This window comes from Bacillus sp. S14(2024), from assembly GCF_050473785.1.
GTDB lineage: Bacteria > Bacillota > Bacilli > Bacillales > Bacillaceae_G > Bacillus_A > Bacillus_A yunxiaonensis.
Genome location: NZ_JBFLUP010000006.1, coordinates 4,365,344 through 4,467,500, shown reverse-complemented (window position 1 = coordinate 4,467,500; position 102,157 = coordinate 4,365,344). Strand labels below are relative to the sequence as shown.

At 37.3% G+C, this 102,157-nt stretch carries 86 protein-coding genes, 2 rRNA genes, 1 pseudogene and 3 riboswitches (2 of these 92 cut by a window edge); of the genes and pseudogenes, 65 read left to right on the top strand and 24 right to left on the bottom strand.

The genetic code is table 11. From position 1 onward, the window contains the following. From AB1279_RS22525 to AB1279_RS22455, 15 genes are all read left to right on the top strand, one after another. Positions 1-2,530 (top strand): 23S ribosomal RNA (locus tag AB1279_RS22525); it begins 393 nt to the left of the window's first position. Positions 2,531-2,580: 50 nt separating this feature from the next. Next, positions 2,581-2,696, top strand: a 5S ribosomal RNA gene (gene rrf / locus AB1279_RS22520). A gap of 483 nt (positions 2,697-3,179) precedes the next feature. Beyond that, a riboswitch (purine riboswitch) is annotated at positions 3,180-3,281 on the top strand. 109 nt (positions 3,282-3,390) lie between these two features. Continuing rightward, complete coding sequence (gene purE, locus AB1279_RS22515) at positions 3,391-3,876, top strand: 5-(carboxyamino)imidazole ribonucleotide mutase (RefSeq protein ID WP_377880488.1); 486 nt, start codon at positions 3,391-3,393, stop codon at positions 3,874-3,876. Beyond that, the gene (gene purK / locus AB1279_RS22510; RefSeq protein WP_429752714.1) at positions 3,873-5,024 is read left to right on the top strand and encodes a 5-(carboxyamino)imidazole ribonucleotide synthase; all 1,152 of its coding nucleotides are present in this window, start codon (positions 3,873-3,875) and stop codon (positions 5,022-5,024) included. The genes purE and purK overlap by 4 nt, the downstream gene beginning before the upstream one ends. Beyond that, the gene (purB, locus tag AB1279_RS22505) at positions 5,021-6,322 is read left to right on the top strand and encodes an adenylosuccinate lyase (RefSeq protein ID WP_429752713.1); all 1,302 of its coding nucleotides are present in this window, start codon (positions 5,021-5,023) and stop codon (positions 6,320-6,322) included. Before purK ends, purB begins: the two co-directional genes overlap by 4 nt. An 89-nt stretch (positions 6,323-6,411) precedes the next feature. Beyond that, positions 6,412-7,131, top strand: a complete 720-nt coding sequence (gene purC / locus AB1279_RS22500; protein WP_429761067.1) for a phosphoribosylaminoimidazolesuccinocarboxamide synthase — start codon at positions 6,412-6,414, stop codon at positions 7,129-7,131. Then, positions 7,124-7,378, top strand: coding sequence for a phosphoribosylformylglycinamidine synthase subunit PurS (gene purS / locus AB1279_RS22495; protein WP_429761065.1), 255 nt, complete (start codon positions 7,124-7,126; stop codon positions 7,376-7,378). Before purC ends, purS begins: the two co-directional genes overlap by 8 nt. Further along, a complete protein-coding gene (gene purQ, locus AB1279_RS22490) occupies positions 7,375-8,058 on the top strand; it encodes a phosphoribosylformylglycinamidine synthase subunit PurQ (protein WP_429761063.1) in 684 nt (227 codons plus the stop codon). Before purS ends, purQ begins: the two co-directional genes overlap by 4 nt. Then, positions 8,042-10,261: a phosphoribosylformylglycinamidine synthase II gene (purL, locus tag AB1279_RS22485; RefSeq protein WP_429761062.1), complete on the top strand. Its 2,220-nt coding sequence runs from the start codon at positions 8,042-8,044 to the stop codon at positions 10,259-10,261. The genes purQ and purL overlap by 17 nt, the downstream gene beginning before the upstream one ends. Continuing rightward, positions 10,246-11,661, top strand: a complete 1,416-nt coding sequence (gene purF / locus AB1279_RS22480; protein ID WP_429761060.1) for an amidophosphoribosyltransferase — start codon at positions 10,246-10,248, stop codon at positions 11,659-11,661. Before purL ends, purF begins: the two co-directional genes overlap by 16 nt. Before the next feature lie 136 nt (positions 11,662-11,797). After that, positions 11,798-12,838 carry a phosphoribosylformylglycinamidine cyclo-ligase gene (purM, locus tag AB1279_RS22475; protein ID WP_429761059.1) on the top strand — a complete coding sequence of 347 codons (1,041 nt, stop codon included), beginning with the start codon at positions 11,798-11,800 and terminating at the stop codon, positions 12,836-12,838. Next, positions 12,835-13,413, top strand: a complete 579-nt coding sequence (gene purN / locus AB1279_RS22470; RefSeq protein ID WP_429761057.1) for a phosphoribosylglycinamide formyltransferase — start codon at positions 12,835-12,837, stop codon at positions 13,411-13,413. The genes purM and purN overlap by 4 nt, the downstream gene beginning before the upstream one ends. 36 nt (positions 13,414-13,449) lie before the next feature. After that, a complete protein-coding gene (purH, locus tag AB1279_RS22465) occupies positions 13,450-14,985 on the top strand; it encodes a bifunctional phosphoribosylaminoimidazolecarboxamide formyltransferase/IMP cyclohydrolase (protein WP_429761055.1) in 1,536 nt (511 codons plus the stop codon). Positions 14,986-15,051: 66 nt separating this feature from the next. Further along, positions 15,052-16,317 carry a phosphoribosylamine--glycine ligase gene (gene purD, locus AB1279_RS22460; RefSeq protein WP_429761054.1) on the top strand — a complete coding sequence of 422 codons (1,266 nt, stop codon included), beginning with the start codon at positions 15,052-15,054 and terminating at the stop codon, positions 16,315-16,317. A 302-nt stretch (positions 16,318-16,619) separates the two neighbouring features. After that, complete coding sequence (locus AB1279_RS22455) at positions 16,620-17,042, top strand: DUF1801 domain-containing protein (RefSeq protein ID WP_429761052.1); 423 nt, start codon at positions 16,620-16,622, stop codon at positions 17,040-17,042. A gap of 103 nt (positions 17,043-17,145) precedes the next feature. Here AB1279_RS22455 and AB1279_RS22450 read toward each other — a convergent pair whose 3' ends face one another. The 3 genes from AB1279_RS22450 to AB1279_RS22440 form a co-directional block, all read right to left on the bottom strand. Continuing rightward, positions 17,146-17,310 carry a toxin-antitoxin system HicB family antitoxin gene (locus AB1279_RS22450; RefSeq protein WP_336483918.1) on the bottom strand — a complete coding sequence of 55 codons (165 nt, stop codon included), beginning with the start codon at positions 17,308-17,310 and terminating at the stop codon, positions 17,146-17,148. Positions 17,311-17,325: 15 nt separating this feature from the next. Then, positions 17,326-18,171 carry an SPFH domain-containing protein gene (locus AB1279_RS22445; RefSeq protein ID WP_429761051.1) on the bottom strand — a complete coding sequence of 282 codons (846 nt, stop codon included), beginning with the start codon at positions 18,169-18,171 and terminating at the stop codon, positions 17,326-17,328. A gap of 200 nt (positions 18,172-18,371) precedes the next feature. After that, positions 18,372-18,731 carry a YgaP family membrane protein gene (locus tag AB1279_RS22440; RefSeq protein ID WP_429754388.1) on the bottom strand — a complete coding sequence of 120 codons (360 nt, stop codon included), beginning with the start codon at positions 18,729-18,731 and terminating at the stop codon, positions 18,372-18,374. 220 nt (positions 18,732-18,951) lie between these two features. On the opposite strand from AB1279_RS22440, the gene AB1279_RS22435 reads away from it, so the two are divergent. The 6 genes from AB1279_RS22435 to pruA all read left to right on the top strand — a co-directional run bounded on the left by AB1279_RS22435 (position 18,952) and on the right by pruA (position 27,980). Further along, positions 18,952-19,641: a heptaprenylglyceryl phosphate synthase gene (locus tag AB1279_RS22435; RefSeq protein ID WP_429761049.1), complete on the top strand. Its 690-nt coding sequence runs from the start codon at positions 18,952-18,954 to the stop codon at positions 19,639-19,641. Positions 19,642-19,653: 12 nt separating this feature from the next. Then, entirely contained in the window at positions 19,654-21,888 is a 2,235-nt protein-coding gene (pcrA, locus tag AB1279_RS22430; RefSeq protein WP_429761048.1) for a DNA helicase PcrA, read from the top strand. A gap of 15 nt (positions 21,889-21,903) precedes the next feature. Next, entirely contained in the window at positions 21,904-23,913 is a 2,010-nt protein-coding gene (ligA, locus tag AB1279_RS22425; RefSeq protein ID WP_429761047.1) for an NAD-dependent DNA ligase LigA, read from the top strand. 16 nt (positions 23,914-23,929) lie between these two features. Next, positions 23,930-25,114, top strand: coding sequence for a CamS family sex pheromone protein (locus AB1279_RS22420; protein WP_429761046.1), 1,185 nt, complete (start codon positions 23,930-23,932; stop codon positions 25,112-25,114). 391 nt (positions 25,115-25,505) lie between these two features. Then, positions 25,506-26,276 carry a TSUP family transporter gene (locus AB1279_RS22415; protein WP_429752698.1) on the top strand — a complete coding sequence of 257 codons (771 nt, stop codon included), beginning with the start codon at positions 25,506-25,508 and terminating at the stop codon, positions 26,274-26,276. Between the two features lie 156 nt (positions 26,277-26,432). Further along, complete coding sequence (pruA, locus tag AB1279_RS22410; RefSeq protein ID WP_429761045.1) at positions 26,433-27,980, top strand: L-glutamate gamma-semialdehyde dehydrogenase; 1,548 nt, start codon at positions 26,433-26,435, stop codon at positions 27,978-27,980. A 47-nt stretch (positions 27,981-28,027) separates the two neighbouring features. On the opposite strand, the gene AB1279_RS22405 is transcribed toward pruA, so the two are convergent. Beyond that, positions 28,028-28,303, bottom strand: a complete 276-nt coding sequence (locus tag AB1279_RS22405) for a PH domain-containing protein (protein WP_429761044.1) — start codon at positions 28,301-28,303, stop codon at positions 28,028-28,030. Positions 28,304-28,819: 516 nt separating this feature from the next. Then, on the bottom strand, positions 28,820-29,377 hold the full coding sequence (locus AB1279_RS22400) for a cysteine hydrolase family protein (RefSeq protein WP_429761042.1): 558 nt from the start codon (positions 29,375-29,377) through the stop codon (positions 28,820-28,822). Between the two features lie 195 nt (positions 29,378-29,572). Next, positions 29,573-29,679: riboswitch (SAM riboswitch) on the top strand. A 117-nt stretch (positions 29,680-29,796) separates the two neighbouring features. On the opposite strand from AB1279_RS22400, the gene AB1279_RS22395 reads away from it, so the two are divergent. The 3 genes from AB1279_RS22395 to AB1279_RS22385 are packed head-to-tail and all read left to right on the top strand — an operon-like array spanning position 29,797 to position 32,356. Next, positions 29,797-30,816 (top strand): methionine ABC transporter ATP-binding protein, encoded by a 1,020-nt coding sequence (locus AB1279_RS22395; RefSeq protein WP_429761041.1) that lies wholly within the window; start codon positions 29,797-29,799, stop codon positions 30,814-30,816. Then, on the top strand, positions 30,806-31,471 hold the full coding sequence (locus AB1279_RS22390) for a methionine ABC transporter permease (RefSeq protein WP_429761040.1): 666 nt from the start codon (positions 30,806-30,808) through the stop codon (positions 31,469-31,471). The genes AB1279_RS22395 and AB1279_RS22390 overlap by 11 nt, the downstream gene beginning before the upstream one ends. Positions 31,472-31,495: 24 nt before the next feature. After that, positions 31,496-32,356, top strand: a complete 861-nt coding sequence (locus AB1279_RS22385; RefSeq protein WP_429761039.1) for a MetQ/NlpA family ABC transporter substrate-binding protein — start codon at positions 31,496-31,498, stop codon at positions 32,354-32,356. A 159-nt stretch (positions 32,357-32,515) separates the two neighbouring features. On the opposite strand, the gene AB1279_RS22380 is transcribed toward AB1279_RS22385, so the two are convergent. The 5 genes from AB1279_RS22380 to AB1279_RS22360 form a co-directional block, all read right to left on the bottom strand. Beyond that, positions 32,516-32,710, bottom strand: coding sequence for a DUF3926 domain-containing protein (locus tag AB1279_RS22380; RefSeq protein WP_429761038.1), 195 nt, complete (start codon positions 32,708-32,710; stop codon positions 32,516-32,518). Further along, the gene (locus AB1279_RS22375; RefSeq protein WP_429761544.1) at positions 32,703-33,884 is read right to left on the bottom strand and encodes an ArsA family ATPase; all 1,182 of its coding nucleotides are present in this window, start codon (positions 33,882-33,884) and stop codon (positions 32,703-32,705) included. Before AB1279_RS22375 ends, AB1279_RS22380 begins: the two co-directional genes overlap by 8 nt. A gap of 75 nt (positions 33,885-33,959) precedes the next feature. Continuing rightward, positions 33,960-34,442, bottom strand: a complete 483-nt coding sequence (locus AB1279_RS22370) for a MarR family winged helix-turn-helix transcriptional regulator (RefSeq protein WP_429761037.1) — start codon at positions 34,440-34,442, stop codon at positions 33,960-33,962. Positions 34,443-34,762: 320 nt separating this feature from the next. Next, entirely contained in the window at positions 34,763-36,265 is a 1,503-nt protein-coding gene (locus AB1279_RS22365) for a sensor histidine kinase (protein WP_429761036.1), read from the bottom strand. Continuing rightward, a complete protein-coding gene (locus AB1279_RS22360; protein WP_429761034.1) occupies positions 36,262-36,948 on the bottom strand; it encodes a response regulator transcription factor in 687 nt (228 codons plus the stop codon). The genes AB1279_RS22365 and AB1279_RS22360 overlap by 4 nt, the downstream gene beginning before the upstream one ends. Positions 36,949-37,186: 238 nt before the next feature. On the opposite strand from AB1279_RS22360, the gene AB1279_RS22355 reads away from it, so the two are divergent. The 12 genes from AB1279_RS22355 to AB1279_RS22300 all read left to right on the top strand — a co-directional run bounded on the left by AB1279_RS22355 (position 37,187) and on the right by AB1279_RS22300 (position 51,410). Continuing rightward, the gene (locus AB1279_RS22355) at positions 37,187-39,367 is read left to right on the top strand and encodes a glycosyltransferase family 39 protein (protein WP_429761543.1); all 2,181 of its coding nucleotides are present in this window, start codon (positions 37,187-37,189) and stop codon (positions 39,365-39,367) included. Between the two features lie 15 nt (positions 39,368-39,382). Next, complete coding sequence (locus AB1279_RS22350) at positions 39,383-40,363, top strand: glycosyltransferase family 2 protein (RefSeq protein WP_429761033.1); 981 nt, start codon at positions 39,383-39,385, stop codon at positions 40,361-40,363. Beyond that, a complete protein-coding gene (locus AB1279_RS22345; RefSeq protein ID WP_429761032.1) occupies positions 40,356-40,772 on the top strand; it encodes a GtrA family protein in 417 nt (138 codons plus the stop codon). The genes AB1279_RS22350 and AB1279_RS22345 overlap by 8 nt, the downstream gene beginning before the upstream one ends. 256 nt (positions 40,773-41,028) lie before the next feature. Further along, positions 41,029-41,280: a YiaA/YiaB family inner membrane protein gene (locus AB1279_RS22340; protein WP_429761031.1), complete on the top strand. Its 252-nt coding sequence runs from the start codon at positions 41,029-41,031 to the stop codon at positions 41,278-41,280. A 176-nt stretch (positions 41,281-41,456) separates the two neighbouring features. Then, positions 41,457-41,747, top strand: coding sequence for an Asp-tRNA(Asn)/Glu-tRNA(Gln) amidotransferase subunit GatC (gene gatC, locus AB1279_RS22335; RefSeq protein ID WP_017154187.1), 291 nt, complete (start codon positions 41,457-41,459; stop codon positions 41,745-41,747). A 15-nt stretch (positions 41,748-41,762) separates the two neighbouring features. Continuing rightward, the gene (gene gatA, locus AB1279_RS22330; protein ID WP_429761030.1) at positions 41,763-43,220 is read left to right on the top strand and encodes an Asp-tRNA(Asn)/Glu-tRNA(Gln) amidotransferase subunit GatA; all 1,458 of its coding nucleotides are present in this window, start codon (positions 41,763-41,765) and stop codon (positions 43,218-43,220) included. Between the two features lie 14 nt (positions 43,221-43,234). Then, positions 43,235-44,665 (top strand): Asp-tRNA(Asn)/Glu-tRNA(Gln) amidotransferase subunit GatB, encoded by a 1,431-nt coding sequence (gene gatB, locus AB1279_RS22325; protein ID WP_429761028.1) that lies wholly within the window; start codon positions 43,235-43,237, stop codon positions 44,663-44,665. Between the two features lie 384 nt (positions 44,666-45,049). Further along, positions 45,050-45,952 carry a diacylglycerol kinase gene (locus tag AB1279_RS22320; protein ID WP_429752673.1) on the top strand — a complete coding sequence of 301 codons (903 nt, stop codon included), beginning with the start codon at positions 45,050-45,052 and terminating at the stop codon, positions 45,950-45,952. A gap of 131 nt (positions 45,953-46,083) precedes the next feature. Next, complete coding sequence (locus AB1279_RS22315; RefSeq protein WP_429761026.1) at positions 46,084-46,839, top strand: HAD family hydrolase; 756 nt, start codon at positions 46,084-46,086, stop codon at positions 46,837-46,839. Positions 46,840-46,995: 156 nt separating this feature from the next. Then, positions 46,996-48,357 (top strand): 4-aminobutyrate--2-oxoglutarate transaminase, encoded by a 1,362-nt coding sequence (gene gabT, locus AB1279_RS22310; RefSeq protein WP_429761024.1) that lies wholly within the window; start codon positions 46,996-46,998, stop codon positions 48,355-48,357. A gap of 150 nt (positions 48,358-48,507) precedes the next feature. After that, entirely contained in the window at positions 48,508-49,890 is a 1,383-nt protein-coding gene (locus tag AB1279_RS22305) for a sigma-54 interaction domain-containing protein (protein ID WP_429761023.1), read from the top strand. Between the two features lie 110 nt (positions 49,891-50,000). Next, positions 50,001-51,410, top strand: coding sequence for an NAD-dependent succinate-semialdehyde dehydrogenase (locus AB1279_RS22300; protein ID WP_429761542.1), 1,410 nt, complete (start codon positions 50,001-50,003; stop codon positions 51,408-51,410). A gap of 50 nt (positions 51,411-51,460) precedes the next feature. Here AB1279_RS22300 and AB1279_RS22295 read toward each other — a convergent pair whose 3' ends face one another. From AB1279_RS22295 to AB1279_RS22280, 4 genes are all read right to left on the bottom strand, one after another. Continuing rightward, on the bottom strand, positions 51,461-52,690 hold the full coding sequence (locus AB1279_RS22295) for an aminopeptidase (RefSeq protein WP_429761022.1): 1,230 nt from the start codon (positions 52,688-52,690) through the stop codon (positions 51,461-51,463). A gap of 94 nt (positions 52,691-52,784) precedes the next feature. Further along, positions 52,785-53,876 carry a polysaccharide deacetylase family protein gene (locus tag AB1279_RS22290; protein WP_429761021.1) on the bottom strand — a complete coding sequence of 364 codons (1,092 nt, stop codon included), beginning with the start codon at positions 53,874-53,876 and terminating at the stop codon, positions 52,785-52,787. Positions 53,877-53,945: 69 nt separating this feature from the next. After that, a complete protein-coding gene (locus AB1279_RS22285) occupies positions 53,946-55,064 on the bottom strand; it encodes a polysaccharide deacetylase family protein (RefSeq protein WP_429761019.1) in 1,119 nt (372 codons plus the stop codon). 190 nt (positions 55,065-55,254) lie between these two features. After that, complete coding sequence (locus AB1279_RS22280; RefSeq protein ID WP_429752666.1) at positions 55,255-56,451, bottom strand: NupC/NupG family nucleoside CNT transporter; 1,197 nt, start codon at positions 56,449-56,451, stop codon at positions 55,255-55,257. Between the two features lie 175 nt (positions 56,452-56,626). Further along, a riboswitch (purine riboswitch) is annotated at positions 56,627-56,728 on the bottom strand. 122 nt (positions 56,729-56,850) lie between these two features. Here AB1279_RS22280 and rlmD point away from each other — a divergent pair. The 5 genes from rlmD (at position 56,851) to AB1279_RS22255 (ending at position 63,129) form a co-directional block, all read left to right on the top strand. Then, positions 56,851-58,227: a 23S rRNA (uracil(1939)-C(5))-methyltransferase RlmD gene (gene rlmD, locus AB1279_RS22275; protein ID WP_429761017.1), complete on the top strand. Its 1,377-nt coding sequence runs from the start codon at positions 56,851-56,853 to the stop codon at positions 58,225-58,227. Between the two features lie 237 nt (positions 58,228-58,464). Then, positions 58,465-59,454, top strand: a complete 990-nt coding sequence (locus AB1279_RS22270; RefSeq protein ID WP_429761540.1) for a tRNA dihydrouridine synthase — start codon at positions 58,465-58,467, stop codon at positions 59,452-59,454. A gap of 364 nt (positions 59,455-59,818) precedes the next feature. Next, positions 59,819-60,349, top strand: coding sequence for a DUF1456 family protein (locus AB1279_RS22265; RefSeq protein WP_429761016.1), 531 nt, complete (start codon positions 59,819-59,821; stop codon positions 60,347-60,349). A gap of 121 nt (positions 60,350-60,470) precedes the next feature. Then, positions 60,471-61,178 (top strand): M48 family metallopeptidase, encoded by a 708-nt coding sequence (locus tag AB1279_RS22260; RefSeq protein WP_429761015.1) that lies wholly within the window; start codon positions 60,471-60,473, stop codon positions 61,176-61,178. Positions 61,179-61,584: 406 nt separating this feature from the next. Further along, positions 61,585-63,129: a DHA2 family efflux MFS transporter permease subunit gene (locus AB1279_RS22255; protein WP_429761013.1), complete on the top strand. Its 1,545-nt coding sequence runs from the start codon at positions 61,585-61,587 to the stop codon at positions 63,127-63,129. Here the strand turns inward: AB1279_RS22255 and AB1279_RS22250 are convergent. Both AB1279_RS22250 and AB1279_RS22245 read right to left on the bottom strand, forming a co-directional pair. Beyond that, positions 63,126-63,227 (bottom strand): DUF4368 domain-containing protein, encoded by a 102-nt coding sequence (locus AB1279_RS22250; RefSeq protein ID WP_429761539.1) that lies wholly within the window; start codon positions 63,225-63,227, stop codon positions 63,126-63,128. The two genes, AB1279_RS22255 and AB1279_RS22250, sit on opposite strands and share 4 nt — an antisense overlap. A 121-nt stretch (positions 63,228-63,348) precedes the next feature. Continuing rightward, the gene (locus AB1279_RS22245; protein WP_429761012.1) at positions 63,349-64,383 is read right to left on the bottom strand and encodes an AI-2E family transporter; all 1,035 of its coding nucleotides are present in this window, start codon (positions 64,381-64,383) and stop codon (positions 63,349-63,351) included. 560 nt (positions 64,384-64,943) lie between these two features. Here AB1279_RS22245 and AB1279_RS22240 point away from each other — a divergent pair. Together AB1279_RS22240 and AB1279_RS22235 are read left to right on the top strand one after the other, a co-directional pair. After that, entirely contained in the window at positions 64,944-65,495 is a 552-nt protein-coding gene (locus AB1279_RS22240) for an HD domain-containing protein (protein WP_429757433.1), read from the top strand. A 144-nt stretch (positions 65,496-65,639) separates the two neighbouring features. After that, a complete protein-coding gene (locus AB1279_RS22235) occupies positions 65,640-65,966 on the top strand; it encodes a hypothetical protein (protein ID WP_429761011.1) in 327 nt (108 codons plus the stop codon). Positions 65,967-66,223: 257 nt separating this feature from the next. Here the strand turns inward: AB1279_RS22235 and AB1279_RS22230 are convergent, their stop codons facing one another. After that, the gene (locus tag AB1279_RS22230) at positions 66,224-66,919 is read right to left on the bottom strand and encodes a GNAT family N-acetyltransferase (protein WP_429757435.1); all 696 of its coding nucleotides are present in this window, start codon (positions 66,917-66,919) and stop codon (positions 66,224-66,226) included. Positions 66,920-66,932: 13 nt separating this feature from the next. Beyond that, a complete protein-coding gene (locus AB1279_RS22225; protein WP_429757436.1) occupies positions 66,933-68,042 on the bottom strand; it encodes a mandelate racemase/muconate lactonizing enzyme family protein in 1,110 nt (369 codons plus the stop codon). Between the two features lie 91 nt (positions 68,043-68,133). On the opposite strand from AB1279_RS22225, the gene AB1279_RS22220 reads away from it, so the two are divergent. The 16 genes from AB1279_RS22220 (at position 68,134) to AB1279_RS22145 (ending at position 88,143) form a co-directional block, all read left to right on the top strand. Continuing rightward, complete coding sequence (locus tag AB1279_RS22220) at positions 68,134-69,420, top strand: transcriptional regulator (protein ID WP_429761010.1); 1,287 nt, start codon at positions 68,134-68,136, stop codon at positions 69,418-69,420. A 271-nt stretch (positions 69,421-69,691) separates the two neighbouring features. Then, positions 69,692-70,798 carry a M20 peptidase aminoacylase family protein gene (locus AB1279_RS22215; protein ID WP_429757437.1) on the top strand — a complete coding sequence of 369 codons (1,107 nt, stop codon included), beginning with the start codon at positions 69,692-69,694 and terminating at the stop codon, positions 70,796-70,798. A 164-nt stretch (positions 70,799-70,962) separates the two neighbouring features. Beyond that, on the top strand, positions 70,963-71,571 hold the full coding sequence (locus AB1279_RS22210; protein WP_429761009.1) for a methyltransferase: 609 nt from the start codon (positions 70,963-70,965) through the stop codon (positions 71,569-71,571). 156 nt (positions 71,572-71,727) lie between these two features. Further along, positions 71,728-73,509: a L,D-transpeptidase family protein gene (locus AB1279_RS22205; protein ID WP_429761007.1), complete on the top strand. Its 1,782-nt coding sequence runs from the start codon at positions 71,728-71,730 to the stop codon at positions 73,507-73,509. 290 nt (positions 73,510-73,799) lie between these two features. Next, positions 73,800-76,022 (top strand): sulfatase-like hydrolase/transferase, encoded by a 2,223-nt coding sequence (locus AB1279_RS22200; RefSeq protein WP_429761006.1) that lies wholly within the window; start codon positions 73,800-73,802, stop codon positions 76,020-76,022. Positions 76,023-76,059: 37 nt separating this feature from the next. Beyond that, positions 76,060-77,304, top strand: a complete 1,245-nt coding sequence (locus tag AB1279_RS22195; protein WP_429761005.1) for an anaerobic sulfatase maturase — start codon at positions 76,060-76,062, stop codon at positions 77,302-77,304. 209 nt (positions 77,305-77,513) lie between these two features. Further along, positions 77,514-78,746 (top strand): S-methyl-5-thioribose kinase, encoded by a 1,233-nt coding sequence (gene mtnK, locus AB1279_RS22190; RefSeq protein WP_429761003.1) that lies wholly within the window; start codon positions 77,514-77,516, stop codon positions 78,744-78,746. Positions 78,747-78,758: 12 nt separating this feature from the next. Continuing rightward, the gene (gene mtnA / locus AB1279_RS22185; protein ID WP_429752621.1) at positions 78,759-79,805 is read left to right on the top strand and encodes an S-methyl-5-thioribose-1-phosphate isomerase; all 1,047 of its coding nucleotides are present in this window, start codon (positions 78,759-78,761) and stop codon (positions 79,803-79,805) included. A 142-nt stretch (positions 79,806-79,947) separates the two neighbouring features. Next, complete coding sequence (locus AB1279_RS22180) at positions 79,948-80,217, top strand: hypothetical protein (protein ID WP_429761537.1); 270 nt, start codon at positions 79,948-79,950, stop codon at positions 80,215-80,217. A 32-nt stretch (positions 80,218-80,249) separates the two neighbouring features. After that, entirely contained in the window at positions 80,250-80,891 is a 642-nt protein-coding gene (locus AB1279_RS22175; protein WP_429752619.1) for an L-fuculose-phosphate aldolase, read from the top strand. Positions 80,892-81,020: 129 nt separating this feature from the next. Further along, positions 81,021-81,260: an excisionase family DNA-binding protein gene (locus AB1279_RS22170; RefSeq protein WP_429752617.1), complete on the top strand. Its 240-nt coding sequence runs from the start codon at positions 81,021-81,023 to the stop codon at positions 81,258-81,260. 311 nt (positions 81,261-81,571) lie between these two features. After that, the gene (locus tag AB1279_RS22165) at positions 81,572-82,804 is read left to right on the top strand and encodes a histidine kinase dimerization/phospho-acceptor domain-containing protein (protein WP_429761001.1); all 1,233 of its coding nucleotides are present in this window, start codon (positions 81,572-81,574) and stop codon (positions 82,802-82,804) included. A gap of 119 nt (positions 82,805-82,923) precedes the next feature. Beyond that, positions 82,924-84,159 carry an ATP-binding protein gene (locus AB1279_RS22160; RefSeq protein WP_429761000.1) on the top strand — a complete coding sequence of 412 codons (1,236 nt, stop codon included), beginning with the start codon at positions 82,924-82,926 and terminating at the stop codon, positions 84,157-84,159. A 250-nt stretch (positions 84,160-84,409) separates the two neighbouring features. Beyond that, positions 84,410-85,573 carry an HD-GYP domain-containing protein gene (locus AB1279_RS22155; RefSeq protein WP_429760999.1) on the top strand — a complete coding sequence of 388 codons (1,164 nt, stop codon included), beginning with the start codon at positions 84,410-84,412 and terminating at the stop codon, positions 85,571-85,573. A 156-nt stretch (positions 85,574-85,729) separates the two neighbouring features. Continuing rightward, entirely contained in the window at positions 85,730-86,905 is a 1,176-nt protein-coding gene (locus AB1279_RS22150) for a hypothetical protein (protein ID WP_429760998.1), read from the top strand. A 125-nt stretch (positions 86,906-87,030) separates the two neighbouring features. Next, positions 87,031-88,143 carry a PRK06851 family protein gene (locus AB1279_RS22145; protein ID WP_429760997.1) on the top strand — a complete coding sequence of 371 codons (1,113 nt, stop codon included), beginning with the start codon at positions 87,031-87,033 and terminating at the stop codon, positions 88,141-88,143. A gap of 171 nt (positions 88,144-88,314) precedes the next feature. Here the strand turns inward: AB1279_RS22145 and AB1279_RS22140 are convergent, their stop codons facing one another. Beyond that, positions 88,315-88,476: a hypothetical protein gene (locus tag AB1279_RS22140; RefSeq protein WP_429760995.1), complete on the bottom strand. Its 162-nt coding sequence runs from the start codon at positions 88,474-88,476 to the stop codon at positions 88,315-88,317. A 415-nt stretch (positions 88,477-88,891) separates the two neighbouring features. Between AB1279_RS22140 and AB1279_RS22135 the strand changes: the two genes are divergently transcribed. Then, on the top strand, positions 88,892-89,668 hold the full coding sequence (locus tag AB1279_RS22135) for a nucleotidyltransferase domain-containing protein (protein ID WP_429760993.1): 777 nt from the start codon (positions 88,892-88,894) through the stop codon (positions 89,666-89,668). Between the two features lie 41 nt (positions 89,669-89,709). Here the strand turns inward: AB1279_RS22135 and AB1279_RS22130 are convergent, their stop codons facing one another. Then, complete coding sequence (locus AB1279_RS22130) at positions 89,710-91,236, bottom strand: FAD-dependent oxidoreductase (RefSeq protein WP_429760992.1); 1,527 nt, start codon at positions 91,234-91,236, stop codon at positions 89,710-89,712. Positions 91,237-91,769: 533 nt separating this feature from the next. Here AB1279_RS22130 and AB1279_RS22125 point away from each other — a divergent pair. Next, positions 91,770-92,849, top strand: coding sequence for a fatty acid desaturase family protein (locus tag AB1279_RS22125; protein ID WP_429760990.1), 1,080 nt, complete (start codon positions 91,770-91,772; stop codon positions 92,847-92,849). Positions 92,850-92,926: 77 nt separating this feature from the next. On the opposite strand, the gene AB1279_RS22120 is transcribed toward AB1279_RS22125, so the two are convergent. The 3 genes from AB1279_RS22120 to AB1279_RS22110 form a co-directional block, all read right to left on the bottom strand. Then, a complete protein-coding gene (locus AB1279_RS22120) occupies positions 92,927-93,613 on the bottom strand; it encodes an amino acid ABC transporter permease (protein WP_429752596.1) in 687 nt (228 codons plus the stop codon). 92 nt (positions 93,614-93,705) lie between these two features. Beyond that, positions 93,706-94,491: an ABC transporter substrate-binding protein gene (locus AB1279_RS22115; protein ID WP_429760989.1), complete on the bottom strand. Its 786-nt coding sequence runs from the start codon at positions 94,489-94,491 to the stop codon at positions 93,706-93,708. A 17-nt stretch (positions 94,492-94,508) separates the two neighbouring features. Beyond that, positions 94,509-95,231 carry an amino acid ABC transporter ATP-binding protein gene (locus tag AB1279_RS22110; RefSeq protein WP_429752592.1) on the bottom strand — a complete coding sequence of 241 codons (723 nt, stop codon included), beginning with the start codon at positions 95,229-95,231 and terminating at the stop codon, positions 94,509-94,511. Positions 95,232-95,573: 342 nt separating this feature from the next. Between AB1279_RS22110 and AB1279_RS22105 the strand changes: the two are divergent. Both AB1279_RS22105 and AB1279_RS22100 read left to right on the top strand, forming a co-directional pair. Next, a pseudogene (locus AB1279_RS22105) lies at positions 95,574-95,924 on the top strand (HAMP domain-containing protein); the annotation flags it as partial. After that, positions 95,919-96,866: a methyl-accepting chemotaxis protein gene (locus AB1279_RS22100; RefSeq protein WP_429761536.1), complete on the top strand. Its 948-nt coding sequence runs from the start codon at positions 95,919-95,921 to the stop codon at positions 96,864-96,866. The pseudogene AB1279_RS22105 and the gene AB1279_RS22100, both read left to right, overlap by 6 nt. Positions 96,867-96,944: 78 nt before the next feature. On the opposite strand, the gene AB1279_RS22095 is transcribed toward AB1279_RS22100, so the two are convergent. Continuing rightward, positions 96,945-98,291, bottom strand: coding sequence for an FAD-binding oxidoreductase (locus AB1279_RS22095; RefSeq protein WP_429760987.1), 1,347 nt, complete (start codon positions 98,289-98,291; stop codon positions 96,945-96,947). Positions 98,292-98,701: 410 nt separating this feature from the next. On the opposite strand from AB1279_RS22095, the gene AB1279_RS22090 reads away from it, so the two are divergent. Next, positions 98,702-100,366 (top strand): glycoside hydrolase family 13 protein, encoded by a 1,665-nt coding sequence (locus AB1279_RS22090; RefSeq protein ID WP_429760985.1) that lies wholly within the window; start codon positions 98,702-98,704, stop codon positions 100,364-100,366. Between the two features lie 190 nt (positions 100,367-100,556). Next, positions 100,557-102,157: the 5' portion of a PTS transporter subunit IIBC gene (locus tag AB1279_RS22085; protein WP_429760983.1), read on the top strand. It continues 40 nt past the right edge of the window; the window shows 1,601 of its 1,641 coding nt (coding positions 1-1,601); it begins with the start codon at positions 100,557-100,559; its stop codon lies beyond the right edge, outside the window.

The following is a 102,157-nucleotide window of genomic DNA, read 5'->3' as shown; positions in this document are numbered from 1 at the left end:
TCGTTCCCTCTTGAATGTATCCTGAGTACGGCGGAACACGTGAAATTCCGTCGGAATCCGGGAGGACCATCTCCCAAGGCTAAATACTACCTAGTGATCGATAGTGAACCAGTACCGTGAGGGAAAGGTGAAAAGCACCCCGGAAGGGGAGTGAAAGAGATCCTGAAACCGTGTGCCTACAAATAGTCAGAGCCCGTTAACGGGTGATGGCGTGCCTTTTGTAGAATGAACCGGCGAGTTACGATCCCGTGCGAGGTTAAGCTGAAGAGGCGGAGCCGTAGCGAAAGCGAGTCTGAATAGGGCGTTTAGTACGTGGTCGTAGACCCGAAACCAGGTGATCTACCCATGTCCAGGGTGAAGTTCAGGTAACACTGAATGGAGGCCCGAACCCACGCACGTTGAAAAGTGCGGGGATGAGGTGTGGGTAGCGGAGAAATTCCAATCGAACCTGGAGATAGCTGGTTCTCCCCGAAATAGCTTTAGGGCTAGCCTCAAGTGTGAGAGTCTTGGAGGTAGAGCACTGATTGGACTAGGGGTCCCCATCGGATTACCGAATTCAGTCAAACTCCGAATGCCAATGACTTATCCTTGGGAGTCAGACTGCGAGTGATAAGATCCGTAGTCAAAAGGGAAACAGCCCAGACCGCCAGCTAAGGTCCCAAAGTGTGTATTAAGTGGAAAAGGATGTGGAGTTGCTTAGACAACTAGGATGTTGGCTTAGAAGCAGCCACCATTTAAAGAGTGCGTAATAGCTCACTAGTCGAGTGACTCTGCGCCGAAAATGTACCGGGGCTAAATACACCACCGAAGCTGCGGATTGATACCTATGGTATCAGTGGTAGGGGAGCGTTCTAAGTGCTGTGAAGTCAGATCGTAAGGACTGGTGGAGCGCTTAGAAGTGAGAATGCCGGTATGAGTAGCGAAAGACGGGTGAGAATCCCGTCCACCGAATGCCTAAGGTTTCCTGAGGAAGGCTCGTCCGCTCAGGGTTAGTCAGGACCTAAGCCGAGGCCGACAGGCGTAGGCGATGGACAACAGGTTGATATTCCTGTACCACCTCTTTATCGTTTGAGCAATGGAGGGACGCAGAAGGATAGAAGAAGCGTGCGATTGGTTGTGCACGTCCAAGCAGTTAGGCTGGTAAGTAGGCAAATCCGCTTACCGCGAAGGCTGAGCTGTGATGGGGAAGCTCCTTATGGAGCGAAGTCTTTGATTCCCCGCTGCCAAGAAAAGCTTCTAGCGAGATAAAAGGTGCCTGTACCGCAAACCGACACAGGTAGGCGAGGAGAGAATCCTAAGGTGAGCGAGAGAACTCTGGTTAAGGAACTCGGCAAAATGACCCCGTAACTTCGGGAGAAGGGGTGCTTTCTTAACGGAAAGCCGCAGTGAATAGGCCCAAGCGACTGTTTAGCAAAAACACAGGTCTCTGCGAAGCCGTAAGGCGAAGTATAGGGGCTGACACCTGCCCGGTGCTGGAAGGTTAAGGAGAGGGGTTAGCGCAAGCGAAGCTCTGAACTGAAGCCCCAGTAAACGGCGGCCGTAACTATAACGGTCCTAAGGTAGCGAAATTCCTTGTCGGGTAAGTTCCGACCCGCACGAAAGGTGTAACGATTTGGGCACTGTCTCAACCAGAGACTCGGTGAAATTATAGTACCTGTGAAGATGCAGGTTACCCGCGACAGGACGGAAAGACCCCGTGGAGCTTTACTGTAGCCTGATATTGAATTTTGGTACAGCTTGTACAGGATAGGCGGGAGCCTTTGAAGCCGGAGCGCTAGCTTCGGTGGAGGCGCTGGTGGGATACCGCCCTGGCTGTATTGAAATTCTAACCTACGGGTCTTATCGACCCGGGAGACAGTGTCAGGTGGGCAGTTTGACTGGGGCGGTCGCCTCCTAAAAAGTAACGGAGGCGCCCAAAGGTTCCCTCAGAATGGTTGGAAATCATTCGTAGAGTGCAAAGGCATAAGGGAGCTTGACTGCGAGACCTACAAGTCGAGCAGGGACGAAAGTCGGGCTTAGTGATCCGGTGGTTCCGCATGGAAGGGCCATCGCTCAACGGATAAAAGCTACCCCGGGGATAACAGGCTTATCTCCCCCAAGAGTCCACATCGACGGGGAGGTTTGGCACCTCGATGTCGGCTCATCGCATCCTGGGGCTGTAGTCGGTCCCAAGGGTTGGGCTGTTCGCCCATTAAAGCGGTACGCGAGCTGGGTTCAGAACGTCGTGAGACAGTTCGGTCCCTATCCGTCGTGGGCGTAGGAAATTTGAGAGGAGCTGTCCTTAGTACGAGAGGACCGGGATGGACGCACCGCTGGTGTACCAGTTGTTCTGCCAAGGGCATAGCTGGGTAGCTATGTGCGGAAGGGATAAGTGCTGAAAGCATCTAAGCATGAAGCCCCCCTCAAGATGAGATTTCCCATAGCGTTAAGCTAGTAAGATCCCTGAAAGATGATCAGGTTGATAGGTTCGAGGTGGAAGCATGGTGACATGTGGAGCTGACGAATACTAATAGATCGAGGACTTAACCATATAATATGAAGCAAATGTTATCTAGTTTTGAAGGAATATACCTTCATAAGTCTGGTAATGATGGCAGAGAGGTCACACCCGTTCCCATACCGAACACGGAAGTTAAGCTCTCTAGCGCCGATGGTAGTTGGGACTTTGTCCCTGTGAGAGTAGGACGTTGCCAGGCAAAAACCTAAGTCGTTTTGACTTAGGTTTTTTTATTTGTCTTAAAAAATAAGATGTATGTTTTAATTTCCCTGTATTAGATGTAAAATAACCGCTCTATGCTATATCTCCAAATGGAACAATTATAAATTGAAGAGATGTAGATGCCTTTTGGAGATAAATTCCTTCTTACATGTCTACTGATATATTGGCCGTTACTTGCAATATGTCGGCGCTTCAACGATGTTCAATATGCTGAACGTACGAGAAAAGGCTGACAAAAGTTCACTTTCAGATTAACTCCTTACAGGAAATAATTATGAAATCTTTTTAAGATCAAATTGCATATATTCTCGTCTTTTTCCTTTAAATTCCTCTCTTTACTGTATATTTTTTCGGTTCTTCTTTTTAATATAACTAAAACACGAACGTTATAATGGACTCCATAAAAAACATTCGATTATTTGTTGACATGTTTGAATGACACCTGTTAATATAACGGTAGAAACAATATTATATCGTACCTCATATAATCGCGGGAATATGGCCTGCAAGTCTCTACCTAACGACCGTTAATCGTTGGACTATGAGGGAAAGTCACTCGGTATTTTTCTATTCACGTGGGATACGTATGCCTGAGTAGAGCACTTTCTCTCATAGTAAAGGGGAAATGTTCTATATCAGGCTTTTTTTATTTGAATCGGGGGGATTCTAATATGAAACCACTAGTTGGAGTCATTATGGGAAGCACGTCAGACTGGGAAACAATGAAGTATGCTTGTGAAATATTAGAAGAATTAAATATTCCGTATGAGAAGAAAGTCGTATCTGCTCATCGGACTCCAGATTATATGTTTGAATATGCGGAAACAGCTCGTGAACGTGGATTAAAAGTTATTATTGCTGGGGCAGGCGGAGCCGCTCATTTGCCAGGAATGGTTGCTGCAAAAACAAATATTCCTGTTATTGGTGTTCCTGTTCAGTCGAAAGCGTTAAATGGTTTAGATTCCTTACTATCTATTGTCCAAATGCCAGGAGGTGTTCCAGTTGCGACTGTCGCAATTGGAAAAGCTGGAGCTACAAATGCAGGTTTACTTGCTACGCAAATACTAGGATCGTTTCATGATGATATACACGATGCATTAGAACTGAGACGAGAAGCAATTGAAAAAAATGTGCGAGAAGGTAGTGAACTGCAGTGATAAAAACGATCTTACCTGGACAAATGATTGGTATTATTGGCGGAGGACAGCTTGGCAGAATGATGGCGATGGCAGCAAAGGAAATGGGATATAAAATTGCAGTATTAGACCCAGCAAAGTCTTCGCCGTGTGCACAAGTCGCCGACATTGAAATTGTGGCACCGTATAATGATTTAAAAGCAATTCAGCACTTGGCAGAAATAAGTGACGTTGTAACATATGAGTTTGAGAATATTGATTATAACTGCTTACAATGGCTTGAAAAGAATGCTTATTTACCACAGGGCAGTGAGTTATTATATACAACACAAAATCGTTATACAGAAAAAAATGCAATCACGAAAGCGGGTTTACCAGTAGCACCATACAGACTCGTTCAGAAGCAGGAAGAGCTTTTAGAAGCAATTGCTGAATTTTCCTTCCCTTGTGTGTTAAAGACAACAACAGGGGGATATGATGGAAAAGGGCAAGTTGTACTAAGAAGTGAAGCTGATATTGCGAGAGCTGTAGAACTTGTAAATCAGGCTGAATGTATTTTAGAAAAGTGGATTTCATTTGAAAAAGAAATTTCAGTTATTGTTACACGTAGTGTAAACGGTGAAACGAAAGTATTTCCGGTAGCCGAAAACATTCACGTGAATAACATTTTACATGAATCAATCGTACCAGCTCGTATTGCAGAAGAACTATCACAAAAAGGAATTCAATATGCAGAGAGATTAGCGGATGAACTAAAGTTAGTGGGAACACTAGCGGTAGAGATGTTTGCTACAGCAAATGGTGACATTTATATCAATGAGTTAGCACCAAGGCCGCACAACTCTGGGCACTATACAATTGATGCATGTGAAATCAGTCAATTCGGACAACATATTCGAGCGATCTGTAATTTACCTCTTGGAGAAACAAATTTGTTAAAACCAGTTGTCATGGTAAACATTTTAGGCGAACATATAGAAGGGGTCCTAGGACAAGTGAATAGATTAACCGGGTGTTATTTACACTTGTATGGAAAAGAAGAAGCAAAAGCGCAGCGTAAAATGGGGCATGTAAATATTTTAAATGAAAATATTGAAGACGCTCTAGAAAAAGCACAAAGTTTGCATATTTGGGACCATCAAGAACAACTGTTGGAGGGAAAAAGATGATTAGTCGTTATACACGCCCTGAAATGGGTGCGATTTGGACGGAAGAAAACAAATTTAAAGCATGGTTAGAAGTTGAGATTTTAGCTTGTGAAGCATGGGCTGAACTTGGAGATATTCCGAAAGAAGATGTGAAAAAGCTTCGTGAAAATGCATCTTTCAATATTGACCGTATTTATGAAATCGAAAAAGAAACACGTCATGATGTGGTAGCATTCACTCGTGCGGTATCTGAGACACCAGCATTAGGTGAAGAACGTAAATGGGTACATTACGGATTAACATCTACAGACGTAGTAGATACAGCGTTATCTTTCATCTTAAAACAAGCGAATGAAATTTTATTAAAAGACTTAGAGAACTTCATTAGTATCTTAGCGAATAAAGCAAAAGAACATAAATACACAATTATGATGGGAAGAACACATGGTGTTCATGCAGAACCAACAACATTTGGTTTAAAGCTTGGCCTTTGGTATGAAGAAATGAAACGTAACTTAGAGCGCTTTAAACAAGCAGCTGATACAGTTCGCGTTGGTAAATTATCTGGTGCAGTTGGTACGTACGCGAATATTAACCCATTCGTAGAAAAATATGTTTGTGAAAATTTAGGATTAGAAGCAGCACCGATTTCAACACAAACGCTGCAACGTGATCGCCATGCACATTACATGTCAACACTTGCACTAATTGCAACATCTATCGAAAAAATGGCAGTCGAAATTCGCGGTTTACAAAAAAGTGAAACACGTGAAGTAGAAGAGGCCTTTGCGAAAGGACAAAAAGGTTCGTCTGCAATGCCACATAAACGTAATCCGATTGGGTCTGAAAATATGACTGGTTTGGCTCGTGTTATCCGTGGTTACATGATGACAGCTTACGAGAATGTTCCATTATGGCATGAGCGTGATATTTCACATTCATCTGCGGAACGTATTATTTTACCGGATGCAACGATTGCATTAAATTACATGTTAAATCGCTTTGGTAATATCGTGAAAAACTTAACGGTATTCCCAGAAAACATGAAACGCAATATGACACGAACATACGGTTTAATTTACTCTCAGCGCGTAATGCTTACGCTAATCGATAAAGGTATGGTACGTGAAGAAGCTTATGATATCGTACAGCCTAAAGCGATGGAAGCTTGGGAAACACAAGTACAATTTAAAGAGCTTGTAGAAGCTGATGAGCGCATTACAAGCAAATTAACACAAGAAGAAATCAATGAATGTTTCAACTACGAACATCACTTACAACACGTTGATACAATTTTTGAACGTCTTGGCTTAAACTGATAATTTTATATGGCACAGAATAGGATCATTCTGTGCCATTCTCTTTAATTATACTATTCACATTTTTCAAACTACAGGGGGCTTGCGAAGTGCAAAAGCTAGAATTGCTGTATGAAGGAAAAGCAAAAAGAATTTATCGTACAGAAACAGCAGATATGGTTTGGGTAGAGTACAAAGATAGTGCTACTGCTTTCAATGGGGAAAAGAAAGCGACGATTTCTGGAAAAGGTCGCCTGAACAATGAGATTACAACTCTTTTATTCAGAAAGTTACAAGAAGTGGGAATCAAATCACACTTTGTTGAGAAAATATCGGAAACAGAACAAATCGTAAAAAAAGTGAGCATCATTCCATTAGAAGTTGTCACAAGAAATGTAATTGCAGGTAGTCTTTCAAAACGACTAGGAATGGAAGAAGGAACTGTACTTACAACACCAATTGTGGAATTTTACTACAAAGATGATGATTTAGGAGATCCACTTGTAACAGAAGATCATATTCGTGTGCTAAACGTTGCAACGCCAGAGCAAATAAGCATATTACGAGAAAAAGCTCTACAGATCAATCAAGTATTGATTGAGCATTTCGCAAGTTGTCGTGTAAGATTAATAGATTTTAAATTAGAGTTTGGAGTAACAGAAGAGGGAGAAATTTTATTAGCGGATGAAATTTCACCTGATACATGCCGTTTATGGGATGAAACGAGCAATGAAAAATTTGATAAAGATGTATTCCGTCGCGATCTTGGTAATTTAACAGATGCTTATGAAGAACTTTTAAAACGATTAGGGGGAGCTTCACATGTATAAAGTAAAAGTATATGTAACGTTAAGAGAAAGTGTATTAGATCCACAAGGAACAGCGGTAAAAGGAGCGCTTCATAGTCTTTCGTTTACAGAAGTACAAGATGTTCGTATCGGTAAATATATGGAGTTAACAATTGAGAAATCAGTTACAGATATTGATGCAATGGTAAAAGAAATGTGTGAGAAATTATTAACGAACGTAGTGATTGAAGATTATCGCTATGAAGTTGAGGAGGTTGTCGCGCAGTGAAATTTGCCGTAATCGTTTTCCCAGGTTCGAACTGTGATGTGGATATGTTTCATGCAATTAAAGATGAGCTTGGCCAAGATGTAGACTACGTTTGGCATGATACAGAAAACTTAGATGAGTACGATGGAATTTTACTACCAGGCGGTTTCTCTTACGGAGATTATCTTCGCTGCGGAGCTATTTCTCGCTTTGCAAACGCAATGAAAGGTGTACGAAAAGCAGCTGAAGCAGGAAAACCAATTTTAGGTGTATGTAACGGTTTTCAAATTCTAGTAGAGTCTGGATTGCTGCCAGGTGCATTAATTCGCAATAAAAACTTAAAATTTATGTGCCGCACTGTTCAGCTTCGTGTTGAAAATAATACAACAATGTTCACGTCGCAATATGAGAAAGATGAAGTTATCGATATTCCGATTGCTCATGGTGAAGGAAACTACTACTGTGATGAAGCAACATTGAAACAGTTAGAAGTAAATAATCAAATCGCGTTCCGTTATGTAGAGAATCCAAACGGAAGCGTTTCAGATATTGCAGGGATTGTAAATGAACAAGGGAATGTACTTGGCATGATGCCGCACCCAGAGCGTGCTGTTGATGAATTACTTGGAGGAGCGGATGGTCTAAAAGTATTTCAATCTATTTTGAAACATTGGAGGGAAACATATGTCGTTACTGCTTGAGCCAAATCCAACTCAAATTAAAGAAGATCGCATTTATGCAGAAATGGGATTAACAGACGAAGAATTTGCAATGGTTGAAAAGATTTTAGGTCGTCTTCCAAACTATACAGAAACAGGATTATTCTCTGTTATGTGGTCAGAACATTGTAGTTATAAAAACTCAAAGCCAGTTCTTCGTAAGTTCCCAACGACTGGTGAACGTGTATTACAAGGTCCTGGTGAAGGTGCTGGTATCGTAGATATCGGTGACAATCAAGCGGTAGTATTTAAAATGGAAAGTCATAACCATCCATCTGCAATTGAGCCGTATCAAGGTGCTGCAACAGGGGTTGGCGGTATTATACGTGATGTGTTTTCTATGGGAGCACGTCCAATTGCTATGTTAAATTCACTTCGCTTTGGTGAGCTACAATCACCACGCGTGAAATATTTATTTGAAGAAGTTGTAGCAGGTATTGCAGGATACGGTAACTGCATTGGAATTCCAACTGTAGGCGGAGAAGTACAATTTGATCCATGCTATGAAGGAAATCCACTTGTAAATGCAATGTGTGTTGGTTTGATTAACCATGAAGATATTAAAAAAGGTCAAGCGCACGGTGCTGGTAATACAGTAATGTATGTTGGTGCAGCAACTGGTCGTGACGGTATTCACGGTGCAACATTTGCATCAGAAGAACTATCTGAGGATTCCGATGCAAAACGCCCAGCGGTACAAGTAGGCGATCCATTTATGGAGAAGCTTTTAATTGAGGCATGCTTAGAGCTTATCAAATCCGATGCACTTGTCGGTATTCAAGATATGGGAGCAGCAGGCTTAACATCATCTTCTGCAGAGATGGCAAGTAAAGCAGGTATGGGTATTGAAATGTACCTAGATGACGTACCACAGCGTGAAACAGGTATGACACCATATGAGATGATGCTTTCTGAATCACAAGAGCGTATGTTAATCGTCGTGAAAAAAGGCAGAGAGCAAGAGATTGTAGATTTATTTGAAAAATACGGTCTTGCGGCAGTGACAATGGGAAAAGTAACAGAAGATAAAATGCTTCGTTTATTCCATAAAGGAGAAATGGTTGCAGAAGTGCCGGCTGATGCATTAGCAGAAGAAGCACCTGTTTATCATAAGCCTTCAAAAGAAGCAGCGTATTTTGCAGAGTTCCAACAAATGAAGATGGAAACACCAAAAGTAGAGAATTATAAAGAAACATTATTATCTCTATTACAACAACCAACGATTGCAAGTAAAGAGTGGGTATATGATCAATATGATTATCAAGTACGCACAAGCACAGTTGTTACACCAGGATCTGATGCAGCAGTTGTTCGTGTACGCGGAACAGAGAAAGCATTAGCAATGACAACAGATTGTAACTCTCGCTACATTTATTTAGACCCAGAAATGGGCGGGAAAATTGCTGTGGCAGAAGCAGCTCGTAATATTGTATGTTCTGGCGGTGAGCCGCTTGCAATTACAGATTGCTTAAACTTTGGTAACCCAGAAAAGCCAGAAATCTTCTGGCAAATTGAGAAATCAGTAGATGGTATGAGCGAAGCATGTCGCAAGTTAAATACACCTGTTATTGGCGGAAACGTATCAATGTACAACGAACGCAGCGGTGAGGCAGTATACCCAACACCAACTGTTGGTATGGTTGGTCTTGTACATGACGTGAAGCATGTAACAACGCAAGAGTTTAAGCAAGCTGGCGATCTTGTTTATGTAATCGGTGAAACGAAAGCTGAGTTTGGCGGTAGTGAGCTACAAAAAATGTTACATGGTAAAATCTTCGGTCAGGCACCAAGCATCGATTTAGAAGTAGAAGAAAAACGTCAAAAACAATTACTAGCAGCTATTCAAAAAGGCCTTGTACAATCAGCGCATGACGTTGCAGAAGGCGGATTAGCAGTTGCTTTCGCAGAAAGTGCAATGGGTGCAAATGGATTAGGTGCAGATGTGAAGTTAGCTGGAGAAGCAACAGCGATGTTATTTGCAGAATCACAATCTCGCTTTGTTGTTACGGTAAAACGTGAGCAAAAAGAAGCGTTTGAAAATATGGTAGATGCACTTTATGTTGGAGAAGTAACAAGTGCAAATACATTAACAGTTCGTAATGAAGAAAACGAAGTATTGCTTACAGCGGATGTTGATGAAATGAGAAAGGCTTGGAAAGGGGCTATTCCATGCTTAATGAAATAAAGGGGCTAAATGAAGAATGTGGCGTTTTCGGAATTTGGGGGCATGAAAATGCAGCTCAAGTTACGTATTATGGACTGCATAGCTTGCAGCACCGTGGTCAAGAAGGCGCTGGCATTGTTGTAAATCATGGGGAGAAAATCATTGGTCATAAAGGGCTTGGTTTAATATCAGAAGTGTTTTCACGCGGTGAGCTAGAAGGCTTAGACGGAAAATCGGCGATTGGGCACGTTCGTTATGCGACAGCAGGCGGCGCTGAAGTTGCAAATGTTCAACCACTGTTATTTCGCTTCTCAGACCATAGTATGGCATTAGCTCATAACGGTAATTTAATTAACGCAAAAATGCTTCGTCGTGAATTAGAAGCAGAAGGAAGTATCTTTCAAACAAGTTCGGACACAGAAGTATTGCTTCATTTAATTAAGCGCAATACAAAAGGTACATTAATTGAAAGTGTAAAAGATGCACTAAACAAAGTAAAAGGTGCTTTTGCCTATTTATTATTAACAGGAAACGAAATGATTGTTGCATTAGATCCAAATGGATTCAGACCTCTTTCAATTGGAAAGATGGGAGATGCGTACGTTGTAGCATCTGAAACATGTGCATTTGATGTTGTTGGTGCAACATACATTCGTGATGTAGAGCCTGGAGAAATTATTATTATTAATGATGAGGGAATACATGCAGATCGCTATACAAATGATGTAGAACATGCAATTTGTAGTATGGAGTATATTTATTTCGCTCGCCCTGATTCAAACATTGCTGGCGTTAACGTTCATGCAGCACGTAAAAATATGGGGAAATTGTTAGCACAGGAAGCTCCGATTGAAGCAGATGTTGTAACAGGTGTACCGGACTCTAGTATTTCGGCTGCAATCGGCTACGCGGAAGCGACAGGAATTCCTTATGAATTAGGGTTAATTAAGAATCGTTACGTTGGACGTACCTTTATTCAACCTTCCCAAGAATTACGTGAGCAAGGTGTAAAAATGAAACTTTCAGCAGTACGTGGTGTTGTTGAAGGGAAACGTGTTGTTATGATCGACGATTCTATTGTGCGTGGTACAACAAGTAAGCGAATTGTTCGTATGCTTCGCGAAGCTGGGGCAACAGAAGTACATGTAAGAATTGCTTCGCCGCCGCTTAAGTATCCGTGCTTCTATGGAATTGATATTCAAACAAGAAAAGAATTAATCGCAGCAAATCATTCAATAGAAGAAATTCGTCAAATCATTGGAGCAGACTCTTTAACGTTTTTAAGTGAAGAGGGTTTAATTGATGCAATTGGACGCCCATATGAAGGGAAATATGGCGGTTTATGTATGGCTTATTTTAATGGAGATTATCCAACCGCTCTTTATGATTACGAACAAGAGCTGTTAGAAAGTATGAAATAAAGTAGAGCAATAAGAAAGTATAGCAGCTTCTACTATATGCTGTGTAGAAGCTTGCTTTTCTTGAAGTTTTATAGTTTTACTGTTCGGTAGACGGGAGAAATTCTTTCAGTATAAAAAGACGAGGTGTATAGAAACGATGGCGAATGCATATAAGCAAGCAGGAGTAGATATTGAAGCTGGATATGAAGCGGTATCTCGCATGAAAAAACATGTGCAAACAACGATGAGAAAAGAAGTGCTAGGTGGCTTGGGCGGTTTTGGAGGAATGTTTGATCTTTCAAAATTTGCATTAGAAGAGCCAGTATTAGTATCTGGAACAGATGGTGTAGGAACAAAATTAATGCTCGCTTTCATGATGGACAAGCATGACACAATCGGCATCGATGCAGTTGCAATGTGTGTGAACGATATTGTTGTTCAAGGGGCAGAACCGCTCTTTTTCCTAGATTATATTGCTTGTGGTAAAGCAGAACCTAGTAAAATTGAAAACATCGTCAAAGGAATTGCAGAAGGGTGCCGTCAGGCTGGTTGTTCACTAATCGGTGGAGAAACAGCTGAAATGCCAGGTATGTATTCTGAAGAAGAATATGACTTAGCTGGTTTTACAGTTGGTATTGTTGATAAAAAGAAAATTGTTACAGGACAATCCATTGAAGCAAATCAAGTATTAATCGGACTTGCTTCTAGCGGAATTCATAGTAATGGTTACTCTCTTGTACGTAAAGTATTGTTAGAAGATGGAAAGCTTTCACTTGATCGTATTTATGATCGTTTAGAACTACCACTTGGTGAGGAGCTATTAAAACCAACGAAAATTTATGTCAAACCTATTTTAGAACTATTGAAGAAATATAACGTAAGTGGTATGGCTCATATTACTGGTGGCGGATTTATTGAAAATATTCCACGTATGTTACCAGACGGCATTGGAGCAGAAATTGAACTTGGTTCTTGGACAGTTCATCCAATCTTTAATTTACTGCAAGAAGTTGGTCAATTAAATAGAGAAGAAATGTTCAATATTTTTAACATGGGTATTGGTATGGTAGTAGCGGTCAAAGAAGAAGATGCAGAAGGTGCTATTAAGCTTTTAGAAGAACAAGGCGAAACAGCTCGTATCATCGGACGCACTGTACAAGGTTCAGGGGTTACATTTAATGGAGGAGCGCAATCATGAGCCGAGTAGCAATTTTTGCTTCAGGAAGTGGTTCTAACTTTCAAGCACTTGTGGATGCGGTAGAAGCTGGAAAATTAGATGTACAGCTTAGTTTACTTGTATGTGACCAACCTAGCGCACGTGTTGTCGAGCGTGCAAATGATCATCATGTTCCTTGCTTTGCCTTTTCAGCGAAAGATTATGAATCAAAGGAAGCATTTGAACAAGAAATATTAAAGAAATTGCAAGAATCCGAGATTGATTGGATTATTTTAGCAGGATATATGCGTTTAATTGGTCCAACGTTACTAGCTGCTTATGGGGGAAGAATTGTTAACATTCATCCGTCGTTATTGCCAAGTTTTCCAGGAAAAGATGCAGTTGGGCAAGCGATTGAAGCTGGTGTGAAAGTAACAGGAGTAACAATCCATTACGTGGATGCAGGAATGGATACAGGTCCAATTATCGCGCAGGAAGCGGTAGCAGTTTCTGAAAATGATACACGAGAAAGTTTACAAAAGAAAATTCAACTTGTCGAACATAGATTGTACGTGGATACGGTGAAATCTTTATTACATTCTGAAGTAAAGTCATAAGAGCAGCATTTTAATACAACTAGGGGTGAAGAATAAATGAAAAAGCGTGCATTAGTAAGTGTTTCAAATAAAGCTGGAGTTGTAGAGTTTGTAAAAGGATTACTTGAGCAAGGTATTGAAGTTATTTCAACAGGTGGAACGAAAAAATTATTAGAAGAAAACGGCTTACAAGTGATTGGGATTTCTGAAGTAACAGGTTTTCCAGAAATTATGGACGGTCGTGTGAAAACATTACACCCAAACATTCATGGTGGATTGCTTGCAGTACGTGATAATGAAACGCATATGTCCCAAATGAATGAGCTTGGCATTCAGCCAATTGACTTTGTTGTTGTAAACTTATATCCATTTAAAGAAACGGTTGCAAAGCCAGACGTGACATTTATTGATGCAATTGAAAATATTGATATTGGCGGACCAACAATGATTCGATCTGCTGCGAAAAACCATGAGTTTGTATCAGTTATTGTAGATCCAACAGACTACGATGTTGTATTAGGGGAATTAAAGGAAAGCGGAGAAGTTTCAAAAGAAACAAAACGTAAATTAGCAGCAAAAGTATTCCGTCATACAGCGGCATATGATGCATTAATTTCAAACTATTTAACAGAACAAACAGGAGAAGAAAGCCCTGAAACGTTAACTGTTACGTTTGAGAAAAAACAAGATTTACGTTATGGCGAAAATCCGCATCAAAAAGCAACATTCTATAAAGCACCGTTTGCAGCAGCTTCTTCGATTGCTTATGCAGAGCAGTTACATGGCAAAGAGCTGTCTTACAATAATATAAATGATGCAGATGCAGCAATGAGCATCGTTAAAGAGTTTACAGAGCCAGCAGTTGTAGCTGTAAAACATATGAATCCATGCGGCGTTGGTGTTGGGGATGATATTTATGAAGCATATACACGTGCATACGAAGCAGATCCGGTATCAATCTTCGGTGGTATTATTGCAGCAAACCGTGAAATTGATAAAGCAACAGCAGAAAAATTACATGAGATTTTCTTAGAAATCATTATTGCACCTTCTTTCTCAGAAGAAGCGTTAGAAGTACTACAAAGTAAGAAAAATTTACGCTTGTTAACTATCGATATCGCAAAGGCAGAAACAGCAAGTAAAAAGCTGACTTCCGTACAAGGGGGTTTACTTGTACAAGAAGAGGATACATTAGCATTAGAAGATGCGACAATTACAATTCCAACAAAACGTGAACCAACAGAGCAAGAGTGGAACGATCTGAAATTAGCATGGAAAGTTGTGAAACATGTAAAATCTAATGCGATTGTTCTAGCAAAAGATAATATGACAATTGGTGTTGGTGCAGGGCAAATGAACCGCGTTGGATCAGCAAAAATTGCAATTACACAAGCGGGTGAAAAATCGCAAGGAAGTGCACTTGCATCTGATGCATACTTCCCAATGCCAGATACAGTAGAAGAAGCGGCTAAAGCCGGCGTTACAGCAATCATTCAACCAGGCGGTTCTATTCGTGACGAAGATTCAATTAAAAAAGCGGACGAGTATGGCATCGCGATGGTATTCACTGGAGTACGTCATTTCAAACATTAATTTAGAAACGAAATAGGAGCAGAGAAGCTCCTATTTTGTACTTATTCGAATAATGGAGGATGAAATATGAATGTTTTAGTAATCGGCCGTGGTGGACGTGAGCATGCATTAGCGTGGAAATTTGCACAATCAGAGCAAGTAGAGACCGTTTATGTAGCGCCGGGAAATGAAGGTATGAAAGATGTAGCAACACCTGTAGCGATCGATGAAAATGATTTTGATGCGCTTATTACTTTTGCGAAAGAAAATCATATTGGTTTAACGTTTGTTGGCCCAGAAATCCCGCTTATGAACGGAATCGTTGATCGTTTTGAAGCAGAAGGTCTTCGCGTCTTTGGACCAAATAGCAAGGCGGCCGTTATTGAAGGTAGTAAAGCTTTTACGAAAGAGCTTATGAAAAAGTATGATATTCCAACAGCGGCATATGAAACATTTACAGAGTATGAAGCAGCTGTGCAATACATTGAAAAAGTTGGCGCACCAATTGTTATTAAAGCAGATGGCCTAGCAGCTGGTAAAGGCGTAACTGTTGCAATGACGTTAGAAGAAGCATTGCAAGCTGTAAAAGAAATGCTGCAAGATGTAAAGTTTGGAGAAGCAAGCAAAAAGGTTGTCATTGAAGAATTTTTAGACGGCCAAGAATTTTCACTTATGGCATTTGTAAACGGAGCAACTGTATATCCAATGGTAATTGCACAAGATCATAAACGTGCTTTTGATGGTGATAAAGGACCAAATACAGGCGGAATGGGTGCTTATTCTCCGGTACCACAAATTCCGCAATCAGCAGTAGAACAAGCGATTGAAACTGTTCTACATCCAACAGCTGAGGCGATGATACAAGAAGGACGTTCTTTCACAGGTATTTTATATGCAGGGCTTATTTTAACAAGCGAAGGGCCGAAAGTAATTGAATTCAATGCTCGATTTGGCGATCCAGAAACAGAAGTAATCTTACCTCGGTTAGAAAGCGATTTAGTTGATGTATGTAATCATGTACTAGATGGAACAGAACTTACTTTAGAGTGGTCTGAAGAAGCAGTAATTGGTGTTGTATTAGCTTCTAAGGGATATCCAGAAGCTTACGAAAAAGGTGCTGTAATTCGAGGACTAGAAACATTGGAAGATGTTATCGTATTTCATGCCGGAACAGATGTTAAGGATGGAGAATTTGTAACTAACGGCGGCCGTGTATTATTTGTTGCTTGTAAAGGAAAAGACTTACAAGCAGCGAAAGATAAGGTGTACGAAGAAGTAGCGAAAATTGAAAGTGATGGTTTATTTTATCGAAGTGATATAGGGTACCGCGCAATTGCGAAAGTAGATTGCTAGAGGTTGTGAAAATCTCCTTTAAATACTGGCTCTGTTAAACAATAATGTTGATAATTGAGCGGGTTGCACTCCTTAAGGTGACGAAATAAGGATTCAAAGCGAAAGTACATTTTGCTTTGAATCCTTTTATTTTATTTGGGCAGTAATACTCTCACCTCAAGATTGAGAGAGAAGTAAAGAATATAGGTGAGGATTAACTGATGGAAGTTTCACTTCATCTTAACTTGATGGATATGTATAGTGACCTCTATATTATAAGTATGGATGTGATGAAACCGATATCTAAAAAGGGGGCCTTTAATATGTACAAACTCAAAACAACAGAAACCGACAATAGCGTAATTGAGTTTATTGAAAATGTTGAAAGTCTTAAAAAACGAGAAAGTGCATATCGATTATTAGATATATTTACTGAAACAACGGGCTATACAGCAAAAATGTGGGGACCGAGCATTATCGGATTTGGAACATACCATTATAAATATGAATCTGGTCATGAAGGAGATGCCCCATTAGTAAGCTTTTCCCCCAGAAAAGCCAAAATTAGTTTATATTTTGCAAATGGTGACCCTAGGCGAGAAGAGCTATTAAAAAACTTTGGAAAATACACGTCTGGAAAATCATGTATATATATTAATAAAGTAGCGGACGTTGATATTCATGTTCTAAAAGAGTTAATCAAACAATCTGTAAGTTTTTTGAAAGAGACGCATCCAAATCAGTAATGAAATTTTATGTAGATTTGTAAGTAGTTCATATTAATTCTTACTTAAGCTTGGCTTGATGACGATATCCCTAAAAGAAAAACGAGTCCTAACTGTTAAAAAGTTAGGACTCGTTTTCTTTTTTTATCTTACCTTTTTGCTTTGCCATCTCGCGAAGTAAATATTCAATGTGACCATTTACGCTTCTAAATTCGTCGTTTGCCCATTTTTCAATAACTGCGTATAACTCGGGATCGATTCGTAATGGAAAGCTTTTCTTTTTAGCCATAATTACTGACAACCTTTAATATAGACTTCCTGCATTAATGACTGGCTGTGCTCCTTTATCTGAAACAATGGCAACTAATAAGTTATTGACCATATTTGCTTTGCGCTCGTCATCTAAATCAAGTATACCTTCTTCATCTAGTTTTTGAATAGAATCTTTCGCCATTTGTACGGCACCTTCTACAATTTCTTTTCGTGCGGCTAATACTGCTTTTGCTTGTTGGCGCTGAAGCATTGCGTGTGCAATTTCTGTTGCGTAAGCTAAGTGTGTTAAACGAGTTTCGATTACTTCTACTCCTGCAATCTCTAAACGCGCTTCTAATTCTCGTTTTAACTCTTCAGAAATCTCTTCTGAGTTTCCACGCAGTGTAATGATGCTTTCATCTTGGAAATTATCATACGGATATTTCGTTGCCACATGGCGAATTGCTGTTTCACTTTGAATTTCTACGAAGGCATCATAATGTTCGACACCAAAGATTGCTTTTGCGGAGTCAACGACTTTGTAAACAACAACAGCGGCAATTTCAATTGGGTTTCCGTCTACATCATTTACTTTTAATGTCTGACTATTAAAGTTCTCCACGCGTAGTGAAACAGTTTGACGAAGTGAAAATGGAACTGTTAAAAACAGACCAGTTTCACGAATTGTTCCTAAATAGTTACCGAAAAATGTAATTACTTTTGCTTGGTTTGGCTGAACAGTGCCAATACTACTTGCAAGGATTGCTGCTAATAAAAAGGATGGAATGCCAATAGCAAATAATTCATTAATAAGACTGAATATACCAATTCCAATTAAAACTAGAACTGCAAGCAGTCCTAAAAAACCATTTACATGAAATACTTGTTTTTCTTTCATATTTCTTCCCCCTTTGATATAAAAATGATATCACTTTTATATCAAAGATGACAATAAGTTTATATCCTAATTTTTCAAAAGAAATAAAAAAATAACAAAAACGAACATTAGTTCTTGTTTGTGGTAAAATAAAAGAAAACTTAGCCGCCCACTGCAGCAGCTAAGTTTCTTTTAGAGCATCTTGCATAGTGACAAATGATTCAAAGCGGTTTGGACATAAGAGCCTTTTCAAGTTCAGACTCAATTTCCTTATCAGAAGCATCATAACTTCCAGAACTTGTTTTTTCTTCGTTATGAGAGGTATGATGAGCTTCTTGTTTATTAGATTGTCCATTCTTCATAAAATCCATGCCAGGCATTTTTAAATCCGGGATATTCATATATTTACCAAGTTTACATGCTGCTACAATAGGACAGAAACGAACGATTCCTTCTGCAATTTTCATTGCTCCAACCCAAAGCATAATTTTGGACCAAATACACCATGGTCTTCTTGTAAGCTTTGCTGTATTGCAGCTAAGCAGAACAAGACCAATGGTAATACGAATAAAGGCATTCATTGTGCCGATGTTTTGTTTGAACAAGATATTCACTCCCTCTTCATCAGCTTTAAAATAGAAATATCTATTTCAAGAGTTATTGTTCCTTTCATACTTTCTCTATATACAATCCAACATTTGACGTAGAAAAAGATGTTGGTGGAACGTGTGTCAGCATAGTATTTTTTGTTATAATGAAAGAATGTGTAAAGGCGATTAGATAAAAAGAAAGGGTGTTTTCATGTACGATATTTCACAGTGGAAACATGTATTTAAACTTGACCCGAATAAGGAGTTAAGTGATGAACATTTAGAGCTTATTTGTGAATCAGGAACGGACGCTGTTATTGTTGGCGGAAGCGATGGAATTACAATTGATAATGTATTGCATATGCTAGTAAGCATTCGTAGATATGCGGTTCCTTGTGTATTAGAAGTTTCAACGCTGGATTCTATTACACCAGGATTCGATTTTTATTACATCCCAAGTGTATTAAATAGTCAAAAGGTGGAATGGGTAACAGGCCTTCACCATACGGCACTGAAAGAGTTTGGAGATATTATGAACTGGGATGAAATTTTTATGCAAGGGTACTGCGTACTAAATCCAGAAGCGAAAGTGGCAAAGGTAACAGAAGCAAATTGTGAGTTATCAGAAGATGATGTGATTGCATATGCACGTATGGCTGACAAACTTCTTCATTTACCAATTTTCTATTTAGAATACAGCGGCACATATGGAGATGTGGAACTCGTAAGAAAAGTGAAAACCGAACTGCAAAATGCAACATTATATTACGGCGGCGGAATTGCAAGCGCAGATCAAGCGAGGGAAATGGCACTGTACGCGGATACAGTTGTCGTTGGAAATGTAATTTATGAAGATATAAAGAAAGCTTTAGCAACAGTAAAGGCTGTAAAAGGAGAGTAGGTGACCGAATACATGAGTATAACAGAAAAATTATTAACAGGATTAAATCCGCAGCAGCAAAAAGCTGTACAAGCAACGGCTGGACCGCTGTTACTTATGGCAGGTGCTGGTAGTGGTAAGACGCGTGTGTTAACGCACCGAATTGCTTATTTACTTGGTGAAAAAGGTGTTGCACCGTGGAATGTATTAGCGATTACGTTTACAAATAAAGCAGCACGTGAAATGCGTGAGCGTATTGATAAGCTGGTTGGTCCAGAAGCAGAGGATATTTGGATTTCAACATTCCACTCCATGTGTGTTCGCATTTTACGACGCGATATTGATCGCATCGGTATTAATCGTAACTTTACGATTTTAGATGCAAGCGACCAATTAACAGTTGTGAAAAAAATTATGAAAGAGCGCAATATTGATCCGAAGAAGTTTGAACCTCGTTCTGTTCTTGCGACAATTAGTAATGCGAAAAATGAATTGTTATCTGCAGAAAAATATGCGAAGGAAATCTCAATTGCAGATCCATACGAAAAGATGACAAGCGATGTGTATACAGAGTATCAAAAGCGTCTTCTCAAAAATAATGCGCTTGATTTTGATGATTTAATCATGACGACGATTCAATTATTTGAGCGTATACCAGAAGTACTGGAGTTTTATCAACGTAAATTCCAATATATTCACGTTGATGAGTATCAAGATACGAACCGTGCTCAGTACATTCTTGTTAATAAATTGGCTGCTCGTTTTAAAAACCTTTGCGTAGTCGGTGACTCGGATCAATCGATTTATCGCTGGCGCGGGGCAGATATTTCTAATATCTTGTCGTTTGAAAAAGATTATGAAAATGCACAGGTTATTTTACTGGAGCAAAACTATCGCTCGACGCAAAGTATTTTAAACGCAGCGAATGCTGTTATTGAAAATAATATGAACCGTAGACCGAAGAAGTTATGGACGGATAATCAAGTAGGGAGTAAAATTTCGTATTACCGTGCTGCAACTGAAAAGGATGAGGCTTACTTTGTCGCGAAAAAAATTCGTGATGAAGTGCAAATAGGCAATCGAAAGTACACAGACTTTGCGGTACTATATCGTACAAATGCTCAGTCTCGTATGGTCGAGGAGATTTTCCTGAAGTCCAATATTCCCTATAAAATTGTCGGTGGAATTAAGTTCTACGATCGTAAAGAAATTAAAGATATATTGGCATATTTACGTTTAATTGCGAATCCTGATGATGAAATTAGTTTCGCTCGTATTATTAATGTACCAAAACGCGGTGTTGGAGCAACATCTATTGATAAAATTATTAATTATGGCGTGCAAAATGGTCTTCCGCTGACGGCTGTATTAGATGAAATTGAACACGTTGGACTAAGTGCAAAAATTACGAAGACAGTAGCCGAATTTGCAAAGCAGCTTCATAATTGGGTGAACATGCAAGAGTATTTATCAGTAACAGAGCTTGTTGAGGAAGTATTAGAGAAAACAGGTTATCGTGATGCGTTGAAGAATGAACGTACATTAGAATCAGAAGGACGCTTAGAAAACTTAGAAGAATTCTTATCTGTTACACAAACGTTTGAATCACAAAGCGAAGATAAGAGCCTTGTTGCTTTCTTAACTGATTTAGCACTTGTTGCTGATATTGACCGTGTAGACGAAGATCCAACCGCTGGCGAAGAAGTGATTTTAATGACAATGCACTCGGCAAAAGGATTGGAATTCCCTGTCGTCTTCATTTTAGGATTAGAAGAAGGGATTTTCCCGCATACGCGCTCTTTAATGGAAGAAGATGAAATGCAAGAAGAACGCCGCTTAGCATACGTTGGTATTACACGTGCAGAAGAAGAATTGTACGTAACGAATGCTCAAATGCGAACGATATTTGGTAGAACAAGCATGAATAAAGAATCACGTTTCATCTCTGAAATTCCAGAGGATCTTATTGAAACGCTTCATGAAGTAAAACCAAAGCGGGAAAGCTTTAGTACAAAGTCAAAACCTACGACTACAACGACAACAACAACTCGTTCACGCTCAGCCTTTGTTCGTCCTGCTGCGAAAACAACAGGCGGTGAACAAATTGGCTGGTCAGTTGGTGATAAAGCATCACATCAAAAATGGGGTATTGGTACGGTTGTGAGTGTGAAAGGCGAAGGCGATGCGAAAGAATTAGATATCGCGTTCCCAAGTCCAATTGGTATTAAACGATTATTGGCTAAATTTGCGCCAGTTACGAAAGTGTAAGAAAGGAATGAGGTTATGTCGAAAGAAGCAGCACAAAAGCGCATTGAAGAGCTTCGTGACATTTTAAATAAGTTTAATTATGAGTATCATGTGCTAGATAATCCATCTGTATCTGATGCAGAGTATGATCGTCATATGCAAGAACTTATAAAATTAGAAACAGAACATCCAGAATTATTTACAGAAGATTCTCCGTCCGTTCGCGTTGGCGGAGAGGTTCTTGATATTTTTGAGAAAGTAACGCATAAATCACCGATGTTAAGTTTAGGGAATGCTTTTAATGAAGGAGATTTACGTGATTTTGATCGCAAGGTACGTCAAGGAATTGACGGGCAAAATGTAAGATATGTGTGTGAATTAAAAATTGACGGACTTGCCGTTTCCCTTCATTATGAAAAAGGACGCTTCATTCAAGGCGCAACTCGTGGTGATGGTATAACGGGTGAGGATATCACACAAAATTTAAAAACAATTAAAGCAATTCCTCTCCGTTTAACAGAAGAAGTGACGCTAGAGGCGCGCGGTGAAGCGTACATGCCGAAACGTTCATTTGTTAAATTAAATGAAGAAAAAGAACAGAACGGTGAAGCTGTATTTGCGAACCCTCGTAATGCAGCAGCGGGTTCGTTGCGTCAGCTTGATCCAAAAATTGCGGCAAAGCGTAATTTATCTTTATTTGTATATGGACTTACCGATTTAGAAGGAAAGACGATCACATCGCATAGTGAATCGTTAAACCTTTTAGGGGAGCTGGGGTTTAAAACAAACCCTAATCGCCAAGTTTGCGAAACAATTGATGAGGTCATTCATTATGTACAAGATTGGCAAGAAAAACGTCCGCATCTTGATTATGAAATTGATGGCATCGTTATTAAAGTAGATGATGTGTCACTTCAGGAAAGCTTAGGAACAACAGCAAAAAGTCCGAGATGGGCAATTGCGTATAAATTCCCAGCTGAGGAAGTTGTTACGAAGCTGACGGGTATTGAACTAAGTGTCGGACGTACAGGTGTGGTAACACCAACCGCTGAATTAGAACCAGTGCGCGTTGCAGGAACAATTGTCCGCCGTGCTTCCTTACACAATGAAGACTTAATTCGTGAAAAAGATATTCGCATTGGCGACTATGTTGTTGTAAAAAAAGCTGGAGACATTATTCCTGAGGTTGTAAATGTTATTCTAGACCGCCGTACAGGTGAAGAAGAGGAATTCCATATGCCAACGCATTGTCCGGCATGTGAAAGCGAACTTGTTCGTTTAGAAGAAGAGGTTGCGCTTCGCTGTATTAATCCAGCATGTCCAGCGCAAATTCGAGAAGGATTAATTCACTTCGTATCACGTAATGCAATGAATATTGACGGATTAGGTGAACGTGTGATTACGCAGTTATTTGATGCGAATTATATTCGTACGTTTGCAGATCTTTATACATTAACGAAAGAACAACTATTACAGCTAGAACGTTTTGGAGAGAAATCTGCGTCAAACTTAGTACAAGCAATTGAAACTTCAAAAGAAAATTCACTGGAGCGATTGTTGTTCGGTCTTGGTATTCGCCACGTTGGTGCAAAAGCTGCTCGTACATTAGCGGAACATTATGAAACGATGGATCACATAGCGAAGGCGACAGAAGAAGAGCTTACAACAATTAACGAGATCGGCGAAAAAATGGCGCAATCTATCGTTACGTATTTTGACAATGAAGATGTACAAGAGCTATTACAGCAATTTAAATCATATGGCGTAAATATGATTTATAAAGGAATAAAACGAGCAGATTTAGAAAATGTTGAGTCTTACTTTGCAGGAAAAACAGTTGTTTTAACTGGTAAACTTGAAGTGATGGGGCGCAGTGAAGCGAAGAAAAAAATTGAAGCGCTTGGCGGAAAGGTCACAGGTAGTGTGAGCAAAAGTACAGATTTAGTCATTGCAGGAGAAGCTGCTGGCTCTAAGTTAGCACAAGCGCAAAAACATAACGTTGAGATTTGGGATGAAGAGAGGTTCTTACAAGAGCTCAATAATTAAGAGGTGCAAAGTTACCATGAAAAAAGTGATATTAACAGTGTTAAGTCTTGGGTTACTTCTCAGTGGATGTAGCACTAGTTTGAAAAAAGAAGATAAAGTTGTGGACAAAACAGGTAATTCCAAAAGCCAAGCGATTATTCCGAAATACTCTATTTCAGATGATTTCTACAAAACAGCAGTTGCTTCATCTGACGCAGGTTCAGCACGTGGGTTAGTTGTCCAAGGATTAAATACCCGTTTAGATGTTGATGAATTTGAAACAGGATTAATGCGCATTGCGAAAGAATCATTTAGTACGAAAGATTATGTATTGCAGGGCGGAAAATATTTAGATAAAGATACAATACAAGCGTTATTGGGCAGGAAACGTACGCCTGAGGCGCAAGCTAATTTAGAAAAAATAGCGAAGAAGAAGCTGCCAAATGGTTTAAATCCAGAGTTATCAGCCGGAGAATCAGAAACATTAACAGCAAGAAATGAAAAGAGTCCACTTTATTTAGCACAAATTTTAGAACAAGATTATATAAAAATAACAGATAACAAACAAGCGGAGTTAGGCGGAGTTGTCATTGGTCTTGCGATGAATTCCGTTAATTATTATGCAGAAGAACACGGTTATCCGCGTGAACAAAAACTTGATGATAAAACATTGCTAGAAGAAGGGCAAAAAATGGCCCAAGAAATTTTACCGATTTTGCAACAGAAAGATGAATTAAAAAATGTCCCAATTACATTTGCGATTTATCGACAAGAAGCGAAATCTTCACTTGTACCAGGTTCATATTTATCATATGCAACAGTTGATAAAGGTAGTAACAAAGTTGACAGTTGGAAAGCGATAGATGAAAAGTATTATTTGTTCCCTTCGAATGCAGCAGACTCAGATTATCGTCAAGATGCAACAAACGTAAAGAATTTTAATACTCATATAGCAGAGTATTTTAAAGATGATTATACTGCAGTTGTTGGCAGGGGCTTCTATAAAGACGGTCAATTAAAAGAAATGAAGCTTGAGATTCCAGTTCAGTTTAGTGGAAAAGCGGAAATCATTGGATTTACACAATTTGTAGCTGGGTACGTCATGGAGGATTTTCCTAACTATGTTAAAGTGCAAGTAACGATTAAGTCGGTAGAACGTCCAGAAGCGATTATTATTCGTGATGTGAAGCAAGATAAACCGTTTGTCCAAATTTTAGATTAAGAAGAAGTCGTTCCTTATTATAGGAACGGCCTTTTTTGTTGTATTATTTACAACATTCATATCTTTTGTCAGGAAGTTCCACTTTATCCCGATATTCGCGGGCGGTAATACTCCCACCTTAAAATTTGGTGAAAGCATTGTCCAGCTCTAGCGGCTAGAATCTCCGGTCGTTTCGCCCCTTCGGACGAGGCAAAAAGCGCCTCTCCGCCTTAGGCGAGGGCGTCCTGCGATTCTGAGCGAGCTGCTTTCGCTTTTCTAAAGAAGTTAGGTGGGAGATAGACTGCCCGTAAAAGCCCGATTGGTGAGGGCTGATTAAAGTTTCACTTTATATTAGAAATTTTGTTATAATTTTTAATGTTGTTAATTAAAAGGGGATAGAGGGAAAGTACAGATGGAAGATTTAAATTTGCAAGTCATTATACTACTCATTGCTTTCGGTTTTTTAGCGTCATTTATCGACTCTGTGGTTGGGGGAGGCGGTTTAATTTCCCTTCCAGCACTTATGTTTATTGGGCTGCCGCCGGCTTCAGCTATTGCTACAAATAAATTGGCAGCAACAATGGGATCATTTACGAGTACGGTTTATTTTATTCGTTCTAAAAAAGTAGATTTTCGCATTGTAGGAAAGCTCATTCCTTTCACAATTGTTGGGGCAGTTGCAGGGGCATTTATTGTCAAGTACATCCCGCCAGCTGTTTTGCGGCCTCTTGTGCTAGTTTTACTTGTATTAATTGCCATTTACATTATTCTAAAAAAAGATTGGGGTAGTGTATCTACCTATAAGAAAATGACGAAAGGAAAAACATTATTATTTTATTTTGTCATTTTAATGCTTGGATTTTATGACGGTTTTTTTGGACCGGGCACAGGTTCATTTTTAATTTTTGCATTTTTATTAATTGGGTTGGATTTTATCGGTGCAGCAGCATCTGGTCGAATTTTAAATTTTGTTAGCAATATTGTATCATTGATTACATTTTTATTTTTAGGCGCAATTCAGTTTAAATATGGTTTAATTATGGGTTTATCAATGGTTGCAGGGGCATATTTCGGTTCAAGATTTGCTGTTCAAAAGGGTGTAGGATATATACGAATTTTATTTTTAGCCGTAACCATTTTGTTAATTGGAAAAAATTTCTGGGAATACGTTCACGTTTTATAACAGGATGCATATGCATCCTGTTGTTTTTTTATTTATTATATTTAAAAAATTATTTAATTTTAAAAATATAAGTCTAAGAATATTTGAACAAATCTAAATTATCGTGTAGAATAATGTTGTAAAATGTAAACGTTTTTCTAAGGGGAGGCTAAAATAATGGTAGTAGCATACAAACATGAGCCATTTACAGATTTTTCAGTAGAGGCTAACAAATTAGCGTTTGAAGAAGGTTTAAAGAAAGTAGAATCTTATCTTGGACAAGACTATCCATTAATTATTGGGGGAGAAAAAATCACTACAGAAGACAAAATTGTTTCTGTAAACCCTGCAAATAAAGAGGAACTTGTTGGTCGTGTTTCAAAAGCAAGCCGTGAGTTAGCTGAAAAAGCAATGCAAGTAGCGGATGAAACATTCCAAACTTGGAGAAAGTCAAAACCAGAAATGCGTGCAGACATTTTATTCCGTGCTGCAGCAATCGTTCGTCGTAGAAAGCATGAGTTCTCTGCTATTCTTGTAAAAGAAGCAGGTAAACCATGGAATGAGGCAGATGCTGATACAGCAGAAGCAATCGACTTCATGGAGTATTATGGTCGTCAAATGTTGAAATTAAAAGACGGTATTCCAGTAGAAAGCCGTCCAATTGAATATAATCGTTTCTCTTACATTCCATTAGGAGTAGGTGTTATCATTTCTCCATGGAACTTCCCATTCGCAATTATGGCAGGGATGACAACAGCTGCTTTAGTTTCTGGTAACACAGTATTACTAAAACCAGCTAGTACAACTCCTGTAGTAGCAGCGAAGTTTATGGAAGTATTAGAAGAAGCTGGCTTACCAGCCGGCGTAGTAAACTTCGTTCCAGGTAATGGTTCTGAAGTTGGTGACTACTTAGTAGATCACCCTCGTACACGTTTCGTTAGCTTCACTGGATCTCGTGATGTAGGTATCCGTATTTATGAGCGTGCAGCGAAAGTAAATCCAGGACAAATTTGGTTAAAACGTGTTATCGCTGAAATGGGCGGTAAAGATACAATCGTTGTTGATAAAGAAGCAGATCTTGAATTAGCAGCAAAATCTATCGTTGCATCTGCATTTGGTTTCTCAGGACAAAAATGTTCTGCATGTTCTCGTGCGGTAATCCATGAAGATGTATACGATCACGTATTAAATCGTGCAATTGAATTAACAAATGAATTAACTGTAGGAAACCCAGCTTTACAAGGTACAAATATGGGACCAGTTAATGATCAAGCTGCATTTGATAAAGTAATGAGCTACGTTGCTATTGGTAAAGAAGAAGGTAAACTTGTAGCAGGTGGCGAAGGTGATGATTCTAAAGGTTGGTTCATCAAGCCAACAATCATTGCTGACGTTGCAGAAGATGCTCGTCTTATGAAAGAAGAAATCTTCGGACCAGTTGTAGCATTCTGCAAAGCAAAAGACTTTGATCATGCACTTGCAATTGCGAACAATACAGAATACGGTTTAACGGGAGCTGTTGTTTCTAATAACCGTGAACATATTGAAAAAGCACGTGAAGACTTCCACGTTGGTAACTTATACTTCAACCGTGGATGTACTGGTGCAATCGTAGGTTACCAACCATTCGGTGGCTTTAACATGTCTGGTACAGACTCTAAAGCTGGTGGCCCTGACTACTTAGCACTTCATATGCAAGCAAAAACTACTTCTGAAACTCTATAAGAAGTATAAGAAAGCCCTTCTCAGTTACGAGAAGGGCTTTTTGTGTATTAAATAGAATGATTTTGGAGAAGTGGACATTTTTCTTGTATTTTTTCTATAAATAAATCGGGGTTTTTTGGTAATGATATGAGTGCTATATCATAATTGCTATAAGTAATTTCTAATCGTTTAAACGTCCAGGCGGGAGCGGAAAGTAAGTTGTATGTATATCTGATGTTAGTTATTTTTTGAAGTGGAATCATAATTTTGACAAAGCCAAATACAGCAACGAGATGTGTATTCGTAATCTTGTGATAAGAATGAAATAATGCCCATAGAAGCATAAGTATAATAGGTAAAATGATAATATCTATTATAATAGAGCTTATATCAGCTTTTCATTAAAAAAGAGAATAAAAGGTATTGGGCATAATGCAATAATGAGTAAGGGAAATAATGGATTTCGTTGAATTGGAAATTTCATTAGTTGCACCTCTTTCTTCATTAATTTACCTCATTTTGGATTTTTTTGCTTAATTTAAATAAAAACACACAAAATGGTTAGAAAAATTTATCCATTCGTCATATTTCTTTGTATAAATTTTATAAATTTCCTGTATAATACAATTTGAAGGAAAATCTATGATTAGACAAGAAGACACCGCTTTCAGTTTGCTCGCTGAAGGCGGTGTTTCTTTTTATGCATCTTGATAAGAACGTAGAGTTATAGGAATTAAAAATGTGCTAGAATACGAATTTATATTGTAATTTGAAAGGGTGTTTGTCCCAATTAACCATGTATGATGGATAATTATTTTCTTTTTGTGTCGAAGTAGGCTTTTTTAATATCCTCGTTAAGTCTAAAGGGATTTTTCGCGCTTTAAAAATTCTTCTGTACTAATTATCTCAGCGTATACTTCGTTTAAGGAAGCTAGAATTGTATTGTGAATATATACAGCTGGAATAGAAACATTTTTAAAGATTAAGTCTTTCGTTGCACATGCATCATGTATCAATGTACATGTAAAGCCAAAATCAAAGGCAGCTCGTACTGTAGCATCAATGCACATATGAGTCATCATGCCGCATATAATAACTTGTTCAATCTGTAAATCTTGTAATTCTTGGAATAGAGAAGTTTCTCGAAAACTATTTGGATAATGTTTCAATATGACTGTTTCTTGCAGCAAAGGACGAACATTCTCATGAATGTGTATACCTTCTGTATTTGGAAGAAAAAATGTTGCATTTTTGCGTGTGGAAACATGCTGGATATGAAAAATAGGCTGATTTGTTTCACGGAAATGTTGAAGTATGCGTTTTGCATATTCACTTGCTTCGCTAGCATTTCGCAGTTCCATCTTTCCGTTTGGAAAATAATCGTTTTGGATATCAACGAGTAAAAGAGCAGTTTTCATTTCAGTTACAGCCTCCAGTTTTGATTTTGTGTTCGTTTAATTATTCCATTATTTTAGAGAGTTTTCCTTGTAGAAAAATGTGAGATAAAGAAATTTACAATAAATTAAAACTGAAAAGTTTAATATTTCCGTTGACTCTTACTTTTCAGAGTTTTATAATGAAAATTAATTAAATGACAACTAAATCGATATGAATTCTTATCCAGAGAGGTGGAGGGACTGGCCCTATGATACCTCAGCAACGGATTCTTTTGAATACCGTGCTAATTCCAGCAAGCTCTTTGAAGCTTGGAAGATAAGAAGATGTGAGCCTGTATATTCAAATGCTCTTCTTCTTATGAAATTGGATAAGAAGAAGGGCATTTTTTATTTGCCTCAAGAATGACTTAGAGTTGTTATAGCGAATAGGAGGGAACAGGATGATTTCATTCGACAGAGTGAGTAAAGTGTATGAGTCGAGCGGTCAATCTGTACATGCGGTAGAAGATGTATCCTTAACGATTGAGCAAGGTGAAATTTTTGGTATTATCGGTTTTAGTGGCGCCGGGAAAAGTACACTTTTACGTTTAGTTAATATGTTAGAGCGCCCGACATCAGGTGTTGTGTCCATTGATGGGAAAGACATTACATCGTTATCGACAAAAGAGTTACGACAGTTGCGTCAAAGAATTGGAATGATCTTTCAAAGCTTTAATTTGTTCAATTCACGAACAGTATATGGAAATATTGCCTATCCACTCAAATTAGCGAAGTTACCAAAGAGTGAAATTAAAAGGCGAGTAACAGAATTATTACAATTTGTCGGATTAGAAGATAAGGCAAATTATTATCCAGAGCAATTATCCGGAGGACAAAAGCAACGCGTTGGCATCGCAAGAGCACTTGCTACATACCCAGATGTACTAATTTGTGATGAAGCTACATCAGCATTGGATCCAGAGACAACGTCAGAAATTTTAAATCTATTACAAAAGGTAAATAAAGAATATAAAGTTACGATTCTTCTCATTACACATGAGATGCATGTTGTAAAAGAAATTTGCCACCGGGTTGCTGTTATGGAAAAGGGAAAGGTGATTGAAGAAGGCACGATTTTTGATGTATTTACAAGACCGAACACAAAAACGACACAAAACTTCGTAAGGTCTGTTATTAATGACCACTTACCAGAGAGCGTGACTGCTAAAATTCAAAATGGAGGCCTCATTTATCGTATAACATTTACTGGTGAAGCAACAGGACAGCCGCTATTATCTTATATTGCCAAACATTATAACGTTGATGTAAATGTACTTTATGGAAATATTATTGAATTACAAGGTATTTTATTTGGTAATCTTCTCGTTGAACTACAAGGAGAGACGAAAGAGATTCAGAAGGCGCTTCAACATCTACGCTTGCAAGTGCAGTTGAAGGAGGTTGAAAGTCATGCGAGTTGATTGGAGTACATTTTGGCCGCGGATTGTAGATGCGACTGGGGATACGGTATTAATGGTTATTGCTACCCTTATATTCGCTACAATTCTTGGTATACCCATAGGTTTACTTTTATATGTGACAAGAAAAGGTAACTTTTTAGAAAATAAACTGGTCTTTTCTATCCTTAATATTATTATTAATACGATTCGTCCTATTCCGTTCATTATCTTTTTAGTAGCTCTTAGTCCTGTGACGCGTGCTGTTATTGGAACAACGATTGGAACAGCAGCTGCAATTTTTCCAATGACGCTTGTTGCTTCTATTGGGATTGCAAGGATGGTAGAAACAAATCTTGTTTCTGTTCCGAAAGGAGTTATTGAGGCAGCTCAAGCGATGGGGGCTTCTCCGCTAAGAATTGTTTGTGAGATTCTCGTTCCAGAAGCGTTAGCCCCATTAATTTTAGGGATTACGTTTATGACAGTTGCGTTAATCGAATTTTCAGCAGTTGCCGGTCTCGTTGGCGGTGGTGGTCTTGGCGACTTGTCGATGACATACGGTTATCAGCGTTTTGATACATCCGTGATGTTTGTAACAGTTGTATTATTAATTCTTCTTGTGCAAGTTGCACAAAACTTAGGAAATTATTTTGCAAAGAGATTTTTACGTAGATCATAAAACAGAAGAAAAGAGGGAAATGAAATGAAAAAATTATTAGCATTTGCATTGTCGGCGATTGTGAGTGTATCGGTATTAAGTGGTTGCGGTAAGGATTCAAAAGAAGCAGCAGCGAAGGAAAAAGTCGTTCGCATCGGTGTAACAGGAACGGATGGAGAATCATGGAATATTCTCAAAAAGAAAGCTGAAAAAGAAGGAATTCAAATTAAGTTAGTTGAGTTCTCTGACTATACGACACCTAATAAAGCACTAGCAGATGGAGACATTGAACTAAATGCATTTCAACATATTGCTTTTTTAGAGCAGTTTAAAAAAGAGCATAAATTAGACATTACAGCCATTGGTACAACACAAATTGCACCGATGGGCTTATTCTCAGAAAAGTATAAGAAACCAAGTGAAATTCCAAACGGTGCAGAGATTGCAATTCCGAATGATCCAACAAACCAAGCTCGTGCGTTAAAACTTCTCGATGCAGCTGGATTATTAAAACTGAAAAAAGATTTTGGTTTATTTGGTGATCCAAGTGGTATTACTGAAAATCCAAAAAAATTAAAAATCACACCGGTTGTAGCGCAGCAAACACCACGCGTACTAAAAGACGTAGCAGCATCCGTTATTAACAATGGTGTAGCAGGGCAAGCAAATCTTAATCCAGTGAAAGATGCTATTTTCTTAGAAGATCCAAAGAATGATAGTGCCAAACCATACTTAAACATTTTTGCTGCTCGTACGAAAGACAAAGATAACGCAACATACAAAAAGATTATTGAATTGTATCACTCTAAAGAAGTAGAAGAAGCACTAAAGAAAGAAACAAATGGCGGATCTATTTCTGTGAATCTTCCATTGAAAGAGATTGAGAAGATTGTGAAATCAAATTGAGTTTAACTACTATCAGCTGGCCCCCGCTGATAGTTAGTTTAACATATAGTGCCTAACAGACGACGATACCCTAATTTTGTACCCTCAATTCTGTGAAATATATGTTAGGTATAATAATATAGAAGAGACTAGGATTTTTCCTAGTCTCTTCTTATATATTTATTCAATGGTCACACGCTTTAAAGAGGTTTCCGCAGGTTGTTTCTGTTCCTTTATATAAGAAGTGAGTTCTTCATGAAACATGTTCAGCACCTCGTTTGCTCGCTGCTGAAGCGGGGCAGGTAATTCGTTTATCACATACGCTCCAATCTCAATTTTCGTCCGAATTATTTTCCGCAATAAATCTTCACGCATGAACAACACCTCCAAATCGAATGTTGAGTACATCACCTTCAAATTTTGCTCCTTGAATGGACAAATGCGTCAATGTTTTTGGTAAGGTAATGTTTCGTTTGACGGAACCAGCGCGAATAATAAGTTCGTCACCTTTTTGATTTAAAGAGAGTTCACTTTTATCAGAGAATGGGATGGAAAGAACAAAAATATATTCGTCCCCGTTCTTTGTTACATATTGCGTCCGTCCGTTGAATTTCACGGCAGTTGGATTAGAATCATTTTTAAATAAAGCATCGCCAACACGCTCTAACATAGATAAACCAACTACTTCTTGTTCAAACATTGGTGCTTCATAAATAGGAAGCGGCTGAAAACTATCTTGAATCAATGCTTTATATTTTTTTTGTGTATCTTTCCAGGCCTGAAAATAAGGGTCTGTGACCGTGTCAGGAATGACGCGATTAATCATGATGGCATCAACATTGTAGTCATATAAGTTTAAATATGTGAAGCTGCGCTGTGCTTCTTTAATAACCATTTTTTCTGGATTTACAACAACACGAATACTTGTTACTTCTCGGTTTGATAAAATATCTCTCATTTCACCGAGCTGTTCGAGAGTATGGGTTAATTCGCCCATGACATCATCGGTAGGAAGAGGGACCCCAAGAAGCGGCTGAGCAACAGGACGTACAACTTTTAATACTTTACGTTTAATTGGAAAGAGTTTTTCCATCCACCAGCCGAGCATATCAGGGAAGCTTAACATGGCAAGCGTTTCTCCTGTCGGTGCGCAGTCGATAATAATAACGTCGTACGTTTCTTTTTTATAGTAATCGAGTACACGAAGTAAGCTAATTAAATCTTCCATACCAGGAAACATTGTTAATTCCTCTGTAGTAATATCATCAGCTGCTTTTGATGTAAACAGTAATGTAATATACTTTTGTAGTTTTCCCCAGCCCTTTTCCATTTCATAGATTGTATTAATTTCTTGTGCCCATAGGTTTTCACGGATTTCTTGTGGTTCTGAAGACAGTTTCATTCCAAAGGAATCTCCTAAGCTATGTGCAGGGTCTGTACTCATGACTAACGTTTTTAACCCTTGTTTTGCACTTTGCATTGCTGTTGCTGCTGAAATACTTGTTTTTCCTACGCCGCCTTTACCTGTGTACAAAATAATTCTCATCATCATATCCCCTTTGTTTCGGTAGTCGAATATTACGAGAGTCGAAATATATGTTTGAATAAAAACCCGCAATGGGGCCTATTCAATCGGAATGTTTTTCATTTTAGGTGAAGTAAGTTTTTCTTCTGTTTTTTGTTGTGATGTAGCGATGTGATTCATTATTTTTTGGAAGATTTGCAGTAAAAATGCTTTTTCTTCTTCAGATAGCGCTTCTGTTACAATGTTAAAGTAATGAGCCGCATTTTGCTTTACTTCTTCTACAAGCTCTAGGCCAGTTTCCGTTAAACGAATCAATACAATACGACGATCACTTTCATTTCGGTAGCGCTCAATATATCCTTTTTTTACGAGACGATTGACGACACCTGTCGTTGTACTCATTGGAATATCGAGAAGTTCTGAAATTTTACTCATCGTAATGTCTGTATTTCGCTCCATCCATAACAGACAGAATACTTCTGTTTTTGAAAGTGATAAATCAAGGCTTACCCATTCTTCTGGATAGAAAAGCTTCTTGGCGTTATCGAGCAGTAAATCTAAAAAATGTTCGTATTGCAGCAATTATTTCCACTCCCGTATATTTCGAGGTTCGTAATATTTATTTTCATTTTATGTTGGATAGTAATAAATGTCAAATGTTTATTTGGATTTTTAAGTCTATTTATAAGGAGAAGTAAAGCAATAAGAGAGGAAGAGCTGCTTTGTATGATATTTCACCCTAGGTTGGTTCAATTCAATGAAAAGTTACTAAGTGATAGAAGTATGAGTACTTTGAAGGGATTTTTCTTCATAAGAGTGAAGGTACGTTTCAGAAAAAGGAGAGTGTTATAGTCCTCTCCTTTTTTGTAATAAATTATAACTTTAAAAAGAATAGCGATAGCTTATGTTAACGGAAGATAAACAAAAAATGCAGTTCCTTCGCCAACTTTGCTCTTTACAACTACTGTTCCGCCATGTACGTGAACAATCGTTTGAGTAATAGCAAGACCTAGACCAGCCCCGCCGTACTGTCTTGTTCGAGAGCTATCTATTCGATAAAAACGGTCAAATATATAGGAAAGGTTTTCTGTTTTTATGCCGGAACCATTATCCTGGATTGACAGTTCCACTTGGTTGTCCATGGTCATTAAAGAGATTGTTATTTTCCCCGTAATGGGGTCGGTATGTTGAACTGCATTGTGAAATAAGTTTAAGATCACTTGTTTGATTTTATCGGTATCATAATCTCCCTTTATACCTTCTGTCAGATCATATGTTATCTTTCGATCGCCCCCCAAAACGCTTAATTGCGGCGCCATCTGCCGAATAAGTTTAGTAAGATTGGTTTCTGATAAATGCAGCCCGGGTTCGCGGTCCATCTTCGCAAGAAATAATAAGTCTTCCACTAGCTTGATGATGCGCTTTGATTCGCCATGCATGCTATTTAAAGCACTATAGAGCTGCTCAGGACGATCTGCTGCACCTCGCAATAACACTTCTAAGAAACCATGAATTGACGTAAGCGGTGTCCTTAGTTCATGAGAAGCGTCAGCGATAAAACGCCTCATTTGCTCTTTTGTTTCTCTTTCATGTTCAAAGGATGCTTCCAATCGCTCTAGCATGCCGTTATACGTTTCTGATAAACGGTCAATTTCCTCTTGCCCTTGTTGTGTAGGTAGGCGTTCAGCTAAATTGCCTGCATTTGTATTCTTCACTGCATTTACAATGTTAGAAAGGGGAACGAGTGTTTTTTTCAGAATCGGTAAATATAGTGATAAGCCAGCAATTAGAGCTAGTCCAGATAGAACAATGAACGTGAGCAGTTGTTGAAATAGGACAGCACGTAAAGGAGCGGTATCCGTTCCGATTTGAATAATATAATCAGGAGCTTGATTTAAATTGTGATCCGGGCCAGCAGGAGTACCTCCAATGGGTCTGAACACTACTAACTGTTCGGTTCCTTCCTTGTTATGTACCACTCTATAGTCGATTCGTTTGTGGCTTGAGAATTGCTCAAGTATTTTTGTATAATCCTCGTTTGAAAGCTTTGGAGAGGACATTCCAATGTTCCTTGCTAAATCTTTATAACTACCATCTTTTCTGATAACTGCAAGTGAAATATCTTGTGAAAACAGGAATTTTGGTTTGTTAGGTTCAGGATGGTTTTCTACTTTATTTTGCGAATCAAAGGGAAGTAAACCTATTTCTGGCGGTAAAGACATTAGCTTTGCCCTTAATGTTTCAGCTTCATTGCTATATAGAAAGTCCTTCATTACCCAATATTGCAAAAGGCCAATACTCAAAAGAATAAGAGATAAAATAAATAATGTTCGCGTTAGAAGTTGAAGACGCAGAGAGCGGGGGAAAATCCCCTTTTTTATAAAAGAAGTAACACGTCTAATCATGGTAAATCCACACGGTAACCTGCTCCTCTAATCGTGCGAATGAGTCGGTGTTCCTTATCTTTTAATTTTTCTCGGAGTGAGCGAATATACACCTCTACAATATTTTCATCTCCTTGAAAATCATAGCCCCATACCTTATCGAGTATCATTCCCTTGCTTAATACAATTCCATGGTTGATTACAATGTATTTAAGAAGCTCATATTCCGTTGGGGAAAGTTCTAATATTTTGCCGTTAAATAGTAATTCTTTCCTACGATCATCCACCTTAAATGGTCCATAAATGACCTCCCCGAATAGACTTGGAAATTGGTTGCGAAGACGAGCATGTATACGAGCGAGTAATTCATCGAAACTGAATGGCTTTATGACATAGTCATCTGCTCCTAACGTTAGTCCCTTCACCCGATCATCCACTTCGTCTTTTGCAGTAAGCATGATAACGGAAGTGTGAGAACCGCTCTTTTTAATCATACGACACACTTCAAATCCGTCGATGCCGGGCATCATTACATCTAAGATTGCTACATGTGGCTGAAATTCTTGTGCCAAGTTAATAGCGCTTATTCCATCAGTAGCTTTTTTTACCTCATATCCTTCGTTCATTAATCCTATCTCTAAAAATTGTAAGATGTGTGGTTCGTCATCTACTAACAGTATTTTAATTCCTTTAAGAGAATTCATCTTTTTCACGCCCCCTGTCTGTAATTATTACTATTATCTACGATTATGCTGAAAGTTTGCTGAAAGTAGTCTAAATTAGCAGTGGCAATTTTTTATTTCTTCTTACTTAATCCTTAATATTAAAAGGATTTTACGTATTCAGGAAACTTTCAGCTTATACTCAAGTCCATTTCAGGTGAAAGGATGATAATACAGCCATGGCCTAGTTCAAAATATAAAATGATGAAGGAGTTGTAATATCGTGTTTTCAAGGTTAAAAGGACGATTAGATGTGTCTTTAATATTGATAGTTTTATTGGCAATTTTTTTAAATGGATATAACATTTGGACCGATCAATATGCAAATACTTACTATACAACTGCGGTAGCAAGTATGTTGAAAAACTTTCATAATTTCTTTTTCGCTTCTCTCGATTCAGCAGGATCTGTAACGGTAGATAAACCACCTGTTACATTTTGGATTCAAACGATAAGTGCTTATATTTTTGGTTTACACGGTTGGAGTGTGATTCTTCCTCAGGCATTGGCCGGGGGAGGCTCAGTATTGCTCATTTATTTTTTAGTAAAACCATCTTTTGGCTTAGTTGCTGCACGACTTGGTGCTTTAGCTTTCGCATGTACACCAATTGCAGCGGCAGTGAGCCGAACAAATAATATTGATAGTATGCTTGTATTTACCCTCTTGATAGCCACTTGGCTTTTATTTAGAAGCGTGAAGCGTAGTAGCATTTGGAGTCTCTTTGGTGCCTTTGCGGTAATAGGCTTGGCCTTTAATATGAAGATGCTACAGGCTTATATGGTACTTCCGGCTTTTTATGTCTTCTATGTTTGGGCTGCCAAAGTAAACTGGAAGAAAAAGATTGGTTTACTCTCTGGGGCAACAGTTATCATGCTTATTATTTCCCTTTCATGGGCAGTTGTTGTGGATGCTATTCCTAAAGATAAGCGTCCATATGTTGGTAGCAGTCAGACAAACTCAGTTCTAGAATTAGCGTTTGGTTACAATGGAATTTCGCGTCTTACAGGAAATCAAGGAGGCGGTGGGGGAGCACCCGGTGTGAACAATCAACAGCAACCACCTCAAGATAACAATGGGGTAAAGTCGGACGATAACACTGAAAATGGAGTTACTCCAATAAGCGGAGATGATAATAGTCAAGGCGCTCAAAGAGGTGGCCCACCTGGAGGTAATAATGGCGGTCCAGGCGGCAAGATAGGCGGCAATTTTAATTTTGGGACTGGTGAGAAAGGGTTATTTCGTCTATTCCAGTCTGAATTGTCTGGTCAGGCTAGTTGGCTTCTTCCGTTTGTTGCTATTGCTAGTATTAGCTTGCTGGCCGGTTTACGAAGAAATAACATGACGTTGAAGCATAAAGAAACAGTCTTTTGGCTCGTATGGTTAATCCCTGCGATGGGATTCTTCAGTATTGCAGGTTTCTTCCATCATTATTACTTGATTATGCTTGCAGCTCCTATTGCAGCTCTGTTTGGATCCGGTTGGACACAGCTTTTTGAGGATTACAAAAACAATGCTGGCTGGAAATCTTGGTTATTGCCGACAGCAGTTGTAGGAACGGCGGGATTCCAATGGTACATTATCCATCCTTATGACGATGTGATTGGAGCTGGGTGGTCTATTGGTATAGCGTCTGCAGGAATAATCTTTGCTTTAGCGCTTGTCCTGTCTAAGTATAGAAAGGTAAAGTTGCCTCCTGCAGTAAATATTGCAGGATTACTTATACTGTTGATTGGGCCATTGTATTGGGCTGCTACACCAATTACGTATGGTGGAAACAGTATGTTACCACAGGCGGGACCGAGCTCGGCAGATGGTAAAGGTAATATGGGTGGTTTCCCAGGGGGAGCGATGCCTAGATTTAATGGAAAAGAAGGAACTGGCGGTGGTGGATTTCCAGCTGAACAAGATTATGCTGATGGGTCTAATACTTCATCAGAAAATCGTATGAAAGCTCCAATGGCTAACGGGCAGCCTTCAGGAATGCCAAGAAATAAGCAAGCAGGAATGGGTAGCGAGAGTTTAGATAGTAAAACTTTGTCATACTTAAAGAAAAACAATACTGGTGAACAATATTTATTTGCCACGACAAGCTATCAAACCGCAGCTCCTTACATTATAGATAAAGGAGAATCCGTCATAACAATGGGTGGATTTTCCGGTTCTGATCCGGTTTATACCGTTGAGAAATTAAAGAAATTAGTATCAAGTGGAAAAGTGAAATACTTCCTCATTTCAGATGAAGGGATGCGACGCGGAAGTTCTGAAGTGACAAAGTGGATTCAGGAAAATGGTAAGAAAATTCCATCTGAAGAGTGGCAGACAACGCAAAATAGCGACAAGGAAAGAGGTAATATTGGTGGTCCTGGGCGCTCAAACACTTTATATAAAGTAACATTGTAAAGGAGTAGAACGAGAATGAGAAACAATATATGTTATTCGGTTATAATCCCCATGTATAACGAAGAATCAGTTATTGAAGAAACTTATCGAAGACTGAAAAAGGTCATGAAGGATACGAATGATACGTATGAGTTACTGTTCATTAACGATGGGAGTCAGGACAAATGTGCTGATATTATAAAGGACTTTGCTAGAGGGGATAAAACAGTGAAGCTCATTGATTTTTCCCGGAATTTTGGTCATCAGATTGCAATTACAGCTGGCATGGATTATGCAAACGGAGATGCGGTTATTATCATAGACGCTGATTTACAGGATCCACCTGAATTAATTTTGCAAATGATTGAAAAATGGAAAGAAGGTTATGAAGTAGTCTACGCAAAACGAATCAAGCGTAAGGGTGAAACATGGTTTAAAAAGTGGTCGGCAAGCACGTTTTATCGCGTGCTTCGCGCTTCCACAGATATCGATATACCAGTGGATACTGGAGATTTTCGTCTTATGGACCAAAAGGTATGTAAAGAAATGAAACGGCTAAATGAGAATAATAGGTTTGTCCGAGGATTAGTCAGTTGGGTCGGATTTCGTCAAACCGCAGTTGAATATGTTCGAGATGAAAGGCTGGCAGGTGAAACCAAATATCCTCTTAAGCGAATGTTAAAGCTATGCTTGGATGGAATTCTTTCCTTCTCTTATAAGCCCCTGAAATTGGCGATTTATTCTGGGTTATTTCTATCTGGGTCGGGTTTCCTATATTTTATGTATGTTCTATATCTTACTATATTTACTGAGGCAACCATGAAAGGCTGGCCTTCTATAATTAGTATTATGTTAATCTTTAACGGTTTTATGTTATTTATGCTTGGGGTTATTGGTGAATATATTGGTCGGATTTACGATGAAACAAAAGGAAGACCTTTATATATTGTTCGAGAATTTTATGGGGAACAGGGAACGCAAAAGTCAATTACGAACCATGAGGTAATGTATGAATAAGGGTTTGATACAAGTTTTGAAATTTTTAGCAGTGGGTGTGCTTAATACTGGTATCGATATAATGATTTTTACGTTGCTGGTTAAGGGGAAGGTACCGTTTTTATTGGCACAGTGGATATCCTATAGCTGTGGCGTAGCGAGCAGCTACTTACTTAACAGACAGTGGACGTTCCAACAAAAAGGAAGAAAACAAGTTGCAAAAGAACCATTGAAGTTTATATGCGTTAATCTTTTAAGTCTTGTTGTAGTATCTCTAATACTAAGTGGTATGCATGACACTTTAGAGCAGTCTTTGGCTGTTTCTAAAGTGGCTGCAACATTGATTGGTAGTTTAATAAATTTCATAGGAAGCCGATATTGGGTGTTCCGTTTTTCTTGCAGTAAAGGAGTGGGGCCCAATGAAAATTAAAAAACAGCTATTTTGACAACTGGTCTAGGCATCTGTTTTTTTGCATTCTTCAAATTGGTTTTCATTCTATGTTTAGTTGAAAATGTATAAAATAATTATCTTTTTATTTTTTTCAGATTACACAAAAAATACGCTTTATAATAGAAAATGTGTGTGATAGATTAATAAAAAGAGAAGTATATTTTACATAAAAATCCATAATAGGAATAGTAATGTATGTACCTATTATAAATGTCAGCTAACAAGGGGGAGAACAATGAGGAGAAGAAATACGCAAGCGTTCACATTTTTAGCATGGACTTCTTTTGTTTGTGCACTTTCTGGAATGCTCATAGGGATTTACACATTAGATGAACCACTCAGTGTAAAAGGATACTACTTAATAGGTACATTATTTCTAACAATGTCATGTTTTGTACTGCAAAAAACAATTCGTGATAATGAGGAAGATAATGCAAACAACATCCATAATGAGCCAGTTTCAAAAAAAGAAACAATTGAGAAGTAAGAATGAACTCTGTTTAATGGAATTTTATATATTAAATTGATAAGGGAGGCAGAAGCCTTTCTTTTTTTATGTAAAAATCCTGTAAGTACCGTGTGTTGACTTGCTTGAACTACTGAAAATTTGGTATCATCAATAGTATTGTAGATTGTACGATATATTATGGAGGTGGCCTAGCCGTGTCAAGAATTTCCGTTGAGAATGTAAAGCATGTTGCGCATTTAGCACGTCTTGCAATTACAGATCAAGAAGCAGAAAAATTTCAAAAACAACTCGATGCAATTGTTACATTTGCTGAGCAGTTAAATGAATTAGATACAACAAACGTAAAACCAACAACTCACGTACTAGATATGAAGAATATTATGCGTGAAGATGTACCTGAAAAAGGTTTACCAGTTGAAGAAGTATTAAAAAATGCACCGGATCACAAAGATAATCAAATCCGTGTTCCAGCAGTTTTAGAATAGAGGAGGGGAATTTCGATGTCATTATTTGATCATTCTGTATCAGAGTTACATAAGAAATTACAAAGCAAAGAAATTTCCGTTACGGATTTAGTAGACGAATCTTACAAACGTATTGCGGATGTTGAAGATAACGTAAAAGCTTTTCTTACATTAGATGAAGAAAATGCACGTGCAAAAGCGAAAGAATTAGATGCGAAATTAGGCGCTGAAGATAACGGTTTACTATTTGGTATGCCAATTGGTGTAAAAGATAACATTGTAACAAAAGGTCTTCGTACAACTTGTGCGAGTAAAATATTAGCAAACTTTGATCCAATTTACGATGCAACAGTTGTGCAAAAGCTAAACGCTGCTGACACAATTACAATCGGTAAATTAAACATGGACGAGTTTGCAATGGGTTCTTCTAATGAAAACTCTGGTTTTTATGCGACAAAGAACCCATGGAATTTAGACTACGTTCCAGGCGGATCTAGCGGTGGTTCTGCAGCAGCAGTAGCGGCAGGAGAAGTATTATTCTCTTTAGGTTCTGATACGGGTGGTTCTATCCGTCAACCAGCTGCATATTGCGGCGTTGTTGGTTTAAAACCAACATATGGTCGTGTATCTCGCTTCGGTTTAGTTGCGTTTGCATCTTCACTTGACCAAATTGGACCGATTACACGTACAGTAGAAGACAATGCATACTTACTGCAAGCTATTTCAGGTGTTGACCGCATGGATACAACTTCTGCAAGCATTGAAGTTGGTAACTACTTAGCTGGTTTAACAGGCGATGTAAAAGGCTTACGTATTGCTGTACCAAAAGAATATTTAGGTGAAGGTGTTGGCGAAGAGGCTCGTGAGTCTGTACTAGCTGCTTTAAAAGTGTTAGAAGGCATGGGCGCAACTTGGGAAGAAGTGTCACTTCCACACTCTAAATATGCATTAGCAGCATACTATTTAATTTCTTCTTCTGAAGCGTCTGCTAACCTTTCACGTTTTGATGGCGTACGTTACGGCGTTCGTTCTGATAATGTGAATAACTTAATGGATCTTTATAAGAATACACGCAGCGAAGGCTTCGGTGACGAAGTAAAACGTCGTATTATGCTTGGTACATTTGCACTTAGCTCTGGTTACTATGATGCATATTACAAAAAAGCACAACAAGTACGTACATTAATTAAAAATGACTTTGAAAATGTATTTGCAAACTATGACGTTATTATTGGGCCAACAACGCCAACTCCAGCGTTTAAAGTGGGCGAAAAAATCGATGATCCAATGACAATGTATGCAAACGACATTTTAACAATTCCAGTAAACTTAGCAGGTGTTCCAGCAATTTCTGTTCCATGTGGATTCGGCGCGAACAACATGCCTCTTGGACTGCAAATTATTGGTAAACACTTCGATGAAGCAACAATTTATCGCGTTGCACATGCGTTCGAGCAAGCAACAGATTATCATACAAAAAAAGCAAGTCTGTAAGGAGGCGAGCATAGATGAATTTTGAAACAATTATCGGTTTAGAGGTTCACGTTGAGTTAAAAACAAATTCGAAAATTTTCTCTGCGAGTCCAACAGAATTCGGAGCTGATCCAAATACACAAACAAGTGTAATTGACTTAGGATATCCTGGGGTGCTTCCAACTCTAAATAAAGAAGCAGTTAACTTTGCAATGAAAGCTGCAATGGCATTAAACTGTGAAATCGCAACAGAAACAAAATTTGACCGTAAAAACTATTTCTATCCAGATAACCCGAAGGCTTATCAAATCTCTCAATTTGATAAACCAATTGGGGAAAATGGTTGGATTGAAATCGAAGTAGACGGCAAAAAGAAACGTATCGGTATTACACGTCTTCATTTAGAAGAAGATGCTGGTAAATCAACACATACTGGCGAAGGTTACTCATTAGTAGACTACAATCGCCAAGGTATGCCGTTAATCGAAATTGTATCTGAGCCAGATATGCGTACACCAGAAGAAGCGTATGCATATTTAGAAAAGCTAAAATCAATCATTCAATATACAGGCGTATCTGATTGTAAGATGGAAGAAGGTTCTCTTCGCTGTGATGCAAACATTTCGCTTCGTCCAGTTGGACAAGAAAAATTCGGTACAAAAGCAGAACTGAAAAACTTAAACTCTTTCACTTACGTACAAAAAGGTCTTGAGTTTGAACAGGCACGTCAAGAAAAAGAACTATTATCTGGTGGTATCATCCAACAAGAAACACGTCGTTATGATGAAGCAACGAAGAAAACAATCTTAATGCGTGTAAAAGAAGGATCTGACGATTACCGTTACTTCCCAGAGCCAGATTTAGTTGAACTTTACATCGATGATGAGTGGAAAGAGCGCGTACGTGCTTCTATTCCTGAACTTCCAGATGCTCGTAAAGTACGTTATGTTGAAGGGCTTGGCTTACCAGCTTATGATGCACACGTATTAACATTAACGAAAGAGATGTCTGATTTCTTCGAAGCAACAGTTGCAGATGGTGCAGACGCGAAATTAACATCAAACTGGTTAATGGGTGAAGTACTAGCATACTTAAACAAACAACAAAAAGAATTAAAAGACGTAGCGTTAACACCAGCTGGTTTGTCTAAAATGATCCAATTAATTGAAAAAGGCACAATTTCGTCTAAAATTGCGAAAAAAGTATTTAACGAGTTAATTGAAAAAGGCGGAGACCCAGAAGAGATCGTAAAAGCAAAAGGTCTTGTTCAAATTTCTGACGAAGGAGCGCTTCGTCAGATCGTAACAGAGATTCTTGATAATAACGAACAATCTATTGAAGACTTCAAAAACGGTAAAGACCGTGCAATTGGTTTCTTAGTTGGTCAAATTATGAAAGCAACAAAAGGACAGGCAAATCCACCGCTTGTTAATAAAATCTTACTTGAAGAGATTAATAAACGATAAGCTGGAAAACAACAAAGATTAAACAGAAAAACACCCAAATATGGGTGTTTTTCTGAGTTAATCAAACGTTTGTTTAAATAATATTTCGTTTAAACAAACGTTTGATTAACTGACAAATATAAGGAAAATGCCTTCCATTAAGTATGGTATGATAGTTGCAAAAAGGTTGTAATAATGATAAATCTAAATCTAGAGGTAATTTTTTCATGATATGATATGAAATAAATGTTGATTTAGTGTTAACAATGAAATTATATGCTTTGTCAGGTTTAAGGAAGTATATGTAGAATTGAGAGGAGGGTATGCATAGGAATGCTAAGCAAATGCTTGGCGGCTATTCCTTTCCCTTTTTGATGAATGAGGGTTTTCCTGTGCTAATGTTATATGAAACGTGCAAGAATTATTTATAATCCAACTTCTGGTCGCGAGTTATTTAAGAAGAACTTACCAGAAGTACTACAAAAATTAGAGAAAGCAGGGTATGAAACGTCATGTCATGCGACGACAGGCCCTGGAGATGCGACTGTGGCAGCGAGGCAAGCGGCAGAGCGAAAGTTTGATGTTGTTATTGCAGCAGGCGGCGATGGTACGTTAAATGAAGTTGTGAATGGTTTAGTTGGAAATGAACACCTTCCCAAGTTTGGGATTATTCCAGTTGGAACGACAAATGACTTTGCCAGAGCGATTGGTGTACCGCGTTCAATCGAAGAAGCTACCGATATCATTTGTGCTGGTCAAACGGTACCTCTCGATCTTGGAAGAGCAAATGATACATACTTTATTAATATTGCTGGCGGTGGCCGCATAACCGAATTAACATATGAAGTACCAAGTAAGTTAAAAACAGTACTTGGACAACTTGCGTATTATTTAAAAGGTATTGAAATGTTACCATCCTTACATCCGACATATGTAGAAATTGAATATGATGGAAAATTATTGCAAGAAGAAATTACAATGTTTTTGATTACAAATACACGATCAGTCGGCGGCTTTGAAAAAGTAGCACCGTATGCCTCTATTAATGATGGTTTGTTTGATTTGTTAATATTAAAAAAAGGATCGATTGCGGATTTAATTAAAGCAGCTACACAAGCGCAGCGCGGTGAGCATATAAATAATCCGAAAGTATTATATACACAAGCGAATCGAATTAAAGTGCATTCAACAGAAAAATTAATGATTAATTTAGATGGTGAATACGGCGGGGATGCACCGATGGAGTTTGAAAATGTGTATCACTGTTTGGAATTATTTATTCCAGAACAAAAAGAAACTACCTTGTAAAAGGTAGTTTTTTGTAAAGAGTGTAAATTGGTGTTTTGTTGTTTCTTTATTGTATCTTTACAATTCCTTCATAGTTCATATATATTCCCTTGTTACAATAAAGGTGAGTAACAAAGGGGAGGTAGGAGGTTATGGGGGAAATGAAAGCAATTTTATTTGATAAAGATGGTACATTAATGGATTTTCATTCCATTTGGGTAAAAGTTGCAGAAGAAGTTGTTGCAGAGCTAATCCGAACATATAAACTACCTACAACGTTACAAACAACGTTGCTGCAAGAGATTGGCGTAGAAGAAATGTTTGTGAATCCGCATAGTGTATTGGCTGCGGGAACAAGTATGGATTTAGCATATATTTTTTGTAAGCATGTCCCATCAATTTCTGTAGCTGAAATGCGAGAATGGATAAGTGAAAAGTTATTTTCCTTTATGTATAAGCAGCGTTCGCATATGAAAATGACAGCGGATTTACCAAAGTTACTAACAAAATTAAAGGAACAAGGGTATATTCTCGGTGTTGTCACAGCAGATGATTATGAACCTACGCAGTTATTTCTACAGCAATATCAATTACAATCGTTTTTCGAATTTATTGTAACGTCAGATACATTTCCAGCGCAAAAACCAAATAAACAAATTGTAGACGTATTTTGTGAGCAGTTTCAACTGCATCCTTCTGAAGTTGTGATTGTAGGAGATACACCAACAGATATGTATTTGGCTCAAAATAGCGGAGCGGGTTATGCGATTGGTGTTCTTTCAGGAACAGGCGATAAGGAAACGTTAGATCCATTATCTGATATATTGTTGCCATCTGTAGGAGAGCTAATTTCTGATTCTGGTAAGCTAGTATGGAATGAAACGGAAAAATTCATGGTAAATAGATAGAAATCTTTTGGATAAGTCTACAAAGACTCGTTTTGAGTCTTTGTAGACTTATTTTTTATGTCAAAATCTATAGAAATATAGGAGTACAGTGTGTTTTAAAGTTGGCATACATTTTGCATTATAAAAAGCAAATCACTAAAAGAGGTGGAATATACAATGAAAACAAATTTTGCTAAAGTTAATCAAACTATTCCGGGTTCAAAAGCAGCTTCATTATTTGAACGCCGCCAAAATATCGTACCAAGAGGAGTAAGTAATGGAATTCAAACATTTGTACAATCGGCTCATGGGGCGCTTGTTACAGATGTGGATGGAAATCAATTTATCGACTTTGCTGGGGCAATCGGTACAATCAACGTCGGACATTGTCACCCGACTGTTACAGAGGCTCTTCATAAGCAAATCGATCAATATATCCATACCGGTTTTAACGTAATGATGTATGAGTCGTATATTGAATTAGCAGAAAAACTAGCTGCGTTAGCACCAGGTGCTTTTGATAAACAGGTATTGTTTTTAAACAGTGGAGCTGAAGCTGTTGAAAATGCAGTGAAAATTGCTCGTAAGTATACGAAGCGAACAGGAATTATTGCATTTTCAAAAGGGTTTCACGGCCGTACATTAATGACGATGACAATGACAAGTAAAGTAAAGCCGTATAAGGATGGATTCGGTCCGTTTGCACCAGAGGTTTATAAAGCTCCATTCCCTTACGAATATCGCCGTCCAGCTGGATTAACAGAAGAACAATATGAAGATTTTATCATTGAAGAGTTTAAAAACTTTTTAATTACAGAGGTTGCGCCGGAAAGTATTGCAGCTGTTGTGATGGAGCCTGTACAAGGAGAAGGCGGCTTTATCGTTCCTGGTAAAAAGTTTGTGAAAGAAGTACATCGTTTATGTGCTGAACACGGCATTTTGTTTGTTGCTGATGAAATTCAAACAGGATTTGGCCGTACGGGTAAATATTTTGCTATTGACCATTATGATGTAGTACCAGATTTAATTACTGTGTCTAAATCACTAGGAGCAGGTGTACCAATCAGTGGTGTAATTGGCCGAAAAGAAGTAATGAATGAGGCTGCACCTGGTGAATTAGGCGGAACGTATGCTGGAAGTCCATTAGGATGCAGTGCTGCATTAGCTGTTCTTGAAGTAATGGAGAAGGAAAATTTAAATGAACGTGCTGTGCGTATTGGAAAAGTAGTAATGGATCGTTTCCATCAAATGGCTGAAAAATATGAATGCATTGGTGATGTTCGCGGATTAGGAGCAATGTGTGCCTTTGAATTAGTAAAAGATAAAGTAACGAAAGAGCCAGATAAAGCGTTAGCTGCAAGTCTTACTGCAGAAGCAAATAAGAGAGGTTTATTGCTATTAACGGCAGGGGCATATGGAAATGTCGTTCGCGTTTTAATGCCGCTTGTTATTACAGATGAGCAACTTGAAGAAGGGCTTATGATTCTTGAAGAATCACTTCAATCTTGTTATGGAAAAGTAGATAAAGCACACGTATAAGTCAGAAGTGTATTGAAATCCCTGTAAAATATTCATTTTAAAAACTTGTTTGCGGCTGTTCCAGCGCTCCCTGTTATATAATAATGACAAAGTATTATATATAAATTGGACGTATCTGAATATCTATTTAAACTTCAGGGAGTGACTGGAATGGTGGCGGAAAAGGAACGAGTATTTATGGATTTAAAAGATGTATTTGAACATGCATTTGATGAGATTTTTGTAACAGATGAGAAAGGTATTGTAGTTCGTGTCAACAGCATGTGCGAAAGGCATTACCAGTTACCAGCGGAAAATTTGATTGGTAAGAGTGTAAAAGAGTTACAAAAGGATGGGATTTTCTATCCGTCGGCAACACTTGAAGTCATCGAAAAAGGGAAGCCGATTGAATTAGTGCAGACAACAAAGTCAGGGGAATATTTACATGTTCGAACACGTCCGGTTTTCGATGATCACGGTAATTTAAGAAGGGTCATTAGCTACTCGCGCGATTTAACAGAGCTCTATCAATTGCGAAAAAAGGTAGAGACAATGACGGATCAATTAAAAACGTATAAAAAAGAATTACGAGAAACATATGAGCATGAAGGGCTTATTTTTAAAAGTGCAGCTATGCAGAGGATAGTTGAAACGATCAAAAAAGTATCTGTAGTAGATAGCACGGTTCTTGTTTTAGGAGAAACAGGAGTTGGAAAAAGTAGATTAGTACGCCATTTACATGAACTTAGCCATCGTAAAAATGAAATGTTTTATGAAATCAATTGCGCAGCCTTGCCAACAAATTTAATTGAATCTGAACTGTTTGGATATGCCAGTGGTTCTTTTACAGGTGCACATCGCGAAGGGAAAAAAGGGATTTTAGAACTGGCTCATAAAGGAACGCTCTTTTTAGATGAAATTGGAGAAATGCCTCTTGAAATTCAAGCAAAGCTGTTACAAGTATTACAGGAAAAAACATTTCGCCCAGTAGGAGGCAGAGAATTAAAAAAAGTAGATGTGCGCATTGTGGCTGCAACGAATAGAAATTTGAAAGAAATGGTGAAACAGGGGACGTTTCGAAAGGATTTATATTACCGCCTGAATGTGATTCCGATTTATATTCCTCCTTTACGTGAGAGACAAGAAGATATTTTACCACTAGTCTATTATTATCTGCAGCATTTTAATGAGAAGTATGGGCGTAATGTGAAGCTATCTCCGTATGTATTACAAGCATTTTTAGAATATCCTTGGGAAGGAAATAACCGAGAAATAGAAAATGTAATGGAACGTGTTGTTATTACTACGGATGAGCTCGTTACAATGGAAGACTTACCATTATCTATGCAAAATTCTACGATTGAACAATCCGGAAAAAGTTTGTATGAAATGTTAGAGGAAGTAGAGCGCAATATTATTTTAAAAGCGTATAAAGCACATCAATCAAGCTACAAAGTAGCAGAGACTTTAAAAATTAGTCAGTCCGCAGCAACTAGAAAAATTAAAAAGTTTATTGGAGAAGAACTTCTCATTGAGGGAGAAGAAGGGATTTAAAAAAGTACCATTGCATTTGGATGTTTCTTTCGTGATTGGTACAGTAAATATAAAGGAGGATGAAAAGGTTGGATAAAAAAACAATGGCTATCAATTTAGATAAGAAAGCGATGTATATTAATGGGGAATTCGTTCATTTACATGAACAAATTGAAATTAACAATCCGGCTACACAAGAAGTATTTGCTACTGTTCCAAAAGGAGGAGTAACGGAAGCAAAGCAAGCGGTAGATGCTGCACATGAAGCATTTAAGACTTGGTCAAAGCTAACGGCAGCTGAGCGTGCGAACAAATTGAAAAAGTGGTTCACATTAATTGATGATCATAAAGAAGAAATTGCAGCTATTATGACAAAGGAACAAGGAAAACCATTCGCAGAAGCGCTTGGTGAAGTAAACTATGCGAATAGCTTTTTAGAATGGTATGCAGAAGAAGGGAAGCGTGTATATGGTCAAATGATTCCTGCTTCTCATCCTAATAAGCGCATCCTTGTATCGAAACAACCTATTGGGGTAATTGCAGCAATTACGCCATGGAACTTTCCAGCAGCTATGATTACAAGAAAAGTGGGGCCAGCATTAGCAGCGGGATGTACGGCGGTCGTGAAGCCGGCGAGCCAAACGCCATTAACAGCATTAAAACTAGCTGAGCTTGCACATGAAGCAGAAATTCCAAAAGGTGTCTTAAATATCGTAACAGGAAGTGCGAAAGCTATTGCTGATACATGGATGAATGATGGACGTGTGAGAAAAGTATCCTTTACTGGATCAACGGAAATTGGAAAAGAATTGATGCGCGGTGCAGCTGAAACAGTGAAAAAAGTTTCATTAGAATTAGGTGGTCATGCACCGTTTATTGTAATGAATGATGCAGATTTAGATAAGGCTGTAGAAGCAGTAATCGGCTCAAAATTCCGTAATGCTGGTCAAACGTGCATTTGTACGAATCGAGTTTTTGTTCAAGAAGATGTGTATGAAAAATTCGTAGAGAAGTTCCAAACAGCTGTAGGAGAACTAAAAGTAGGTGACGGTTTTGCTGCAGGTACGACTGTCGGACCGCTTATTGATGAGTCAGCTGTTGAAAAAGTGCAAGAACATATAGAAGATGCGATTCAAAAGGGTGGAAAGGTACTTAATGGCGGACAAAAGATCACAGAATTAAACGGCCATTTTGTTCAACCAACTGTAATCGGCGAAGCAAATGATGATATGTTATGTATGACAGAAGAAACATTTGGACCACTGGCACCTGTTGCGAAATTTAAAACGGCTGAAGAAGTAATTGAGCGTGCAAATAACACGCCATATGGCTTAGCGGCATATATCTTTACAACAAATATTAGCCAAGCCTTCCAAATTAGCGAAGCATTGGAATACGGAATTATTGGCTTAAATGATGGTCTTCCATCTGTTGCACAAGCTCCATTTGGCGGATTTAAAGAAAGTGGTATTGGCCGTGAAGGCGGTCACTTTGGAATTGAAGAGTATTTAGAAATTAAATATATTTCATTAGGATTATAAAAGAGAATCGCATCAACGAAACCGTTGATGCGATTTTTTTAGTACGCTTATTAGAATGCCCAGTTTCCTTTACGGAAGAGTGGTTCATGTGTACCATCTGCTGTAATACCATCAATATCAAGTTCCGCAGAACCGATCATAAAGTCTACGTGTGTAATACTAGAGTTTGCACCGTTTTCTGTAAATTCTTCTTTAGACATTGTTTTACCGCCGTCTAAGTTAAATGCATAGGCATTACCAATTGCTAAATGACAAGATGCATTTTCGTCAAATAGCGTATTGTAGAATAAAATATTTGTATTCGAAATAGGTGAGTCGTGAGGTACTAATGCAACTTCTCCTAAGAAGTGAGAACCTTCATCTGTTTCGATTAAATGTTTTAATGTTTCTTCGCCAGCTTCAGCTTTGAAGTCTACGATGCGGCCGTTTTCAAATGTAAGCGTAAAGTTATCAATAACATTTCCTGCATAAACTAATGGTTTTTTACTTGTTACATAGCCGTTTACGCCTGTTTTTAATGGCATTGTAAATACTTCTTCTGTTGGAATGTTTGCCATGAATGGTACATTTTTTTCGTTAATGCTGCCAGCACCTACCCATAAATGCTTTTCAGGAAGTTCGATTGTTAAATCTGTTCCTGGTCCTTTATAGTACAGCGCTTTATAGTGTTTGTCGTTTAAATAGTCTACTTTCGTATGTAAGTTACTATTATGCTTGTTCCAAGCTTGAACAGGATTTTCTAAATTAGCACGAGTTGCTTGGAAAATTGCATCCCATAATTTTGCTACTTGTTCTTCTTCCGGTACATCAGGGAACACTTTTGCTGCCCATTCTGTTGTTGGAACAGAAATAACGCACCAGCTTACTTTATCAGCCATCATATATTCGCGAACTGCTTTCATTGCTTCTCCAGCTGCTTTATTTGCGCTAGCAATGCGCTTTGGGTCTACACCTTTTAATAAATCAGGGTTTTCCGCATAAATGGATAAAAATGCTGCTCCTTCTTTTGCTAGTTCTTCACGTGCACGCGCTTTCCATGCAGGAAATTCAGAAAATGCTTCTTCTGGTGCTAAGTCGAATTTTAAGCGTGTTAAATTTTCATCAACCCAATCGACATACACATGCTTTGCACCTGATTCATAAGCTTTCTTTGTAACAAGACGAACAAATGGAGCAGCTTCAATTGGCGCGCCAATATTTAATGTTTGTCCTGGTTGAATATTTACTCCGACATTTACAGCTAACGCAGCATATTTTTCTAACGTTTGTTCAAATGACATATATATTCTCCTTTGCGTAAATAGTTCTTATGTACATAATACAGGAAAATTCTGAAAATATAAATAGAACCCGATTGGAATCGGGTTCTATTTCTTATTTAATTGCCAGCGCAAACTGTTCCACTGTTGTTGAGTTATGAATGCGGACGCGTTTTATACGTAACAATTCATCTGGCTCACTTTTTTCAATAAATTGACCGGGTTTTGTTGTTGTTGCAAATTGGTAATATTTTTTTGTTTCAGCAACAACGCGGTCATTTACATGGCCAAATGGATAAGCGATAGCGATAACAGGTTTTCCAGTAATCTTTTCGAGTTTTTCCTTTGAACCTTTTAGCTCTTCCTCATAGTTTGTAATTTTCGGCAAATCCGCATGTGTTTCTGTATGAGACTGAACAGAGAAAATGCCGGAATCTATCATTTCTTTTATATCTGCTTTAGATAGTGAGCCGTCTGTATCGATGGAATTGACAATTGCATATTCTGTCGCGGTTGGCTTGAACTTATCATCTTTCAGCTTTTGTAAAATATGAAAGGCATTCAAATTATTTTTCATACCATCATCAAATGTAACAAAAATCGGTTTGTTGACTTTGTTAATGTCGCCCCAGCGTTCAAAGGTTAACAATGTGTAGCCATTGTCTTTTAAATATTGCATTTGCGCTTCAAAGTTGGCAGGGGATACAAACAGATCTTTCAGGCCATAGCCTTCTTTATAATCATCAATCGCATGATACATTAGAACTGGAGCGTATTGCTGGAATACAATTGCCGATTTTGTGAGTGGAATGGTTTTTCCATCTTCTTTTACACCATTTGCTTCAATTTGATACTCACCGCGTTTTTCTTCAAATTCTTTTAGATCAAACGGTAAAGAAAAAGAGTTCTCTTTTTCTTTAGAAGAAAATGTTTTTGCACTCTCTTTTCCGTCAGCAGTGCGCCAAATTTTATATTGTACTTCTGTAATTGGAGTTGTTACATCTTTCGTATATAAAACTGTATTTTTTGATTCGTATGTAATTGGATTCCAAGAAATAGTTCCTTGTGGCTGCACTTTCTCTTCTGTTTTCTTTTTTGTTTGCTGTGCAGCAGCTTGAACTTCTTTCTTTGGATCTTGTTGAGGTGCATGACTACAACCAGAGATGAACAGCGTAGACAATAATATAGTTGAAATATATTTTTTCATCGTGTAAGCATCCTTTAATCAAAATGTATAAAAAGAGCGTTTTTTTTCAATGCAACAGTTTTTAAATAGTTAGTTGCGTTCCCTTACCAATGATGCAAACTCTGCCATTGATGTTTTAGGTCCGACAAAATGTCGTTTAATTAAATATTGTTCGTTTGGTTCACCTTTTGTAATATAATTTCCATGATTCGTTGTCACTGCGAACTCATAATATTTTTTCGTTTCTGCAATTGTTTGATCATTATAAGAGCCTACAGGGTAAGCAAGAGCAATTACTTTTTTACCCGTAATACTTTCAATTTTTTCTTTTGATCCATGTAATTCTTCATCGTAATTACTTGCATAAGCCAGCATAGTATGATTGGCTGTGTGCGATTGTATAGAGAAGATACCGGAGTTTAGCATTTGTTTAATATCATCTGTTGATAGACGGTTTGGCGTATCGATTGTATTCGAAACAAGAAACTCTGTCGCTGCTGGTTGAAATCTGTCATCTTTTAAATTTTGTAAAATATGAAGGGCATTCATATTATTTTTTCGCCCGTCATCAAATGTTACAAAGACAGGCTTATTGACGCGGTTAATATCGCCCCAACGTTCAAACGTCAGCATTGTATACCCATTATCTTTTAAATATTTCATATGTGTTTCGAATTGCTCTGGGGGCACATATAAACCTAACTCACCATCACCTGGTCCTGAATATTTTTCAATTGCATGATACATTAGAAATGGTACAGATTGTTGAAAGGTAATTGTGGATTTAGCAAGAGGTACTTGTGTGCCGTCTTCTTTTACTCCTGTTGTTTCAATTTGATATTCCCCGCGTTTCAAATTGAAGGCTTTTAAGTGGAATGGCAAAGAAAAGTTACGTTCTTTTTCTTGAGATGAAAAGGTTTGTTTGCTTTCAGGGCCATCAGCAGTGCGCCAAACATGGTATTGTACTTGTTTAAACGCATCTCGTAAATTAGTCACATAGAGCACAGTATTTTTTGCATCAGGTGCAAAGGACTCCCATGTTATGTTTCCTTGCGTTAAGGGAACAGTTACTGTTTTTGCTTCAACTTTTTTCGGTTCTACTTTTTTCTCGGCAGTTGCATCTTTTTTCTGTTTATCACCAGTTACACTAGTGTTGCAACCTGTGAGAATGGTAGAAGAAAGTAAAGCAATTAGTACATATTTCTTCATTATATCCATCCTTCTATTGTGTATTATACCCTTGTTAATCATATCACTCTCAAATATAGAGGGAAATATCCTTTTTTGGTTAATTACGACAAAAATACTGTATTTTCTTAGCTTATGAGCAACATGTAAAATTTGTGTGAAGAAAACAAAAAGAAACTCCCTATTTTAAATTAGGGAGTTCCTTGTATAGTTAAATGAATAATCCTGCGATTGTTGCAGATAAAATAGAAGCTAGTGTCGAAGCAAAAAGGAGCTTCCATCCAAAGCGTGATACAATGCGCCCTTGTTTTTCAGATAGGGCACGAATTGTACCGACAATTGCACCGATTTGACTAATGCTTGCAAAGCTGATTAAGAAGACTGTAACAATCCCAACTGTGCGCGGAGATAATGTAGTTATGATTTTCTTTAAATCTAGAATAGCAACGAATTCGTTTAATGCAATTTTTGTCCCCATAATACCGCCGGCAGAAATCACATCGTGTGCTGGAATTCCCATTAAGAATGCAAACGGTGAAAGAATGTAACCGAAAATTTGTTGTAGTGTAATTTTATGACCAAGTGCGCCTGATGCGTAAGAAATTAAGAAGTTTACAACTTCCATTACACCAATAAATGCAATCATTAATGCTGCAACAATTCCGGCTACTTTTAAACCGTCTAATGCACCGTTAATCAGCGCGTCGATTAAGCTGTTGCCAAAAAGATTTTTATCGAACTTTTGCAGTTTTTCATCTTCTTGCGCCGTATCAACTGGTGTTAATAGTGAACAAACAATGAGACTAGAGAATAAGTTCAGCGGCAGGGCCACTAATACGTATTTTGTATCTAACATCATCACATAAGATGCTGTGACAGAAGCGGATACAGAGCTCATTGCTGAACAGCAAATGATAAACATACGATTCGCATTAAAATGCTGCAGGTCATTTTTAATAACGAGTAACGCTTCACTTGATCCAAAGAAGACAGAGTTTACAGCGTGGAACGATTCCACACGCGGCAAACCTGTAATTTTCGAAATTGCACCGCCAACAACACGAACAATGAAAGGTAAAACACCAAGATAACTAAAAATGGATAGTAGTGCTGAGAAAAAGACGATAATTAATAATACATTGAAGAAAAAGACAAAATCTTTGTGAATTCCGTTAAATAAAAAGTCTACACCCGTAGTACCAAGTTTAATCAATTTATTGAAGACTTTACCGATCCAAACAATAATTTGCTGACCAGTTTTTGTACCAAATACAAACCAACCAATTAAAATTTGGAAAACAAGCATAATAATAATAGCGCGGAAATTAACTTTTGCTCTGTTGTTAGATAAAGCAAAACAAATTCCTAATACGGCAAGAATGCCGATGATACTCATTACATAGTGCACAAAATTTTCTCCTTTCAGATGTTTAAATAAATAGAAGAGTAAACCTCAAAGGCTTCAAGTCATACGTATGATGTCTGACCTTTAAAAAAGGAATAAAAAAAAGACCCATACAGATCGACTTCCTTCTATGCGAGAAAGCTAATCAATATGAGTCTTTATATACATAAAAAAGCTAATATTCATTAGTTTTCCCCATAGTCCAGCAATTTCCGGTTGCCGGGTAGAGACTCTCGATCCATATCATCAAGTATATATGAGGTAACACCATCCGTATGCAATTAGTAGTAGCGTAACATTAGTAAAGAATTATCGTCAATAGATTTTTTCTTCCAATGGCTAAAGAGCGAGGGAATATGGTAAAATGTAACGCAGTGTTATGAAAAAAAGAGAGGTCGGAAAATGAGTAATAAAATGACGCCACCAGTTGAAAAAAACGAGTTTATAGATGTAGTGTTTGAAGATTTAACACATGATGGTGCCGGAGTTGCGAAAGTAGATGGCTATCCTATTTTCGTGAAAAACGGATTACCGGGTGAAGCAGCACAAATAAAAATCATTAAAGTGAAAAAGAACTTTGCTTTTGGGCGTTTAATGAAGCTTCATAAAGAAAGTCCATATCGCAAAGAGGCAGAATGCCCAGTATATAATCAGTGCGGTGGTTGTCAGCTTCAGCACTTAACATATGAAGGACAACTGCAAGCAAAAGAAAAACAAGTGCGTGACGTAATGCAGCGCATCGGTGGACTACATGATGTCCCTGTTCACCCTGTGCTTGGCATGGAAAATCCATGGGTATATCGAAACAAAGCACAAGTGCCAATTGGAGAACGTGAAGGCGGACTTGTAGCTGGTTTCTACCGCCAAGGGACGCATGACATCATTAATATGGAAACATGCTTAATTCAAGCAGAAGAAAACGATACATTAATTCAAGAAGTAAAACGCATTTGTGAGAAGCACGGCATTACGGCATACAACGAAGAACGTCATAAAGGGACACTTCGTCACGTAATGGCTCGCTACGGACAAGTAACAGGCGAAATCATGCTTGTCTTTATTACACGTACGGCAGAACTTCCAAACAAAAATGCAATCATTGAAGAAATTACAGCGGAGTTCCCAAACGTAAAATCGATCGTCCAAAACGTAAACAACAAACGCACGAACGTCATTTTCGGTGACACAACAACAGTCCTGTACGGATCAGAATATATTTATGATTTTATCGGCGATATTAAATTTGCCATTTCAGCACGTTCATTCTATCAAGTAAACCCAACGCAAACGAAAGTATTGTATGACAAAGCGCTGGAGTACGCAAAATTAGATGGAAACGAAACAGTTATCGACGCTTATTGCGGCATCGGAACAATTTCCTTATTCCTAGCGCAAAAAGCGAAAAAAGTATACGGCGTTGAAATCGTACCAGAAGCAATCGAAGACGCAAACCGAAATGCAGAACTAAACAACATGACAAATGTTGAATTTGGCGTAGGCGAAGCAGAAGTAGTCATTCCAAACTGGTACAAACAAGGCATCATCGCTGACACAATCGTAGTCGATCCACCACGTAAAGGCTGCGATGAAGCACTACTAAATACAATCATCGATATGAAGCCAAAGCGTGTTGTATACGTATCATGTAACCCAGCAACACTTGCTCGTGATTTGAAGGTTCTTGAAGAGGGCGGGTATAAGACGCAGGAAGTTCAACCTGTGGATATGTTCCCGCATACTACTCATGTGGAGTGTGTGGCTTGGCTTAAGTTGGTATAATAGAAAAGCAGTTGATATAGAAAAATCTATACCATCTGCTTTTTTGTTTATAAAAAATACCATTCAGGACCGATTTTAGTTAAAATAAATATTGCCGATTTTCACAAATTATAAGTGTACAAATGTACTTGTGTTTGATAATAAGTTATGAAGCATGATATAAGTGTAACATTTGGCTTTATATTTTTTGATCGAGAGTTTGAAGTTGTATTCATAGTGAGAGGATTTGAGTTTGAAATGATAGATAATTTTTGGCGTGATTTACCACGACCATTTTTTGTACTTGCACCAATGGAAGATGTGACAGATGTTGTTTTTCGTCACGTAGTAAGTGAAGCCGGTCGACCGGATGTATTTTTCACAGAGTTTACAAACTCGGATAGCTATTGTCATCCAGAGGGTATGAAAAGTGTGCGTGGCCGTTTGATTTTTACAGAAGATGAACAGCCAATAGTGGCACATATTTGGGGGGATAATCCCGAATATTTCCGTCAAATGAGTATTGGCATGGCGGAGCTAGGATTTAAAGGTATTGATATTAATATGGGCTGTCCTGTACCGAATGTGGCATCAAGAGGAAAAGGTAGTGGCCTTATTCTTCGTCCAGATGTTGCGGCAGAACTTATTCAAGCAGCAAAAGCGGGCGGACTGCCTGTCAGCGTGAAAACACGACTTGGCTTTAAGGAGGTAAATGAGTGGGAGGAGTGGCTAACGCATATTTTAAAACAGGATATTGCGAACCTTTCTATTCATTTACGTACAAGAGAAGAAATGAGCCAAGTAGATGCGCATTGGGAGCTAATTCCGGAAATCAAAAAATTACGTGACCGTATTGCACCAAATACGCTGCTAACAATCAATGGCGACATCCCTGACCGTCAAATCGGGCTGCAGCTTGCTGAAAAATATGGTATTGATGGCGTTATGATTGGGCGAGGTATTTTTAAAAATCCTTTTGCTTTTGAAAAAGAGCCGAGAGAGCATAGCAGTAAAGAACACCTTGATCTTTTAAGACTGCAGCTTGACCTTCAAGATCAATATGCGGAAGTACTACCACGTTCAATCACAGGGCTTCATCGCTTTTTTAAAATTTATGTCAAAGGATTCCATGGAGCTGCTGAATTAAGAAATCAATTGATGAGCACGAAATCAACAGATGAAGTGCGTGCATTGCTTGATAAATTTGAAAAGAGTGTTGATGAGGCTGGGGATAGTGAAACGGTGTAACTCTTAAAGAGTTAGATGGGAAATGAATTGCATCAATGTATGTGTAGTGTGTGATTTGGTTGAGTTTAAAATAAGCGTAGAGCTGAAAAAGAACAGTGTATTTGAGAAATCAAAGCACTGTTTTTTCTTTTAGTTAATGTTACGAGGGAAATCTTTTTATAGGCATACAACAAACACGTAAGAGATCTATAGATACAATGATAGAGAAAAGTTCGGGTAAGACTATAAAACCTACCTTTAAAATGTTAAAGTATTAATTTAGCGGATATTAACTAAAAGGTTATATTAAACATGATAGTTTAAAGCATGTTAGAGGATAGACTTTAACTTCTGTATAAATAATCAACATTTAGGAGGACTAACAATGGCAATGAGCAATAATGATATATTAAAAAGAGTAAGATATGCTATGGATATAAAAGATACAGATATGGTAGAGATATTTAAACTTGGTGGCATGGAAGTAACGAAAGAAGAAGTAGTTGATATGCTTACAAAAGTAAAGAAAAGTCCACAACATGAAGCTGAAAATGCTGATGTAGTCGAAGATGATTACGTATTAACATGCGATATGATGATGTTAGAGTCATTTTTAAATGGATTTATTACTTTAAAAAGAGGAAAGCAAGATCCGAAACCAGGGCAACCAGCTGGACAAGCAATGCCTTTACAGAGTAATGAGAGTGCCAATAACCTTCTTCTAAAGAAAATGAAAATAGCACTTTCATTAACGAGTGAAGATGTGCTTGATATATTAGACAGCGTAGGAGTTAAGGTGACAAAAGGAGAGTTAGGCGCTCTATTAAGAAAGAAAGGTCATAAGAATTACAAAGAGTGCGGCGATAGATACGCAAGGAATTTCGTAAAGGGATTAGCTGTAAAGTATAGAGGATAAGGAATAAGCGTTGTAACATTTATGTTGAAACAGTAAATGATATAATAGATAGAGTAGGACGTTTGTAGCCTACTCTTTTTTATTTGTAAAAATAACATGAACGAATACTTTAGGTGATGAAATGATACATACATATTTAGGTGAGACAATTAATTTTCATATAAATTATAAGAAGAAAAAATCTGTACGTATTTATGTAGATTCGTACGGAAATGTTGAAGTACAAGCTCCGAAAGGAACGCCTGTGGAATACTTAGTCCAATTGTTAGAGGAGAAATGGGATTGGATTCAGAAAACACGTAAGGAAATGCAGGAGAGAGTGCTTGGACCACAGGAAAAGGCTTATGATCAAGGAGAGGGCTTTCTATATTTAGGGAACACATATCCGATACAGATTTCTCAAGATGCAAGTATTGAGCAAGACAATGCAGTCTTTGAGGGGGGGAAGCTACATATTTATGTGAAAGAGCTAAAGGATGAGAAAATCCAACAAGCTTTAAAACGATTTTACTATAAGCAGTGTAAGGCATTAGTAGAGAAGAGTATTAAATCGTATCAAAGTAACTTTAAAACAAAACCACGGTCCATTCGTATTACAGATAGTAATCGTACGTGGGGCACTTGTGATTCAAATCTACAATTAACGTTTAATTGGAAGCTAGCAATGGCACCTCAGCAGGTGATCGACTATGTAGTCGTTCATGAAATGTGCCATATGGTCCATCTAAATCATGATCGATCCTTTTGGCGCCTTGTTGGGAAAATAATGCCTGATTATAAGGAAATGGAAAACTGGTTGGCATTATCAAGCTGGAAAATGACTGTTTAGCAGTGACATCGTTGGAGCGATTACTATTGCACTACAGTTTTAGTTTATAATTGCTTCTTCTCTTATAATTGAATTCACAAACATCCTATTGTATTGCCGCATACACTCTGGACATGTCGAGTGCGTAGCAACACTAATATTTCAATAAGAAGAAGCCCACTTCCTTCTCGGAAGTGTGCTTCTCTTTGTATCTACAGAAATATAGACTCAATCCATTTAAAGTAACTTTAGCAATAATTAATCCACATAAAGTAAATTTCAAAGCGTAATTATAGTAAGTACCTGTATGTCATTACAAACGAAGTCGTTTTTTGTCAAAAAATCACTTCTGAATTTTATTGTTATTTAATGGAAAAATGTTATTCTATTTGAGTGGATACGATTGAAAAAACGGGGAGAGAGCGCGATGGAAAAGAATAAAAGGATGCCTTTTGTGATCGTAGCTATGGCGTTAGGACTGTTTATGTCATCTTTGGATAACACCATTGTTTCTGCGAGTATTAGTCAAGTCATTAAGGATATTGGTGGATTTGATAAAATGAGCTGGGTTTTTACAGCTTATATGCTTGCGGCAACGAGTACGATGCTTGTGTTTGGGAAAATGAGCGATTTATTTGGAAGAAAACTGTTTTATTTACTTGGGATCAGTTTATTTCTAATTGGCTCGGCATTATGTGGAACTGCTCAAAATATAGATCAGTTGATTGCGTATCGTGTTATTCAAGGGATAGGTTCAGGGGCTATTTTTCCGATTTCATTCACAATCATTTATTCAATTTCTACAGATCCTAAGCAAGCAGCAAAAATGTCTGGTGTGTTTGCCGGGATATTTGGTATATCCTCAGTTCTTGGACCACAAATCGGTACTTGGATTTCTGAAGCCTCTTGGTTGGGGTGGAGATGGTGCTTTTATGTAAATGTACCTTTTGGCATTTTATCGATTGTTACTTTATTGTTTTCTTTAAAAGAATCTAAATCAGAACATAAACCAAAGGTTGATTATTTTGGAACAGTTTTATTAATTACTTCAACTGTTTTACTTCTTCTCGGTTTAGAATGGGGCGGGAAGGATTATGCTTGGGATTCCGCTCAAATTATTGGAATGTTCAGTGCAGCTGCAATATCAATTGTGTTGTTCATATTAGTGGAAAGAAAGGCTAGTGAGCCGATTTTACCTCTTTCCATATTTAAAAATAAAATGGTGCTTGGCACAAGTATTGTTGTATTTTGTCAGGGAGCAATTATGTTTTCTGCGATTACGTATCTTCCCATTCTTTCAGTAGCTATTATTGGGAATGAAAATTCAAATGGTGTATTAACACCGATGATGTTTCCAATTATGATTGGAGCGATTTTAGGAGGTTTCCTTTGTACGAAAGTTCCTTTCCGTACTATCATGATCATTTCGATGGCAGTTGGAATATTTGAAGCTTATATGCTTAGTAACATTACACATGATACCGCAAAATTGACAGTGACTCTTGTGATGATCACAATGGGATTAATTGTTCTAGGACCACTTATGAGTGTCGCACAAAATGCTGTCGCTCAATCCGTTGATATGAAATATATGGGGATTGCTTCATCAGTTGTTGGATTCTGGAGGAGTATTGGTGGTGTGATGGGGGCTGCAATTACAGCAACCATTGTGAACAATGATTTAAAAGAAAAGATGATAGATTTTGCGGCATCTTCTAAAATGCCGGCTAATCAAATTGATAAATTAGCAAAACCAGAAATCTTGATGCAAAATCATACACAGCTTCCTCCTCAGCTAGTAGAATTCATGAGAGGGGCATTAGAAGCAGCATTGCACCATGGCTTTATATTGGCAATGATAGCTGGTATCATCGGATTGCTTGTTTCCTTATTTGTAGGTGGAGATCGTTATAAGGTTGAGCCAAAAGACAATAAGGAAAAATCTGAAACAGAGGGATTTGTTAGAGCTTAATAAGTAATGAGAAAGGTTTCGATTTTGTCTATGAATCGATGAAGCATCTTAGGAGTTAATTCGTTAAAATTCATGAAAACACTAAGTTGTTTTTTTATTTTACTGAGTGCTATCCTCTTTTCTTAGGCTGAATTTTGAGGTGGGGTATTACTCCCCACGAATAGCGGGATAAAAAGCAATCCAATATACTTGGATTGCTTTTTACGTGCCTTCGAGGTATCATTCCACATCTACATACGATTTCTCCTCATTCATCACGTCAAGTACATCAAGCAAGAAGATAAAAATTGGAATCCCAATTATTAACCCCCACACACCAAAAAAATGCTCTGAAAATATAAGGGTCATAGACGTATAGAAAATTGGTAAATTCGTTTTTGTAGACATAAATTTTGGATTTAAAAAATAGCTTTCAAACGCATGAATGACTGTAATGAGAATTAAAATGTATGCTACATATGTAATCCCACCAATATTATAGGCAATAATACAAAGTGGAAATAGCGAAATGATTACACCTGCAACTGGGATGAGCCCAAGTAAAAAAATCATTACTGCTAATACAAGAAGCTGTGGAAATCCTAAAAGCCAAAGTGCAATAACTGAAAGGATACAATTTATAACAGCGATTAAAAACTGTGCCTCAATAACTTTTCCAAATGAACGTACAAATTTCTGTCCAAAATATGCAATCTCATTGTAAAAAAAGCTAAGCTTACTATCTTTAAATTTAGAAGTAAAAGCTATAATACGCTCTTTTTCTAACAAGAAGAACAAACTTAAAATAAAGGAAAGAAACATTTGCGAACTTACTTTTCCGATATTAGCTAAAGACTGATAAATAACATCGACACTTTGTTCAATATACTTTGATACTTCCATCTCTTTAATGGTAGAAATCAAATATTTTATAATTTCATTATCAGGTGGCCGCTTAAAAAACACTTGAAACTGATGAATTAACTGTGAAATTTGAACGGTAATGACCGGCAAATATTTATATAACGTGGTAACAATCAACATAACTAAAACAATGTATAAAAAAGCGATAATCACTTTCCTATTTATCCGTACAAAACGATTAAGCTTTTCAGAAATAAACCTTTGAAAATGATCCATTAAAAACGTAAGGATAAAGGTAATCAATATTAAATGAATCATACCTTTTAACCCATATAATATAAGGGCTAAAATTATTAACACAAGCAACCTTTGAAATCCTTTACTTTGAAAGAAATTTTTCATTTGCATCATTAGGACTCGATCTCCCCCTTCAGTGGATAGAAATTCAATATATTCATGAAAACGTTGATTATTTATCTATTACTTTCTACCTGTTTTCCGTGTTTTTATTTGTATACAAAAAAACACATGTAATTATCATATGCATATGTAGATTAAAAAGAGAAGAATCAATTTTCAGCAGTTATATAATTAATCTACAAAAAAGGAGAAGTGTAGATGAAAAATAATGAGGGTAGCTGGATTTACGTGTTAGACGTACACGTTTTATGATACTAAATAACATTGTATAAACTCATATATTCTTTTCTCTTCATCTGAAAATTCATCAGATTCCGGTGATTCATTATCCGAATCTAAATTTTCAGGGATACAGTCTTTTGAATTGAAAATTTCCATGAATGTATCTTTTGAATCAGCTTGTTCAATTTAAAGAAACATTAACTGTAAAAGAAGGATCTTGTAAAATCGAATGGTTTTAGTAGTTGGAGGAGTAAACACCGCTCGGAAGATTTTATTCTGAGCGGTGTTTATGTTATGAATATATAATGAAGGCAAAGGAGATGAGGTACATGAGCAGATTAATTGAGAAAGCGACGCAGTTTGCTGCTATTAAGCATGAAGGTCAAATGCGCAAGGGTACTAACATTCCGTACATTATACATCCATTTGGAGTAGCACTCATTTTACAGAAAGCAAAGCAGCGTGATGAAGTGATTGCCGCAGGATTATTGCATGATACTTTAGAAGACACGAATACAACCGAGGCTGAGTTGTGTGAGCATTTTGGCGAAGAAGTGCTGAGATTGGTTCAGGCGGCTTCAGAACCAGATAAATCGTTGTCATGGGAAGAAAGAAAAAAACATACCATTCTATCTCTTCCACACCGTTCGAATGAAGAGATTACTTTGATTGTCGCAGATAAATTACATAACTTACGATCCATTCAAGAGGACATAGAAAGAGAAGGCGATCAAGTATGGTCGCGTTTTAATCGTGGAAAGCGTGACCAATCATGGTATTACATGAGTATTGTGCATGCTTTGAAAGAAAAAAAGCGGGAAATTCCAATTATTCGGGTGTTCGAAAAAGAAACACAAAATTTATTTAAAGGAGGCAACTAATCCCTAAGGGATAGTTGCCTTTTTTATTTGAAGTGGAATCATTTGTGCATAAAATTTTGAAAGATAAAGCTGGAAAATGATAGACGTGTGTTTAAGCATATATGACAATAAGGATATACAAAATGAAATGGGGGGAATTATTGGATGAAAGAATTAAATGTAGTTTTTAATGAAAATAATTATAAATTAACAAAAGAAACAAGTAAGGCTGTAGAATATGAAAATATTCAGAGTAAAGAAGTGATTTATTTATTACATAATATAGAAATTAGTATTGTTTTAAATCCTAATACCGTAGAAAACAACAGTAGCTTAATAAGCAAAAGTATTGGTAAATATCATAGTACAGCGTTAAGGCAATTTCCTAAAAGAAAAAACAAAGGGGAAACTCCGATACATTATGGATATTCTTTTAAATTTCAATCGGATAGTGAATTAGGTTCTTTTTTGTCTAGTTTAAATAATTATTAATACAATCTAAAAAATTATTTTCTACTCTCTTGTTATCGCATATATTCTAGACATGCGAGGTGCCGGCCTAGTTTGAAAGGAATGACAAATAGAGCCCTGATTTATGTTGGAGTTTTTAGGGATAAGTAGTAATTTGGTGTTAAGCATTAAGAGGTATTTTTATTTAGGGAAAGATGAGATTCAAGTATTAGTAAGATCTCATCTTTCTTTTATTCAAAATAAATAAAGTTCGAATATTAGATTATGAAAATACTATCTTATTTTCCAAAACTAACTAAATACTCCCCGTCACAGAACTCCATCTCATACCCACGATACCCTTCCGCCAGCAACTTTTTCTGCCCAGCAATATCACTCATTAGAAGTTCTTCTACGTTCACCCATTCTCTTTGTCTCTCACTCTTCAGCTCTTTCACAAACACATACCGCAACCGATCACTATATTTTTCTTTCAGCGCAGCAACTTCCATCCCTTGGGCGAACTTGTCTTTTAAACTAGGGATATTAAATGGCGCAACTGTACAACAAACGTAATCGTATTTGCTATCGGTTTGTTGTAATTGATCCATAATGACCTTCGCTAATATTTTCTGCATTCCATTTCCGCGGTAGGTTGGATGAACGTTTGAGACTTCTTGATAGATGACCCGTTCTAATTCCTCACCTTGTAAGCCAATATCCAATCCTAAATGTTCTTCATCGATGGGGGGAACTAAGAGCGCACGAAATGCAATGAGTTGTTCGTCTATGAATGCACCGATCATGAAGCCATTTCCTGTTAATATATTTTGAAATTCTTCTAATGTAAGAGGCTGTAAGCTTTCTTTGTTTTCTAGTGCTTCAATTACATCGTCTTGTACCGATAAAATTTGCTCGATGTGATGCAAAGATAATGGTGCGACTTTGAATGGTTGCTCGTTTTGTTTTAACGTTCCTTCGTAAAGAATGTTCATGCTTTTGCCTCCTTTAGCGAACAATATGTTGAAAAGCAGTTAACTCATTGAGTATATCTTCATTGACATCAATGCCGAGTCCTGGCTTTTCTGTTAGGCGAATAAAAGGTACATCATAGGAAAGGTTCCCGATATCTTTCGTGAATTTCAATGGCCCTGTTAGTTCAACACTAGTAATAATTTTTTTAGAAAAAGCGACATGGAATCCTGCGGAAGAGGCAACGGATGATTCGACCATTGAACCAATTTGACATTCGATGCCAGCCATTTCTGCTTGATGAGCTAGTTTGACAGCTGGATAGATTCCGCCGCATTTCATTAATTTAATGTTTACTTTATCAGCTGCTTGTTTTTGAATAATTTGGCGCATTTCACGCGGTCCTTTTAATCCTTCGTCAATCATAAGAGAAAGGTCTGTTTTTGAGCGAATGTAAGCCATTGCGTCGATATCGTCGGCTATAACAGGCTGTTCAATCCAATCAATGTCTAGATGCTTAAGTGAACGTAATGCAGTTAGCGTCGTCGCACTGTTTTTCCAGCCTTGGTTCACATCAACGCGAATTGCGACATCATTTCCGACTCGTTCACGTACAGCTTCAATTCTCTCAACATCTTTTTTGACATCTGTTCCGACTTTCATTTTAAAGGATTGGTACCCTTTATGTAGCATGGAAGCAGCTTCTTCCGCCATGTTTTCTGGGGAATCGATGCTTAAAACATGGGTAATTGGGAATTCTTCATGATAGCGTCCGCCGATCAATTGATACACAGGCTGTCCAAGTTTTTTCCCCGCTACATCAAAGCAAGCAATATCAATTGCAGCTTTGGCAGTAGGCACCCCGTAAATAGTTTGATTCATGATTTCATGTATTTTCTCGATATTCATTGGATTTTTACCTATCAGCGCAGGAGCTACTGTATGTTTTAAAATATGAAAAGTGCTTTCCCATGTTTCACATGTAACATGTTCGTCAGCTACGCCTTCCCCGAAACCGACGATGCCTTCATCAGTTTCGAGTTTTACAATAATGGAAGGCATATCAGGATAAATGCCATAGCTTACGATAAATGGACTCTGAAGCGGTAAACGAATTGCATAAAGATGAATTGCTGTGATTTTCATTGAAAAGACCCCTTTCTGTTTACAATGCTCTTGTGCATTTGATATAGTTGTCGTTAAATAGTCGTTAAATAGCTATAAGGAGTTTGAACAAATGATGATAAAGATTGCGGTTATTGGTACACAAGAGTCTATTCAGCGCCTTGTGTCTGTTGCCCACCAAGTCGAAGATATAGAGATTGAACCTTATGTTTATTCTCATCCGAAGGAATCTTCAGAAGTTATTCGGCATGTAAAGCCGTGTGATGTGATCTTTTTCTCCGGTGTTATACCTTATTATATTTCAAAAGAAATGCGAGAACAATTACGAATTCCAAGTATTTATTTGCAGCAAAACGAAATGGCACTTGCGTCTTCTTTGCTTTTCATTTTACATCATAAAAACATTCAACCGGAGCGAATTTCAATTGATTTAGTGAATTCTTCCTTCGTTACAAATGTTTTCAATGATATCGGGATTACAGGGGTTCCTCACGTTATGGATTATCAAGATATGTTACCGAATATGTTTGAAATAAAAGAGATTGTGGATTTTCATTACTCTCGGTACCAGTTAGGATTGGTTGATTTAGCACTAACGAGTGTTCATGCTGTCTATGACAAACTTATTGAACTTGGTGTGCCCACGCAGCGAATGCTTGATCCGACAAAAGCTCTTATACAAGGATTAAAAGATGCAAAAGCAAAAGCACAGTTAGCAAAGAGTCACTCAGCGACTGTTGCAGCTTGTGTGGTAGCATTCCCGGCATCAAACCATATTTCAATGGAGCATCTTGATACATTTGCTCGTGAAATTCACGGTTCATTTCGCCAAGTAGATGAAACTTCATACATTTTGTATACGACGCGTGGTGATATTGAGGAACTTATAAAAACAAGTTCTCTTCAAAACTTTTTGGGCAATTCAAAAGATCCTATAGCACTTGGCTTTGGCTACGGAAGAACAGTAAAAGAAGCGGAACAAAACGCTAAGATTGCTCAAAGTTTCGCAACAAGCAATCAAATGGAAAGCTGTTGTTATATATTAACGGATGAAAAAGAACTGTTCGGTCCTTTTCCAAAAGAAAAGAAAGTGCAGAGTCTTAAAAATGATGACCAAGAACTACTAAAGATAGCGAAGGCAACAAAATTAAGCCCAGCAAATTTATCGAAAATCATTCAATTTAGTCAATCACGTTCATCACTTCAATTTACGGCAGCTGACCTTTCGGAGTATTTACAAGTAACAAGACGTACGACAGAACGTATTTTAAAGAAGTTGGTTGATCAAGGATATGCAAATATTTGTGGTGAGGAGATGCCTTATCAGCAAGGGCGTCCCCGCGCCCTTTATGAGCTAAAGCTTCCCATTTATTCTTTTCATGCTATGTCTCTAATGTAGTTTCTTATTGCCATTCTTTCTGTCTTGGAAAGTTTAGTGATACTGAAAGGGTTTAAAGCATAAAGAATGAAGAGGGTGGATACAGTGAAATTCAGTCCGGCATATGGCGAAAAGGGAAAGTTCATTCATCATACTGAGAGAAGGATTACTTGACATTTAAACGAATATTCAATATGTTTTTGAAAAACAAAAGACTGTTTAGTGTGGAGTGAATGTCATTTCAAAACAGCCTTAAGAGAATTGTTTTGCGTATAGAAGGGAGAGCATCAAGTTGAAGAGAGAAGATTTGCAGAATCGTTTAAATAAAATTTTTCAATATTTACATGAGCATCCTGAAGTGAGTTGGCATGAACATAATACGACTACCTATATTACAAAATTTTTAGAGGCAGAAGGAATTTCTTATAAAACATTTGATGATTGTCCTGGAGTAATTGCAGAAATGGGAAGTGGGAAACCAGTTGTCGCTATTCGAGCTGATATGGATGCATTATGGCAAGAGGTAGATGGGGAGTTCAAAGCAAATCATTCATGTGGTCATGATGGTCATATGACAATTGTGATGGGGCTTATTTTACAGTTGAAAAATGAGGAGTGGCAAACGGGAACGGTCCGCTTTATTTTTCAGCCCGCAGAAGAAAAAGGAGGCGGAGCTCTGAAGATGGTTGAGAAAGGTGTTGTGGATGATGTTGATTTCCTATTTGGTGTTCACTTACGACCAATAGAGGAATTATCATTGAAGCAAGCGGCACCATCCATTCGCCATGGAGCGGCTGATTTTTTAGAAGCTCATATATATGGAACTGACGCTCATGGTGCGCGGCCGCATCAAGGTGTAAACGCAATCGATGTGATTTCAATGATTAATATTGGATTGAAAAATATATGGCTGTCACCACAACATTCATACTCCGTTAAAATGACGAGATGCCAAGCGGGTGGTGAAAGTTTAAACATCATTCCAGGGAACGGGCATTTCGCTTTAGATGTAAGAGCAGAAAGCAATCCATTGTTAGAAGAGTTAAAGGAAAAGATAGAAAAAGTTATTCAAGCAGCTGAAGCGATGGGTGTGAAGATTTCTTATGAATGGGTTGATTTCGCACCTGGAGCACAAGTATCAGCTGAGGCGGAGCAGTTCCTTCGTAAGGGAATTCTCCAAATATATGGCGAAGAAGGCTGCACTGCACCGCTTCCTACAGCAGGAAGTGATGATTTTCATTATTATACGGTCAAAAAGCCGCACTTAAAAGCTGCCATGCTAGGATTAGGTGCGAATCTAAAGCCAGGGTTACATCATCCTCACATGACGTTTGATCACGCTTGTATAGTAGATGGCGTGCAAATATTGAAGCAAACGGTATTGGAAGTTCTGAAATAAGATTATTTCTATTTGGAATTTGAGGTTTTTAGTCCTTAAATTTAGATATGAAAGCTATCCTGAAAAGGTCAAAAATGGTTGTCCTTTTAGGGTAGCTTTTTCATATGGTACAGGTGTGAATCCTTTATAATAGAATGTATAGTTTCTTAATTAGGAGTGAATCCATGAACGAACAGTATTATGATGCAGTACTAAACATAAAAACAGTAGGAGAGCAAAAGGGGTTCTACGAGTCTCTGCATTATCATCGTTATGAACCGACGCCATATCTTGCATTAGAACAGTTGTTTAATACGTATGAACTGAAAAGTAGTGATCGAGTTGTTGATTTTGGATGCGGAAAAGGACGATTAAATTTCTATATCCATCATTTTTATCATGCATCTGTAGTAGGAATAGAAATGAACGAGACCTTCTATCAAGAAGCAATGGAAAATCGAGATCGTTATTTGAATAATTCTAAAAAAAGTAAAGATAAAATTCATTTTCAGTGTTGCTTGGCACAAGAGTACGAGATTGATCCACTGGATAATAAATTTTACTTTTTTAATCCATTTTCGGTGCAAGTGTTTATGAATGTGATAAACAATGTATTGCTTTCGGTAGAAAAAGTAGAAAGGGAAGTAGAGCTAGTTTTATATTATCCATCGGAAGATTATATTTATTTTTTAGATAATCAAACTTCTTTTGAATTGAAAGAGGAGGTTATATTGCCAGGATTGTATGAACGAAATTCGAATGAGAGGTTTTTGATATATCGATTAGCGTATTAGAAATCTATGCTAGATTGATAAAGAACAAGGGCCTTTCCACGTTAATGGGGGATAAAAAATGCTAAAATATCACCCGTTTTCATCAAAATTTGACAGAATTTTCTCACATAATATGATATTGTTATTTTTAAAATATATATATATTCGGGGGAAAATATGAAAAAATTTACGATTATGCTTGTTTTATTGTTTAGTATGTTTTTTTATACCGATCAGACAAAAGCAGATAGTGGTTCCCAGTTACTTATCATTAACAAAAAAATAAATCAACTGGCCTATTATAATGGAGGTACTTTAGTTAAAACATTTAGAGTAGCTACAGGAAGAGATGACTCTTTAACGCCAGAAGGGAATTTTAAAATTGTAACTAAGATTGTAAACCGGCCATATTATACAGGCAATATCCCTGGTGGTGATCCTCGTAATCCTCTAGGTAACCGTTGGATGGGATTAGATGCTAGAGGTACATATGGTACAACTTATGCTATACACGGAAATAATAACGAAAATTCAATTGGATCTTATGTAAGTTCAGGGTGTATACGAATGCACAACGATGAAATTCGTTGGCTTTTTGATCAAGTACAGCTGTACACACCAGTAATCATAACAAATACAAATGATACATTCGATACGATTGCTGCTTCCAATGGCTATTATGTTGTTTCCGGTTGGAAACAAACAAATGGTAAATGGTATTTCTATGATGGCAACGGAGTGATGAAAACTGGTTGGTTATTAGATGGAGGAAGATGGTATTACCTAGATGGTAATGGAGCGATGAAAACCGGCTGGACATTAGACGGAGGGAAATGGTATTACCTAGATGGATCTGGTGTCATGAAAACCGGCTGGTTATCAGACGGAGGGAAATGGTATTACCTAGATGGGTCTGGCGTCATGAAAACCGGTTGGATATCAGACGGAGGAAAATGGTATTACCTAGATGGATCTGGTGTCATGAAAACTGGCTGGTTACTAGACGGAGGGAAATGGTACTATCTTGATAAATCTGGTGTCATGAAAACTGGTTGGTTATTAGACGGAGGGAAATGGTACTATCTTGATAAATCTGGTGTTATGAAAACTGGTTGGTTATTAGACGGAGGAAAATGGTATTACCTAGATGGATCTGGTGTCATGAAAACCGGTTGGATATCAGACGGAGGAAAATGGTATTATCTAGATGGATCTGGTGTCATGAAAACTGGTTGGGTAAAAGTCGATGATGACTGGTATTATTTCTATGATAATGGATCAAGGGCCGCAAGTACTATAATCGATGGATATAAATTAGATAAGGATGGCGTCTTGGTTAAAGTTGAATATCTTGCTTTAGGAGATTCTTTAGCAGCTGGGCAAACTCCATATGGAAAAATGGATGCAGGTTATCCTAATTTTATTAAAGAACGCTTTCAAAAATCTTATCATGTAGTTGATTTTAATAATTTTGGTACGGCGGGATATACATCTGTTCAATTGAAAAACGATGTTTTATACAATGAAAAAGTTCAAAAAGAAATAAAAGAAGCAAGTCATATTACGATCGATATTGGTTTGAATGATCTGGCTCCTGTAATTCAAACAAATTCAAATCAAGCCCAAGAAGCAATTCAAAATGTAAGTGCGAATTTAGAAACGATTTTGAGTACTATAGATAATCTTAATAATCACGTTCATGTTTATGTAATGGGATACTATAATCCTTTCCCATATCAATCACAAGAACAACAAGCGACGCTATTACCATTATTACATGATTTAAATACTCAAATGGAATTACAGGCTAATTCACATGGTGATACATTCGTACCTACTGAGAAGGCAATTGAAGCGAATTATGCAGAGTATATTCCAAATCAATCTGATGCTCATTTAAGTTTAGCGGGATATAATGTGGTAGCGGGTGAGTTTTGGAAAGCAGTATCTAAGAATTAAGCAGGAAATAGTAGCTTTTAAGTACATTTGTTAGAGATGTTAATTTAAAAATCAAAGGTTTTATTTCATAATAAGAAGCGCAAGTTAAATTGCCCTACACAATTCCCTTTTTGGCAAAGTGTAGGGCAATTTTATTTTTAGAAGAACAGCAAGTACATGATATAACTAATCATTTTTTTAAGCTTCTTTTTTTACTAGAGCACTCATTATAAAATTATTCCCTTAATAAATTACTTAATATATATGATCCATTGTTTACAGACTTTGTCAGTGTGAAAGGAAAGATGGTGATGGGATTGAAGACAGGGCTTGGAAGTTCCGATAAAAAATCTGCGCTCAATGTAATATATATTGTTTTAGATGATGTGGGTTATTCCGCTTTAGGATGTTTTGGTTCAGAAATTGAAACACCTAATATTGATTCATTAGCTAAAAATGGTCTGCGTTACAATAATTTTAATGTAACTCCGTTATGTTCTCCTACTCGTGCTTGCCTTTTAACAGGCCGTAACTGCCATTCTGTGGGGGTGGGATTCATAACTGAACTAGATTTTGGACCCCAATACCCTAATAAACGAGGGAAAATTTCAGATAATGCTGCCACTTTAGCTGAAATCTTAAAGTTGAATGGGATGGCTACATATATGGTTGGAAAGTGGCATTTGGTTCCTGGCCATGAAGCGGCATCAAGCGGACCTTTTGAAAATTGGCCGCTCTCAAAAGGCTTTCAACGATATTATGGTTTTTTATTAGCTAAGACAGATCAGTATGCACCGGATTTAGTATACGATAATCATCGTGTGCAGAGGCCGGATATATCTAATTATCATTTATCAGAGGATTTAGTTGATAAAACCTTGGAATTTTTAACCGATCATATTTCTGTTACTCCGGACCGGCCGTTCTTTCTATACTTAGCCTTCGGGGCACAGCATGAGCCTCATCAAGTGCCAAGAGAATTTATAGAAAAATATAAGGGAGTTTATGATAAAGGATGGGATGAGATAAGGAAAGAGCGATTCAATAGGCAAAAGGAATTGGGAGTTATTCCGCCTTATACAGAACTCGTTGAACGCAATCCAGGGATTAAGCCGTGGAGTGAACTGACAACGAAAGAAAAAGAATTGTTTATCAAATTTCAACAGACGTATGCTGGGTTTCTAACACATACAGACCAGCAAATTGGCAGGCTGCTCTATTTCCTAAAATCAAAAAATAAGCTAGATGATACTATAATTGTTTTACTTTCTGATAACGGAGGCAGTCAGGAAGGAAATTGGAATGGTTCCATTAATGATTCGGCATATTTCAATGGGATTGAGGAAAGTGTGGATACTATGTTTGCTCATATAGATGAAATAGGAGGACCTTCCACAAGTTCTAATTATCCTAAAGGATGGGCACAAGTTTGTAATACACCTTTTAAATATTATAAACAAAATACTTTTTTTGGAGGGACGCATGTCCCGCTCATTATCCAATGCCCTCAAAATATTCCAGACCCTGGATCCATTCGTTCCCAGTTTTATCATGCTATTGATATTACTCCTACTATACTAGACCTTCTAAGCATTGAGGTTCCTCAAGTATATGAAGGTGTTCCGCAGATGCCGTTTCATGGTTTGAGCATGCTGGATACATTTACAGAACCGCATGCACCATCAAAGAGAAAAACACAGTATTTTGAAATGCTCGGGCACCGGGCTATTTGGCAAGATGGATGGGTTGCCGTTACCTATCATGAAACAGGTATACCTTATAAGGAAGATCATTGGGAATTATACAATGTAAATCAAGATTTTTCGCAAAAGTATAATCTAGCAAAAAAGTATCCGGTAAAATTGAAAGAGCTTCAAGAAATATGGTGGAAAGAAGCTAAGAAGTACGGTGTCTTACCCTTAAGTGATAATCCATATAGAAAAGGATATGAAGGCTTACAGGAGGGGAGGACAAAGTTCATTTTCTATCCTGGTATGGCTCATTTGCCAACAAGTGCTGCTCCTCAAATAACATTTTCTTCTTATTCCATTACAGTTCCAATCGTTCGTTCAACCCTTACAGCAGAAGGTGTATTGATTGCTCATGGTAATCATTCAAGTGGTTATACATTATATATAAAAGATAACTATTTATTTTATGAATATAACTATGTTGGAACTGTTTATAAAATGCAATCTTCTGTTGAGGTACCTGTTGGGTATTCAATTATACGATTTGAATTTAAAAAAGGGATGTTAAATCGAGGAACGGGCATTTTTTATATCAATGGTCAACAGGTTGGTACACTCTATATGCCTCGCACATTACCATTTCTTATTTCTACTGAGGGATTAGATATAGGGCGAGATCGATTAACAGCTGTGAGCACTAACTATCCAATGGCGGAATTTCCGTTTAGCGGGCAAATAGAGAGAGCGGTTATTGAATTTCAGGATGATCAAAAAGATAACCAGTTTTTGAACAAAAGAGATTCCATTTACATTAATTTAAACGGAACGATTATTTATTTGTAAGGTTGGTATTATCCCTCTAGAGAAAAGAGGTAATAAAATGGGGAAGCATAACAGTTTTCATATTCTGGTTAAGCCGACGGGCCCGATGTGTAATCTCGATTGTAAGTACTGCTATTACACTGAAAAGGAAGCTTATTTTCCTAAGGATCATTCTTTCCAAATGTCTGATGAAGTTTTAGAATCATATATTAAACAGTATATCGCTTCTCAGGACACGCAAGAAATTGTTTTTGCTTGGCAGGGAGGAGAACCAACATTAATAGGCTTAGATTTCTTTCGCAAGGCTGTATCTCTTCAAAAAAAATATGCAGATGGTAAACAAATTACAAATACAATTCAAACGAATGGAACATTGTTAAATGACCGTTGGTGTGAATTTTTTTCAGCTCATCATTTTTTAGTTGGTCTGAGTTTAGACGGACCTGAGCATATTCATGACATGTACCGGATTGACCACGGGGGGAAACCTACATTTGAATTCGTAATGAAGGCAATTGCTATGTTAAAGAAACATGACGTAGCATTTAACATACTGACTTGCGTTACGAGATATTCCGCTTATAAACCTCTAGAAATCTATCATTTTTTTAAGCAGCAAGACATTCAATATATACAGTTTATCCCGATTGTAGAAAGAGAAGTGAATGAAGAGGCTGCAAAGTTATCCTTGCGCCATGCAACTCCTCCTTCTTTATTCATGGAAGAAGCAGAGCAAAAGGTAACTCCTTGGACAGTAGAATCTGAAATGTATGGAGAGTTCCTGATTCAAATATTTAATGAGTGGGTTCAGCATGATGTAGGATCGGTTTATGTTATGAATTTTGAATGGGCATTAGCTGCCTGGATAGGAATCCCATCACCAATCTGTATTTTTAGGGAAGAGTGTGGCCGGGCGGTAGCTATGGAACATAATGGTGAGATGTTTTCTTGTGATCATTACGTTTATCCTGAATATCGATTGGGGAATATTACAGATGGTTTAACAAATATAATGAATGTGCCATCACTCCTTGCCTTTGGCGAAAAGAAGCGAGATACTCTACCAAAAGTGTGCAGAGATTGCGAGGTTCGATTCGCTTGTCATGGAGAATGTCCTAAAAATAGATTTTTAGTTTCAGATCAAAATGAACCAGCGTTAAATTATTTATGTGCATCCTATAAGAAGTATTTTAAACATATTCATCCGTACATGAAAATAATGAAGCAGCTGTTACAAGACGGATTGCCTGTTTCTTATATTAAAGAAATAATTATGGATCAAGGCGGTCTTTCAAAAATTTAAAAAAGGATATTTCTAATTTTTTGAACCGTTGGGACTTTATATAGGCAAAAGTTGACTCCCCTCCTTAACAAGCTATAATAAAAACTAGATGTTCGTTTCTAACAAAATATGATACAAAAAGAACATATCGTAGGTTGAATAAAATACTATCAATCTATTATTTTTACGTCTTTTAGAAAACGCTTACATTTGGTGTGGAGGGAGAAACCATGTCTAAATTCACGAAGTATTTTTTAATGGAATCTAGCAATGTAATACCGTATGTGATGGAGAAGTTATCGATGTTCGAGGACGCACAGCGTTTGCAGTGTAAGGAAATTGGGGACGGAAATTTAAATTATGTGTTCCGTGTTTGGGATGAAGAGAAGGGAACTTCTGTTATTGTGAAGCAAGCGGGAGATACGGCGCGGATTTCTGATGAGTTTAAATTATCTACGAATCGTATTCGCATTGAGTCAGATGTGCTCCAGCTAGAGGGGAAGCTGGTACCAAGTCTCGTGCCGGATGTGTATTTGTATGATGATGTAATGAATTGCTGTGTAATGGAAGATTTATCAGATCATATGATTCTTAGAACTGCACTTATAAATCATCAAATCTTTCCTAAGCTCGCAGATGATTTAACAACTTTTATGGTGAACACATTGCTATTAACATCGGATGTGGTCATGAATCATAAAGAGAAGAAAGAGCTTGTGAAAAACTATATAAATCCAGAGTTATGTGAGATTACAGAAGATCTTGTGTACTCTGAGCCGTTTATAGATCATAATAAACGAAACGAATTATTTCCTTTAAACGAAGGCTGGATTCGAGAGCATATATATGGTGATGATGTACTTCGTATGGAAGTAGCAAAGCTGAAGTTTGCATTTATGACAACTGCACAAGCTTTGCTGCATGGAGATTTGCATACTGGGTCTGTGTTTGTAAGAAAAGATTCTACAAAGGTAATTGATCCAGAATTTGCGTTTTATGGACCGATGGGATATGACATTGGGAACGTTGTGGCAAACTTAATATTTGCATGGGCAAATGCAGATGCAACAATAGGTTCTGGTGTGAAAAAGGATACATATATGAACTGGTTGGAATGTACGATTACAGATATAATTGATCTATTCTCGGTGAAGTTCTTAGAAGCTTGGAATGTGCATGTCACAGACGTTATGGCGAAAGAAGAGGGATTTGATCGTTGGTATTTACAGTCTGTATTAGAAGATACAGCAGCTGTTACTGGTCTTGAATTAATTCGCCGTATTGTTGGCTTAGCAAAGGTGAAGGATATCACGTCTATTGCAGATGAAGAAGCGCGTGCTAGAGCAGAACGTATTTGTTTACAAGCTGCGAAATCATTTATTTTACAGGCAAGTACGCACAAAACAGGCAATGATTTTTTACAAACGTTAAAAACGCAAGCACTATCACTTAGCACAAAGTAAGGAGAGAAAATCATGTCAGAGCAATTAATACCGATTCAATGGAAAGATGAAGCTTTAGTTTTATTAGACCAGACTTTATTACCAAATGAGGTTGTCTATGAATCTTTTACAACGGCAGAGAGCGTATGGGATGCGATTCAAGTAATGAAGGTGCGCGGTGCACCAGCGATTGGGGTTTCAGCAGCTTACGGTGTGTATTTAGGAGTAAAAGAAGTGCCGGAAGATTCAATGGAAGTGTTTATAAATGAAGTTGAAAAGGTATGTGCTTATTTAGCAACTTCAAGACCGACAGCTGTGAATTTATTTTGGGCACTTGAGAGAATAGAGAGTGTCGCAAAAGAACATGTTCATTTATCTATTATAGATTTGAAAAATAGATTGTTAGAAGAAGCAAAAATGATTCATAAAGAAGACGAGGAGATTAACCGTCAAATTGGTGAACATGCGCTCACTTTATTTCAAGACGGCATGGGTGTGTTAACGCATTGTAACGCGGGTGCTTTGGCGACAACGAAATACGGAACTGCGACAGCACCGATGTATTTAGCGAAGGAAAAAGGCTGGGATTTAAAAATTTATTCTGATGAGACGCGTCCAAGATTACAAGGATCTACGCTAACTGCGTTAGAGCTGCAGCGAGCTGGTATCGATGTAACGGTCATCACCGACAATATGGCAGCGATGGTGATGTCACAAGGTAAAATTGATGCAGTAATTGTAGGGTGTGACCGTGTGGCAGCAAACGGTGATGTAGCGAATAAGATTGGAACGTTAGGTGTTTCTATTTTAGCAAAGTATTATAACATTCCATTTTATGTAGCAGCGCCGACACCAACAATTGATTTGAAAACACCAACAGGCAAAGAGATTCCGATTGAAGAGCGCGATGCTTCTGAAGTTATTAACCGCTTTGGACAATATTCAGCACCGCAAGATAGCAAGGTGTATAACCCGGCATTTGATGTAACGCCACATGAGAATGTTACAGCAATCATTACAGAGAAGGGCATCGTACGTCCACCGTTTGCGGAGAATCTAAAAAAGTTATTTCAGTCATAATGAATTTTGCGTATTAGACATATAAGAAAATATAAAAAAGAGGATCGATTATCATGTCTAATTCACCAACAGATAGAAGAAATAAAATAATTGCGATGCTCGAGAAGACAGAGTACGCAGATGTTCCGTATTTAAGTGATGTATTTCAAGTAAAGGGCTAAGTTTTCATGAAGGTTTAACAGATACAGCAATAGATGAAGGGGAAGCGAAGCAGGCGATGCTGAATAAGGCAAGTGAGACCATCGTTCTAGTGGATCATACGAAACTTGGAAAGGTTGCTTTCTTTGAAGTGTGCGATAAACAGTGTATTACAAAAATTATTACAGATGAACTTATACCACTTACACCGATGCAGCAAGAATGTATTACAAGCTATAAAGAATATGGAATACCTGTCATTATAGCAAACTAGCCGTAGCAAGTTTCCCACTGAGGAGGATGTATATGTTACTACAAAAAGAGAGAGAAGAAATTGTAGAGTATGGAAAGAAATTAATTACAAGCGGACTAACAAAGGGGACAGGCGGTAATATTAGTATTTTTAACCGTGAGCAAGGTCTAGTTGCAATGAGTCCAAGCGGCTTAGATTATTTTGAAACAACGCCTGAAGATGTGGTTGTACTGAATTTAGCTGGAGATGTGATTGATGGAACAAGAAGACCATCTAGTGAGCTTGATATGCATCTCATTTATTATCAAAAAAGAGGCGACTTGAATGCTCTTGTACACACGCATTCTCCTTATGCAAAGACAATCGCATCATTAGGTTGGGAACTTCCGGCTGTTTCTTATTTAGTAGCCTTTGCAGGTCCAAATGTGCGCTGTGCACCGTATGCAACATTCGGTACGAAAGAATTAGCAGAAGCAGCTTATGAAGGAATGATAGATCGCCGCGCTGTTTTACTTGCGAATCATGGACTTATTGCAGGGGGGCATAATATTAAAATGGCGTTTACAGTCGCAGAAGAGATCGAATTTTGCGCACAAATTTACTATCAAACGAAATGCATAGGAGAACCGAAGCTATTACCAGAGGAAGAATTAGCTGTATTAGCGAAGAAGTTTGAGACATACGGTCAAAAGTAACAAAAGATTAGGGAAACCACTCCCTAATCTTTTGTTTATATAGAATACAATTGCGTTGTCAGCTCCAAAAGTTGTGTTGTATGTGATAAAGTTTATATAGCTGAAATGTTGTATTTCATACAGAGAGGAATGAACATATTGTATTTAACAGTAAAAGAAGCAGCTGAATTTTTAAGTATGCCAGAATCGTATATCGAAAGCTTAATCCAACAAAAACGCATTCGTGCTGTCCATGATGGTCAGCAGTACTTGCTGAATAAAGAGCAATTTAATACGCACTTAGAACAAATGGAGAAATATAAAAAGTTAGTAGAAGAAATATTAAATGAACCAATTCCAGAAGATGTAGATGTGAAGGATGAGGACTAGGGATAGGATACTTGGAAAATATGAATGAATTATTAAAATACATGATTTTAGTCATAGAAGAAAAAGTTTGACTAAATAGTCTTTAGAAAGAGAGTTTTTCTTATATACAAAGAGCGTGAAAAGATATTTCAAAATAGCAGGGGAGAATAAGTAATGGGAAGAAGGCTATTTCTAATTAGAGATGTAATCTATTAGATAAAAGTCTTCTTTTGTATTTTTACAATAAGATTGTGTAATATTACCTTATCGTTATAATGAAATGCTAGAGGGATTTTTATTCGCAATTATATAAGTGTGCAAAGGAGTTTAAGGTGAATCCAAATACCATATTGTTTGAAGAAGAAATGAAAAGTGCAAAGTTATTTTTGTGGGTGTTTAATTTTGCTTATATAATTTTACAGGGGCCATACATAAAAGAAATAAATCCCAGCATGGGTACATATAAATTTGTACTGGCTATTGGGCTGTGTATGCTTATGTTATTTTTATTATTAGCTGGAATATATTGTGTGAAAAAAGAAATTCCACATGTGGTGAAATATGTATATTTAATAGGATATTTATTTGCAGATATTTTTTGTAATATATCCATGTATTTAAGTGATTCGGCTGGATTTGGAAATGGGAACTTTGTGGAAATGGTATTGACTTTCTTTGTTCCTATCTTCATGAGTAAAAGATATCTCTTGGTTTTAACTACTAGTTTAGCTATAAAGTATAGTGTAATTATGGTCATAGCTCAACAGCCCAGGGCTTTAATGACAATATTTCTTCCTGCTGTAGTACTAGGTATCTCATATATTTTATTAATGCGTTTTCAGTCTTATATCGAGGGAATTAATAAGGTATTTACAAAAACGAAACAAAAGCAGCAGTTGGCAGTTATAGGAGAGATGTCTGCAGCCATTGGACATGAAATACGCAATCCGCTAACATCGTTAAAAGGTTTTACACAATTACAGAAAGAAAAGTATCCGGATGATCCAGTTTATCTTAACATGATTCAAGAAATTGAAAGAATGAATGAAATGATAAGTGAGCTTATGATTCTAGGAAAACCAAGATCTCTGGAGTATGGTATACATAGTGTAAAGCAGTTAATATTAGCAGCAATTACTGAGACTGAGGCAGAACAAAAAATGTTGAAAAGTAAGATAAAGGTGAACTATGTTTTTACAGAAGATGCACCAAATATAGAATGTGATGCGAGTCAAATACAATACGTCTTAGTTCATGCTATAAAAAAGGTAATTGAAACAATGGAACAAGAAAAAAATATAAATATAAATATTGGAACTTATATGATTACAGAAAATCAAGTTCTTATATATGTTACTGATAGAGTGTATACAATCAATAAAAAAAATATGGAAAACATTACGAGTCTTTTTGAAATGAGAAAAGAAAGTGAAATTGGTTTAGGTTTAATGGCGATTTATAAAATAGTGAATGAACATCAAGGTCAAGTTTATTTCAATCAGGGTATGAATACTGGTACCGAGATAGAGGTGATTTTGCCAATTACTCAGGAAGAACAGTATTAACTTTATAAATCATACTTATACTAGTAATTTATTTGATATAGAACAGTTTCATAAAATTGTTTTTTTGTAAGGTAATAAATGACTAGGAAAATTGTTATTGTTGATAAAGGAGTTTTATCGTGGACAAGGTTCATGTACTTATACAAGAAGAGATTAAAGCATTAAAACTTTTTTTGAGCTTATTTTATGTTATTTATATCTCTTATGACATTATATGTAATTATATTTACCCAAAAATGAAAGTAGATGATAATGCTTTTAATTCTCCAGAAGGCGGATTAGGGCTTGGAATGCATGCCTTCATGCTACTACTATTATTAATAGGGATTTATTTTATAAAAAAGAAAAATCCTTATCTTGTAAAATATATTATTTTCATTGGATACATCTTCATTGATGTAGTCAATAATTTAATGATGTATTTAGGAACCACAAAAGAATTTGCAAGCGGGAATGTGGTAGAACCATTTATCATTCTGTTTGCTCCCCTTTTTGTGAATAAACGATATTTTTACATAGTTTCCCTTGGTATGGTTGGGAAATATGCCCTTTTAGGGATTATTTTACATTCATCACGGGTTATTATTCCAATCGTATTATGTGCGATTCTCGCAATCATATCCTTCATTTTGTTAATGCGTTTTAAATCGTATATTCGTACCATTACAAAAATATTTGAAGAAGCGCAGCAAGCCGAGAAGCTAGCAGTCGTTGGGAAAATGGCGACTGCTATTGCACATGAAATTCGTAACCCGCTAACGTCATTAAAAGAATTTACACAATTGCAGAGAGAAAAACACCCTGAAGATGCCGTATATTATAACGTTATGGTGCAAGAAATTGAGCGCATGAATACGATTGTTAGTGAATTAATGGTTCTTGGGAAGCCAAAAAAGAGAGAATATAAATTACATAATATAAATGGTATTTTATCTTATGTGATTTATATTGTAGAGCAACCAGCTTCACAATATGGTATTACAATTTCGATGGTGTCTGATAAAGCATTACCTTCCATACAATGTGATGAGAAACAAATGAAACAAGTATTTCTTAATATTATTAAAAATGCGATAGAGTCGATGCCAAATGGCGGCAATATTATTGTAGAAGCGAATTTAGTTCAGGATAATCAAATTGTAGTGAGTGTTACTGATGAAGGATGCGGAATGGATCAAGAGAAAATAAATAAAATAGGTGAAGCTTTTTATACGACAAAAGAAAATGGAACGGGATTAGGATTAATGGTTACATATAAAATTATTGAAGATCATCAAGGTAAAATAGCATTTGAAAGCAAGATTGGTGTTGGGACAAAGGTAAATGTTATGTTACCGGTGGCAGAGATAAAATAGATATATGTATAAAGAACTCTTCTTTCAAACGGTGAAAGAAGAGTTTTTTTATACATGATTATGAGTAAACAAAATGTAAAAGTATTGTTAAAGAGGGGGAAATCTGTTTTATTTAGAAAATATTTCATTTATAATAGAGGAAAATGTCGATAAATGGCGAAATGTTATGTTGGTTATAATAACCTTGTAGTTGTATATTAAAATAAACAATATGCACTTCCAAGAGTACATACAGCTTATGGGGGCAAATATGAAAAAAATGTTAACTAATCCCACCTTAGAAAGGGAAGAAAAGCAGGCTACAAAATGGTTTGTATCACTATTTTATGCGATTTTTATATTATATGATTTTTTGTATAATTATATTTTCCCAGTCTATGTTGCGAAAAATGGCACAAAACATATAAGTTTTATGGGGCTATGGTTTTACATTATTATGTTCTTGTTATTACCTGCGATGTATTATGTTTTTAAAGAAAATAAAGGTTTTTTAATTAAATACATTTGTCTAGGTGCCTACATTTTATTGACAATAATAGAAGATATCGGGAATTACTTGATGCATCCGAGAGTGTATGCTAGTGGAAATATTGTAGAATTGTTTGCTATTTTATTTGCTCCTATTTTTGTGAACACACGCTTTTTTTGGTTTGTTTTTTTAGGTGTATTAAGTAAATATATTATAATTGGATTAGTATTACAATCAATTGTTGTTCTCATTCCAATTATAGTTATTTCGTTTTTATCTTTTGTTGCATACATATTATTGAAGCGCTTTCAACGGTATGTAGAAGTAGTGAAAATTTCATATGATAGACAACTAGAAGCATTAGTAAAAGGTGTTATTGCAACTTTAGAATTAAAGGATCCATATACGAGAGGACATAGTGAACGAGTAGCCTCGTATGCGCTTATACTTGCAAAGGAAACTGATAAATTTACATCTGATGAGCTGAAAGAATTTTATTACGCTTGCTTGCTTCATGATATTGGAAAAATACATATTCCAGATCATATTTTAACAAAGCCTTCTCGCCTCACAAATGAAGAGTTCGAAATTATTAAAACGCATCCCACTGTTGGGGCGGATGCAGTGAAAACAGCAGAAGGCTTGCAAAGAGGAATTAGTGTGATTCGTTCTCATCATGAACGTTGGGATGGAAAAGGTTATCCAGATCAATTAAAAGAAACTGAGATTTCATTATTAGCACGTATTGCGGCAGTTGCAGATGCTTTTGATGCAATGACATCCTCACGATCTTACCGATCTGCACTTCCTTTAGAAGAAGCTTATAAGAGAATTATTGATGGAAAAGGAACACAATTTGATCCAGATTTAGTAGAACTATTTCAAAAGGTGTATCCTGCTTGGAAAGAAACACATCAACAGTTATCTTGTAAAGGAGATGCGTAGGTAGCTTATTAAAAGGGGGTGAAAACATGAAAATTCGTAAATTAAAAAAAGTGAAAACAACGTGTTGGTGGTGTCCATTGCCATTGAAATAAATAAAAAAGGATGCAAAGCATCCTTTTTTATTTATTTCAGCTGTTATAGAAAAAGGTGAATACTATGAAACTGACATATGAATCAATGTTAATATTACATAATATAGAAGTTCGTCAAGATCAAAAAAATTACATTGTTGAAGATGCAACAACCGGTGAATTTTATGAAATGCCTCTTATTTGTATTGATGCAATTACTATGATTCAAAAGGGATTGAACTTAAGAGAAGTAGAAGAGAAATTACAAAAACAGTATCCTGAAGAAGATGTGGATGTGTTAGATTTTGCACAGCAATTGCTTGATTTAGGGCTCGTTCAAGGAGTAGATGGTGAGGAAATAGTTTGTAAGAAAGAAGAGGAGAAATTAGGATTTTCATGGATTTCTCCAAAGATTGGTCGTTTCTTTTTTAATCAAAAGACAATGCTGCTCTATACGATTCTTTTTGTAGTGAATATTGTTCTGTTTATCGTAAATCCATCTTTATTGCCAAACTATAAAAATTTGTTCGTGTTTGATGTGATGACATTTAATATTTTAGTTTGGGCTTTCATTACATTTGTTTTGGTGTTTATTCATGAAATGGGGCATGTGCTTGCGGTTAGGGCGTATAATTTTCCGACAAAGGTTGAATTTGGACATCGGTTGTTTTTTGTTGTGCTTGAAACAGATATGTCATCTGTTTGGAAGTTGCCTGCTAAAGAGAGAAACATTCTGTATTTAGCGGGCATGAGTTTTGATACAGTTATTTTATTTATTACTTTAATGATTCAAATTCTTTTTCCAATCCATTCACAAGTATTGTCAGGGATTCTTGCGCTTGCTGTATTTGATACTACTTTACGTATGGTATATCAATGCTGCATATATATGAAAACAGATTTGTATTATGTGTTTGAAAATATGACAGCTTGTTATAACTTAATGGAGAATGGAAAGCGCTATATAAAAGGTTTGTTTGTTCCAAAATTCCGTATGAACAATAGTGAATTGTTTAATGGCGAAGAGAAGGTTGTTCGTTTTTATGGCCTTTTTTATGTTATCGGCGTTACTGTAACAATTGCATTGGCAGTTCTGTTTTATATTCCGCAGTCGGTGTATATGATGAGACAAACGATTCCTAACTTGCAAAAACCAGTATCTAGTTTGTACTTTTGGGATGCGGCGATTATTATGCTACAAACTGTCATTATGTTAAGTTTTCTTCTGTATTCTTGGAGAAAGAAATATGGAAATGAATAATGAGAGATGAAGAGAAACTGTTATGAGTTTCTCTTTTTTGGCCTGTAGATGGGTATTCACCTATTCTTTCCTGTTTGCATATTGTAGCTTATGTAGTGAAACTGCTTACAAGGGAGTGAAAGGCAGTGACAGGAAATATAAAAAACTATTATGCTGGCGGTAATACAGCAAGGGGATTTTACAGTTTATATGAAGAGAACTTAACTGGGTTAGACCGGTTGTTTATTTTAAAAGGTGGACCTGGAACAGGAAAATCTTCGCTTATGAAGGTGATTGGTCGTGAGTGGGTGGATAAAGGGTATGATATTGAATTATTACACTGTTCGTCTGACAATAACTCAATTGATGGTGTGATTATTCCGTCATTAAAGGTTGGGATTGTTGATGGAACAGCACCGCATGTTATTGAACCGAAAGCGCCAGGTGTTATAGAAGAGTATGTAAATTTAGGGGTAGCCTGGGATTCTATTCAGCTTAGGGCGCATAAAGATGAGATTGTGCGTTATACATCAGAAGCGAGCAATGCATTTCAAGCAGCTTATGCGTGTTTTAAGACAGCGTTAGAGATTCATGATGAGTGGGAGAAATTTTATATTGACCACATTGATTTTGAAAAAGCAAATGAGTTGACAGAACAGCTCATACAGCGGTTTTTTACTGATAAAACGTGTACGAAACAAGCCGATGTAAAGCATCGTTTTTTAGGAGCTGCAACGCCAAAAGGAGCAGTTGATTTTGTTCCAAATTTAACGGAAGATGTACCGAAGCGTTATTTTATAAAAGGGCGTCCTGGTTCTGGGAAATCGACGATGTTAAAAAAATTAGCAGCGGCAGCTGAAGAGAAGGGCTTCGATGTTGAGATTTATCATTGCGGCTTTGATCCAAATAGTCTCGATATGGTTATTGTAAGAGAGCTTGGCTTTGCAATTTTTGATAGTACAGCACCTCATGAATATTTTCCAACACGTGAGAGTGATGAAATCATTGATATGTATAAGCTTATTATTGCACCGGGAACAGATGAAAAATATGCAGTAGAAATTCATGATGTATCAAGGCGCTATAGAGAAAAAATGAATGAAGCGATGTCCTATTTAGGGAGGGCAAAATCTGCACGTGACAAACTAGAGAGAATTTATATTGCAGCGATGGATTTTGATAAAGTGGATGCATTCAAAGAGGAAATACAAGCAGAGTTTGAACGGATTGCAGAGAAAATATCACAAGAGCAAAACTAACACCTTGGTTTCCGAGGTGTTAGTTTTTTGATATCCTATCCTGCCTAACGAGGAAGTGACATATGGTAGTGTCTTTGTATGAGTACGATTACTACATGTTACAGGGCTAGTATGTAAGTAATTACTTAAATGCATATTGCCTTATTTACTGGAAGAAAAACCCCTGTTCTGTTATTTTCTAATCAGTCTCGTTAAAGCCATTCCAAGAAATCCAACACCCATTCCTATCAGCCATCCAACTTGGGAACTTCCTAATAAAGATCCCACTCCTCCACCAAGAAACATGCAGCCAACGAATACTAATCCTCCAATGCCCCATTTCTGCTGATCCATAATTCAATCACGCCCTTTCAATAAAACATATGCTATTAGCTAACTAACTTTTCTTAAATATGATATGTTAATTATTTTGCTAGAGGTGGTATAGTTGTTTGGCTTAGGATCAGCAATGGTCAGGGAACTCAAATCTGCTGGAGAAGAATTCATTTTAATCAATATTTTCAAAATGGATTCTTTTTATTTATCGTAAAACTAGGGGTTGCGAGGTATTTTTGATCAAACTTTATTTCAAAGCTATAGCAGTTGATAAATAGAGAATCCTCTTCATTGATATTTCATCTTAAAAGAAGACATCACATACATAGAAAGTTTGTATATGTATGTGATCGCATATGCCATACTAAAGGCAGGTGTTTTGGATTCGGTGTCGAATTTCCGAGGAAATGATAGAAAAATGAGAGTGATAAATATGAGAGAAAAAATTCAATTAGAGCTACAACGAATTGAAAGAGAAAACTACGTAAAGATTCTCTTCGCTGTTGAATCTGGAAGCAGGGCGTGGGGTTTTCCATCAAAAGATAGTGATTATGATGTTCGTTTTGTATACGTACATCGAGTGGACTGGTATTTATCAATTAATCAAAGGCGGGACGTTATTGAGTATCCAATTAGCGATGCCCTCGATATAACTGGCTGGGAACTCCGGAAAGCATTACAGCTATTTTCTAAATCGAATCCAGCTTTGTTAGAGTGGATTCTTTCGCCAATTGTATACGCTAAGGCATCAAATCTTCCGGAGCGTTTGCAGGAAATGAGTAGCTATTTTGACCTAAAAGCAACGATATATCATTACTTACATATGGCATCTAAAAACTATCGCACGTTTTTGAAAGGTGAAGAAGTAAAGCTAAAGAAATACTTTTATGTATTACGTCCGATATTGGCTTGTAAATGGTTAGAAGAGAAAGGAACATTGCCGCCTGTTGAGTTTGAAAAGTTAATGAATGGATTAGCCTTGGGCGCAGACCTTTTGAAAGAAATTGAGGAACTGCTTGAGAAGAAAAAAGCAGGTATCGAGCTGGATGTAGGACCAAGAATTGCGACATTGAATGAATTTTTAGAAGAACAGATTATGTATTACGAGGAGTATGTGAAGAGTTTAGAAAAGAAGACAGCTATAGATATTGAGCAGTTGAATGTCCTGTTTCGGGATATGCTACAGCAAAGCTGGAAAGAGCACCGATAATATTGGTGCTCCTCCTTGGTAAAGGGTGTACATTAACAGTATTACATATCTTCAATTCTCTTTAACGCCTTATCAGCCGGCCCCTCAATTACGTCTCCATGAATTGAAAACCGCGAACCATGACAAGGGCAATCCCACGTACAATCACCATTATTCCATTCCACTTCACAGCCTAAGTGTGTACAAGTTGTATCAACAATGTGAAGTTTGCCGTCATCGTCTTTATAAGCACCGGCACGTTTTCCGTTTACCCTTACGACAGCACCTTCTCCATTTTCGAGATCTTCTGGTTTACGAAGTGCAAATTCCAGTTTTCCTTCAAGTAAATGTTTTGCTACGTCGAGGTTTTGAGTGACAAACGTTTTTATATCTGGATTCGTATGGAAACGTGATGGTGCGTACAGTTCTTTGTATGGGCTATCGATTTTCATGATGGACGCTTTTAATAATAAAGCTGCCGCAGTTCCATTTGTCATGCCCCATTTACGGTAGCCTGTTGCGACGAAAATGTTAGGGTTATTTTCATTGATGTGTCCGATATAAGGAACTTTATCGAGTGTAATCAAATCTTGTGTTGCCCATCTGTATGGAATTTCTTCTATGCCAAAGGTTTCTTCGCCAAATGCTTGCAGTGCATCATAGTGTTTCATCATGTTAATGCCTTGTCCTGTTTTGTGGCTTTCACCGCCAATTAACACCAATTTTTCATCACCCATTGCTGTATAGCGAAGGGAACGCTTCGGATTATCAATACTTATATACATTCCCCCTGGATATTCTTGTTTTGTTTTTACACCGAGGACATAAGAGCGCTCTGCGTACATTCTTGCGAAGAAAAAGCTGTTCGCATCATAAAACGGAAAGTGTGAACAAGAAATGATATAGCTACAAGTAACTCGATGTCCGTCCCTTGTAATGACTTGCAGATAAGATCCCTTTTCCACATCAACTGCAGTTGTGTTTTCGTATATAACACCGCCAGCTTCAATGAATTGCTCGACAAGCGCCGCTAAATAGCGAAGCGGATGGAACTGTGCTTGATTCTTTATAACAAGTGCCGCTTTTATAGGAATTGGAAGCGGGATACTTTCTACGTATTCGCCAGGGATACCAAGCTTTTTGTATGCTTCTAATTCTTTCGTTAACTTATGTAGACTTTCGGTTGAATTCGTATATAGATAAGCATCTTCTTCTGTGAAATCACATTGGATATTGTGCTGTTGTACGATATCTTTTATAAATTGCCGTGCTTTATCGTTTGCTTCGTAATATAATCTCGCTTTCTCTTCCCCAAAGTTGCTAATTAGTTCATCGTAAATAAGATCGTGCTGGGTTGTAATTTTTGCGGTTGTATGCCCTGTTGTGCCATTTAATATATTTCCGGCATCGATTAATGCAACTTTGATTCCTTCTTTTGCAAGTAAGTAGGCTGTTGTAATGCCCGTGATACCTGCTCCGACAATGGCAACTTCTGTTTTTATGTTCTCGGTTAACTTTGGAAAAGTAGGGAAGGTAGTAGAATCTCGCCAATATGGTTCTGGAAATCTTGGCATTTGTTCATATTCCATCTGAATGCACCTCTTATTGTAATTAGTTTCTGTTACTTAATTTTTCCATTAACAAAAATTTCATGTGTTAAAATTAAATTATTTTAAAATAATAAAATAGCGGAGGCTTTGTACATGGTTTTTTGTTTTTATTTGCTTGACATAACATAAGATAAATAGGATTAAGTATAGTATCCTTCATAAAATTAAGTGTTTAGTAACGAAGTGATAAAGAATTGGTAGAAGTGTAAATGTTGGTAAATAAGCGTTTTTTATTTAGTAACATAAGAAGTGATTATGAAAATATAACCAACTTTTATTACTAGGTCATAAAAGTTATTGACAATATAGAAAGTCTACTGATATGATTCATCTAGTGGAAAGGTTGATAAAGGGTAAAAAGAGAAATGTTTTTCAACGAATAATAATTGTAAGAATGAGTGAACATAATTTTCTTTGAGAAAGAAAATTTTATAATAATAGTATTATCAATCTGGAAACGACAATCGATGTATGTAAGGTGCGTAAGCGCGGCATGCAAAGGGGGTAAAAGAATGAAGGATCTTCATACGTTTGGATGGTATGCAGCACGTGTATCACCGCATTTGCCAAAGAAGGCATTTAAACCAGTCCCAACTCGTTTGTTTGGTGGACTAGCCTATTTACTTATTACGATAGCGGGATTTTTGACAATTGGTTTATTAGATTTGAACGTGTGGGCTAATCTTGGAATTGCGATCGTTTTAGGATTATGTTTTGCATCTATGGGATTTCTTGGACATGAAATTTTGCATGGTACAGTAGTAAGAAAAGCGTGGCTGCGAGATTTTCTTGGAGCAATTGCGTTCTTGCCGCTGTCAACTGGACCAAAGTTGTGGAGAAAGTGGCACAATTTGACTCACCATGTGCATACACAGCATGAGGAGCATGATCCGGATGCGTGGCCAACGATGGATAAGTTTAAGAAAAGCAAATTTTTACGCTGGGTATATCGCCTTCCGTTGCACGTTCGTTCTTTCTTTAGCTTTCTATCGTTAACATTTCAATTTACGATGCATTCGTCTCGTATGTTTTTCCTTTTTATCAAGGAATTTAAGCCGTCAACTCAAAAATCTGTATGGCTTCAGCTTCTTTTACCATGGACAGTGTGGATTAGTTTATTTTTTATTATGGGACCTTTAAAGTGGTTTTTTGCTTATGTTATTCCATTATTAATTGCAAACGCTATTGTAATGGGATATATCGCAACAAATCACCGTTTGAACCCGATTGTTCCTGTAAACGATCCGCTTGCCAACTGTTTATCAGTAACAGTGCCGCGCTGGGTAGACGTGTTACATTTTAATTTCTCATATCATACAGAGCATCACTTGTTCCCAGGTATGAGCTCAAAATACTATCCATTAGTAAAAGAGAAAATTAAAGAAATGTGGCCAGAGCGCTATCATGAGATGCCGATGGGGAAAGCGTTAGCTGCGCTTTGGAATACACCGCGTGTGTACTACCAAGGTAGCGAGTTAGTTGATCCGCATAAAGCACATCTATACGGCTCCTTAGGGAATGGATTAGATCCTGCGAATATTGAATATCGCGAGGAAAGTATAGAAGAAGTAAAAAATGTAAAAAACGGCTAAAATATATTTCGGTATTAGAATCAGTGATTTTTATATAATAAAGATAAAAGCACGAACTCATGAAGAGTTCGTGCTTTTTACATAGGGATTTCTTTTTGCTTAGCGGGTTGTGTATGATTCATATTTTTTCGTGCTAATCGTTTCTCAAGAAGATGAACGAGGTATGTAAATAGAAGAACCAGCACAAGGTAATAGATGCTGACGACAATATATGTTTCAAGTTGCTGAAAGTTGGCAGCAGCTTCAGAAAGCCCGGATCCCCATAGCTCGGACATTCCTACATAGGCAACGAGTGAAGAGTCTTTTAAGCCGATAATGAACTGATTGCCTAGAGGCGGAATAGACAAACGAAATGCTTGAGGCAAAATAATACGTCGCATTGCTAATGGGTATGTCATTCCTAAAGAGCGAGCTGCTTCGAGTTGACCTCGGTCTACAGACTGAATGGAACCCCTGAAAATTTCGGTAATATAGGCGCCGTTATGAATAGCGAGGGCAATAGCGCCAGCCCAAAAAGGTGATAACACAATAACAGATGTAATTCCAAAATAGAGAATCATAATTTGTACAACTAACGGTATACCACGAATAATGGCAATGTATACATGTGCAATTCCATTTAAGAGTTTACTATTGGAAATACGAAAAAAAGCAAATAACAATCCAATTAGGCATCCAAGCAATAAGGAGGTTATTGTTAATTGTAATGTCAGAACAATTGCTTTTAGGAACGTTGGATATGTAGATATGAAAATATCGATCATTAGTATCACCTCTATATGAGTTGATTTTAATTTTATGAATATGATAGCAATGCCCTAAGGAAAGATGCGGGGCACTACTCGTGTATAAAAATTTATTTTGCTTTCTCGCCTAGAATGTTACGACCAAACCACTTTTTACTAATTTTCTCATATGTACCATCTTGAATGATTTCATCTAATGCTTTATTTAATTTTTGCATTAATTCTTTATCATCTTTGCGAACAGCAATGGCCATTTCATCAAGAGATAATGGTTTACCAACATCTTTTATATTTGATTTTCCCTCTTTCATCATACGAAGACCGACCATTTGATCTGTGACAACAGCATCAACTCGCCCTGGTTCTAAATCCATAAGAGCGGTAATGTCGCTATCGTATTCTGTAATTTGATTTGTTTGCTTGGCAACAAGTGTTTTGAATGTACTTGCTTTTACGACACCTACTTTTTTCCCCTTTAAATCTTCAGCAGAGGAGATTGATGTGTTAGTTTTTGAAACGAAAATTTGTGCCCCAGAGCGATAATATGGATTCGTAAAATTAACCGCTTTGAGACGATCTTCTGTGATAGCCATACTTCCTAAAATTACATCATATTTTTTTGCTTGCAGACCTTGTATGAGTGTTTCCCAAGGATTTGTTACAGGAACAGCCTTCATATTCATTTTTTTAGCAAGTGCCTCACCAATTTCGACATCAAAGCCGACAAGCTTGCCATTTTCTTTATAGTTAAATGGTTTATATAAACCGCTCATTGCATAGCGAAATTCTTTCTTTCCGTCTGCTGATGTAGTGCTGCTTTCTTTACTACAGGCACTTAATACTAAAGAAGCACATAATGTAATCGCTGCTATTACTTTAAACATCTTTCGTTTCATAAAAACCCCTCCAATGTTTATATAATGTTTCGTAAAAATTGCTTCGCACGCTGATTTGACGGAGCGGTGAAAAACTGTTCTGGAGGTGCATCTTCTACGATTTGTCCGTCATCCATAAAAATGATGCGGTCAGCTACATCACGGGCAAATCCCATTTCATGCGTGACGATAATCATTGTCATACCTTCTTTTGCGAGGTCTTTCATAACTTGTAGTACTTCTCCGACGAGTTCAGGATCGAGAGCTGAGGTAGGTTCGTCAAATAACATAATCTTCGGATTCATTGCAAGTGCTCTTGCGATAGCTACTCGTTGTTTTTGGCCACCTGATAAAAGATCGGGCATTACGTTAGCCTTATCTTGCAATCCGACTTTTCCTAACAATTCGTAGGCAATGCTTGTTGCTTTTGTTTTGTCTAACTTCTTGACGTGAATAGGAGCTTCAATGATGTTTTCTAGTGAGGTCATATGAGGAAATAAATTAAAATGTTGAAAAACCATGCCGACATCTTCGCGGACTTTGTTTAGATTTGTATGTTTTGGATGGATTTTTTCTCCCTGTATCGAAATTTCTCCATCATCATACATCTCTAAGAAATTTAAACAGCGCAATAATGTACTTTTCCCTGAACCGCTTGCACCAATTAAGACAACAACTTCTTTTTCTTGCACGTGTAAATTGACGTTTTTGAGCACGTTTAAGGAACCAAAAGATTTTGTTAGATTTTGAACTTGTATCATGCATCCCCCTCCAATGAAATTCAGGTGTATAAAAATACCTTGTTTTTGGTAATTAGTCATAAATTGTCATATTCCTTTATTTTTTGTTAAAAATTTAAAGGGATTATAAAGTGGGGGATCTTATTGCCCGCGAATAGCGGGATAAATTGTCGTATATAAAATCTGTAAACAGCAATATTTAGGTGTGTTATATAGGATCATTGATAGAAAGGAATAGAGGTGTAATTATTTATTTTAAAATTTAATTATTTATTTTATGAATCTATATATCTTTTTATATGAAAAATATAGATAATAACATATAGAAGATACTTATATCATTTAGATAGGGGGAAGCTTGGGATGGAGAAAGAAAAGAAGCCTTTTTCCTTTGGATTGCGTATACAGCTAGTGTTGTTTACGACGATTTTAGCGCTTATTACGTATTCAACAAGTTTGGTGTTTATTTATGTTGTATATGATTATGTTCATGAATACATAAATCAAACTATGTACAATATTATTGTGATGATATTAGGGGTTATTTGGTCAGGGATTTTAGCATATTTTGCAGCAGATTTTCTTATTAAACCACTTCGAAAGCTGGAAGAAGCTGCCCATAAAGCGGCGAATGGAGATATTCGTGAAGATGTTTCTCTTCCAAAAGCAGATGATGAGATCCGTTCTTTAAGTGTTGCTTTTAATGCGATGCTTGGAAATTTACGGACAATGGTGAAAAATATTGATACAACGTTTGCATACACACACAATCAAGTACAGCAAATTCGAGAGCAAACAGGAGAGGCGACGAAACAAGCGCAAGGAGTATCGGAAACACTCACCGAAATTTCCGTAGGAGCGGAGCAATCAGCTGCTTCTATTCAAACGATTGTTTCTACTGTTGATGCGACAATTTCTATTGCAAGTGAAGTAGAAGGAAAAGCAAAACAATCAGATCAACTATCTTCGCAAATGGTGCAGGCGCTTGGACAAAGTACACGTGTTTTTGTGTCGCTTATTGAAGGGATTCAAATGTTAGCAAGAGAAAATGAACAGTCGATGAAAAGTGTACAAAAGCTAGAAGATCATACGAAGCAAGTAGGGCATATTGTCTTATTAGTGAGTGAAATTGCTAGCCAAACGAATTTGTTAGCCTTAAATGCATCAATTGAGGCAGCGCGTGCTGGAGAACATGGAAGAGGGTTTGCAGTCGTTGCTGAAGAAGTACGAAAATTAGCAGATGAAAGTGCAAGTTCAGCACAAAATATTTCAAAGTTATTGCATGATATGCAAAACGAAGTGAACCATGTTTCTCTACAAATGAAAGAGCAAGTAAAAGTAGCAAAAGAAGAGGCAGAACGCGGAGAAGCAACAGAGGTTATTTTAAAAGAAATGACAGCAAGCATTATGGAAGTAGTGGATGCGATTCAAAAAATTAGTAGTTATATGAATGAACAGATGAATTATATTCATGAAACGGGTATACAAACGAAGGAAGTAGCAGCAATTGCTGAAGAAACTTCTGCAGGAGCACAGGAAGTTGCTCGCGTAACAATGAAGCAATCTGAAAATATGATATTCATTGATCAGTTATCAAAAGATTTAGAGAAGCGGGCAGCGGAATTAAAGAAGACAATTGCACAGTTTATGGTATAGGGAAGAACGATGATCGTTCTTCCTTTTTTATCCTGCTATTTGCTGGCAGTAAGACCCCTTATTGATGGAAGTTTCACTTTATTTTTTGCTAAGTGGGGGAATGCTTTGTGCAAAGCGAAAGACATTATGAGGATCATATGCTGTTTTCACTTCTCGTAATCTTGTGAGGTTTGTTCCGTAATACGTGGTTTGCCAGTTTTTGATGTCTAAATCTGGCCAATTTACATAGTCACCAGCTGTATAAGGTGACATAGCGTTCCTTAAGTGTTTGATCCAGTCGATATTGCTTTTTTTGTCACGATTACATTTCCAAGACGTGGTATACTCCTGTGTAATAATTGCGTTTCGATGAAAATAAGCGGTTTCAGTTGGTGGAACTTTCTGGACAGCACCGCTTAATGATTGATGCCAAACACTAGCAGTAGGGCTTGGAGCATCTTCAAGAAAGGCTTGTAAAATTTGAATAGCTTCAAGAGGGAGTGGTTTATAAATATAAGAACCGGAACGTTTAAACTTTTCGGGGCGGTTGCCTCCATTGAAAAACTGGACGGCTTTTATATAGGGAACTTCATTGATGAAGAGAGTAGGTTGTCCAACGGTTAATAAAGGATTTAATAAAGAGAGGAGTTCTGAGGAAGACCCAATGAATTCTCCTTGTACTTCAATTTTGTTCATTTGCTGTGCAAACAGTTCAATAGATGATGTAAGACGTTGATCTGTATAAGGGGCCCATTTTTGCCAGGTATCAAATACTTGCTGTAGATTTTCCCATTTCCATGTGAGTGAGAAGATAGAAACATTTTGAACAGGGTGAATTCGAAATGTGAATGACGTAACAATGCCAAAGTTTCCACCGCCTCCTCCGCAACAAGCCCAAAATAAATTTGGATTTTCGGTTTTACTTGCACGAATTATTCTGGCATCTGTTCGGCCAAAAGCTTGTACCATTTCTATTTCCAATAAGTTATCGCATGTAAGCCCGAATTGTCGTGAGAGCATACCGATTCCACCGCCAAGTGTCAGTCCAACAAGTCCAACGCTTGCGCTTGTCCCAGCCGGTATCGTAAAACCATATTTCCACAACTTACTATACACATCACCTAAATTTGCTCCTGCTTCAATAGTTGCTGTTGAATTAGTTATATTAACAGTAATATGATTCATTTCACTTACATCAATAATAAGTCCTTTGTTAGTAAGAGAGAAATTTTCGTAACTATGACGGCCGCTTCGTAGGCGGAATGGTACGTCATGTTCGCGTGCCCATTTCAAAGCATTCAATACATCTTGTCCATTTTGACAAAAGACAATGAGACAAGGGGATTTTTGGATATCTAAGTTTAAATTTGTTCGAGCCGCGTCGTATTCACAGTCTTTCGGAGTAACGATGCGGCCTGTTAACTTTGTCTTACCCACGATATACATCCTTTCAACTATATAAGTGTTCATTATTAATATATGTGATGAATAATATAGGTGTGTTGAGGTTTGATAAGGATCCAGCAAAAGATTGATCAAAACAAGGCGAGGATATAGAAACTGCACAACTTGTAAAAATTAAAAAGTAATGGATTAGGTGAAAGTTTGTAAACAATAAAAATAAGGCAGAGCATGAGCGCTGCCTTATTTTTATGTGATTTTATCCCGCTGGCAGTTTCACTGTATTTTTTAATGAGAAATACAGATATTTGCGTATCAGTAAGGAGAAAATAAACATATTGAATAAGTAAAAGTAACAATATCAGATAAAAAAACCGTTACAAACTTAACATATTTTGTTATGATAGCTTTACGAAAACGTTTGCATTAACTTATGCAAAAGGAGAGAAGAAATTATGAATAAAACGTGGTGGAAAGAAGCGGTAGCTTATCAAATTTATCCGCGCAGCTTCATGGATTCAAATGGCGATGGTATTGGAGATCTGCAAGGTATTATTTCAAAACTAGATTATTTAAAAGAACTTGGTATAGATGTAATTTGGATTTGTCCAATGTATAAATCACCAAACGATGATAACGGCTATGATATTAGTGATTATCAAGATATTATGGACGAATTTGGTACGATGGCTGATTTTGATGAACTATTAGCAGAAGTGCATAAACGTGATATGAAGATTATTATTGATTTAGTTATTAATCATACAAGTGATGAGCATCCGTGGTTTATTGAATCGCGTTCTTCCAAGGATAATCCAAAGCGTGATTGGTATATTTGGCACGACGGAAAAAATGGAAAAGAACCGAATAACTGGGAAAGTATTTTTAATGGATCTGCTTGGGAGTATGATGAAGCAACTGACCAATATTACTTACATCTGTTCTCACGTAAGCAACCAGATTTAAACTGGCAAAATGAAGAAGTGCGCGAGATGTTATATGACACAGTGAATTGGTGGCTTGATAAAGGAATTGATGGCTTCCGTGTTGATGCGATTAGTCATATTAAAAAAGAAGAAGGGTTTAAAGACATGCCGAATCCAAAAGGGCTCAAGTATGTACCTTCTTTTGATAAACATATGAATGTTGATGGTATTCAACCGCTTTTAGAAGAGTTAAAAGCAAGAACATTTGCCAATTATGATATTATGACTGTCGGCGAGGCAAATGGTGTGAAAATTGAAGATGCTGAGCTTTGGGTTGGAGAAGAGCAAGGGAAGTTTAATATGGTATTCCAATTTGAGCATTTAAGCTTATGGGATGCAGAAAAGAAAAAAGAACTTGATGTTGTAGGGCTTAAAAAAGTTTTAACGAAGTGGCAAAAAGGTTTGGAAAATAAAGGATGGAATGCGCTGTATATTGAAAATCATGATAAACCTCGTATTGTCTCTACTTGGGGTGATGATAAACAATATTGGCGCGAAAGTGCAACGGCTTTAGGGGCAATGTATTTCTTTATGCAAGGCACACCGTTCATTTATCAAGGTCAAGAAATTGGAATGACGAATGTTCAGTTCCCGCGTATTGAAGATTATGACGATGTGGCGATTAAGAACTTATATCGTCAAAAGATTGAAGAGGGGAGACCTCATCAAGAAATTATGGAGATTATTTGGGCATCTTGCCGTGATAACTCACGTACACCAATGCAATGGAGCGGGACGGAAAATGCTGGTTTCACAACGGGTACACCTTGGTTTGGGATGAATCCAAATTATAAAAAAATTAATGTAGACGTGCAGCAAACAGATTCAAATTCCATTTTAAATTTCTATAAAAAGATGATTGCATTGAAAAAAGAGCATGAAGTGTTTACTTATGGAACGTATGACTTACTTTTAGAAGATGATCCACAAATTTATGCGTATACACGTACGTTAAGTGATGAAAAAGTTGTTATAATCAGCAATTTATCAGAGAGTGAAGCTGTATATGATGAGACTGCATATAAGCTAGAACGCAATCGTTTGCTTTTAAATAACTATGAAGTAGAAGAGCATGATGCAGTTACAACAATAACTTTAAAGCCATATGAAACAAGAGTGTATTATATTTATTAAAAAAGATGCTATATAAGCATCTTTTTTTTATAAAAAATACAAATTTTTATAAAATTATTATTGCAATATGAAAACGCTTTTATTAAAATGAATTTATGAAAACGATTGCGTAAAAAATGTTTTCGTAAGGGGATAAGCAATTATTATTTATACATGAGGGATTGTAATTTAGAAAAAGGAGGAACAAAGGATGAAGAAGCTTGCATCTTTTGATTTTTGGCAAAAGTTTGGAAAAGCTTTATTAGTAGTAGTTGCGGTTATGCCAGCTGCTGGTTTAATGATTTCCATTGGTAAACTAATCGGTATGTCTGCTGGTGATGTAGCTGCAGTACAAACGATTGCTAGAGTTATGGAAGATATCGGTTGGGCAATTATTGTAAACTTACATATTTTATTCGCTGTAGCAATTGGGGGATCTTGGGCAAAGGATCGTGCAGGCGGTGCATTTGCAGCATTGCTAGCATTCATATTAACAAACCGAATTACAGGAGCGATTTTTGGTGTAAACGCTGTAATGTTAGCGGATTCAAAAGCGAAAGTCTCTTCCTTATTAGCGGGAGATTTACTTGTAAAAGATTACTTTACTTCTGTTCTTGGTGCACCAGCACTTAACATGGGAGTATTTGTAGGGATTATTTCAGGTTTCTTAGGAGCTACGCTATACAATAAATATTATAACTATGATAAATTACCGCAAGCATTAGCGTTTTTTAACGGAAAACGTTTCGTACCATTCGTAGTAATCGTTGGTTCTACAATCACTGCTATTATTTTATCGTTCGTATGGCCATTCATTCAAAGTGGATTAAACGAATTTGGACGTTGGATTGCAGCTTCAAAGGATAGTGCACCAATTGTTGCACCATTTGTATATGGGACACTTGAACGTTTATTATTACCATTTGGCTTGCATCATATGTTAACGATTCCAATGAACTATACAGCGCTTGGCGGCTCGTACACAATCTTAACAGGTGCCAAGGCAGGACAAGTTGTAGCAGGACAAGATCCATTATGGCTTGCGTGGATTACAGATTTAAATAACTTAATAAATAAGGGTGATATGACAGCGTATCATGATTTATTAAATAATGTTGTTCCAGCACGTTTCAAAGTAGGACAAGTTATCGGTTCAACTGCATCATTAATTGGTATCGCATTTGCGATGTACCGCAATGTAGATGCAGAGAAACGTCATAAATATAAACCAATGTTTTTCTCAGCAGCATTAGCAGTATTTTTAACTGGGGTTACAGAGCCGATTGAATTTATGTTTATGTTTGTCGCTCCAGTACTATATGTTGTTTATGCAGTTATAACTGGTGTAGCGTTCGCATTAGCAGATGTGATTCATTTACGCATCCATGCGTTTGGTTTTATTGAATTATTAACTCGTACACCAATGATCGTTAAGGCAGGATTAACAAGAGATCTTATCAACTTTGTTGTTGTATCAGCGATATTCTTTGGATTAAACTTTACAATCTTCAACTTCTTAATCAAAAAGTTCAATTTACCAACACCAGGACGTGCTGGTAACTACATTGATAATGAAGATGGGGCTGAAGAAGTAGCAGCAAATGTAAAAGAAGGTTCATTAGCAACAGCGGTTATCGAGCTATTAGGCGGGAAAGATAACATTGCCGATGTAGATGCCTGTATGACGCGTTTACGCGTAACAGTAAAAGATTTAGATATCGTTGCACCAGAATCGAATTGGAAGAAAAATGGGGCACTTGGATTAATTGTAAAAGATAAAGGGGTACAAGCTGTTTACGGTCCGAAAGCTGA

Excerpts from the sequence above, each read along its gene's own strand:
- purE (WP_377880488.1), top strand. The coding sequence starts at position 3,391 with ATGAAACCACTAGTTGGAGTCATTATGGGAAGCACGTCAGACTGGGAA.
- purB (WP_429752713.1), top strand. The coding sequence starts at position 5,021 with ATGATTAGTCGTTATACACGCCCTGAAATGGGTGCGATTTGGACGGAA.
- purS (WP_429761065.1), top strand. The coding sequence starts at position 7,124 with ATGTATAAAGTAAAAGTATATGTAACGTTAAGAGAAAGTGTATTAGAT.
- purL (WP_429761062.1), top strand. The coding sequence starts at position 8,042 with ATGTCGTTACTGCTTGAGCCAAATCCAACTCAAATTAAAGAAGATCGC.
- purF (WP_429761060.1), top strand. The coding sequence starts at position 10,246 with ATGCTTAATGAAATAAAGGGGCTAAATGAAGAATGTGGCGTTTTCGGA.
- purM (WP_429761059.1), top strand. The coding sequence starts at position 11,798 with ATGGCGAATGCATATAAGCAAGCAGGAGTAGATATTGAAGCTGGATAT.
- purN (WP_429761057.1), top strand. The coding sequence starts at position 12,835 with ATGAGCCGAGTAGCAATTTTTGCTTCAGGAAGTGGTTCTAACTTTCAA.
- purH (WP_429761055.1), top strand. The coding sequence starts at position 13,450 with ATGAAAAAGCGTGCATTAGTAAGTGTTTCAAATAAAGCTGGAGTTGTA.
- purD (WP_429761054.1), top strand. The coding sequence starts at position 15,052 with ATGAATGTTTTAGTAATCGGCCGTGGTGGACGTGAGCATGCATTAGCG.
- AB1279_RS22455 (WP_429761052.1), top strand. The coding sequence starts at position 16,620 with ATGTACAAACTCAAAACAACAGAAACCGACAATAGCGTAATTGAGTTT.
- AB1279_RS22450 (WP_336483918.1), bottom strand. The coding sequence starts at position 17,310 with ATGGCTAAAAAGAAAAGCTTTCCATTACGAATCGATCCCGAGTTATAC.
- AB1279_RS22445 (WP_429761051.1), bottom strand. The coding sequence starts at position 18,171 with ATGAAAGAAAAACAAGTATTTCATGTAAATGGTTTTTTAGGACTGCTT.
- AB1279_RS22440 (WP_429754388.1), bottom strand. The coding sequence starts at position 18,731 with ATGAATGCCTTTATTCGTATTACCATTGGTCTTGTTCTGCTTAGCTGC.
- AB1279_RS22435 (WP_429761049.1), top strand. The coding sequence starts at position 18,952 with ATGTACGATATTTCACAGTGGAAACATGTATTTAAACTTGACCCGAAT.
- pcrA (WP_429761048.1), top strand. The coding sequence starts at position 19,654 with ATGAGTATAACAGAAAAATTATTAACAGGATTAAATCCGCAGCAGCAA.
- ligA (WP_429761047.1), top strand. The coding sequence starts at position 21,904 with ATGTCGAAAGAAGCAGCACAAAAGCGCATTGAAGAGCTTCGTGACATT.
- AB1279_RS22420 (WP_429761046.1), top strand. The coding sequence starts at position 23,930 with ATGAAAAAAGTGATATTAACAGTGTTAAGTCTTGGGTTACTTCTCAGT.
- AB1279_RS22415 (WP_429752698.1), top strand. The coding sequence starts at position 25,506 with ATGGAAGATTTAAATTTGCAAGTCATTATACTACTCATTGCTTTCGGT.
- pruA (WP_429761045.1), top strand. The coding sequence starts at position 26,433 with ATGGTAGTAGCATACAAACATGAGCCATTTACAGATTTTTCAGTAGAG.
- AB1279_RS22405 (WP_429761044.1), bottom strand. The coding sequence starts at position 28,303 with ATGCTTCTATGGGCATTATTTCATTCTTATCACAAGATTACGAATACA.
- AB1279_RS22400 (WP_429761042.1), bottom strand. The coding sequence starts at position 29,377 with ATGAAAACTGCTCTTTTACTCGTTGATATCCAAAACGATTATTTTCCA.
- AB1279_RS22395 (WP_429761041.1), top strand. The coding sequence starts at position 29,797 with ATGATTTCATTCGACAGAGTGAGTAAAGTGTATGAGTCGAGCGGTCAA.
- AB1279_RS22390 (WP_429761040.1), top strand. The coding sequence starts at position 30,806 with ATGCGAGTTGATTGGAGTACATTTTGGCCGCGGATTGTAGATGCGACT.
- AB1279_RS22385 (WP_429761039.1), top strand. The coding sequence starts at position 31,496 with ATGAAAAAATTATTAGCATTTGCATTGTCGGCGATTGTGAGTGTATCG.
- AB1279_RS22380 (WP_429761038.1), bottom strand. The coding sequence starts at position 32,710 with ATGCGTGAAGATTTATTGCGGAAAATAATTCGGACGAAAATTGAGATT.
- AB1279_RS22375 (WP_429761544.1), bottom strand. The coding sequence starts at position 33,884 with ATGATGAGAATTATTTTGTACACAGGTAAAGGCGGCGTAGGAAAAACA.
- AB1279_RS22365 (WP_429761036.1), bottom strand. The coding sequence starts at position 36,265 with ATGATTAGACGTGTTACTTCTTTTATAAAAAAGGGGATTTTCCCCCGC.
- AB1279_RS22360 (WP_429761034.1), bottom strand. The coding sequence starts at position 36,948 with ATGAATTCTCTTAAAGGAATTAAAATACTGTTAGTAGATGACGAACCA.
- AB1279_RS22350 (WP_429761033.1), top strand. The coding sequence starts at position 39,383 with ATGAGAAACAATATATGTTATTCGGTTATAATCCCCATGTATAACGAA.
- AB1279_RS22345 (WP_429761032.1), top strand. The coding sequence starts at position 40,356 with ATGAATAAGGGTTTGATACAAGTTTTGAAATTTTTAGCAGTGGGTGTG.
- AB1279_RS22340 (WP_429761031.1), top strand. The coding sequence starts at position 41,029 with ATGAGGAGAAGAAATACGCAAGCGTTCACATTTTTAGCATGGACTTCT.
- gatA (WP_429761030.1), top strand. The coding sequence starts at position 41,763 with ATGTCATTATTTGATCATTCTGTATCAGAGTTACATAAGAAATTACAA.
- gatB (WP_429761028.1), top strand. The coding sequence starts at position 43,235 with ATGAATTTTGAAACAATTATCGGTTTAGAGGTTCACGTTGAGTTAAAA.
- AB1279_RS22320 (WP_429752673.1), top strand. The coding sequence starts at position 45,050 with ATGAAACGTGCAAGAATTATTTATAATCCAACTTCTGGTCGCGAGTTA.
- AB1279_RS22315 (WP_429761026.1), top strand. The coding sequence starts at position 46,084 with ATGGGGGAAATGAAAGCAATTTTATTTGATAAAGATGGTACATTAATG.
- gabT (WP_429761024.1), top strand. The coding sequence starts at position 46,996 with ATGAAAACAAATTTTGCTAAAGTTAATCAAACTATTCCGGGTTCAAAA.
- AB1279_RS22305 (WP_429761023.1), top strand. The coding sequence starts at position 48,508 with ATGGTGGCGGAAAAGGAACGAGTATTTATGGATTTAAAAGATGTATTT.
- AB1279_RS22300 (WP_429761542.1), top strand. The coding sequence starts at position 50,001 with ATGTATATTAATGGGGAATTCGTTCATTTACATGAACAAATTGAAATT.
- AB1279_RS22295 (WP_429761022.1), bottom strand. The coding sequence starts at position 52,690 with ATGTCATTTGAACAAACGTTAGAAAAATATGCTGCGTTAGCTGTAAAT.
- AB1279_RS22290 (WP_429761021.1), bottom strand. The coding sequence starts at position 53,876 with ATGAAAAAATATATTTCAACTATATTATTGTCTACGCTGTTCATCTCT.
- AB1279_RS22285 (WP_429761019.1), bottom strand. The coding sequence starts at position 55,064 with ATGAAGAAATATGTACTAATTGCTTTACTTTCTTCTACCATTCTCACA.
- rlmD (WP_429761017.1), top strand. The coding sequence starts at position 56,851 with ATGAGTAATAAAATGACGCCACCAGTTGAAAAAAACGAGTTTATAGAT.
- AB1279_RS22270 (WP_429761540.1), top strand. The coding sequence starts at position 58,465 with ATGATAGATAATTTTTGGCGTGATTTACCACGACCATTTTTTGTACTT.
- AB1279_RS22265 (WP_429761016.1), top strand. The coding sequence starts at position 59,819 with ATGGCAATGAGCAATAATGATATATTAAAAAGAGTAAGATATGCTATG.
- AB1279_RS22260 (WP_429761015.1), top strand. The coding sequence starts at position 60,471 with ATGATACATACATATTTAGGTGAGACAATTAATTTTCATATAAATTAT.
- AB1279_RS22255 (WP_429761013.1), top strand. The coding sequence starts at position 61,585 with ATGGAAAAGAATAAAAGGATGCCTTTTGTGATCGTAGCTATGGCGTTA.
- AB1279_RS22245 (WP_429761012.1), bottom strand. The coding sequence starts at position 64,383 with ATGATGCAAATGAAAAATTTCTTTCAAAGTAAAGGATTTCAAAGGTTG.
- AB1279_RS22240 (WP_429757433.1), top strand. The coding sequence starts at position 64,944 with ATGAGCAGATTAATTGAGAAAGCGACGCAGTTTGCTGCTATTAAGCAT.
- AB1279_RS22235 (WP_429761011.1), top strand. The coding sequence starts at position 65,640 with ATGAAAGAATTAAATGTAGTTTTTAATGAAAATAATTATAAATTAACA.
- AB1279_RS22230 (WP_429757435.1), bottom strand. The coding sequence starts at position 66,919 with ATGAACATTCTTTACGAAGGAACGTTAAAACAAAACGAGCAACCATTC.
- AB1279_RS22225 (WP_429757436.1), bottom strand. The coding sequence starts at position 68,042 with ATGAAAATCACAGCAATTCATCTTTATGCAATTCGTTTACCGCTTCAG.
- AB1279_RS22220 (WP_429761010.1), top strand. The coding sequence starts at position 68,134 with ATGATGATAAAGATTGCGGTTATTGGTACACAAGAGTCTATTCAGCGC.
- AB1279_RS22210 (WP_429761009.1), top strand. The coding sequence starts at position 70,963 with ATGAACGAACAGTATTATGATGCAGTACTAAACATAAAAACAGTAGGA.
- AB1279_RS22205 (WP_429761007.1), top strand. The coding sequence starts at position 71,728 with ATGAAAAAATTTACGATTATGCTTGTTTTATTGTTTAGTATGTTTTTT.
- AB1279_RS22200 (WP_429761006.1), top strand. The coding sequence starts at position 73,800 with ATGGGATTGAAGACAGGGCTTGGAAGTTCCGATAAAAAATCTGCGCTC.
- AB1279_RS22195 (WP_429761005.1), top strand. The coding sequence starts at position 76,060 with ATGGGGAAGCATAACAGTTTTCATATTCTGGTTAAGCCGACGGGCCCG.
- mtnK (WP_429761003.1), top strand. The coding sequence starts at position 77,514 with ATGTCTAAATTCACGAAGTATTTTTTAATGGAATCTAGCAATGTAATA.
- mtnA (WP_429752621.1), top strand. The coding sequence starts at position 78,759 with ATGTCAGAGCAATTAATACCGATTCAATGGAAAGATGAAGCTTTAGTT.
- AB1279_RS22175 (WP_429752619.1), top strand. The coding sequence starts at position 80,250 with ATGTTACTACAAAAAGAGAGAGAAGAAATTGTAGAGTATGGAAAGAAA.
- AB1279_RS22170 (WP_429752617.1), top strand. The coding sequence starts at position 81,021 with ATGAACATATTGTATTTAACAGTAAAAGAAGCAGCTGAATTTTTAAGT.
- AB1279_RS22155 (WP_429760999.1), top strand. The coding sequence starts at position 84,410 with ATGAAAAAAATGTTAACTAATCCCACCTTAGAAAGGGAAGAAAAGCAG.
- AB1279_RS22150 (WP_429760998.1), top strand. The coding sequence starts at position 85,730 with ATGAAACTGACATATGAATCAATGTTAATATTACATAATATAGAAGTT.
- AB1279_RS22140 (WP_429760995.1), bottom strand. The coding sequence starts at position 88,476 with ATGGATCAGCAGAAATGGGGCATTGGAGGATTAGTATTCGTTGGCTGC.
- AB1279_RS22135 (WP_429760993.1), top strand. The coding sequence starts at position 88,892 with ATGAGAGAAAAAATTCAATTAGAGCTACAACGAATTGAAAGAGAAAAC.
- AB1279_RS22130 (WP_429760992.1), bottom strand. The coding sequence starts at position 91,236 with ATGGAATATGAACAAATGCCAAGATTTCCAGAACCATATTGGCGAGAT.
- AB1279_RS22125 (WP_429760990.1), top strand. The coding sequence starts at position 91,770 with ATGAAGGATCTTCATACGTTTGGATGGTATGCAGCACGTGTATCACCG.
- AB1279_RS22120 (WP_429752596.1), bottom strand. The coding sequence starts at position 93,613 with ATGATCGATATTTTCATATCTACATATCCAACGTTCCTAAAAGCAATT.
- AB1279_RS22115 (WP_429760989.1), bottom strand. The coding sequence starts at position 94,491 with ATGAAACGAAAGATGTTTAAAGTAATAGCAGCGATTACATTATGTGCT.
- AB1279_RS22110 (WP_429752592.1), bottom strand. The coding sequence starts at position 95,231 with ATGATACAAGTTCAAAATCTAACAAAATCTTTTGGTTCCTTAAACGTG.
- AB1279_RS22100 (WP_429761536.1), top strand. The coding sequence starts at position 95,919 with ATGCTTGGAAATTTACGGACAATGGTGAAAAATATTGATACAACGTTT.
- AB1279_RS22095 (WP_429760987.1), bottom strand. The coding sequence starts at position 98,291 with ATGTATATCGTGGGTAAGACAAAGTTAACAGGCCGCATCGTTACTCCG.
- AB1279_RS22090 (WP_429760985.1), top strand. The coding sequence starts at position 98,702 with ATGAATAAAACGTGGTGGAAAGAAGCGGTAGCTTATCAAATTTATCCG.